General features: G+C 32.7%; 99 protein-coding genes (2 of these 99 only partly in view). 41 read left to right on the top strand and 58 right to left on the bottom strand.

What is annotated here, in order from left to right; all coding sequences use genetic code 11:
* Nucleotides 1-813: the 3' portion of an ankyrin repeat domain-containing protein gene (locus DK441_RS03970; RefSeq protein WP_109097582.1), read on the top strand. It extends 207 nt beyond the left edge of the window; only the last 813 of its 1,020 coding nucleotides appear in the window; its start codon lies beyond the left edge, outside the window; its stop codon occupies nucleotides 811-813.
* Nucleotides 814-883: 70 nt separating this feature from the next.
* On the opposite strand, the gene DK441_RS03965 is transcribed toward DK441_RS03970, so the two are convergent.
* The 4 genes from DK441_RS03965 to DK441_RS03950 all read right to left on the bottom strand — a co-directional run bounded on the left by DK441_RS03965 (nucleotide 884) and on the right by DK441_RS03950 (nucleotide 4,421).
* A complete protein-coding gene (locus DK441_RS03965; RefSeq protein WP_109097581.1) occupies nucleotides 884-1,945 on the bottom strand; it encodes a hypothetical protein in 1,062 nt (353 codons plus the stop codon).
* Between the two features lie 3 nt (nucleotides 1,946-1,948).
* Nucleotides 1,949-3,361 carry an MBOAT family protein gene (locus DK441_RS03960; protein WP_109097580.1) on the bottom strand — a complete coding sequence of 471 codons (1,413 nt, stop codon included), beginning with the start codon at nucleotides 3,359-3,361 and terminating at the stop codon, nucleotides 1,949-1,951.
* Between the two features lie 149 nt (nucleotides 3,362-3,510).
* The gene (gene smpB / locus DK441_RS03955) at nucleotides 3,511-3,969 is read right to left on the bottom strand and encodes an SsrA-binding protein SmpB (RefSeq protein WP_109097579.1); all 459 of its coding nucleotides are present in this window, start codon (nucleotides 3,967-3,969) and stop codon (nucleotides 3,511-3,513) included.
* 95 nt (nucleotides 3,970-4,064) lie between these two features.
* Nucleotides 4,065-4,421: a DUF3887 domain-containing protein gene (locus tag DK441_RS03950; RefSeq protein WP_109097578.1), complete on the bottom strand. Its 357-nt coding sequence runs from the start codon at nucleotides 4,419-4,421 to the stop codon at nucleotides 4,065-4,067.
* A 209-nt stretch (nucleotides 4,422-4,630) separates the two neighbouring features.
* On the opposite strand from DK441_RS03950, the gene DK441_RS03945 reads away from it, so the two are divergent.
* Nucleotides 4,631-5,380 (top strand): DUF6503 family protein, encoded by a 750-nt coding sequence (locus DK441_RS03945; protein WP_109097577.1) that lies wholly within the window; start codon nucleotides 4,631-4,633, stop codon nucleotides 5,378-5,380.
* A gap of 112 nt (nucleotides 5,381-5,492) precedes the next feature.
* Here the strand turns inward: DK441_RS03945 and DK441_RS03940 are convergent, their stop codons facing one another.
* The 7 genes from DK441_RS03940 to clpB all read right to left on the bottom strand — a co-directional run bounded on the left by DK441_RS03940 (nucleotide 5,493) and on the right by clpB (nucleotide 13,091).
* Nucleotides 5,493-7,193 (bottom strand): hypothetical protein, encoded by a 1,701-nt coding sequence (locus DK441_RS03940; RefSeq protein WP_109097576.1) that lies wholly within the window; start codon nucleotides 7,191-7,193, stop codon nucleotides 5,493-5,495.
* Nucleotides 7,194-7,521: 328 nt separating this feature from the next.
* Nucleotides 7,522-8,034 carry a histidine phosphatase family protein gene (locus DK441_RS03935; RefSeq protein WP_109097575.1) on the bottom strand — a complete coding sequence of 171 codons (513 nt, stop codon included), beginning with the start codon at nucleotides 8,032-8,034 and terminating at the stop codon, nucleotides 7,522-7,524.
* A gap of 165 nt (nucleotides 8,035-8,199) precedes the next feature.
* Nucleotides 8,200-8,325, bottom strand: a complete 126-nt coding sequence (locus tag DK441_RS27140) for a hypothetical protein (RefSeq protein ID WP_255409709.1) — start codon at nucleotides 8,323-8,325, stop codon at nucleotides 8,200-8,202.
* A 55-nt stretch (nucleotides 8,326-8,380) separates the two neighbouring features.
* The gene (locus tag DK441_RS03930; protein WP_074409350.1) at nucleotides 8,381-8,863 is read right to left on the bottom strand and encodes a thioesterase family protein; all 483 of its coding nucleotides are present in this window, start codon (nucleotides 8,861-8,863) and stop codon (nucleotides 8,381-8,383) included.
* Between the two features lie 54 nt (nucleotides 8,864-8,917).
* Nucleotides 8,918-9,514, bottom strand: a complete 597-nt coding sequence (locus tag DK441_RS03925; RefSeq protein ID WP_109097574.1) for a TetR/AcrR family transcriptional regulator — start codon at nucleotides 9,512-9,514, stop codon at nucleotides 8,918-8,920.
* Nucleotides 9,515-9,629: 115 nt separating this feature from the next.
* Entirely contained in the window at nucleotides 9,630-10,277 is a 648-nt protein-coding gene (locus DK441_RS03920) for a hypothetical protein (protein ID WP_109097573.1), read from the bottom strand.
* Between the two features lie 213 nt (nucleotides 10,278-10,490).
* Nucleotides 10,491-13,091, bottom strand: coding sequence for an ATP-dependent chaperone ClpB (clpB, locus tag DK441_RS03915; protein WP_109097572.1), 2,601 nt, complete (start codon nucleotides 13,089-13,091; stop codon nucleotides 10,491-10,493).
* A gap of 202 nt (nucleotides 13,092-13,293) precedes the next feature.
* On the opposite strand from clpB, the gene ytxJ reads away from it, so the two are divergent.
* Nucleotides 13,294-13,689 carry a bacillithiol system redox-active protein YtxJ gene (gene ytxJ, locus DK441_RS03910; protein WP_109097571.1) on the top strand — a complete coding sequence of 132 codons (396 nt, stop codon included), beginning with the start codon at nucleotides 13,294-13,296 and terminating at the stop codon, nucleotides 13,687-13,689.
* A 1-nt stretch (nucleotide 13,690) separates the two neighbouring features.
* Here ytxJ and DK441_RS03905 read toward each other — a convergent pair whose 3' ends face one another.
* The 5 genes from DK441_RS03905 to DK441_RS03885 all read right to left on the bottom strand — a co-directional run bounded on the left by DK441_RS03905 (nucleotide 13,691) and on the right by DK441_RS03885 (nucleotide 20,207).
* Nucleotides 13,691-14,110, bottom strand: coding sequence for a group III truncated hemoglobin (locus tag DK441_RS03905; protein WP_109097658.1), 420 nt, complete (start codon nucleotides 14,108-14,110; stop codon nucleotides 13,691-13,693).
* A 42-nt stretch (nucleotides 14,111-14,152) separates the two neighbouring features.
* Nucleotides 14,153-14,434 (bottom strand): hypothetical protein, encoded by a 282-nt coding sequence (locus DK441_RS03900; protein ID WP_235015700.1) that lies wholly within the window; start codon nucleotides 14,432-14,434, stop codon nucleotides 14,153-14,155.
* 168 nt (nucleotides 14,435-14,602) lie between these two features.
* On the bottom strand, nucleotides 14,603-15,877 hold the full coding sequence (locus DK441_RS03895; RefSeq protein WP_109097569.1) for an Nramp family divalent metal transporter: 1,275 nt from the start codon (nucleotides 15,875-15,877) through the stop codon (nucleotides 14,603-14,605).
* Nucleotides 15,878-16,012: 135 nt separating this feature from the next.
* Nucleotides 16,013-18,892, bottom strand: a complete 2,880-nt coding sequence (locus tag DK441_RS03890) for a TonB-dependent receptor domain-containing protein (protein ID WP_109097568.1) — start codon at nucleotides 18,890-18,892, stop codon at nucleotides 16,013-16,015.
* 154 nt (nucleotides 18,893-19,046) lie between these two features.
* Entirely contained in the window at nucleotides 19,047-20,207 is a 1,161-nt protein-coding gene (locus tag DK441_RS03885) for a FecR family protein (protein ID WP_109097567.1), read from the bottom strand.
* A gap of 119 nt (nucleotides 20,208-20,326) precedes the next feature.
* Here DK441_RS03885 and DK441_RS03880 point away from each other — a divergent pair, with 119 nt between their 5' ends.
* The gene (locus tag DK441_RS03880) at nucleotides 20,327-20,905 is read left to right on the top strand and encodes an RNA polymerase sigma factor (RefSeq protein WP_109097566.1); all 579 of its coding nucleotides are present in this window, start codon (nucleotides 20,327-20,329) and stop codon (nucleotides 20,903-20,905) included.
* A 3-nt stretch (nucleotides 20,906-20,908) separates the two neighbouring features.
* On the opposite strand, the gene DK441_RS03875 is transcribed toward DK441_RS03880, so the two are convergent.
* The 3 genes from DK441_RS03875 to fahA form a co-directional block, all read right to left on the bottom strand.
* Complete coding sequence (locus DK441_RS03875) at nucleotides 20,909-21,508, bottom strand: Crp/Fnr family transcriptional regulator (protein WP_109097565.1); 600 nt, start codon at nucleotides 21,506-21,508, stop codon at nucleotides 20,909-20,911.
* A 48-nt stretch (nucleotides 21,509-21,556) separates the two neighbouring features.
* The gene (locus DK441_RS03870) at nucleotides 21,557-22,744 is read right to left on the bottom strand and encodes a hypothetical protein (RefSeq protein WP_109097564.1); all 1,188 of its coding nucleotides are present in this window, start codon (nucleotides 22,742-22,744) and stop codon (nucleotides 21,557-21,559) included.
* Between the two features lie 107 nt (nucleotides 22,745-22,851).
* On the bottom strand, nucleotides 22,852-24,132 hold the full coding sequence (gene fahA, locus DK441_RS03865; protein ID WP_109097563.1) for a fumarylacetoacetase: 1,281 nt from the start codon (nucleotides 24,130-24,132) through the stop codon (nucleotides 22,852-22,854).
* 343 nt (nucleotides 24,133-24,475) lie between these two features.
* On the opposite strand from fahA, the gene glyA reads away from it, so the two are divergent.
* Together glyA and DK441_RS03855 are read left to right on the top strand one after the other, a co-directional pair.
* Nucleotides 24,476-25,750: a serine hydroxymethyltransferase gene (gene glyA, locus DK441_RS03860; protein ID WP_109097657.1), complete on the top strand. Its 1,275-nt coding sequence runs from the start codon at nucleotides 24,476-24,478 to the stop codon at nucleotides 25,748-25,750.
* A 182-nt stretch (nucleotides 25,751-25,932) separates the two neighbouring features.
* Nucleotides 25,933-26,676, top strand: a complete 744-nt coding sequence (locus tag DK441_RS03855; RefSeq protein ID WP_109097562.1) for a hypothetical protein — start codon at nucleotides 25,933-25,935, stop codon at nucleotides 26,674-26,676.
* On the opposite strand, the gene DK441_RS03850 is transcribed toward DK441_RS03855, so the two are convergent.
* The 6 genes from DK441_RS03850 to DK441_RS03825 all read right to left on the bottom strand — a co-directional run bounded on the left by DK441_RS03850 (nucleotide 26,667) and on the right by DK441_RS03825 (nucleotide 32,281).
* The gene (locus tag DK441_RS03850) at nucleotides 26,667-27,272 is read right to left on the bottom strand and encodes a carboxymuconolactone decarboxylase family protein (RefSeq protein WP_109097561.1); all 606 of its coding nucleotides are present in this window, start codon (nucleotides 27,270-27,272) and stop codon (nucleotides 26,667-26,669) included. The two genes, DK441_RS03855 and DK441_RS03850, sit on opposite strands and share 10 nt — an antisense overlap.
* A gap of 2 nt (nucleotides 27,273-27,274) precedes the next feature.
* Nucleotides 27,275-27,790 (bottom strand): signal peptidase II, encoded by a 516-nt coding sequence (gene lspA / locus DK441_RS03845; RefSeq protein ID WP_109097560.1) that lies wholly within the window; start codon nucleotides 27,788-27,790, stop codon nucleotides 27,275-27,277.
* A 52-nt stretch (nucleotides 27,791-27,842) separates the two neighbouring features.
* Nucleotides 27,843-28,376 (bottom strand): DUF4440 domain-containing protein, encoded by a 534-nt coding sequence (locus tag DK441_RS03840; protein WP_109097559.1) that lies wholly within the window; start codon nucleotides 28,374-28,376, stop codon nucleotides 27,843-27,845.
* A gap of 21 nt (nucleotides 28,377-28,397) precedes the next feature.
* On the bottom strand, nucleotides 28,398-28,937 hold the full coding sequence (locus DK441_RS03835) for a GNAT family N-acetyltransferase (protein WP_109097558.1): 540 nt from the start codon (nucleotides 28,935-28,937) through the stop codon (nucleotides 28,398-28,400).
* A gap of 193 nt (nucleotides 28,938-29,130) precedes the next feature.
* Entirely contained in the window at nucleotides 29,131-30,579 is a 1,449-nt protein-coding gene (locus tag DK441_RS03830) for a hypothetical protein (RefSeq protein WP_109097557.1), read from the bottom strand.
* 145 nt (nucleotides 30,580-30,724) lie between these two features.
* Nucleotides 30,725-32,281, bottom strand: coding sequence for a hypothetical protein (locus DK441_RS03825; protein WP_109097556.1), 1,557 nt, complete (start codon nucleotides 32,279-32,281; stop codon nucleotides 30,725-30,727).
* A gap of 251 nt (nucleotides 32,282-32,532) precedes the next feature.
* On the opposite strand from DK441_RS03825, the gene lpdA reads away from it, so the two are divergent.
* On the top strand, nucleotides 32,533-33,939 hold the full coding sequence (gene lpdA, locus DK441_RS03820; protein ID WP_109097555.1) for a dihydrolipoyl dehydrogenase: 1,407 nt from the start codon (nucleotides 32,533-32,535) through the stop codon (nucleotides 33,937-33,939).
* 105 nt (nucleotides 33,940-34,044) lie between these two features.
* Here lpdA and DK441_RS03815 read toward each other — a convergent pair whose 3' ends face one another.
* Nucleotides 34,045-34,755 carry a LytTR family DNA-binding domain-containing protein gene (locus DK441_RS03815; RefSeq protein WP_109097554.1) on the bottom strand — a complete coding sequence of 237 codons (711 nt, stop codon included), beginning with the start codon at nucleotides 34,753-34,755 and terminating at the stop codon, nucleotides 34,045-34,047.
* A complete protein-coding gene (locus DK441_RS03810; RefSeq protein ID WP_109097553.1) occupies nucleotides 34,752-35,822 on the bottom strand; it encodes a sensor histidine kinase in 1,071 nt (356 codons plus the stop codon). Before DK441_RS03810 ends, DK441_RS03815 begins: the two co-directional genes overlap by 4 nt.
* Before the next feature lie 216 nt (nucleotides 35,823-36,038).
* On the opposite strand from DK441_RS03810, the gene DK441_RS03805 reads away from it, so the two are divergent.
* The 3 genes from DK441_RS03805 to DK441_RS03795 are packed head-to-tail and all read left to right on the top strand — an operon-like array spanning nucleotide 36,039 to nucleotide 38,861.
* The gene (locus tag DK441_RS03805; RefSeq protein WP_109097552.1) at nucleotides 36,039-37,478 is read left to right on the top strand and encodes a hypothetical protein; all 1,440 of its coding nucleotides are present in this window, start codon (nucleotides 36,039-36,041) and stop codon (nucleotides 37,476-37,478) included.
* A 23-nt stretch (nucleotides 37,479-37,501) separates the two neighbouring features.
* Nucleotides 37,502-37,939 (top strand): MotA/TolQ/ExbB proton channel family protein, encoded by a 438-nt coding sequence (locus DK441_RS03800; RefSeq protein WP_109097551.1) that lies wholly within the window; start codon nucleotides 37,502-37,504, stop codon nucleotides 37,937-37,939.
* A 4-nt stretch (nucleotides 37,940-37,943) separates the two neighbouring features.
* Nucleotides 37,944-38,861 carry a redoxin family protein gene (locus DK441_RS03795; protein WP_109097550.1) on the top strand — a complete coding sequence of 306 codons (918 nt, stop codon included), beginning with the start codon at nucleotides 37,944-37,946 and terminating at the stop codon, nucleotides 38,859-38,861.
* 76 nt (nucleotides 38,862-38,937) lie between these two features.
* On the opposite strand, the gene DK441_RS03790 is transcribed toward DK441_RS03795, so the two are convergent.
* From DK441_RS03790 to DK441_RS03760, 7 genes are all read right to left on the bottom strand, one after another.
* Nucleotides 38,938-39,177, bottom strand: a complete 240-nt coding sequence (locus DK441_RS03790; RefSeq protein WP_025664048.1) for a CDGSH iron-sulfur domain-containing protein — start codon at nucleotides 39,175-39,177, stop codon at nucleotides 38,938-38,940.
* Between the two features lie 28 nt (nucleotides 39,178-39,205).
* The gene (locus DK441_RS03785; RefSeq protein ID WP_109097549.1) at nucleotides 39,206-40,978 is read right to left on the bottom strand and encodes an ABC transporter ATP-binding protein; all 1,773 of its coding nucleotides are present in this window, start codon (nucleotides 40,976-40,978) and stop codon (nucleotides 39,206-39,208) included.
* Nucleotides 40,979-41,090: 112 nt separating this feature from the next.
* The gene (locus DK441_RS03780; protein ID WP_025664051.1) at nucleotides 41,091-41,627 is read right to left on the bottom strand and encodes a metal-dependent hydrolase; all 537 of its coding nucleotides are present in this window, start codon (nucleotides 41,625-41,627) and stop codon (nucleotides 41,091-41,093) included.
* A 19-nt stretch (nucleotides 41,628-41,646) separates the two neighbouring features.
* Nucleotides 41,647-42,666, bottom strand: coding sequence for a serine hydrolase (locus DK441_RS03775; RefSeq protein ID WP_109097548.1), 1,020 nt, complete (start codon nucleotides 42,664-42,666; stop codon nucleotides 41,647-41,649).
* A gap of 89 nt (nucleotides 42,667-42,755) precedes the next feature.
* Nucleotides 42,756-43,748, bottom strand: coding sequence for a DUF1028 domain-containing protein (locus DK441_RS03770; protein ID WP_109097656.1), 993 nt, complete (start codon nucleotides 43,746-43,748; stop codon nucleotides 42,756-42,758).
* 25 nt (nucleotides 43,749-43,773) lie between these two features.
* Nucleotides 43,774-44,523 carry an NYN domain-containing protein gene (locus DK441_RS03765; RefSeq protein WP_109097547.1) on the bottom strand — a complete coding sequence of 250 codons (750 nt, stop codon included), beginning with the start codon at nucleotides 44,521-44,523 and terminating at the stop codon, nucleotides 43,774-43,776.
* 47 nt (nucleotides 44,524-44,570) lie between these two features.
* Nucleotides 44,571-45,926, bottom strand: a complete 1,356-nt coding sequence (locus DK441_RS03760; protein ID WP_109097546.1) for a DEAD/DEAH box helicase — start codon at nucleotides 45,924-45,926, stop codon at nucleotides 44,571-44,573.
* 87 nt (nucleotides 45,927-46,013) lie between these two features.
* Between DK441_RS03760 and DK441_RS03755 the strand changes: the two genes are divergently transcribed.
* Both DK441_RS03755 and pabB read left to right on the top strand, forming a co-directional pair.
* Nucleotides 46,014-46,550: an NADPH-dependent FMN reductase gene (locus DK441_RS03755; protein WP_109097545.1), complete on the top strand. Its 537-nt coding sequence runs from the start codon at nucleotides 46,014-46,016 to the stop codon at nucleotides 46,548-46,550.
* A gap of 7 nt (nucleotides 46,551-46,557) precedes the next feature.
* Nucleotides 46,558-47,862 carry an aminodeoxychorismate synthase component I gene (pabB, locus tag DK441_RS03750; RefSeq protein WP_109097544.1) on the top strand — a complete coding sequence of 435 codons (1,305 nt, stop codon included), beginning with the start codon at nucleotides 46,558-46,560 and terminating at the stop codon, nucleotides 47,860-47,862.
* Between the two features lie 15 nt (nucleotides 47,863-47,877).
* Here the strand turns inward: pabB and DK441_RS03745 are convergent, their stop codons facing one another.
* Together DK441_RS03745 and DK441_RS03740 are read right to left on the bottom strand one after the other, a co-directional pair.
* The gene (locus tag DK441_RS03745) at nucleotides 47,878-48,981 is read right to left on the bottom strand and encodes a leucine-rich repeat domain-containing protein (protein WP_109097543.1); all 1,104 of its coding nucleotides are present in this window, start codon (nucleotides 48,979-48,981) and stop codon (nucleotides 47,878-47,880) included.
* Between the two features lie 499 nt (nucleotides 48,982-49,480).
* Nucleotides 49,481-50,182: a hypothetical protein gene (locus DK441_RS03740; protein WP_109097542.1), complete on the bottom strand. Its 702-nt coding sequence runs from the start codon at nucleotides 50,180-50,182 to the stop codon at nucleotides 49,481-49,483.
* A gap of 129 nt (nucleotides 50,183-50,311) precedes the next feature.
* On the opposite strand from DK441_RS03740, the gene tilS reads away from it, so the two are divergent.
* From tilS to DK441_RS03710, 6 genes are all read left to right on the top strand, one after another.
* Nucleotides 50,312-51,658, top strand: coding sequence for a tRNA lysidine(34) synthetase TilS (gene tilS / locus DK441_RS03735; protein WP_235015699.1), 1,347 nt, complete (start codon nucleotides 50,312-50,314; stop codon nucleotides 51,656-51,658).
* Nucleotides 51,658-53,637: a thioredoxin family protein gene (locus DK441_RS03730; protein WP_109097540.1), complete on the top strand. Its 1,980-nt coding sequence runs from the start codon at nucleotides 51,658-51,660 to the stop codon at nucleotides 53,635-53,637. The genes tilS and DK441_RS03730 overlap by 1 nt, the downstream gene beginning before the upstream one ends.
* A 158-nt stretch (nucleotides 53,638-53,795) precedes the next feature.
* Nucleotides 53,796-54,077, top strand: a complete 282-nt coding sequence (locus DK441_RS03725) for a hypothetical protein (protein ID WP_109097539.1) — start codon at nucleotides 53,796-53,798, stop codon at nucleotides 54,075-54,077.
* Nucleotides 54,078-54,219: 142 nt separating this feature from the next.
* A complete protein-coding gene (locus tag DK441_RS03720) occupies nucleotides 54,220-56,076 on the top strand; it encodes a CocE/NonD family hydrolase (protein ID WP_109097538.1) in 1,857 nt (618 codons plus the stop codon).
* A 24-nt stretch (nucleotides 56,077-56,100) separates the two neighbouring features.
* Nucleotides 56,101-57,972 (top strand): DUF885 family protein, encoded by a 1,872-nt coding sequence (locus DK441_RS03715; RefSeq protein ID WP_109097537.1) that lies wholly within the window; start codon nucleotides 56,101-56,103, stop codon nucleotides 57,970-57,972.
* 406 nt (nucleotides 57,973-58,378) lie between these two features.
* Entirely contained in the window at nucleotides 58,379-58,960 is a 582-nt protein-coding gene (locus tag DK441_RS03710; protein WP_109097536.1) for a DUF4494 domain-containing protein, read from the top strand.
* A 433-nt stretch (nucleotides 58,961-59,393) separates the two neighbouring features.
* Here the strand turns inward: DK441_RS03710 and DK441_RS03705 are convergent, their stop codons facing one another.
* Both DK441_RS03705 and DK441_RS03700 read right to left on the bottom strand, forming a co-directional pair.
* The gene (locus tag DK441_RS03705; protein WP_109097535.1) at nucleotides 59,394-60,686 is read right to left on the bottom strand and encodes an HlyD family secretion protein; all 1,293 of its coding nucleotides are present in this window, start codon (nucleotides 60,684-60,686) and stop codon (nucleotides 59,394-59,396) included.
* Between the two features lie 242 nt (nucleotides 60,687-60,928).
* Nucleotides 60,929-63,133 (bottom strand): peptidase domain-containing ABC transporter, encoded by a 2,205-nt coding sequence (locus tag DK441_RS03700; protein ID WP_109097534.1) that lies wholly within the window; start codon nucleotides 63,131-63,133, stop codon nucleotides 60,929-60,931.
* A gap of 629 nt (nucleotides 63,134-63,762) precedes the next feature.
* On the opposite strand from DK441_RS03700, the gene DK441_RS03695 reads away from it, so the two are divergent.
* Complete coding sequence (locus DK441_RS03695) at nucleotides 63,763-64,347, top strand: hypothetical protein (RefSeq protein WP_109097533.1); 585 nt, start codon at nucleotides 63,763-63,765, stop codon at nucleotides 64,345-64,347.
* A gap of 121 nt (nucleotides 64,348-64,468) precedes the next feature.
* On the opposite strand, the gene DK441_RS03690 is transcribed toward DK441_RS03695, so the two are convergent.
* The 10 genes from DK441_RS03690 to DK441_RS03640 form a co-directional block, all read right to left on the bottom strand.
* Entirely contained in the window at nucleotides 64,469-64,741 is a 273-nt protein-coding gene (locus DK441_RS03690) for a hypothetical protein (protein WP_109097532.1), read from the bottom strand.
* Nucleotides 64,731-65,588 (bottom strand): hypothetical protein, encoded by an 858-nt coding sequence (locus DK441_RS03685; RefSeq protein WP_109097531.1) that lies wholly within the window; start codon nucleotides 65,586-65,588, stop codon nucleotides 64,731-64,733. The genes DK441_RS03690 and DK441_RS03685 overlap by 11 nt, the downstream gene beginning before the upstream one ends.
* Before the next feature lie 22 nt (nucleotides 65,589-65,610).
* The gene (locus tag DK441_RS03680; RefSeq protein ID WP_109097530.1) at nucleotides 65,611-66,315 is read right to left on the bottom strand and encodes an SPASM domain-containing protein; all 705 of its coding nucleotides are present in this window, start codon (nucleotides 66,313-66,315) and stop codon (nucleotides 65,611-65,613) included.
* A gap of 319 nt (nucleotides 66,316-66,634) precedes the next feature.
* Nucleotides 66,635-67,294 (bottom strand): hypothetical protein, encoded by a 660-nt coding sequence (locus tag DK441_RS03675; RefSeq protein ID WP_160111947.1) that lies wholly within the window; start codon nucleotides 67,292-67,294, stop codon nucleotides 66,635-66,637.
* Between the two features lie 29 nt (nucleotides 67,295-67,323).
* A complete protein-coding gene (locus DK441_RS03670) occupies nucleotides 67,324-67,977 on the bottom strand; it encodes a hypothetical protein (RefSeq protein WP_109097528.1) in 654 nt (217 codons plus the stop codon).
* 65 nt (nucleotides 67,978-68,042) lie between these two features.
* On the bottom strand, nucleotides 68,043-69,122 hold the full coding sequence (locus DK441_RS03665) for a hypothetical protein (protein ID WP_109097527.1): 1,080 nt from the start codon (nucleotides 69,120-69,122) through the stop codon (nucleotides 68,043-68,045).
* A 434-nt stretch (nucleotides 69,123-69,556) separates the two neighbouring features.
* Nucleotides 69,557-69,829 carry a DNA-binding protein gene (locus DK441_RS03660; RefSeq protein WP_109097526.1) on the bottom strand — a complete coding sequence of 91 codons (273 nt, stop codon included), beginning with the start codon at nucleotides 69,827-69,829 and terminating at the stop codon, nucleotides 69,557-69,559.
* A 345-nt stretch (nucleotides 69,830-70,174) separates the two neighbouring features.
* Nucleotides 70,175-70,654, bottom strand: coding sequence for a hypothetical protein (locus DK441_RS03650; RefSeq protein WP_025664081.1), 480 nt, complete (start codon nucleotides 70,652-70,654; stop codon nucleotides 70,175-70,177).
* A gap of 460 nt (nucleotides 70,655-71,114) precedes the next feature.
* A complete protein-coding gene (locus tag DK441_RS03645) occupies nucleotides 71,115-71,339 on the bottom strand; it encodes a hypothetical protein (RefSeq protein WP_160111946.1) in 225 nt (74 codons plus the stop codon).
* Nucleotides 71,340-71,350: 11 nt separating this feature from the next.
* Entirely contained in the window at nucleotides 71,351-71,605 is a 255-nt protein-coding gene (locus DK441_RS03640) for a hypothetical protein (protein WP_109097523.1), read from the bottom strand.
* Nucleotides 71,606-71,911: 306 nt separating this feature from the next.
* Between DK441_RS03640 and DK441_RS03635 the strand changes: the two genes are divergently transcribed.
* From DK441_RS03635 to DK441_RS26435, 6 genes are all read left to right on the top strand, one after another.
* On the top strand, nucleotides 71,912-73,618 hold the full coding sequence (locus DK441_RS03635; protein WP_109097522.1) for an AraC family transcriptional regulator: 1,707 nt from the start codon (nucleotides 71,912-71,914) through the stop codon (nucleotides 73,616-73,618).
* 396 nt (nucleotides 73,619-74,014) lie between these two features.
* A complete protein-coding gene (locus tag DK441_RS03630) occupies nucleotides 74,015-76,195 on the top strand; it encodes a prolyl oligopeptidase family serine peptidase (RefSeq protein WP_160111945.1) in 2,181 nt (726 codons plus the stop codon).
* Nucleotides 76,196-76,235: 40 nt separating this feature from the next.
* Complete coding sequence (locus tag DK441_RS03625; protein WP_109097520.1) at nucleotides 76,236-77,378, top strand: DUF664 domain-containing protein; 1,143 nt, start codon at nucleotides 76,236-76,238, stop codon at nucleotides 77,376-77,378.
* Between the two features lie 72 nt (nucleotides 77,379-77,450).
* The gene (locus tag DK441_RS03620) at nucleotides 77,451-79,193 is read left to right on the top strand and encodes an erythromycin esterase family protein (protein ID WP_109097519.1); all 1,743 of its coding nucleotides are present in this window, start codon (nucleotides 77,451-77,453) and stop codon (nucleotides 79,191-79,193) included.
* 3 nt (nucleotides 79,194-79,196) lie between these two features.
* Complete coding sequence (locus DK441_RS03615) at nucleotides 79,197-80,453, top strand: hypothetical protein (protein WP_109097518.1); 1,257 nt, start codon at nucleotides 79,197-79,199, stop codon at nucleotides 80,451-80,453.
* 214 nt (nucleotides 80,454-80,667) lie between these two features.
* Nucleotides 80,668-80,808 (top strand): hypothetical protein, encoded by a 141-nt coding sequence (locus tag DK441_RS26435; RefSeq protein ID WP_160111944.1) that lies wholly within the window; start codon nucleotides 80,668-80,670, stop codon nucleotides 80,806-80,808.
* Nucleotides 80,809-81,211: 403 nt separating this feature from the next.
* On the opposite strand, the gene DK441_RS03610 is transcribed toward DK441_RS26435, so the two are convergent.
* Genes DK441_RS03610 through DK441_RS03595 form a run of 4 tightly spaced genes read right to left on the bottom strand, consistent with a single transcriptional unit; the run spans nucleotide 81,212 to nucleotide 88,442 of the window.
* Nucleotides 81,212-82,660, bottom strand: coding sequence for an alpha-amylase (locus DK441_RS03610; RefSeq protein WP_109097517.1), 1,449 nt, complete (start codon nucleotides 82,658-82,660; stop codon nucleotides 81,212-81,214).
* A 28-nt stretch (nucleotides 82,661-82,688) separates the two neighbouring features.
* Nucleotides 82,689-83,801, bottom strand: a complete 1,113-nt coding sequence (locus DK441_RS03605) for a SusF/SusE family outer membrane protein (protein ID WP_109097516.1) — start codon at nucleotides 83,799-83,801, stop codon at nucleotides 82,689-82,691.
* Nucleotides 83,802-83,832: 31 nt separating this feature from the next.
* Entirely contained in the window at nucleotides 83,833-85,503 is a 1,671-nt protein-coding gene (locus tag DK441_RS03600; protein ID WP_109097515.1) for a RagB/SusD family nutrient uptake outer membrane protein, read from the bottom strand.
* 11 nt (nucleotides 85,504-85,514) lie between these two features.
* A complete protein-coding gene (locus DK441_RS03595; protein ID WP_109097514.1) occupies nucleotides 85,515-88,442 on the bottom strand; it encodes a TonB-dependent receptor in 2,928 nt (975 codons plus the stop codon).
* Between the two features lie 325 nt (nucleotides 88,443-88,767).
* On the opposite strand from DK441_RS03595, the gene DK441_RS03590 reads away from it, so the two are divergent.
* From DK441_RS03590 to DK441_RS03545, 10 genes are all read left to right on the top strand, one after another.
* Entirely contained in the window at nucleotides 88,768-89,817 is a 1,050-nt protein-coding gene (locus tag DK441_RS03590) for a LacI family DNA-binding transcriptional regulator (RefSeq protein ID WP_370444298.1), read from the top strand.
* Between the two features lie 129 nt (nucleotides 89,818-89,946).
* Nucleotides 89,947-91,329 (top strand): MFS transporter, encoded by a 1,383-nt coding sequence (locus tag DK441_RS03585; protein WP_109097513.1) that lies wholly within the window; start codon nucleotides 89,947-89,949, stop codon nucleotides 91,327-91,329.
* Entirely contained in the window at nucleotides 91,329-91,991 is a 663-nt protein-coding gene (pgmB, locus tag DK441_RS03580) for a beta-phosphoglucomutase (RefSeq protein ID WP_109097512.1), read from the top strand. The genes DK441_RS03585 and pgmB overlap by 1 nt, the downstream gene beginning before the upstream one ends.
* 119 nt (nucleotides 91,992-92,110) lie before the next feature.
* A complete protein-coding gene (locus tag DK441_RS03575) occupies nucleotides 92,111-94,417 on the top strand; it encodes a glycoside hydrolase family 65 protein (protein WP_109097511.1) in 2,307 nt (768 codons plus the stop codon).
* Nucleotides 94,418-94,615: 198 nt separating this feature from the next.
* Nucleotides 94,616-96,472 carry a glycoside hydrolase family 13 protein gene (locus DK441_RS03570; protein WP_109097654.1) on the top strand — a complete coding sequence of 619 codons (1,857 nt, stop codon included), beginning with the start codon at nucleotides 94,616-94,618 and terminating at the stop codon, nucleotides 96,470-96,472.
* A 37-nt stretch (nucleotides 96,473-96,509) separates the two neighbouring features.
* On the top strand, nucleotides 96,510-97,892 hold the full coding sequence (locus DK441_RS03565) for an alpha-amylase family glycosyl hydrolase (protein WP_109097510.1): 1,383 nt from the start codon (nucleotides 96,510-96,512) through the stop codon (nucleotides 97,890-97,892).
* Between the two features lie 297 nt (nucleotides 97,893-98,189).
* A complete protein-coding gene (locus DK441_RS03560) occupies nucleotides 98,190-98,927 on the top strand; it encodes a T9SS type A sorting domain-containing protein (protein WP_109097509.1) in 738 nt (245 codons plus the stop codon).
* 235 nt (nucleotides 98,928-99,162) lie between these two features.
* The gene (gene pfkA / locus DK441_RS03555; RefSeq protein ID WP_109097508.1) at nucleotides 99,163-100,149 is read left to right on the top strand and encodes a 6-phosphofructokinase; all 987 of its coding nucleotides are present in this window, start codon (nucleotides 99,163-99,165) and stop codon (nucleotides 100,147-100,149) included.
* A 57-nt stretch (nucleotides 100,150-100,206) separates the two neighbouring features.
* A complete protein-coding gene (gap, locus tag DK441_RS03550) occupies nucleotides 100,207-101,208 on the top strand; it encodes a type I glyceraldehyde-3-phosphate dehydrogenase (RefSeq protein WP_074409280.1) in 1,002 nt (333 codons plus the stop codon).
* Between the two features lie 158 nt (nucleotides 101,209-101,366).
* Nucleotides 101,367-102,233, top strand: a complete 867-nt coding sequence (locus DK441_RS03545) for an N-acetylglucosamine kinase (RefSeq protein ID WP_074409279.1) — start codon at nucleotides 101,367-101,369, stop codon at nucleotides 102,231-102,233.
* Between the two features lie 8 nt (nucleotides 102,234-102,241).
* Here the strand turns inward: DK441_RS03545 and DK441_RS03540 are convergent, their stop codons facing one another.
* A complete protein-coding gene (locus tag DK441_RS03540; RefSeq protein WP_109097507.1) occupies nucleotides 102,242-102,835 on the bottom strand; it encodes a DUF4202 domain-containing protein in 594 nt (197 codons plus the stop codon).
* A 268-nt stretch (nucleotides 102,836-103,103) separates the two neighbouring features.
* Between DK441_RS03540 and DK441_RS03535 the strand changes: the two genes are divergently transcribed.
* A complete protein-coding gene (locus tag DK441_RS03535) occupies nucleotides 103,104-103,292 on the top strand; it encodes a hypothetical protein (RefSeq protein WP_025664110.1) in 189 nt (62 codons plus the stop codon).
* Nucleotides 103,293-103,298: 6 nt separating this feature from the next.
* Here the strand turns inward: DK441_RS03535 and DK441_RS03530 are convergent, their stop codons facing one another.
* From DK441_RS03530 to DK441_RS03515, 4 genes are all read right to left on the bottom strand, one after another.
* Entirely contained in the window at nucleotides 103,299-104,753 is a 1,455-nt protein-coding gene (locus DK441_RS03530; protein WP_109097506.1) for a S41 family peptidase, read from the bottom strand.
* Between the two features lie 190 nt (nucleotides 104,754-104,943).
* Entirely contained in the window at nucleotides 104,944-106,248 is a 1,305-nt protein-coding gene (locus DK441_RS03525) for a carboxypeptidase-like regulatory domain-containing protein (RefSeq protein WP_109097505.1), read from the bottom strand.
* A gap of 139 nt (nucleotides 106,249-106,387) precedes the next feature.
* Nucleotides 106,388-107,794 (bottom strand): ATP-binding protein, encoded by a 1,407-nt coding sequence (locus DK441_RS03520; protein ID WP_109097504.1) that lies wholly within the window; start codon nucleotides 107,792-107,794, stop codon nucleotides 106,388-106,390.
* Nucleotides 107,795-108,007: 213 nt separating this feature from the next.
* On the bottom strand, nucleotides 108,008-108,541 hold the full coding sequence (locus tag DK441_RS03515) for a hypothetical protein (RefSeq protein ID WP_074409274.1): 534 nt from the start codon (nucleotides 108,539-108,541) through the stop codon (nucleotides 108,008-108,010).
* Nucleotides 108,542-108,894: 353 nt separating this feature from the next.
* On the opposite strand from DK441_RS03515, the gene DK441_RS03510 reads away from it, so the two are divergent.
* From DK441_RS03510 to DK441_RS03495, 4 genes are all read left to right on the top strand, one after another.
* Nucleotides 108,895-111,204: a hypothetical protein gene (locus DK441_RS03510; RefSeq protein WP_109097502.1), complete on the top strand. Its 2,310-nt coding sequence runs from the start codon at nucleotides 108,895-108,897 to the stop codon at nucleotides 111,202-111,204.
* A gap of 46 nt (nucleotides 111,205-111,250) precedes the next feature.
* Nucleotides 111,251-111,703, top strand: coding sequence for an antitoxin Xre-like helix-turn-helix domain-containing protein (locus DK441_RS03505; protein ID WP_025664116.1), 453 nt, complete (start codon nucleotides 111,251-111,253; stop codon nucleotides 111,701-111,703).
* Nucleotides 111,703-112,158 (top strand): RES family NAD+ phosphorylase, encoded by a 456-nt coding sequence (locus tag DK441_RS03500; protein WP_109097501.1) that lies wholly within the window; start codon nucleotides 111,703-111,705, stop codon nucleotides 112,156-112,158. The genes DK441_RS03505 and DK441_RS03500 overlap by 1 nt, the downstream gene beginning before the upstream one ends.
* A gap of 165 nt (nucleotides 112,159-112,323) precedes the next feature.
* The gene (locus DK441_RS03495) at nucleotides 112,324-114,393 is read left to right on the top strand and encodes a M13 family metallopeptidase (RefSeq protein ID WP_082994971.1); all 2,070 of its coding nucleotides are present in this window, start codon (nucleotides 112,324-112,326) and stop codon (nucleotides 114,391-114,393) included.
* 52 nt (nucleotides 114,394-114,445) lie between these two features.
* Here the strand turns inward: DK441_RS03495 and DK441_RS03490 are convergent, their stop codons facing one another.
* Nucleotides 114,446-115,099 (bottom strand): hypothetical protein, encoded by a 654-nt coding sequence (locus tag DK441_RS03490; RefSeq protein WP_024770387.1) that lies wholly within the window; start codon nucleotides 115,097-115,099, stop codon nucleotides 114,446-114,448.
* A gap of 113 nt (nucleotides 115,100-115,212) precedes the next feature.
* Between DK441_RS03490 and DK441_RS03485 the strand changes: the two genes are divergently transcribed.
* On the top strand, nucleotides 115,213-115,343 hold the beginning of the coding sequence (locus DK441_RS03485; RefSeq protein WP_109097653.1) for an aspartate kinase. 1,204 nt of this gene lie beyond the right edge of the window; the window shows 131 of its 1,335 coding nt (coding positions 1-131); its start codon is at nucleotides 115,213-115,215; the stop codon falls past the right edge of the window.

The following is a 115,343-nucleotide window of genomic DNA, read 5'->3' as shown; positions in this document are numbered from 1 at the left end:
CTGCTGTCTTATAATATAGATGTAAATGTAGAGTGCGATATTTTTTTACCAATAGAGCATGCAGCTCGAAAAGGGGATGAGAAAGTAGTTGAATTTTTATTAGAAAATGGAGCAGATGAAGGTTTACAGGCAACCTTGAAAATAGCAATTGAAGGAGATCATATGGAAATTGCAAAAATATTGATTGATACAGGTATTGATCTTGATATGCATGAAGGATTAGATGTACCTTTTCTAAATTATTGTACAGAGCCATATCGAATAAGAGATAGAAAAAAAGAATATGATGTTCTACCCGGAGTAACAATTGCGAAGTTTTTGATAGATAGAGGAGCAAACCCTAATGGTTTACCCAGTTCATCTATAACTCCCTTGCAGAATGCAGTAAATAATGATTTTTTTGAATTAGTAGAATTATTATTCGATAATGGAATTGAATCCATAACAGAAGAAGACCCTGTATTATTTATGGTGCAATCTGTAGAAATGGCTAAAATTTTATTGCAGAAGGGGGCAAATATTGATGTTCGAAGTGAAAAATATAGAGGATCGACGCCTTTGATTTCAAGTGTGAGTAAAAAAAATAGAAGCTTAATAGAATTTTTTATTGAAGAAAAAGTGAACTTATACTCTGTAGATAATGATGGTTTTACCGCTTTTCATCAAGCAGTTTTATTAGAAGATATCAATTTGATAAAATATCTGGCAGACTATTATAATATTAAAAAATGTGATGAAATTTATTCTCTATTGTCTATAGTTGATTCTACTTCGATAAAGAAAATAATAGAAGAACTACTAAGTGATACTTAATTAAGAAAGAAAAGTTTTTTATTCTAAAAACTCGGTTACCCGAATGAAATAGACCCTTTTAGTTGCCAGGCTATCGATTTAGTAAAACATCTACATCTCTTTCTACAATTTGATAATATAAAATGTTGGGTTGCTCTATTTCGATTACATCTTTATCGAATTTGTGATTCCAAACAAAAACAGAGTGATTGAAAGTTTCGCTAAAATATTTTTCATAATATGGAAAGAAAGAATCGTGAAAAACTAATATTTTGAGGTTGTTATTGGAAGATGTATTTTGGAAACGTTTTTCATAAAGTCTATCTGCATTATGGTAGCCAATAGGTACTGTTAATTGATCTGTTTGCTCTATTGATTTTTCGGGAGTTTTAAACTTTAAGTGGATAAAATCTTCCGTTTTATTATTCATCAGCATGTTGTTTAGATCGCCAATTTTGTTATCTTCTACATATGCTTCCATGTTTTCGAGTTTGTATTGGCTAAATCTTGTTTTTTTAAAATCTTGAGTTATAAAATTCATGCTGGATTGATAAGCATAAAATCCTGCATAGCCATTCCAATGAGTGTCTGTTTTATGATACAAAATCGTATCATTTCCTTTAGGGAAATTTTCTCCTAAATTTATAAAGTTAACATCAATAGTCTTACATAAAGAGTCTAATTGCTGAAGTTTTGTATTTCTTTCATATTTTTTTATTTTGATCATATCACTATGGATCGTATGCTTATTAGGTGCTATTGCAATATAAAAGGCGACATTTCTTTCTTTAAGCCACTCTTTCCTATGGATTAAAAGTTTTTTCAAAGAAGCTAATTCTTTTTTGGTGAATACAACCAAACCTTTTGATTCTGATAGTGCATTACTAAAATTATTTCCTAAAAATTTCCACTCATTTTCTGTTTCAATAACTTTGTTCGGAATTGGATTTACATTCAGGACATTGGTTTTAAAATTGGTGTAAATTTTTAGTAAATCAGATTTTAAAGGAAAGTTTCGTTTAAAATTTAAGCTGATTTTTTTTTCATTTTCCTTAAGCGGATCAACCTTTATCCTAAGGTTAACTAGGATAAAAGGTATCGAAATAATAGCGATACAAATGATTATAAAGCAAATCGTAATTTTTCTTTTCATTTTTTAAAATCTAAAATAGATAAAAGGATTATAAGAATCAGCAGCTATATATATAATAGATAATATAAGAAGTATTAAAATATTAATATATCTAAAAGGTAAAAGCTTTGGGTTTTTTAATCTTTTTTCAAAATAAGGATATGTAGGTATTGCAAAGATAAGTGCTAATATACAAGTGAGTAGAAGTTCGGTGTTATAATTAAAATATGTTATAAAATCATTTACAGAAGCATTCCCCTCGCTGTAAATAAACATTGTCTTAAGGTATTTAATAGCCTGCTCTAAAGTATCCGCTCTAAATAGAACCCAACCAACAAGTATGATTAATAATGTATAAAGGTGTCGTAAAGGTTTCCAGGCTTTTTCTAAAATTTTATTGAAACCAATTCTTTCGATTACTATAAAAACCCCATGAAACAGACCCCATATTACAAAATTCCATTCAGAACCATGCCATAAACCTGTGATGAAGAATACGATAAATAGGTTTACATAAGTTCGATATTTGCCTTTTCTGTTTCCTCCCAGAGGAATGTATAAATAGTCTTTGAACCAGGTAGAAAGAGATATGTGCCATCGTCTCCAAAATTCTTGAATACTTTTTGATATATATGGATAGTTGAAGTTTTCTAAAAAATTAAAACCAAACATTTTGCCTAATCCAATGGCCATATCTGAGTAGCCAGAAAAATCATAATAAATCTGAAAGGCGTAGGAAATAACACCTAACCAGGCATAATATGTAGAAACGTCACCTCCGCTTTCTGTAAAAATACTATCTGCTATACGAGCAAAAGTATTGGCAATAATCATTTTTTTGAATAACCCTATTATAAAACGTTCTAAACCTTTGGCAAAACTAAAAATGCTTACTTCTCTGTTGGCTATTTCTCGCTGAATATCTATATACCGAACAATGGGCCCTGCAACTAATTGAGGGAACATGGTTACATAAGTGGCAAATTCTAATAAACTTCTGTTAGCTTTTATATTTCCTCTATAGACGTCTATAGTGTATGACATGGTTTGAAAAACATAAAAACTAATCCCTAATGGTAACACAACTTCAGGAATGTTATGTAAACTGCTAGAGTCTATTTGAAGTAAGTCTAATACAGCGTATAAATTATCGATAGCAAAATTGAAATATTTAAAAATCCCAAGTGTTACTAAATTTGTGAGAATAGAGATTCTTAAACCAAGTTTTCGCTTCCCTTCTTCAATTAGGATACCACACTTGTAATCAACCAAAGTAGAAAACAACATCACGAGTACCAGGAGTTTCTCGCCATAGGTATAAAAATAGATACTCGCTATAAGTAATACCAGGTTTCTATACTTTTTAGGAACAATAAAATATAATAGTAATGTTAAAGGGAAAAAAAGAAGTAAAAAATAAGCGCTACTAAATACCATGTGTAATCTGTGAAAGAGATGAATATAGGGTTAATTACTTAGTCATTCTATTTTGATAAATACTATAGAAAGAATCGAAAATAATTTTTTTTGTGGTATATTATATTGGGTTGATTCATGGATTGTTTATTATTTTCGAAAATGTATAGTTACCTATAATCCTTTTTGATACGATCAAGATTTCTTTTATTATCCCTGTCTTTAATTGTTTCTCGTTTATCATACATCTTTTTACCACGTGCAAGAACAATGTTAAGCTTTGCTAATCCACGATCATTTATGAATAATCGGGTGGGTATAATGGTTAATCCAGAGTTTTTTACTTCTTTTTCAAGTTTTTTTAATTCCTTTTTGTTAAGTAATAGTTTCCGTTCACTTTTGGGATTGTGATTAAAATAAGTGGCATGAGAATACTCTTCTATATGCATATTAATAACAAATAATTCATTGTTGTTAAACTCACAGAAACTCTCTGCAATATTTGCTTTTCCTTCTCTTATAGCCTTTATTTCTGTACCAACGAGTTTGATTCCCGCAGTATATTTGTCCAGGAATTCATATTCAAATTTGGCCTTACGGTTTAATATGTTGATTTTATTTGGATTCATATGGGTATTCCGAAATACTTTTGTAAACGCCTACAAAAGTACAAAGCTTTCTTGAAAGAAAGCTTTAAACAAAAAACGAATATTTTAAATACTTTTTATAGCTCTTGAAATTGTATTGTTGAAATCTTGCCATCTGCACTAAGTTGAAGATCCATTGCTAAAGTAGCTTTGTCAAATATTACTTTATAACTATAAACCCCTTCTGCGGTTTCAACAAAAGTTATCTTTTTTATACTGCCGAATTGCCCGTAACAACCATTTATAAAATTAGACACACCCTCTTTTGTCATACTTTCTTGCATTTCTGAGGTATACATCTCAAAAATTGCAATTACATCTTGTGCATTATAATTTTCTAGAAAAGTCTTTGTAGTACTTTCATAAGTGTTCGCATCCTGTGCTAAACCATATTGGATGGTAAAACAAGTAAAAAATAAGATTAAATATTTCATAGCATTCTCAATTTGGGGTTAGGTATTGCAAAATAATTATCTTTTCGCTAAAATTAAAAAAAACAATCTTCAATTTACGTTTAATAGAGTAAGTATAAAACTGGGTTTTCGTCTAAAAAAATAATTAGTTGTATCTGTTATTTAGTTTAACAAAATTGTTGCAATTATTGAAAAGAGAAAGGTTAATTTAGTTTTTTAAAGCGAATTTTATGCAACGTTATTTTATAGTATTAGTATTTGTTTTTTCTCCTGTTACCACTGCTTTTGCCCAGTTTTCTGCTCAGGAAATAGTAAATAAAACAATAGAGAAGGCAGGAGGGACCAATTATGATAGAGCCATTATACATTTCGTTTTTAGAGGGAAACAATATCGAAGTAAAAGAGGAGAAGGAGTGTATGAATTAGAGAGGTTTGTAAAGGGATCTAAAGGGATAACTCATGATGTGATAAGTAATTCTGGTTTGAAAAGAACTATAGAAAATTGCCCGGTGGCGGTTGAAGATTCTTTGGTCACAAAAATAAGTGACGGAGTAAATTCTGTACATTATTTTGCTAACCTTCCGTATGGACTTAATGCTCCGGCAGTACATAAAAAACTAGTTGGTGAATCGGTTATCAATGGAGTTTTGTATTATAAAATTAAAGTAACTTTTGATCAAGAAGGCGGCGGAACCGATTTTGAAGATGAGTTTATGTACTGGATCCACAAGGAGAACTTTACCGTAGATTATCTAGCATATAAATATGCCGTGAATGGAGGAGGAATACGATTTAGAGAAGCTTATAATCCAAGAAGTATAAACGGAATACGTTTTGTAGATTATAAAAACTATAAAACAGAAGACTTAACCACGCCACTACATGATCTTGACAAACTATTTGAAAAAAAGCAACTAAAATTACTTTCAAAAATCGAGCTAGAGGATATTTACGTTTATATTGAAAGAGACTGTTGTTAATTTAGGAGTCAAGTCAGGTTTTTTAATAAAATACAGAAAGGTCAAAAAATATACCTGTTTTTTGACCTTTTTGTATTTTTAAAGTAATAAATTATTTGTTTTTTTAGTACTATTAATTGTTCTGAGAGAATATAATAGAATTACTTTCTCCATTTTGTAATAATTTACTGGATAACCCTTTACCCGATTGAGAATGAATTATATTATTTAATTCTCCAATTTGAGTAGTGTTTGCAGTATTTAATTCTCCAATTTGTGTGCTTTCTATATTGTTTCCTATCCCATTTTGAATACTAAGTACATTGTTCTCATTTCCTTCCTGAATTTGTATAATCGTATTGCTCACCGAAAAGAGGCTGTCTTCTCCTTGTATCGCTTCAGCAATATTAGTATTTCCAATTTGGGTTTGTTTAATAATATCATAAGAAGCATTATGTTGCGTTGCTTTTAAAGAGTTGTTTAATCCAGTTTGGGTTTGTTGGATCTCATTAAACAGTCCATTCTTTTGGGAAGCAATACTATTATTTTTTTCTCCATTTTGGGTTTGATTAATGCGGTTTCCCTGTGTACCTTCTTGTTTAGCTGTAATTAGATTATTATTCCCTTTGTTTTGAATTTGAGTAATAGAGTTCTTGTCCCCATTTTGCACAGCGATTGCTTCATTTTTTTCACCACTTTCTTGTGTTGTGGAAATAGTATTTTCTATCCCGTTTTGAGTTTGCGAAATAACATTAATAGCCCCATCGTTTTGTATTGAAGTAGCATAATTGTTAATACCGATTTGCTTTTGAGAAATTATATTATTTCCTCCATTATTTTGTTCAATATTAGATTGATTTTCGTTTCCGTCTTGGGTTTGGGTGATTTGATTTGTATCCCCTTTTTGCTTTATAATCACACCGTTTAGTTCTCCATTCTGATTACTATTAATGTAATTAGTAAGACCTGATTGTATTATAACAACAGAGTTTTTCTCGCCCATTTGACTTGTTTTAGTGTTATTAAAGCTTCCGGATTGTTCTATGTTATTGTAATTTTCTTGCCCTTCTTGGCTTTGTAGTATGCTATTTGTTTGTTCGTCTTGTGATGCAATTACAATGTTATACGAACCCTTTTGATCTTGTGAAATTTCGTTCCCACTACCTTTTTGCGTTACATTACTGTCGTTTTCTTCTCCTTCTTGAGTTTGAATAACATTGTTATTTCTACTTTGATTTACAGTAGCTTTATTATTTGATCCGGTTTGGTTTTGTTTAATATCTCCTTGATTACCAGAGGATTTGACAAAAGCTGTATTAGCGACACCATTTTGCATTTGGAGTATAGTGCTTGCGCCAAAACTTATTGCTTCTGCTTTATTTTCATTTCCATTTTGATCTTGTTTGATTTGGCTTCCTAAAGAATAGTTTTTAGTAGTAGCTGTAACTGTATTGCTTGTTCCATTTTGTATTTGTTTAATAAGATTGAAGTTAGATGCAAAACCTTGAGAAGCATTAGCGGTGTTCATGTCTCCGTTTTGGGTCTGGTAGATTTTATTGTATCCCCCCATTTGCGAGATAAACGCTTTATTTTGATTGCCATTTTGGACCTGAATAATTATTCCATCTACAGATGGATCTTCTTTATGCCCCTGAATGATCTCTGATGTATTTTTATCTCCAACTTGAGTGACGTTTAGAACTTTTGGGGTACCGTATTGCGATATAGTTAAGCTGTTGGATTTGCCGGTTTGCTTAACATCGTTTATTTCAGATTGTGCAAAAATTGAAGAAATACTTAATATGGCCAGACAATTTAATACTACTTTTTTCATGATTCGGTTTTAAAAGATTAATTTATACTAATTTGATTATTTTTTAATGTGAAATTAGGAGTGTTCACGCTTTTTTATTTCAATTTGACTTAGGTGTATTTTTAAAATAAAATGCTTTTAAGAAGAGGTAATTATTGATAATTCTGAAAGTATTATTTTTTTGAATATGTAGTAGTGGATTATCGTACTTTTCGATAAAGTACAGGCAATAGTATCACTTTAACTTTTGCTATGTGAGATATTTCGTTCGTGTTTTATGCAAAGATTAAGTAATCATATTGCATAATAATCTATAAATGAAGTTTTCAGGAAAAATAACTGTAAACAACTAATCAATATTTAGTACAGTATCGGTAATTATATCACCAGTAACTTTTATAATGAATAGCTTACCATAGATTTTTTCATCTATAGCACTATACTTTTCTTTGCCAATAATTTTATTAACAAAGGTTGGTGTTGTATTGCTATGACCAACAACCACAACGGTCTTTCCTTTGGTTTTTTCCTGAAACTCGGTATCGTTTAAATTTCTAGGGTTATATAAAGTGGTTTCTAAATTTTTACTTTTGGCAATTGGCTCTGCTGTTTTTCTGGTTCTAATATAGTCTGTTGTATATACCATATCTACTGGTACATCAACAAGCATTTTTGCCCAGTTTTCTGATCGCATTTTTCCAGCCTCCGTAAGTTTTGGATTTCGATTACCTGGATCGCTAAGATCCTTTTCGGCGTGTCTAACTAAAAAATATGTAGTAGTTACTTCTTGTTGAGGTGTATTACTTTGACAAGAACTAACCCAGGAAGAAAGAAAAATAAGTAAAAAGAATATAGGTTTCATCTGTATATGTTTATTGTCTTAGAGGCCGAACGGGACTGCATAATAATTATTTCGGGAAATGTTGAAGTTCTAAATTATGCTTAAGTTATGACATAAAACTAAATAATATCAGGTATAAAAATAGCTATTATAAAAATAATATTAACCTTTTTATACCTGATTCTATTATTCTAACATTCCCATTTGCCAAATAACGATACCCATGGATAGAATAGCAATGATAAAAAATCCTATATAAATATAGGAGCTTCTTCTTTTATTAGAAGAGCCTAAATCGCCAGAAGATTTCATATGGCCAGTTTTAAATGGTTACGTTCTATATTAAGACGAATAAAAAATGGAAATGTTACACTTTTTGTGGTTTTAATTGTAAAATTCTTTCTTCAAAACTAGTAGCAGATATGGGTTCTATTATATTTTTGAATAGTTCCAGGAGTTGTTGATCGTGATTCCAGCGCTTTTGTTGTAATAAATTAAAATGTACAAAAGAACTCCATAATATAGCCTTAAGCTCTGTTTTATCATGGTTCCACATTCTGATCTCTACATGCAATTGATTTTCTGTATATCGTATAAGTTGAGAATCAATAACAACATTCTCCATTAGTAAGGCTGGTTTTAAATAAGCAATCTGGTTTGTACCTACTACCCAACTAATGCCTTTGGTTTTTGCTAGTTTAAAAATATCAAGGTTGTAGTATTGATCGATCTGATCTTCTCGTGCATTGATCATATAATTAATATATGCAGCATTATTAAGATGGTTAAAAGGGTCACAATCCTGAAACCTTATTTTTGCTTTGCTTTCTGGTATTTTGGTTAATGTCATGATTTAATTTGTTTTTATACCAATTGGTATATTTATAGTTAAAAAAAATGATAATTATCGTTTTAGGTTTTTATGGATCATAGTGTCTATCTGGTCCATGGTTTCAAGTAAATAGCTATTATCTTCCATAGTATGGGTCATAAAAATGGCCCCTGTGATCATACTATACAATCGTTTTGCATATAGCATCGAGTCTACCTCTTCTTTTATTTCTTTGCATTCTTTTCCGGCATCAATAAGTTTAGCAACATTGTTCTGAATTTTGGTAATTGCAGATTTTACATGTTTAAAAAGAACAGGAACCTGATATTTTGCATCAACACCCATATTAAGTACAGGACAACCGCCTATCTCTTGAGTAAAATTATAATAGTTTCGATAAAAGTCGGTAACCAAAAATAATTTCTCGATAGGTGATTTGCTTAAAGCTTGATGATCAGCTATTCGACCAATCATATTTCCTTCGGTCATCTTAAAAGCGGCTATAGCTAATTCTTCTTTATTTTTAAAATTGCCATAAATAGCACCTTTAGTGAGCCCGGTAGCTTTGGTGATGTCACTCAAACTTGTTGCAGCATATCCATTTTTGTTAAAAATAGGAGCAACGGTTTGAATTATAAATTCTGCAGTTTGTTCGGCTTTGGTAAGCATGTTTTACTAAAAAATATAATCAAATATACTAAAAAATACCAATCGGTATATTTTTTAACATAATGAATATTTTATTTTAACATGTTTTGAATAGAACTTAATAAAAAAGGAATCTTTAATTCTGGCGGATATTACCATAAATATGATCCAAAGGTTCTGTATTGGTAATACTTTTTGGTAGGTTACAAGCGTCTTCTATTTTCATTTTTTGAAAATCGAGTAAAAGGTCAAATTTTTCAAGAGCAACTTGAGCCTGATCACATCCCACATTGATGTTTCTAATATTGTTAGTTTTGATTTTTTTTGGATTACTACTCCTGTTTTCAAAATCTTTAAACTGGCATTTTATAACGTTTCTGTCTTTAAAATAAAAGCGTTCTTCAAGTGTTAATACGACATCTGCTAATCTGCGCCTACCAGAACGACTTCTTTCATAATCTTTATACCAGACCTTATGAATAGCATATTGAAAAAATAGTTGATTATCCCAAATATAAAATTCATCTCTAAATTTTACATGTCCTAGGGTATATGTGTGTACGATATGTTTTAACTCGGTACCATTATAATAAAAGGTAAGCGACCCTTTTTCTGTTGATTCATCACAGGAATAGTCAGTATGATGTTGTCTAAGTGTATTGGTATCTACTAATTCTCGGATTAATTGATATTTATTTCTAATATCAGCTAAGGCTCCCTTTTTGCTTTGGCCCAGGGAGATGTGTGAAATTAATAGAAGTGCAAATAATATGGTTGGTCTCATTGAGGAAGCAATGTACTTAAAAACCTTGTTTTTTTCTTTATTTAGTTATTAACTATTGTAGGAATAATTTTGTTAATATCTACGGTAAAACCGTAATCTGTGCTGCTCAACAAAATATAGCATTGTTGATTTTTTTGTTTAAAACTAATAGAGCTATTGATTTTTTTTAAACCAATAGCCCTGTTTTTAGGTAAAATTACGTTTATAGACTAATTAAGAAACCAAATTTTCCTGATTTCTAAATACTAGATTGCTATCAAATTCATCGAGTAAAATTACACTTTCTGTAGAAATTTTACCTGCTAGAATTTCTTTTGATAGTTTATTTAAAACTTCTTTTTGAATTGTACGTTTCACTGGTCTGGCGCCAAATTCTGGTTGAAAACCTCTTTCAGAAAGATAAGTTATAGCTTGTTCTGTAGCATCCAAAGTTATGTGTTGCTCTGCCAGCATTTTAGAAACGTGCTTTAACTGAAGCTTTACAATTTCATTGATATTAGCTTTGGTAAGCGGAGAAAACATAATGATATCATCTATTCTGTTTAAAAACTCTGGACGAACAGATTGTTTTAATATCCCTAATACTTCAACTTTGGCAGCTTCCATAGCGGTATCCATATCTTTGATAGTTTCAAATTTTTCTTGTATAATATGGCTACCCATATTACTGGTCATGATAATGATAGTGTTTCTAAAATCGGCAACTCTACCTTTATTATCGGTCAAACGACCTTCATCCAATACTTGTAATAATACATTAAACGTATCTGGATGTGCTTTTTCTATCTCGTCTAGTAAGACTACAGAATACGGTTTTCTTCGAACAGCTTCGGTTAATTGCCCACCTTCATCATACCCTACATATCCGGGAGGTGCACCCATTAATCTGCTTACTGCATGACGTTCCTGATATTCACTCATGTCTATTCGGGTCATGGCAGTTTCATCATTAAAGAGATATTCTGCCAGCGCTTTTGCTAATTCTGTTTTACCTACCCCTGTAGTTCCTAGAAATAAGAATGATCCGATTGGTTTTTTTTGATCTTGTAAACCTGCACGGCTTCTTCTTACAGCATCACTAACAGCTTGTATGGCTTCGATTTGTCCAACTACACGTTTTTGTAATTCTTCTTCGAGTACCAATAATTTTTCGCGCTCACTTTGTATCATTTTGGTAACTGGTATCCCTGTCCATTTTGCTATTACTTCTGCAATATCATCATTGGTCACTTCTTCTTTAATAAGCGAAGATTTACTTTGTTGTTCATTTAACTGTTTTTGCAATTCATCCAGTCGCTCTTGAGCTTCTTTTATTTTTCCGTATCGTAGTTCGGCGACTTTTCCATAATCTCCATTTCTCTCTGCACGTTCTGCTTCAAGTTTAAATTCTTCAATATCTGTTTTTGCATTTTGAATAGCATCTACAACTTCCTTTTCGCTTTGCCATTTTGAGAAAATCTCATTACGTTCTTCTTTAATATTTGCAAGATCACCATTAAGTGCTTTTAACTTGGTTTCATCGTCTTCGCGTTTTATGGCTTCGATTTCAATTTCAAGTTGCATAATCTTTCTATCAAGCACATCGAGTTCTTCGGGTTTAGAATTAATTTCCATTCGTAATTTAGAAGCAGCTTCATCCATTAAATCAATAGCCTTATCGGGTAAAAATCTATTTGTGATATAGCGCTGTGACAATTCTACCGCAGCGATTATAGCTTCGTCTTTTATACGTACTTTATGATGTGTTTCATATTTTTCTTTAATTCCTCTAAGAATAGATATCGCACTTTCTGTATCCGGCTCATCTACTGTAACTTTTTGAAAACGCCTTTCCAGAGCTTTATCTTTTTCAAAATACTTTTGATATTCATCCAGAGTTGTGGCTCCAATTGCGCGAAGTTCTCCTCTTGCTAAAGCTGGTTTTAGGATATTAGCAGCATCCATAGCTCCCTGGCCACCTCCTGCGCCTACAAGAGTATGGATTTCATCAATAAATAGTACGATGTCGCCATCGCTAGAAGTTACTTCTTTTACGACAGATTTAAGACGTTCTTCAAATTCTCCTTTAAATTTGGCTCCGGCAATTAATGCTCCCATATCTAAAGAAAAAATTTGTTTGTTCTTTAGATTTTCGGGAATATCTCCTGCAATAATTCGATGAGCTAATCCTTCGGCAATAGCAGTTTTACCTACTCCGGGCTCACCAACCAGCATTGGATTGTTTTTGGTACGGCGAGAAAGGATTTGTAATATCCTTCGGATTTCTTCATCACGACCTATAACAGGGTCTAATTTCCCGTTCTCTGCCATTTCATTAAGATTTTTGGCATATTTACTTAGGGCTTGATAGGTTTCTTCTGCATTTTGTGATGTTACCCGTTCACCTTTTCTGATTTCATTAATAGCTTCGGTTAAATGTTTTTCTGTTACTCCCTGATCTTTTAGGATTTGCGAAATCTTACTTTTAGATTTAAAAATGGCAATCACCAGATGTTCAATAGAAACATACTCATCGTTCATCTTTTTGGCAATAATACTTGCTTCATTTAGTGATTTTCCGGCCTCTCTTGATAGTTGTAATTCTCCACCAGAAACTTTAGGAAAACTTTCTAGTGTGCTATCAAGAACTTGTTGTAAAAGATCGAGGTTAACATTTAGCTTTTTTAGCAAAAATGGAAGTACATTTTCATCTACATTAAAAATGGCTTTAAAAATGTGTTCATTTTCTATTTGTTGATGTCCAAAACCTTGTGCAAGCTGTTGAGCTTGTTGTATGGCTTCTTGTGATTTTATAGTGAAATTATTAAAATTCATAGTCTCTTATTTTGAGTTTTCTTGTAGAGAATCAAATAACATTCCTACTTTAGAAATACGTCAAAATGTCTTGTTATTGCTTGATTTTGCTGACTTTTTGACGTAATGTAAAGTTACGAATTTTGTTACGACCAATATATGATTATAGTCAATTTTAAAAATCAATTGACTAAGTTTGTGGTCATTCATATTAAAGAAAAAAATGGGAATATTTGGTAAATTATTTGGATCAGAAGAGAAAGAGCCTAAGCAAGAAAAACAAGCTTTGCCATGGCAAGTGCTTAATTCTATTTCGCAATTAGAAGAAATTACAAAAGCATCAAAGACTAAAACGCAGGCTATTTTTAAACATTCGACTCGTTGTGGTATTAGTAGAATGGTGATTCGTAATTTTGAAAGCAGTTTTGATGTTACAGAAGATCAAATAGATTTGTATTATCTTGATTTGTTGAATCATCGTGATGTATCTGCAGAAGTAGCTGCAAAATTTCAGGTATTTCACGAATCACCACAATTTATTGTTATTAGAAATGGTGTTATGGTACATCATTCTTCACATAGTGCGATTACACCTCAGGTATTACATCAATTTGTATAAATTATTTGTTAGGGATCATTTTTTGAGAAGGTCTATCCTGAAACATTTTCACGAATAATGTTGTGCTCATTTTTCTGGCGCGATTTTTAGCCAAAGTAGCGAGTTCACCTTCAAAAAGGTCGTCTATTGTCGTGATCCATAGTTGTAACCATATCCCGAAATGTACATTTGTAATGCTATGATTAAACGTTCGATCTACTCGTTTATGGACTTCAATTGGGTTTCCTTTAAATTTTGGAACAAATAAGAGGTTGGTTTCCCAAAAATCGGTTAGTCGATCTAAATGTTTGTCCCAATCTTTTATCATATGATTAAAAATAGGGCCTAAGTGCTCTTCTTTTCTGATTTTTTTATAAAATATAGAAACTAACGTTGCAACATCATCTCTATTTCTGATATCATTTTTAGGAATCACTTTCATTTGCTTTTTTGTTCTAAGAAGTCGCATAGTTTCCTATTCACATTAATAAAAGGTGATGTTTAGCAATACTAAAAGCGTATTAATTACAAGACTTGCAATTAATAGATTGAATACAAATTTAGCTTTCATTTGAGCTAGAATAGATGCATTAAATGCCATACAAACGATTACGCAAAGAGATAATTGAACGACTTGCGAAAAAGATCTCTCCTGCATAAGGATGTACATTGCTGCAACAGATCCTAAACAACTGGAAAGAATAATCATTAATGGAATATATGCCATATACATTTCCTTAAAATCTTTTAATAACTTCGAATACATAACAATTACTTTTAGTGTTATTCAAAGGTATTTTAAAGAAGGGGTATGCTTTTATGATCCTAATCATAAAGTGATTACAAGTAAAGGTTCTATATACCTCTCTTAAAATATATAAAATACAGATTTATGAATCGTTTCAAAAATGGTATTGAGATCAGATCAAGATATTTATTTTAAAAATTTAATATATAAATAGAATAGAGCAAAACCTGTTAGAAATACAATTCCGAGATAACTAATCAATTTCATGAATGGTTTTGGGGTTGCTTCTTCGCTAATATATTTTTTACTAACTAACTTGAAATTAGCAAGGGCTATTAAAGGAGCAATTAAGAAAGATATAGTAGTTGCCAGATCGATGAGAACTTTAAACTGCCCTCTAAAGAAAACCGTAATTAAGAATGATCCTATGGCTAAAATAAGCAACGAACTCAGGTATATTTGTCTGGTTTTCTGTACTATATTGTTATTGGTTTCTGATGAGAATATTAGTTTTGTAGTCTGTTGTAGTGTTCTCGCATATCCATCAAAAACTCCTAAACTTGTTCCTAGCATAATTGAAAAAGAAGAAATAGCAATAATTAAATAACTCCAACTTCCTATAGTAGTAGTATATAACTCAATTATATCGCCAGCAAATCCTACACTATCTTTAGGAAGTGTTTTTCCGGTTCCATATACGAGATATGCTCCAAGAATTAAAAAGCAAATGGCTAAAAAAGCAGAGATCCAGTACCCTAGATTAAAATCGAATAGTGTTTCTTTAAGTGTTGGGTGATATTTTGTTGATTTTATTTTTTCTACTGCCCATAAACTGATCCAGGTGGATAGATCCAAAGCTGTTGGCATCCATCCCATTAATGCGATTAGAAATAAAATCCCTGTATCATCAAAAATATATGGAGAAACGAAACCTTTTACCTGTGTTGCTTGGCCTTTACTAAGGGTCATTACAAAGGCAATGATAGTAGAAACAAATAATAGCATTCCTATTATTTTAATGATATTATCTAGTACATTAAACTTTCCAAAGGCCAGTACACCGTAGGATACTAAAAAAACAAGTGCAATAGGAAATAATTTGAAAGAAGGCCATAGTGTAGATACCTCAAAAAGGTTATCCATAAAACCAGCCGTTACTAAACTTACGGCGGCAGTAACAAAAAACATAGATGATATAGTAACTAAAAAATAAATCCATAAAGCAAATTTACCTAACCTCTTGTACCCATCTATAAGACTCTCTCCCGTTGCGTTAGCATATCTGGCACCATATTCGAAGAAAGGAAATTTTAAAATGTTGGTAATGATGATAACAATTATAAGTGTAAAACCATAATTAGCTCCTGCACGCGTGCTTTGGACCAAATGAGAAACGCCTATTGCAGTACTTGCAAATAAAATTCCAGGCCCTAGAGTTTTTCTAAGCTTATTCCAATTCATTAATTTATAGTATTAGGTCCTTTCTGGATATAAAATTTTATAGTATTTGAATTTTCATACTCGACATTATTAAATAATCCAGAGTCTAATCCAAAAAAGGATTAAACTCTGGAAAGGGGCTAACTATCCAAGTATTTAAAAAGAATATGATAGAGTGGCGTAATAATTTCTGGGTCTTGCATAGATTCCATTCTCGTAGCCTATTGCAGTATTCGCGTCACCTCCAACTAAATATAGTTCATCTGTTAAGTTTTCGACACCGATGATAAGTTCCCAGTGTTTTTTTGCATTAAATTTTAAAGAAGCATTTAATGCAGTATGACCATCATCAAAAACATAATCACTGTTTTGAGCTTCAAAATCGACTCTAGATTTATAATGGCCGTCTATTCTTGGGGTAAAACTACCAAAGGATACGGGGATTTTGTATGACCCTCCAAAAGTTAAAGTATGTTCTGGAGTTAAAATGAAATTATCATCTTCGGTTACGGTGACCCCTTCGATAAGATCTTTGTATTCTGCATCTGTATATCCATATCCTATATTAACAAGCATAAAAGAGTTAGGGAGCCAAATTATTTCGGTTTCTAGCCCTTTAATTTCGGCATCCCCGGCATTTGTCTGGAAAGTTGCAATTGATCCTGGTGGATTAGCAGCAATTTGTAAATCTTTATAATCGGTATAGAAGAATGCCGTGTTGAACCTTAGTTTTTTTACTTTTACTTTTGCGCCCAGTTCATAAGATGTAACCGTTTCTGGAGAAAATTGAGGTAAATCTCCATCTCCATCTCCGTCAAAATCATTTGAAGGATCCTCATAAAAAGATGTATTGGTAACTCTCCATTCAAACCCACCAGATTTAAATCCGGTAGAAACAGTACCGTAAATATTTAAAGCATCAGAAACTTTATATGCGGTATTAAATCTCCATGTTACTTGATCAAAAGTATTCTCTTGCCACATTTGGTCAAGTAAACGTCTGGGATTTGTATTGATATCCCGAATTGGATCAGGAGCATTAGGAGTATCTCCTAGATTTACTGTAGGGTCTCTAAAGGCATCTGGTTTTGCTTTTTTAGTCTCATTAGTATATCTCAGACCTCCAGTTAATGATAGTTTATCGGTTACTTTATAAGTTGCTTCTCCATATATTGCATAATTACTATTCTCAACCAAACCTCCTAAGAATACTGGATACACTGTATTTTGTAATGCACCGGTAAATGATAAAGCGTTGTCTACATTTTCTATAAAATAAAACAACCCAGTTACAAAATCTAGTTTTTCACTAGAATGACTAAAACGTAAATCTGCACTAAATTGATCTTGCTCATAGACATCTCTATTCTCAAAGATATTAAGTGGTGATCCATCTGTTTGTCTTGCAAACTCGGCATCTAGATCTCTATAGGCCAAAATTAGTTTAGTCTCAGAATTTTCTCCGATTTCATATTTTAAATTAGTAGATATACCCCAAGTATCAATATCATTTTGAGAAAGTGAAGTTTCACCTGTTTTGAATGGCCCAAAATTCCACCTTTCGTCATAAATATCAGTTCCTACAGTGGTGTCTCCAGGGACATAACCAGAGGCGGTAGATGTAACTGCTGGTGCTGCATTGGTATTCCATAATTGTGGTAATAATCTATCATCATGAAAGAATAAATTCTGTTCTGCGGCAGATTCTTCTCTTTCTGTTGCAAAATCAACAATAAATTTTGCAGAAAATTTACTGGATGGTTTATGATAGTCTAATTTAAGTCTTGCTCCATGGGAATTTTCATCGCCTAAATCAGAATCATCAACGAATACTCGTTCTACATATCCTTCTCTGTTTCGTCGTATTAAATTAAAAGTAAACCCGAAACTTTCAGATATAGGTCCGCTTATTCTAAACGTAGCATCATTTCTTGAATAACTGCCTCCTGTAAGGCTAACTTTTCCTTTTAATATATCTCCTGGATCATTGGATAATAAGGATATGGCTCCACCTATAGAGTTTCTTCCAAAGAGAGTCCCCTGGGGACCTCTAATGACTTCTACACTTTTTAAATCTGCTAAATCTAAAACAGCACCAACGGTTCTGCCCAGGTACACTTCATCAACATAAATTCCTACACCAGGATCTGCTACCGGCACATAATCATTCTGACCAATTCCTCTGATGTAAACTACTGCAGCAGAGCTTGATCCAGATACGGTTCCGGTTGTACTAAATGTAAGGTTAGGGGCAATATCTGCGATTCCGGTTATATTGTTTACTCCCATCTCTTCTAAAACTACTCCTTGTACGGCAGTAATAGAAATCGGAGTGTCTTGAACATTTTCTATTCTTTTTCTTGCTGTAACCACAATATCTTCTAAAGCAAATCCACCTTCTTTTAATATGATTTTTAATTCTTCTGTGGGTGAAGTAATATTTACCTCTTTGGACTCAAATCCAAGATATGAAATCACTAAAACCGCATTGATATTCGAAACTGTGATAGAAAAATTACCGTTGAAATCTGTTGTAGTACCATTTGTTGTGCCTTTTTCTACTATGCTGGCACCAGGTAGAGGAGCATTTTGATAGTCAAAAACCTGCCCATTGATTTCTATTTCCTGCTTTTCTTGATTATCTATTTCGTCATTTTGTATGGAGGGAGTTTGGTTTAAGGCTTTTTTCAATAAAATCTTACGATTGTCTATCTCAAAGGCGGTTTGAGAATTTGAAAAAAGCGTGTTCAAGATTTCTTCAACTTTTTTCTTCTTAAGTTTTATTGTTACTCTTCGATCTAAGTCAACAGCTTTTGTGTTAAAAACAAATTTAAACTCGGTTTGAGATTCAATTTCATCAATTACTTGTATTACAGTTACATTTTCCATGTCTAATGACAACTTAGTGTTCTGGGAATAACTATTTGCCTGTATGGTAAATAGTGTAGGAAGTATAAAAAGTAAAGATATTTTCATTTTTAAAGTAAGCTTTAATATCTCTCGAAGTCTACCCTCGGATTTCAATATTTTTTTCATAATTTTAAAATGTTTATTTGTGGTTTACGTATTGATGTTAAATCACTTTATTCAATCGGAAAGTGTGCCAGCATTTTCCGATTTTTTTAATAGGATTAAAGTGAGTAAAATCTTTTGGTTGTTTAATTCATTTTTTTCATATGTATTTTATTTATTATTCTATAATTACTTTATTATTTATGATTTTGTATTTAATCTGATGAACTTTATTAAAATAATGTAAAACTTCATCAATTGTTTCTCTGTCAATTTCGAAACTCGCATTAAAAGCTTCTTTTGCTAAATCTCTATTATTGTTAATTATGGTAACATTATATTGGCGCTCTAGTTTTTTAATGATATCCTCAAAAGGAACATTTCTGAAAACAATAATACCTTCTACCCATGAAGTATATATAGAAGTGTTTACATTTTGAGTAGAGATTGTTTGTTCTACGTTATCAAATGTTCCTTTAAACCCGGGTTTTAGAATAACATCCTGTTCACCATCTGATTTGTTTTCTGAAGAACTTAAACTTACAGATCCTTCAACCAGTACAACCTCTGTTTCACTATCGCCAGGATATGTAGTTACATTAAATTTGGTTCCAAGTACTTTTACATCAAGTGATTGAGCTTCTATTAAAAAAGGATGTTTTTCATCTTTGGTAACATCAAAAAAAGCTTCACCTTCCAGAAAAACTTTACGGGGATTTCCTGGAATAAACTTTATTGGATATTTAATTGAGCTTCCTGAGTTTAAAAAAACATGAGTCCCATCAGATAAAATAATGTCGAATCGTTTTCCGTATGGAATAGTTAAGGTGTTGTATTTAAGTTTCTCAGTAGAAATATTTTTGTTATACACTAATTGTGTACCTTGTTGTTGCATGATAATAGTACCAGAAACATCTACAATGTTGGTATCACCGTCTTCTGAGATTATTTGGGTATCCCCATTCTCTAATTTTAAGGTTATTGTTCTTTCTTCTGGAGTTAATGCTTCTTCTTTAGTATCCAAACTGTTTTTTTGCAGTAGATAGCCTATCCCTAAACATAATATAGCAATGGCGGCATATTTGTAGAATACTCTAAATTGAGATCTGTGAAAGAGATTTTTCTCCTTCTTTATTTCCTTTAGTAAACACTCTTTTGTCTTGTCTAGAGAAGGATTGTTCATACCAAGTGTGATTACATAGTGGGTTTTGACATAATCTTTAAAAATAGATTGGTTTTTGGGGTTTTTGATCCAATGATTTAATAGATCAAGGTCTTCATTGGTTGTAGACTGATTAAAGAATTTTATGAGAAGTTTTTCTATTTCAGGAGAAATCATATATTTATCAACTTTATATGATAATACAAGACTGAATACAAATACCCTTACTTTTTAATTGTTTTTTTGAAAAATTCATAAGTTTTTAGGTATTAAATTGAATTGTTAATTTTTCTTAAGTGAAGTTTAAAGATGATTACGTTTTAACACAAGCTCTTAAAAAAGGAGAGGAAAAGGCTTATATGTTTTTGTTAGAAAAATATCATAGGAGGTTACATGCTTATGCTTTATCCTTAGCTAATAATCATGTAATGGCACAAGATATAGTGCAAAATGTATTTTTGAAAACATGGCGATTTCGAGAAAAACTAAATAGTGATTATTCTATCAAAAGTTTTCTGTTTAAGTCGGTTTATAATGAGTTTATAAACACGTATCAAAAAAATAAATCAACAATGTTACTTCAATACAAATATATTGAGTCATTATATGAAGTGGCCGAAGGTAGTGATGAATCTGTTTTGGAGATGATGACAGAAATAGTAAATAAAGAAATACAAAGTTTACCTCCAAAATGCAGGCAAGTTTTTGAGTTAAGTAAAAAAGAAGGATTGACAAACTCTGAAATAGCAGAGTATTTAAACATATCTATAAAAACAGTAGAAGCTCAAATAACTAAATCTTTTTCGCTGTTGCGAGAAAAACTTGGTGATAAATATGAAGCTATCCTGTTTTTTGTCTTTATAAATAAACAATGAGTATTATCGATATACTTTCCTGTCTTTAATAAAGAGTTCTCCTTTTTGCTCTAGTTTTTTAATGCTACGTATAACGGTTTCTACACGTAATCCAGTTAGATCGGCAAGTTGTTGCCTGGTTAGTTCTACTTTGTATGCATCTGATTCTATTGTGTTTGGGGCGCTATTTTTTTTGAAGTAATCAAGAATTCTAAGGATACGATGTTCTGGTTCTTGAGTAGATATTTCAGAGACCATGATTGCTTTGTAATATAACCGTAAGGCTAGTGTACTGGTGAATTTATGATGAATACCAGGATTTTCTTCTAAAAGTTTTAAGAATTTTTCTTTTGGTAATTGCCAGACCTCAGAATCTATAATAGCTTCTGCATTGGCAGGGTATTTAAAATCTGCAAATAAAGGAGGCTCACCAAAACTTTTTTCTTTGGTAAAAATACCTTGTATGTATTCTTTCCCTTCCTGATTATAATTATTCATTTTAATCTCTCCCTGGTGTACCTGATAATAATAACGGGCAATAGAACCTTCTCTAAAAAGAAACTCTCCCCGTTTATATTTTTTTAGTACCGCCCCCGAATTAAGTAAACTTGCGTGATCGATCATACTTATAATTCTCTATTATATAGTACCGAATAATTATAGTGTAATGTATTATTTAAAACGATAATTAGTAATGATATTCTTTAATTTGTTTTTTAAATCTTCTCCAGAATCATACACCATTTGCTCATTAGAAGGAAATGGTACCGATTTTAAACCTAAATATCCTAACAAACCATTTTCCAAAGCTCGTTTGTCTCCATTATAATTTGCATAAATATGTTGAAAAACGTATTCACTTGCAATAGGAAAAGCATCTAGGAGTTGTCTTGTTCTTAAGTCTCGGTATTGGACATTACCCACTACATTCGTAGCTTTAAACTGTGTGAATTCATAATACTCACAATGTACTTTTACCATTCTGTCTACTTTCACTTTTTCGCCTTTATCATCAATTACGATTTCGTCATTTTCATCAAGTAGATATTCCCAACCATCTTTAATCAACTTTTCTTTTTGTAATTGACGCTCCTTAACTTGTTCTGGAGATATATTAATTTCTCTTAATTCTACTTCCATAGCATAATCATATGGGATAGACTTTTGAGGTTGACTGTGATATACTGTCCATAGGTCATTAAGACCATATGTGCCAAAATTAAGTAAGTCACTTTCTAATCTCTTAGGAATAATAACATCGGTTCTATTTTTCATCGTTACTTTTACAAAATCAGTCCCTTTTTGATGAGCCTCATCAATCATTTCTCGCGTATTTTTGTAGTTAGGAGTAATTTTATTCAGGTAGTTCAAATCTTCGTATACCGCTCTATAATCTGCTTTTCTTTTGGCAGATGTCAATAAAGCTTTGGCATTATTAAATAAGTATTGAGAAAGTTTATCTTTTGTATTTATAATCTTTTGATCATAGTTATGTAGTATAAAGTTGGCATTACGACCTTCTTCAACAAGGTATAGAGGTAACAATGGTTTTATACGTTCTTGTCTATTCTTTAGGGATAAGTATGTATTATAAATACGTTCAAGGTTTGCAGGATTTCCTTCTTTTTCTAGATATGCAATAGCATTATTGTCTCGATCTAGAGCTTTTGCATATGCTTGTTCCAGCATAAGGATAATAGGTTGTTTTCCTTTTTTTCCTTTGTTTGTTCTAAGTTTGTTTAAAGCAATATTTATAGCTTGATCATAATTTCCTGTGTTAAGTGCTTTTTCAGTTTTTTTAACACTGCTACATGAAGAAATAACTGTAGTTGTAAGTAGTAGGAGTAGTAGTTTTTTCATATCAATAATATTTTGATTTGGGTATTGAAAACAACTTTGATGCCAAAAGATAATAAAAAAACCTCGAAAACTATTTTTCCGAGGTTATATAATGGTTTGTACATTCTTTATTTTTTAAACACAGGGAGTAACTTGGTAGAGACTTCACCAAATCCAATTCGAACTCCGCCTTTTTCGCAATACCCTCTCATAATCACGGTATCATTATCATCAATAAATTTACGACTACCTCCTTCATTAAGTTGTAGAGGTTTTTCTCCACGCCAGCTTAATTCTAACATTGACCCATACGAATCTGGTGTTGGTCCGGATAATGTTCCACTACCCATAAGATCCCCAGAATTAACGGGACATCCATTTACTGTATGATGAGTAAGTTGTTGTGCCATTGTCCAGTACATATGCTTAAAATTACTTTTAGACACAACAGTTTCTACTGCTTTTTCTGGTTGAATGGCAACTTCTAGATTTATATCAAAACTCTTTTTTCCTTTATATTGAAGGTAAGGTAGTTGTTTTTTTATTGGTTTAGGTCCATCTGTTCTATAAGGTTCTAAGGCATCAAGAGTTACAATCCACGGAGATATAGATGAAGCAAAGTTTTTGCCTAAAAATGGACCTAGTGGAACATACTCCCACTTCTGAATATCTCTTGCGCTCCAGTCATTAAATAATACCATTCCAAATATATAATCTTCTGCTTCTTCGATAGGTATTGGTTCTCCTAATTGGTTAGCATCTGTAGTAATAAAAGCCATTTCAAGTTCAAAATCAACTAGTCTCGAAGGGCCAAAAATAGGTTCTTTAGCACCATTGGTTAGTTTTTGACCTTGTGGGCGGTGTACAGGAATACCAGAAGGGATAACCGAGCTACTGCGACCGTGATATCCAACAGGCATATGTAGCCAATTAGGAAGTAAAGCATTCTCGGGGTCTCTAAACATTTTTCCTACGTTAGTCGCATGTTCGATACTACTATAAAAATCAGTGTAATCTCCAATACTAACAGGTAGTTGCATTTCGATTTCATCTAGAGAGAATAAAACTTCTTGCCTGTGTTTTTCGTTATTTTTTAAGGAATTGTTTTTGGCATCAAAAATTTCAGCAATTCTATTACGAACTAATCTCCACGTTTTTTTTCCATCAGAAATAAAATCATTTAAAGAATCCTGTAAAAAAATATCATCTGTTAATGGGATCTCATCAAAATAACCAAGTTGATGAAGCGCTCCTAGGTCAATAGCAGTATCACCAATTCTGGTTCCTATAGTAATAATATCATCTCGGGTAAGAAATACGCCAAAAGGAATATTTTGTATAGGAAAATCCGTATTAGGAAATGTTTCAATCCATGTCTTTCTATCTGGATAATTTGCAGTTATGGGCATTATTGTTCTTTTATATGTTGTTGGTAATTTTTATGATCAAATATATAATTTTCGAATGGTTAAAAGTTTTTAATTATGTGAAAAATAATTAAAATAATGATAAGATATGTTATTAATAGTACAATACCAAGGTGAGATTACTTATTTGTTACGTTTTTTCGAAACCCAGAAACGTTTTACTTCGTAATATTTGATAAGTATTAATGCAAAATTATCAGTGATGTATGGTAGGAAACATGAATTCATAAAAAGAACAAGACGTTCTTATTTATTAGGGACTATTTACGTCGATTTAAGGAATGGATTTCCTATTTTTACGCCTTTACTAATAAATAATGAATTCATGCAACGCGACGAACAAATTTTTGATTTAATTCAGGACGAAAAAGAACGTCAAATCAACGGATTAGAACTTATTGCTTCAGAAAACTTTGTGAGTGAACAAGTAATGGAAGCTGCTGGGTCTGTACTTACTAATAAATATGCCGAAGGATATCCTGGCAAACGCTATTACGGGGGATGTGCCGTAGTAGATGTTGTAGAACAGATTGCTATTGATAGAGCTAAAGAATTGTTTGGTGCAGCATATGCTAATGTGCAACCTCATTCTGGTTCACAAGCCAATACAGCTGTATATCATGCATGTCTTAAACCAGGCGATAAAATATTAGGTTTTGATCTTTCTCATGGAGGACATTTAACTCATGGCTCGCCAGTTAATTTCTCTGGTAAGTTATATACTCCTGTTTTTTATGGAGTAGAGAAGGAGACTGGAAGGTTAAATTATGATAAGATTCAGGAAATCGCTACAGCAGAAAAACCGCAGTTGATTATTGCAGGAGCATCTGCTTATTCACGAGAGATTGATTATAAAAGATTTAGAGAGATAGCAGATAGTGTAGGAGCAATTCTTTTTGCAGATATAGCTCACCCTGCAGGGTTAATTGCAAAAGGAGTAATCTCTGATCCTGTACCACATTGCCATGTAGTGACTACGACAACCCATAAAACACTACGAGGACCACGCGGTGGTCTTATTTTGATGGGAGAAGATTTTGAAAATCCTTTCGGAATCACTTTAAAAAATGGTAAAAAACGAATGATGTCCTCATTATTTGATAGTGCCGTATTTCCTGGTAATCAAGGAGGACCATTAGAACATATTATTGCAGCAAAGGCAATCGCATTTGGAGAAGCACTAACAGACGAGTTTTTACATTATATCGTACAGGTCAAGAAAAATGCAGCAGTTATGGCCGAAGCATTTGTAAAGAAAGGATATGAAGTTATTTCTGGTGGTACCGATAATCATATGATGCTTATCGATTTACGAAATAAAGGAGTAACTGGTAAACAGGCAGAAGAAGCATTGGGTGTTGCAGAAATTACTGTAAATAAAAATATGGTACCGTTTGATGATAAATCCCCGTTTGTAACATCAGGAATTCGTATTGGCGTAGCTGCTGTTACCACTCGAGGATTAAGAGAAAATGATATGACAGCTATTGTCGAATTGATAGATCAGGTAATCCAAAATGTTGAAAGCGAAGAAAAACTGCATACTATTGCAGATGATGTAAATGCGATGATGGCAGATAAGCCTTTATTTGTAGGATAATACTTTACTAAATTGGTATTTAGATTTTTTTAGTTCACTTGTAAATGCAATTTTTTGCAATATCAAAAAAAGTGTAAGCCAGTTTGTTTTAAATACCGAATTAAAAGAAAGTGTACTGGCATGATATATGGCAGTGCACTTTTTGATTATATTGTTATCATAAAACTCTTAATTACAGAATTATGATGCATATACGTCATATCCAAATTTTATTCTATGTACTACTTACGCTATCTGGCTGTAGTAATTTAACGCCCAAACCAACTGAAGAAAGTGTAAAAAAAGAAAACTTAGAACAGGAGGTTGAACGTGTTGAAAAAAAGGAAGATACCTTAAATATTCGTGAAATTTTAAGTATAGAAGGACGTTATGATCTTATAGATGGGTATGCTTTTTTTCGAGATACAATACATAATCATCCTGTGTATAAAGCTATATTGCTAATAGAAAGAATTTCGGATAAAGATTTTGGTTTTATTATAGTAAGAAAAGTACATGGGCTTACTCCTGTTGGTGAACATGGGATTTTGTCATACAATAAGAGTCGGTTTTATATGAAAAATATGGACTATGCAAACAAAAGAATATATTATACAGACGGTATGGATATAAAAATTAAGGATAGTTTATTGCATACTATTAGGTATGTTTCAAATGCGACAGAATATGATATCTGGAAAAAGTCTGATCCAGAGTCAAATGTTTATATTTCCCTTCGTAACACATTACAGAAAGAAAAAGAAGAGTATGCTAATTTTTATAGCAAAATATCTAATGATCCCAAGTTAACAGGAAGAGATGAGTTTATTTATTATGAATCAGGAAAACGATATATCAATAATGATTCTGTATTTCAAAAGAAATGGAAACATTATACTACTATCAATTCTAATGATCTTAAAACAGGTAACAATATTCAGGAATGACTCCAGTTCTTGGCGTCATCACTATCATTAGGTGAAAGTCCAATAATATCTCCATCAGTATTAACTCCTAAACCAACTACAGTTCTATTTACATAATTAAAATAGCTTACTACCTGATTAATCTCCAGGATCTCACCATCAGATAAATTTTGATCTCTAAGGTTATGAATATCTGATTCGGTAATAGTATGATGTGATAACGTTAACTTCTTAGCATATTGAAGGCCTGCCAAATATTGATACTTAAAATGATTTTGCAATTCATCTTTGGATAAACAGGACAAAATTTCCTTAAACCTGATATCATCATTCAATAGTCGTTTTAATCCAACCGAGTGATGATCTACGCAATAGCTACATTGATTGAGACTACTTACATACACACCAAGAGTCTCTAAGTACCATTTGGGCAATGTATTATTAGAGTTGTGTAATACATTTTTATATAAGCCCATATGGCCTATCAGAGTATGTGGCCGTAGACTATGTATAGACAATACATTATCTACATTATTATCTGGACCTTTAATACGGTTATAGATTTTTTTTAATTGCCCCGTTGCTTCGGTATATGATATTTCTTTAATCCAACTCATTGTTATTGAATTTTTTCTTTAAAAATAGTTCCTTTTTTATTAAAAAAAGTAGTAATTAAAACTAAAATTGAGCCTAAAAAAATTGAAACATCGGCAAGGTTAAATATTTCGGTTTTTATGATTCCTAAATCTAAAATCAAAAAATCAGTTACCGATCCATATACAATGCGATCAAAAAGGTTTCCGATTCCGCCACCAATAATAAAAGCAAAACCTATGATTGTTTCTTTAGAATAATTTGTCTTAATCAATATCTGTCTTAATAATAGTAATAACACTAATATTGGAAGAATTTGTAATAAAAGTATTTTTAAGATCGGAGCCAAATCTGATCCCAAGCTATAGGCGGCACCAGTGTTTTCTACTTTAGTCAATACAAAACTATCCTTAAAAACTTCTATACGCTCATAAGGTTCGATTGTTTGTCGAACAACATTCTTTGAAATCTGATCACAACTTATATTTAGTAAGACCAGAGAGAGAATGAGTATGATTCTTATTTTTCTTGTAATCTTCATGTGTACAATTGCAGTAAGTGTTTTTCAAATGTAATAGAAACTTCAGACTATCTTAGTGTTTCCAGTATTTTTTATATTCAGAAATAGAAAAAGCAGCATCATAACTATCTTTATTAATACTTTTATTTTCATCAGAATCATAATCCATCCATATTTTCCAGTTTTTATCTTCCATCTTTAATACAACATGAAACTGACCATAGGAGTGTTTTGTCTTATTAGTGTCGTCGATATAAGTAACTCTGTAAATTCCTCTGTCAGAAACCAGGGAATCAGAGTAGATTCTTTCAAATAACCTAAAATCAATTGGAGCAGGTTTTTTGGAAGGAACACTCCATCGTTTTTTATAACCTTTTAAATAGGCACTTGCTTTTTTAATTTCACCACCATTGCCCGAAATTCTAATCATTTTTTTGCTATGTATAGAAGCAAATAAGTCATAATCTAAAGTCTCAAATGCTTTAGAGAAATTACCATACATGTCTGCATTAATTTTTTTATGTACCGCATCTTGTTGAGCTATAGCTATTCGTGTAAAACATAGAAAAGTAATTAATGCTATGGCTATAATTTTAAATTTTGACATAGTAATTGTTTTTTAATTATTCTAGTATTCTCTTTCTCTCTCATATAACACACAGCATTTCAATCGCTCATTATCTGATAATTTGGGATGTTCAAAGGTTTCGATTTGTTGCATCCCAATCTTTTTCATGATTAATTCTGATTTTACGTTAATTGCTGGTGCTACAGAGTAAATTTTGTCTAATCCAATAGTATTAAAACCAAAATCTAAACAAGCTTTGGCACCTTCGGTAGCATATCCTTTGTTCCAGATACTTTTTTTGAGTCGCCAACCGATATCGACAAATGGGTTTAATTTTTCTAAATAAGTTTGTTCACACAAACCTATAAACCCTATGCATTCGGCATTATCCAACAGATCAACAGCAAAATAACAAAACCCTTTTTCTGAATACATTTCCTGCATTCTTATAATAAATGCTTTGGTATCTTCTTTTGATGGCTTAAACGGAAAAAATTCCATTACATCATTATCATTATTGATTTCGAATAATGTTTCTAAGTCATCGAGGGTCCAATTACGGAAACCTAATCGTTGAGAGGTAAAGAGATATGAATTCATTGTAATAAACTGAAAAATAAATTATAAGTTTTCGTTTTTATAAACGTATTCAAATGTAATGATTTGTTGCCTTTATTGTTTAAGTTTCTAAAATTCTTGGGATGAATGGAGTTCGATATGTGGTGAAATAGAAAACTGCTCGTATTTGCCTATGATAAAATACGAGCAGTTTTAATTGAATTGAATATGAGAATTACCCTTTTTTCATGAACTGTTCGTTAAATTCTTTGATTTTTAATGTGTTAATCTCATCGTGTGTTTTTCCTGCTCCATGTTGCAGATAAGCATTAAATATATGACTTAAGTATAATGGTGATTTAGCTTTATCTTCGTTAAAATTCTCTGAGTTATGGCAAACAAAGCAATTGACTAAGTTATTTACATTAATATCATGTACATCACTTTGAAAAGTCTGTGTATAGGTTTCCATAGTAAGGTTGGAAAGATTTAGAGATCCTCTTGTGATAGATCCTTTTGTAGCATGAGATATATTGCCGGCTAATTTTTGGATGGTATCTGCTTGTTTTTGTGGGGGTAGCCCATCGGTATCGATCCAAATCCCTCCGTTATAAAAATAATTTTTCCATACATCCTTAAGTTTTGAAGCAACACAAGAATTAATGTTCTTTATATTATCATAATTTTTTGGTTCTTTTTGACTGGTTTCCATAAAGCCGTTCCCTTGCGTTCTGGGAACACCAAATTCGAAAAGTGTAAAAGCTTTATTGGGTTCTTTGGGTTGATTGCCACTCCATGTAATTCCGTCTAGAGATGAAGTATTTCCTTTACCAAATAATAATTTTTCATCGGTAGAAGATACTGTATTAGTATTCCAATCATAGTAGGGAGCCATATCATTATGCTCAAAAGTTGCCCATATAAATTCTGGATGATTTATGACAACCCCAACTACATGCATTCCTAATAAAGCAACATCACTGGTAACATATGTGCCATTTTCATAAATGGCTGCTTTGGTCTGGTAATATGACGAGAGCTTATCTGTAGGTATTGCACTGGTTTTTACCCACGAAACTTTTAACTCTAATGATCCAATAGGAAATGTTTCGGTATTATTATGAGGAATAGATCCATCCAGGATAGCAGTTTTAAAATGATCGGCAGCAACTTTTAAGGTATCGTCAATATGAATCGAATAGTAAACCGTATCAGATTTATTTATGCTCGAATTAAATTGAGAATTGGTTTTTAAGACTCCATCAGAACCGGCTTGTTCTATATCTTTAAGAACCAAAGATAATCCTGATTGAGGTTCTACAGGAATCATTAAATCACTAACCTGTATTAACTTATTTTCGAAAACAGTTGTTCCATTATCTGGTTTGGTTAACCATAAGAATTTTTGCCAGGACCATTGTTGAAAAATACAATTTGTTGTACTGGTAGTATCAAAAGGACTTCCTTTACCTTCTTCTGGAGGAGGTGTTTGAGCGTGAGGAAACCATGCAGGTTCGCAATTACAATCGTTACTTTTTTCCTCTACATTTTCATAAGCAACAGGTTGTTGCTCTATCTTTTCTTTTTTGTCTGTTTTATCTGTTTTACAAGAAATAACAATAACGAAGATTACAAGACAAGCCACTAATAAAGAACTTGCTAGATTGGCAAATTTAGTTTTCATTTGTGTAAAAGATTAGTTAGTAATATGGTTATTATATCAAATCTAATCTTTATCGTAGTTGTTTCCTATAAGTAAAAATACGGTTTTTAGTATCTCTATATTTAAGATACTACTAGGTGTTAATGAAGAATGATAATATTATAAATCAATTTTCTACTTCAAAGGCTGTGCTTTCGTATGCACCTATATCGGGAGCAGTAGTACTGCGAAGAGTTCCTAAAATATCGGTTCCCGAGGTAGGAGTAGACGCTTTACCATTAGCGGCAGAATTTTCACCAATACTAAGCATGTTTTCAAGCGGAGTTTTAAAATCAGGTTCTTCATTTAAAATAACATTTTCATACAGAGCGGTATTCGTAAAATCGTATAAAGGATTGCCAGTAAACTGGTCACCAGAATCATTAAACCTAATTAAACAGTTCTTGAAATTATAATTGAATGCTGTGCCATCAATTTTACTAAATATTAATTCTAAATCCTGATTTCCGTAGATAATACAGTTTGTAAAATTAGCTTCAAGTAAATCTGCAACAACTACATCGGTTTCATTTACTCGTAAATTGTTATCAATCAATACCGTTGGAAGCTCTCTAAACCCAGTTCCGATACTAGAATAATTTGCAAATGTACAGTGGTTAAAATTATAGGTGCCGCCTAGTGAACAGTTAAGAGATACTTGTCCGGCATTATTAATTACCAGGTTTTCCCCCAGTACATTACCTGTACGCGCCAGAAGTCCTACATTAGAACTGTTATAGATCTGGGTGTTTTTAATAGTAAGCGTCGGATCTGAGCCTCCGTCATTAGAGTCCATTAGTATTCCTACTGTTGCATTTTTTATGGTTGCATGATTTATAGAGTGACCTGTGCTTCCCGCAGTAAGCCAGATAGTTCCCCATTGCCCCGGGATATCACTAAAACCAGGTTCTAAGCGATCGCTTTCAAAAATCACTTCATTTTCAAGAAGCTCTGGATCTGTACTTAGTTCACCGTTTACGGTAAGAGTAGCTCCGTTTGCAGCTATAATCCCAGAATTAGTATGAAAGTGTATTCTTGCACCTGCATCTATAGTAAGTGTTTTTCCGCTAGGTATAGCAGCATATCCATAAACGACATAAGGTTTTTCGTTGGTGAAGTTGAGTTGATCATCTTCCAGAAAGAAACCTTCAATTCTAATTTCATTATTTTCATTATCAAGACCGAGTAATAACGTTTCTGTCTCACCTGTCATGGCATCCCGAGAAGGAAACAAAAATACGGCATCTTTTATTAGAGTTACCAGATCAACATCCTGTTGATTTCCTCCTGTATCAAATAATACTCGATCCGTATATAAAAACTCTACATCTGCTGTTTGATTAGTGATATTTGTTGTTGTTTCTACAAAAACAAAAATACTATCCTTGGCTAAAACCTGAATATTCTCAAAGGATTTTCCGGGAATACCATCAACATTAAGCCTGTAGTTAGAATTTTCACCACGCTCTAGCGCAATTGCAGGGATGGTAAAATCATCGCTGGTATGGTTATATACTTTAAAACTGTATGTACTGGAACCTATATTGGTAAAAACGGTATCTAGAAATAAGGTGTCTGTCGAGAAATTTAAATTTCCTGTACTTGGATTTGACTCAAAATCATTACGGCAGGAGCTCCATAAAACTAGTACAGCAAGCAAAAAAAGAGTTGATAAATATCGCATAATTATATCAAAAGGTCTTTAAGAGTAAATAAAGTATCGAAGCTGCAAATTAGCAAAGATTTTTGTTTTTTGATGGCTTCATGATCTCATTCTTTCATTAATTCATTCTTTACCATGAATTAAAGTATAACTTTTTGATTGCCCTAATATTGCTTTATAATGAAAATTTGACAAGATCAGTGCTTCTGTAAGAAGCAAAACATTTGTACATTTGTTGTTCATAATTAACACGCACAACATAATAATCTATTATGAGTACATATGATGTAGCCGTAATTGGCTCTGGACCTGGTGGATATGTGGCCGCTATTCGATGCGCACAACTGGGAATGAAAACCGCAATAATCGAAAAATATTCAACACTTGGAGGAACTTGTCTTAATGTAGGGTGTATCCCCAGTAAGGCATTGTTAGATTCTTCTCATCACTATGAGCATGCTGTAAAGCATTTTGCAGATCATGGGATCGAGATTCCTGGTGATGTAAAGATCAATCTGGAAAAGATGATTGCCCGTAAACAAACTGTGGTAGATCAAACTTGTGACGGAGTTAGTTTTTTGATGAAAAAAAATAAGATAGATGTTTTTGAGGGTGTAGGATCATTTAAAGATACTACGCATATAAATATTACAAAAACAGATGGGACTGTAGAAACAATCGAAGCTAAAAACACGATAATTGCTACTGGTTCTAAACCATCAACATTACCATTTATCGAAATTGATAAAAAGAGAGTAATTACATCTACAGAGGCACTTAAACTAAAAGAAGTGCCAAAACACCTAATTATTATTGGGGGTGGAGTAATTGGATTAGAATTAGGGCAAGTATATCGTCGTTTGGGAGCAGAAGTTTCTGTAATAGAATATATGGATCGAATTATTCCCGGAATGGATAAAGCGCTATCTAGAGAATTACAGAAAGTAATGAAAAAACAGAAATCCAAAATTTATACTTCTCATAAAGTAACAGGAGTATCGGTTTCTGGAGATGAAGTAACGGTAACTGCAGATGATAAAAAAGGAAATCCGGTAGAGTTTAAAGGAGATTACTGCTTGGTATCTGTTGGCCGTAGACCTTATACCGATGGATTAAATGCAGAAGCTGCTGGAGTAAAACTTAATGATAGAGGACAGGTTGAGGTTAATGACCATTTACAAACGAGTGCTTCTAATATCTACGCGATAGGTGATGTGATAAAAGGAGCAATGCTGGCACATAAGGCTGAAGAAGAAGGAGTTTTTGTTGCTGAAACGCTAGCAGGACAGAAACCACATATTGATTACAATCTGATCCCAGGAGTAGTATACACCTGGCCGGAAGTAGCTGCGGTGGGTAAAACTGAAGAAGAATTAAAAGAAGCTGGAGTAAAATATAAATCAGGACAGTTTTCTTTTAGAGCACTAGGTAGATCACGTGCTAGTGGCGATCTTGATGGTTTTGTGAAAATACTTGCAGACGAAGTTACAGATGAGGTATTGGGCGTTCATATGATTGGAGCACGTTGTGCAGACCTTATTGCCGAAGCAGTTACTGCAATGGAGTTTAGAGCATCTGCCGAAGATATTTCTCGTATGTCTCATGCACACCCGACGTTTACAGAAGCAGTAAAAGAAGCAGCGCTTGCTGCGACAGATAATAGAGCGTTACATTCTTAATCAAATTAAGAAGTAGTAAAAAACATAATATATTAGTGTAAAACTAAGCCTGTTGAAGTTTTTATAATCTTTAACAGGCTTAGAATTTTTTGGTAACACTTATACTTACATATTCTCTAATCTTGACAATACTTCAGCTTTGTAATTTCTGCTAATAGGAATAGAGTTTTTACCAACTATAATTTCTTCATTAGAAAAAGAATCTATCCTCGAAATAGCAATAATATAAGATCGATGGGTTCGCATAAAATATTGCTGTGGTAATTTGGATTCGATTGTACTTATTGTTTCTCTCGAGACAATAGTATTAGATGAGCAATGGATTTTTACATAGTCACTATAACTTTCGATATAAATAATTTCGGCAAAATCAACTTTTTTCATTCTTCGATCTGATCGAACAAAAATAAATTCATTCGAACTGGTTTCAATAGTTTTTGATGATTCTGTCTTATGATAGACTTCAAAATAATTATGTATGGCATTTAGTAATCGTTCATAAGCGATAGGTTTTAATAAATAATCTACTGCATGAAGATCAAAACCATCAATAGCATATTCACGATAGGCAGTAGTAAATATAATTTTGATATCCTTATTAATAGATTTCGCAAAAGAAATTCCTGAAATCTCAGGCATATTTATATCTAGAAAAATAAGATCTACTTTTTGGGTATTAATACAATTAAACGCTTCTAGAGCGTTACTACACGTTGCTATAACCTCAATACGATCAATTTTTGACAGGTGAGAGGAGATAATCTCTCTTGCTGTGGGTTCATCATCTACTATGATACAGGATATTTTGGAGCTCATAGGTTTTTTGTTTTAGAAGTATTTAGATTTAATTCGACACTATGCCACTGCTCATCTATAGAAATTAGTAACTCATGATTATCAGCATACAATGAGGAAAGCCTTTTTTTGATGTTAGATAAACCAATACCATCTGGGTCATTTTCAGAAGAACTATAAATTGAATTTTTTATACAAAAATGTACTACGTTATCTATATGGGTTAGTTTCATATAAATAGAGAGTTTTTTATTTCGTATTTGTCCATGCTTAAAACTATTTTCTACAAACGGAATTAACAGCATAGGAGCAATATGAATAGAATCGTTTACATTTTCAAAATTCATAGTTACATCTAGTGTATCATTAAATCGCATTTTTTCTAAGGTAACATAGTCTTTGATATGATCTAATTCTTGTTTTAATGATACCAAAGGTTTATCTACCTGATATAAGAGGTAATCTAATAGGTTCGAAAGCCTCAAGATCATTTCTGGAGTTTCTTCAGATTTTTTTAGCGCAAATCCATACATCGTGTTTAACGTATTGAATAAAAAATGAGGATGAATTTGCATTTTGAGATAATGTAATTCTTGTTCTTTAAGTTTAAGTTGAGCCTCTAAGACTTTATGTTGCAGTTCTCGGTTTGCTGAGTTTGATTTATAATTATGTCGTACCAAACTAAAAGCACTAGCAACAAAGACTACAAAATATACCGCAATAAACAGAAAAAAAGGACTTCTGGTCATAGGGGCCATGCCTTCTAATTTTAGGGATGATAAAAAAATCAATCCATAAAAGAATGAAATAGTGATAAAAAAAGCAGAAATAATGATAGTATATATGCAGTATAATAAGAATAGTAAATACTTCTCTTTTAATAGATATTTAGGAATGAGATGGTTAATTACAGTATAGGTAGTCCCAATGGTTACCGGCATTAAGAATAACGAAAAAGAAAAAACATAACTTATGTTGTCTGTATTATGCCCAAAGAAATAGGTATAGCAAACCAATACTACAATCCAAAAGGTGATATGAAGTAATAATTCTACAATTATTTTTAATACAAACTCTTTAGAAATCATTGGCTAAACAAAAATAGAGTGTAATATCAATATATTTTTTTAAACAGCATTGTTAACGAGATAAAAAGCCAAATTGATATGGTTTTTTACAGGTTTACCACATTTTTGATACTATTTAAGGTATAAGCAAAGCTAATTCGGTAGTTAGTCGCAAATACCCAATAACGTAAATCTAATGTGGTTAGTTTTGATTCAAAATAAATCATAGAAGAATCAATGCGAATCTTAGAACTTTTTTTACTTCTTTCATTAACAGGGTTTTTAATCTGTTTTTTTGCACAATATTTAAAGATCAAAAAATGGCTTTTTTACATTAGCATTGTTTTTTTTGTACTTCATTGGCTAATCGAAGGAATTCGATGGCAGATGTATTTAGGATATACCACACTTTTGATAAGTATAGTATTGTACTATGCCTCCAACATTAAAAAAATAGCAAAGGTTTCATTAGTTAGTTTAGGATTGATTATTACCTTAATTAGTATTGTTCTTTGCATCATAATGCCTGTGATTAAGTTTCCAGAACCTTCAGGTACTTTTTCAGTGGGATTAGAGTCATTATATCTTGAAGACAAAACACGAGAAGAAACACTTACAAAAGAAAAAGGGGATTATAGAAAGTTAACAATAAATGTATATTATCCTTCTGACCATGAAATTACAAAACCGATACGTTATATGGATCATGGATACGCAGAAGCTTTTGTAGAAAGTAAAGGTATGCCTGCTATCATTGCTACACATTTTGATCTTACAAAGACTCATACTCAAAAGTCACTTCCTATCATAAAAAATAAACAGTTACCTATTATAATTTTATCCCATGGATTATTATGGAATAGTGAAATGTATACTTCGATTATTGAGGAAATTGTAAGTCAGGGATATGTGGTTTTTGCGATACATCATACATATGAATCCTTTCTTTCAGAATATCAAGGAAAACGAATCAAATGGAGTCAAAAAAATATTGACGACATGAATACAGAGGTAGATTTTGGTTTTGTACATGAAAAAATGGATTTAGCACTCAATGCAAAAGATAAGCGTGGCAATACGGCAGCCTATGAACTCATACAATATTTACCATATTTCGAAAGCCTTGATAGATGGTCGAATGATATTTCCTTTGTCATAGATCAATTGGCTGTATTAAACGAGGATTCGAGTAACTTTTTATATCAAAAATTAAATATGAATCAAGTTGGATTATTGGGACATTCATGGGGTGGTGCAGCAGTAGTGCAAAATGCATCGGTAAATAAAAAGATTAAAGGAGTAATTAATATGGACGGAGCGCAATTTGGAAGAGTAATCGATACTACGCTGAAAGCACCACTCCTGGTGATGCATGCCGACAGGGATTATGATAAATTTTTCACTCCAAATTTCTATGTATACGATCAAGTGGTAAAAAATGATTATTATTTAGTTACGATAAAGTCGACAGGTCATGCTAATTTTGGGGATCTGGGGTATTGGTCAAAAATCCATTCACTTACAGAAACAGGAGAAATTGATCCAGATAGAATGTCTTATATTACTAATCAATTGATTCTTACTTTTTTTAATAAATATGTTAAACAACAACCATTAGAAATGAAAGAAACTTTTATCCAAAAGGAGTATCCAGAAATAGAAATTATCAAAAAATAACTTTTTAAAATAGATTTTATAGGATGACCAATTTAATGCTCAATATTACAAAGCTGTTTATTTCACAAAAAGAAACTTCATCGATCTTTACATCCCTTGGTGATAGAATAGAAGAGGGAGGAATGTTTTTTATGATACCGATAGTTGTTCTGTTTCTGATCGTATTGCTTATCATTATAAAAAATATATGGGTAGTCATACAAAAAGGTATTCCTTCAGAGAAATACATTAACCTAATCAATTCTATAGGGCTTTTAACATTAGTATGGGGATTATTAGGTCAGTTAATAGGTATTGTAGGGATGTTTGATAAAGTCGAAATAATAGATGAAATCTCTACTCATGTTTTTGCAAGCGGATTAAAAGTATCTGCACTTCCTGCAGTCTTTGGTTTTTTTGTTTTCATAGTTTCAAGAATTGCTACAATTATTTTTACATGGATAACTAAAGAAAAAGAGTAGAGTTATGATCAAAAAATCAATTTTTAAAATTCTTTTGGGAATTCTTTCTTTCGCAATACTATTATTTGCATTGTTTTTTCTATTTCTCAAAATACTCCCTATTTATAATCCTGCATTACTAAAATGGGTGCCTATTTTGATATGCATATTAGGGTTTTATGTAAGTGGAATGATAAATAAGAATACTTCTATACAGTATCTTCCTTTTCTGTTTTTGTCACTTTTGATTTTTAAACCATTTAGATTTTTGTATTTCCCTTTTGCATTAGTACTTATCATCATTGGAGTTTTGACACTGATAGTCTCAAGAAAAGAGGTGAAAAAATTATATAAAGTATCTTCTGGCTTTATTTTGATTTTTGTGTTTACTTATTTTCTACTTTCTCAACCTCTGATTTTATTACAAAAAGGATTTAAAGTAACACAGGGTGGAGACTTAGTACATGCTCAGAAGTTATGGGATTTTAGTACAACCTCAGATAATTATGTGCCAGATATAGAATATATTGATTCAGAAGGAAATTTAATTTCTTTAAATAGTTATAGAGGAAAAACATTATATATCACTTTTTGGGCCACATGGTGCCCTCCTTGTATAGCAGAAAAACCGATACTCGAACAAATGAAAAATGAATTTAGAGAGGATGAGAGTATTATATTTATTGATATTTCAATAGATCGAGATACAAAGCGGTGGTTAAAATATATAACCAATAAAAATCCAAAAGGAGTCCAATTGAACACCAATGGTAATGATCCAGAAACAATGCAGAAGTTTTATTTTTCAGAGATTCCTTTTCATTGCATTGTTAACCCTGAAGGAACTTTTAAACAAAGCAATGACTTAGAATACTCCAAAATAGCATTAAAGGATAAAAATAAATTACAATCATTCAATCAAAACCAAAAAACGATACAGTAATATATATCGATCTTAATGATAGAGGTAGCAAATCACTTTTATAATGCTACCTCGTCATGATCAATAAACAGTTTTTTTAATTGTTGTGTGATCCATCACAATATGGAGGATCGTTGGTCTGTTTACAAGTACATAAATAAGCCTCTCTTGTTTCTTCTACACAAAAAATGATAGGAGGAGAACCTCCTGTATTTTTATGATTACCATTGCAAAACGGTTGATCTGTACTATGACCACAAGAACACCAAGCATAGTTTTTGTCAACCTCTAATTGGCATGCGATTGGCGCATCACCACCTCTAATGTTATTTTTCATAAGCTTGATTTTTTGTATTCTAAAAATACTAAATTCTAGCTTGATATGTGTATAAGTCAAAATATCTGCCTTTTGCAGCAATAAGTTCATCATGATTACCGTGTTCGGCTATGTTACCAGACTCGATAACCAAAATTTGATCTGCTTTTTTGATTGTACTTAATCTATGTGCAATAACAAAAGTGGTTCTACCTTTCATTAATTCACCAAGACTTTTTTGAATTAAAGCTTCGCTTTCTGTATCCAGGTTTGATGTTGCTTCATCAAGAATAATAATTTTAGGATTTGCCAGAATAGCTCTTGCAATGGCAATTCGCTGTCGTTGTCCTCCAGAAAGTTTTACACCTCGTTCTCCTATTAGCGTATCTAATCCATCGTCAAAACGATCTGTAAACTCATTCACGTATGAAGCTTTTACAGCTTGTTGCAATTGTGCTTCTGTAGCTCCTGGGTTAGGAAATAAAATATTTTCTCTAATAGAACCTTCAAACAAGAATTCATCTTGTAATACAACTCCCAGATTACGTCGGTAACTATGTAACTTTACTTTAGAAATATCATTATCATCAATAGTAATAGTTCCTGATTTTGGGTTTAAGAATGTAGCTGCTAATCCGGCGATTGTAGATTTACCAGAACCAGAGCTGCCTACCAAAGCAGTTACAGATCCCGAAGGAGCTTTAAAACTAATGTTATGCAGTACTTCTTTTCCTTCTTCATATGAAAATGAAACATTGTCAAAGATGATATCTCCTGTTATATGTTCTAAAGTGATGTTTCTATCCTCTATTTCTTCTTCCGGAGTCATATTCATAAGCTCTTCGGTACGATCCAGACCTGCCAGTGCTTCGGTTAACTGGCTTCCGATATTACTCATTTGTACAATGGGTGCAATCATAAATCCCAGCAGTAGTGTAAACGAAAGAAAATCACCAATGGTCAATTCATCAATCATAATTTTATATCCACCAATTCCCATAATTCCGGTAGAAGCAATACCCAATAAAAATGTTGAAGAACTAGTCATTAATGCAGTAGCGGTTAAACTCTTTTTTACATTTTGAAATAGTCGATCTACTCCTTCTTCGAAGGTTTTGTTTTCTTGTGCCTCGGCATTAAATCCTTTTATTACTCGTACTCCGGCAAGAGTTTCGGTTAATCGACCTTTAACTTCTGCATTGATAACTCCTCGTTTCCTGAAGATTGGACGAATATATTTGAATGCTTTTAAAGCTACGATTCCAAATACAGATACAGGAACCAGCACAAATAATGTCATCGAAGGGCTAATTCTAATGAGCAATACCAATGAGATAATAGCCGTAATTGTACCTCCAACTAATTGTACTAATCCAGTACCAATAAGATTACGAACACCTTCTACATCACTCATAATACGAGATACTAATGCTCCGGATTTTGTGTTGTCGAAGAAACTAATAGGTAAAGAGAGCACTTTTTTCTGTACTTGTGCCCTTAATTCTGAAATTAGAAATTGTGCCTGTACACTTAGTATTCGAGTTAAAAGAAATGATGTTACTGCTTGTACCAGAATTGCGAGACTTACGCCAATCAAAAGCATTTTTAGCATTTCATAATCTTTTTTGGCGATAACATCATCCATTAGATATTTACTGGCCATAGGTAATACCAGGCTAGCTAATCTACTTAGTACAATTAATAATAATCCAATAAAAACAAGATTTTTTCGAGGCCATATGATGGTTTTAAAAGCTTGCCCTATAGTAACTTTTGATTTTCTTTTGCTTTTTGGTGAAGTGTTATTTTGAAATTCTCTCATATATTATTGTTCAGTTTTAAATAGAGAAATAGTATACATTAATAACTCCTGTCCGCCATAGGAGTATTAAAATAAATAGAGGTTTAATCGAGTTTTTCATTGTTTTTTGAAGTTAGTTTTTTCGTTTTCTGAAATAACGAATCACTAAGATATAAATACTCGTTGGTATGGCGACCCAGATCAACTCACTTAACAATACTTTAATGCCCCAGGTACTAAAAAACTTACTAGCACCAATTGGGGATACCTGAATCGGTCGCCACGGAAAAAAATATCGGGTAGTATCAAAAGGAGAGAAGAATGCAATCCCAAGCCCCCCTGTAGTCATGGCATCAAGAACGCCATGAAAAGCCGTGCAAACGGTAAAATATAAAATTAGTGCAACTCCTGTTTTGGTATATGCTTTTTTAAAATAGAAAATAAAAGTAACTATAATCCCCAGAAGTAAAGCAAAGAGTAATGAATGTGAAAATCCTCTATGCCCCCAAAAGCTTTCATACGTTATACCAAATTTAAAACCTATAACATCAGCGTCAGGAAGGATGGAACAGATAATTCCTAATACCCATAACTTTTTGGTATATATTTCTTTCGAAAAACTTTTACCAAAGGCATATGCTGTAAATCCATGAGCAAAGATAGAGGCCATTTATAAAATATTGCAGGTGTTAATTACCATATTTTTCAATTAATAATGGAAGTTTTCCATTTAAGAACTTGATTTGTTGTTTAATTCCGTTTGGGGTATCGTGATTATGTGTTGTTACGATCACCAAGTTTTTATCAGCAATCATGATTATGAATTGTCCGCCATATCCCATTCCATAATTAATACGATCCCCATTTAGATTTGCATGATACCAACAAAAACCATGTTTAGAATTTCTTAGTCCCCAATTGGTAGCTAATTTTTCGTTTACATCAAATAGTTTTTCTACCCATGGTTTAGAAACTATTTCAACACCATTATGTGTACCCTGATTCTCTAATAATTGACCTATTTTTAAAAGATCACCAGGCTTCATTTCTAATCCAAGTCCACCACCATCATAATGACCATCATTTCGTTTTTTCCAATTTACAGTATTAATAGCTAATGCATTGAACAAATTTTCATTTGCAAACTCAAGAGTTGTTTTTCCTGTAGATTTATTTAGGATAGCAGATAGCAGGTGGGTAGCGCCGGTATTGTAATTATATGTTTCTCCAGGAGTGTGCTCTAATTTTTTTTGTAAGACAAATGCTATTGGGTTTTCACTATTTATCCAGTTTTGATGCTCTAAGAAACCTTTCCAGGAAAGTCCAGAGGTTTGATTTAGCAAGTGTTTAATAGTAATCGTCTTTTTTCTCTCGTCTTCAATATTTTTGAATTCATCGGTGAAGTATGTATCAATGGTTTCATTTTCACTGGTAATAAATTTTTTATCGATTGCAATTCCAATAAGAATACTCATAACCCCTTTGGTAAGAGACTGAACGTTTGATACATTCCCTGATGTTTTACCATTATAATACTCTTCAAATACAATTTGATTATTCTTAGAAACCAATACAGAATAGATATCATTTTCATTGAGTACAATTTCCTTAGATAATGGTTTCTCATTTTTAGAAGTATTCTTTTTTGATTCTTTACATGCGATAAGCAGAGCAAAAAAGATAAACAATAGGGATAATTTACTTTTCATTGATTTGATGTGTTTATTAAGAAGTGTAAATTTATGAGTCAAGATAACGGGTAACGGGTTAATGCAAACTTGAAACTTTAATACATATTCTATAAGGTAAGGATTTGATTAAGTTGTGTTTTTGATACGGTTAATAATCCTGATTTTGGGAGCCTTTTGGTGAGTTCTCTCCAGTTTTCATCTTTATCAAAAATTTGCTTTAATATAGGTAATGCTTCATCTAGCCTTTTATTATTGGCCAATGCTATTGCTTTCCAATATTTCATTTCTAAATTTTCGGGAAACAATTGTTCTGCAGCTCCATAGGCTGCAAGCGCCATCTCCATATCTCCGGCTTCTACTGCCAGATCTCCCTTATTCATATATTCATAAGCTTTATGTACTTGCAACAGACGTTGTAATTCTACTAATGGTGTTGCATGATCATCTACTCTTAGATTTACTTTTTTATCTTCCCAGGTGTTTTTGGCTGGTTTTGCATTCACAACTACCAGTGCAGCAGATTGCTTACCTCTAATGTCTCCTCCGGCTTCCTGAGCAGCGATAAGTACTTTGACTACGCGATCGGCCAGGGGTAGATCTTTATGTTCTTCAAAAGCCTTGGCCATTGCAGGAACCACTTTGTCATTAAGCATCATATTGGCTTGTACAGCATAATTATCTCCAACAATATGATGCGCAGAGACAATACATTTTTCGCCAGTAAAAGCAGCTGCATTACCTTTTGCATCCAGAAAGGCTACTTGTCTAAAATCTTTTCCATCATCTTTTGCCACCAGAAGATCGAGCGCTTCTTTGGCACTTTTACCTTCAGACATAAGTGTAAGTCCATTAGGACCGTATGCAGGATTAACAAAGGATTGTGTTGCTACCACACCAACACCAGATTGCCCCCAGGATACAATCGACCCTACAGAGAACCAGTGACTTTGCACTCCTACTGCCATCTCTCCGGTAGTTTTATCTCTTGCTACAATAGAAAAAGTATGTGCAAACTTTTCTTTATAGACCTGTTGAGCTTCTATCTGAAAGGATGTTAGAATAATGAAAAATATTACTCCTTTTAATACTAATGATTTCATGTCTGTATTTTTTGTTACAATTAGCTTATTTTTTTCTTTGTCTTTTATTCCGAACATAGATCAATTTAGACCTTCCTTTAGCAGCTTCACGTTGTTCAATTTCAAAATTTTTAATAGACTTGATTAAAGGAGTTAATTTCTGAAAACCGTAGTTTCTGGAATCAAAATTTGGTTGCTTTTTTTGTAACAAACTACCAACATCTCCAAGAAAAGCCCAACCATCATCATCGGCTACGTCGGATATAGTATGCGAAATTAATTTAATCTCTTTTGAAGTGATTTTATCAACACTGTTTTTAGAAACGGCTTTATTATCAATAGATTCCGATTCATTTTCTTCTGCTTCGTATTTAAGAATTTCGAGATAAATAAATTTATCACAAGCTACAATAAATGGGTCTGGTGTCTTTTTTTCTCCTATTCCAAAGACTTTCATCCCTGCCTCTCTAAGCCTTGTTGCTAAACGTGTAAAATCACTATCACTAGATACTAAACAGAAGCCATTCACTTTTTCAGAATATAGAATATCCATTGCATCTATAATCATTGCAGAATCTGTAGCATTTTTACCTTTTGTATATCCATATTGCTGGATAGGTGTTATTGCATTTTCCAGAAGAATCTTTTTCCATTTAGTAAGATCTGGTTTAGTCCAATCTCCATAAATTCTTTTGATAGTTGGATTGCCATATTTTGCAATTTCTTCCATCATTTCTTTTATATAAGTAGATGGTATATTATCACCATCTATTAATACAGCAAGATTTAAATCCATAAATAGGTATTAGAAGAGTTTAATCTAAAAAAGCAAAATCAGTTACATTATCGCTTCTTTTTTTTATTTCTTAAATTATATGTTTTATCCCCTTTGGTTTTAGGTTTTTTATATTTTTTCTTAATCTCTCGTTGGTATGAACCTCCAAGGTTTACTTTCTTGTTTTTTTCTTTCTTTTCATGAAAAGAAGCTCCAACTTCCTCATTAGGACGTTTATGAGGATTATTGATTTCTTTAACTTTGGGTTGTTCTTCTGGAGTAAGCTGATCAGAAATTTCTACACCAGAGGGAATGTCTAATTGCTCGATTTTCATCTCCATCAAACTTTCGATAGCCTCCAGATGTTCTTGTTCTTTTTCTGTAGTAAGTACAAACGAGACTCCTTCTTTTTCGGCACGACCGGTTCTACCAATACGATGCATATAATTTTCTGGATATTCTGGGGTGTCGAGATTAATTACCTGACTTACATTTTCTATGTCCAAACCTCTGGCCATTACATCTGTAGCGATCAATATTCGATTTTCTCCTTTTCTAAACTGCTCTATACTCCGTAATCTATAGTTTTGAGTTTTGTTAGAGTGGATAATACAAATCTCGTCTGCGTATTTTTTTTCTAACTGCTCAAATAAACGATCGGCGATCTTTTTAAAACCAACAAAAATTAGTGTTTTGTGATAGGTTTCTTTATCAGAAAGCAATTGTTCCAGCAGATTAACTTTTGTATAAAAATTTGGAATCTTGTAACCATACTGTTTGATGTTTTCAAGAGGTGTCCCACTTTTGGCAATTGATATTTTTTGTGGTTTGATAAATATTTCTGAAATCATTTGGTCTACTTCATCTGTCATTGTAGCCGAAAACATAATATTTTGTCGCTGTCGCGGAAGGATATCAAAAATATTCATCAATTGATGTCTAAATCCTAAATCTAACATTACATCAACTTCATCGATTACCAGTTTCTGAATAGATTTAAGTTGTAAAGCTCTGCTTACGGCCAAGTCATATAAACGCCCTGGAGTAGCAACTATAATATCTAACCCTTGCGAAACGGCTTGTTTTTGTGTATTGATATTCGTACCTCCATACACTCCTGTTATTCGCACATTAGTATATGTAGAAAGTTTTTCGATTTCATCAACTACCTGTACAACAAGTTCTCGTGTAGGAACTAATACCAATATTCTTGGGTTTTGTTGTACAGAATATTTTAGCATCCTTAAAATCGGAAGCATATAGGCATATGTTTTACCGGTACCTGTTTGTGCAATACCTACAACATCTTTTCCAGACATTACAGGGGCAAAAGCTTTTTCCTGAATAGGTGTAGGGGTCTCAAACCCTAAATCATCAAGGGCATTAAGAAGTTGTGTACTTAGATTTAAATCTCGAAAAGTCAATTGATCTATTTTTTTGATGCTACAAAGGTAGCCTTATTTTGGGACTGTGAACATTTTGGTTACTTTTGACTTTCTAATACGATACTAATGAAGAAAATTATTGCCTTCGCAGGTTCTAATAGCAGTACTTCTATTAATCATAAACTCGTAGAGTTTGTAGTTTCAGAAATAAAGGGACATGATATAAGAATAATTAACCTGGTAAATTATGCTATGCCAATGTATAGTGAAGATGAAGAAAAAAAAGCTGGTTTCCCCGGGATGGTTATGGGGTTAAAACAAGAAATTTCTGAGGCTGATGCGTTGATTATTTCGGTAAATGAACATAATGGGAGCTGGAGTGCTTTTTTTAAAAATGTAATAGATTGGTTATCTCGACTAGATCGTAATTTTCTGGAAGGAAAGAAGATTTTATTAATGAGTACTTCTCCCGGAAAAAGAGGAGGATTAAGCGCATTAGAATTTGCTAAAAACGTGTTTCCCAGGTTTGGTGCCGAGATCGTAGAGAGTTTTAGTTTTCCTTCTTTTTATGATAATTTTTCTATAGAATCTAATACAGTAACAGATGAGACACTTTTATTGGGATTAAACGAAGTTCTCAGTACTTTTGCACATCAAATCTAATGAGTAAGTGCGAAGTGTTCAACAATATACTTTAGAAGATTTTTTAGAATTTAAAAGAAAGCTATTACACTGGGGACAGCAATTTGAAGAGGCTATTTGGCTGGATTCTAATAGCTATTCACAGCAATATTCAAGTTATGATGCGGTATTGGCAGTAGATGCTTTTACGACGATTAAAACCGATTATTATAATGGTTTTGATACACTAAAAGAATATCAAAGCGTAACTTCGGATTGGATTTTTGGTTATCTTTCTTATGATCTGAAAAATGATACAGAAGATTTAATTTCTGAAAATAAGGACGAGTTATGTTTTCCGGATTTGTACTTTTTTCAGCCTAAAAAACTTTTTCTGCTCAAAGGAAACATTCTTGAAATGCATTATTTGAGAATGGTAGATGATGAAATAGAAGAAGATTTTAAGGTAATCTCTGAGCATTCATTACTCAAAAAAAATACTACAGAGCAACCTTGTGGTAAGGTAAAAATAAGCTTGCGTATCACAAAAGATGAATATAAAGAGAAGGTAAATGAAATGCTTGCCCATATACATCGGGGAGATATTTATGAAGCGAATTTCTGTCAGGAGTTTTTTGCAAAAAACAGCTGTATAGATCCTTTACAGACATACCATCACTTAAACGATATTTCAAAACCTCCTTTTGCCACATTTTTTAGGATGAATGATCACTATTTGTTATCAGCTTCACCAGAACGCTATTTGCGAAAAGAAGGGCAAAAAGTAATTTCACAACCCATAAAAGGAACGGCAAAAAGATCACAAGATATTGAGGAGGATAAGAGATTAGTATCAGACCTTTATGGTGACCCTAAAGAGCGATCAGAAAATGTAATGATTGTAGATCTGGTACGAAATGATTTATCACGAACTGCAACCAAAGGATCGGTTGTTGTTGAGGAATTGTGTAAGGTGTATTCGTTTAAACAAGTGCATCAAATGATATCTACGGTAACTTCTACAATTGATGATACCATTTCTCCTGTTGATGTTATCAAAACAACTTTCCCAATGGGAAGTATGACTGGAGCACCTAAGATTTCTGCAATGCAAATCATAGAAAACCTCGAAAAGTCTAAAAGAGGTATATATAGTGGAGCCGTAGGATATTTTACCCCAGATGGAGATTTTGACTTTAATGTAGTAATTAGAAGTATTCTCTACAATGAGGAACGCCAATATATATCATATACCGTTGGTGGGGCTATAACTGCCAAGTCAGATCCCGATAAAGAATACGAAGAATGTTTACTTAAGGCAAAAGCAATGCGAGAAGTATTAGAAGGGGTGTAGGTCTGATAAATTTTATTATGGCGTGCTACAATCGTTAGTATAGCTTGTAGTAGCATCTTTTTGCCATTTGTTTACATATGATCCAGTAGGATTATCTACAGTTATACAAGTAAGAGAGGGATTGTTTTTTAGACTTACCCCGGTAAAAGCAGCATTGTTCCCGTTTTTCATGTTTAGAGAATGGAGTTGATTATTATCACATTCTAATCTGGTAAGCACTATATTTTTGCATATATCGAGAGTATTGAGTTTATTATTTTGACAATTTAGGAATTCTAAGGCTCTATTTTTACTCGTATCCAGAGTAGTGAGTTGATTATATGGGCAATTTAGAAATTCTAATTCTGTATTTTTACTTGTATCTAGAGTACTAAGTTGATTATAACTACAGACCAGCCATTTTAGCAACATATTTTTGCTTATGTCCAGAGTAGTGATTTGATTATAATTACAAGCCAAATGAGTCAATTCTGTATTTTTACTTATATCCAGAGCAGTAAGTTGATTATAACCACAAGTCAACCATTTCAACGCTATATTTTTACTTATATCCAGAGTAGTAAGTTGATTTTGAATACAATTCAGGGATCTTAATTTTGTATTTTTGCTTATATCCAGAGTAGTAAGTTGATTTTGAATACAAGACAGTCGATCTAAGGCTGTATTTTTACTTATATCCAGAGTAGTGAGTTGATTATTGTTACATTCTAACTTGGTCAACGCTGTAAAATATTTGATTTCTGAGAGATCGTAGATGTTTTTACGATTTAAAAAAAGTTCTTTTACATTTTTAGCTTCATTTTCAGAGATTTCTCCATCACTATTAGTATCTATTATAGGGGTATGCGCCAACAATGCTTTTTTTAAATTAGCATCAGTAAATATGATAATGCTTTTAATAGTTTCTGTAGCATTGGTTAGATCTACGGTTATTTTTTCTTCGTTGTTTAGTTCTCCTGTTTTTGAGTCTACTGCAAAAATTCTAGTAGGATCTTCTTTTGCAAGGCAATAGGATAAAACTACTTGATTGGTGGTTTCTAGTAGGATACTATCATTGCTGGAGTATGAGATAGGAATAACACCAATGCACAGTGCTATAAAAAGTTTTACGTTTTTCATAGGTTTACTTTATTGATATATTTCGGATACAAAGGTCCGTTTTGTAGTGGGTAAAAACACCCCGTAAACCGTGAATTTGACCTAAAAGAAACGGTGATGGGTTATTTATGATGAAGTAGAATGCTGCTTTTTTCTTGTAAGTCTTTGGTAATTAGATGTAGTGTTCCTTAAAAAGTGTCAATTCGAGTGTTTTTTCGTAATGGCCTCTCGACTTTAGCCTGCCCTGAGTTTATCGAAGGGCTCGAGATGACATGAAGAAAAAATGTATCGAGAATAGCTTTTTTAAACTAAAATCTTTGTCATCCTGAGTGTATCGAAGGGCTCGATACACTTCTTTTAAAGTCGAATCACTCCTTTAGACTTGCATAATTATAGTTATTAATAAAAAAATATCTAAATGCACAACGGGTAAGAACTATCATAATTGATAATCTTTTATACGCAAAATAGAAAACAATTAAGTTTTGAAATTCTAAAAACCGATAATTTCTAATATATCCTAAATAAGATTCCTCCTAAAACTCTTTCGCACATCAATGATAATTTCCTTGACTTCTTGTGCAGTTATCTCTTTAATTTTAGCAATTTCTTCAAAATTTAATTTCCCAAAAACAAAGAGATCAATAATTTTAGAAGTTTCTATGGGGAGCCAACTATAGAATTTTCCTAATAACTTCTGTTTTCGATGTTCAGAAGAGGGTTCAGAATCTATAACCTTAAGGATATCAGAATCCATATCAGTATATATAAAATTCTGCTTTTCTTCAGAATTTTGATGATAACAAATATCATCTAACTCTTCTTTCATAATAAGTTCGTTATCTGCTTCTACAGTATAGTTTTCTTCGAGTTTTTCGAGTTCTTCTTTAAGAAAATAACTGGTGCTAATGCTTGTTTGATGCCATCCTTCGCGAATGTATAATTCATCAATAAGCTCATCGGCAATTTTAAAAAGTTGAAGCTCGAGAGATAAGGTATCTATTTCGACATCAAGATCATCATGATAAAGTTTCAATATTGCATCGTCTATAATACCGTTAGAACAATACATGTTCTGAGGTAAAATGCCTACGCTTTCTGCAATATATAATCTGTGTTTTACATAGGGATGTAAGTGTGGTACAATGGATAATAATTTTTTACTAAATTCCCTTTGATCATCTGCCTCATAAAATTCTTGTAATTCATGTGTCCTATTCATTTATCAGTAATTTAAGAGTTGCTTTCTAAAAATAAGAAAAACAAATTGAAAAAAGTGTTAAAAACCTGATAATCAATATGTAGAATGTAATTTGGTAGAAGATGGTTATCGCAATTCAAAATCGTATATTTGAAAAATCGAAAAACTTCAATCCAAAATCTGTTGTTACAAGAGTTTAAAGATCATATTACAGAAAACCTTTCATTTCTATCAGGAAGCAAACTACTAATTGCATGTAGTGGCGGATTAGATAGCGTTATGCTTGTAAGGCTTTGCCAGGCATTACATCTGCAATATAGTATCGCACATTGTAATTTTAAACTAAGAGGAGAAGAAAGTGATGAGGATGCAAACTTTGTTACTCAATTGTCTGAAGCACTTCAATCTTCGGTTTTTATTACCCAATTTGATACCAAAAATTATGCTGTAGATCATAATTTGTCAATACAGATGGCAGCTAGAGAGTTGCGCTACGATTGGTTTAAAAAACTAGCTCTAGAGCATCAGTTTGATTATATTCTCACTGCGCATCATACAGATGATAATCTAGAAACTTTTTTAATTAACCTGTCCAGAGGCACAGGAATAGAAGGGTTAACAGGTATACCAGAAGTTAATGGGATTTTTGTACGGCCGTTATTACCTTTTTCAAGAGCGCAAATTTTGACGTATGCAAAAAAGAATGATTGGCAATGGAGAGAAGATAGCAGTAATAAGAGTGCAAAATATCTTAGAAATAAACTTCGCCTTGATGTAATTCCAGAGTTAAAAGGTGTTAATCCTCAGTTTTTAGAGAATTTTAATACCACTTTAGAATATTTAAAACAGAGTAACGAATTTATTAAAAATCAGGTAACCTTACTAAAAAAAGAGTTGTTCGAGGTTTCAGAAAATGATATCATTAAGATACCTATTAATAGATTAATGGATTACGGAGACCCAAAAGCTAGCCTGTATTTTTTATTAAAAGAATATGATTTTACAGCATGGGGAGATATAGAACATATGATCACTGGTCAATCAGGGAAACAAATTTTTTCGGGAACCCATCGTTTGGTAAAGGATAGAGAATACTTGTTATTGAGTCCGATATCAGAAAAAATAGAGGATCGCAATTATAACATACCTGAAGCCGAAAGTATGTTAATGATTCCCCCGGGAACCCTCAAATTTAAAATGATATCCGAAATATCGGATATTGACCTCAAGACCATTTATGTTGATAAAGAAAAGTTAAAGTACCCATTAACTGTAAGAAAATGGAAAGAAGGCGACTATTTTTATCCTCTGGGAATGAAAGGGAAAAAGAAATTGAGTAAATATTTTAAAGATGAAAAATTATCTTTATTAGCCAAAGAAAGAGTATGGTTATTATGTTCTGGAAAAGAAATAATTTGGATTATAAACTATAGAGCAGATAATAGATTTAAAATAATACCCCAAACAAAACAAATACTTAAAATTACAATAGCCTGATGCGATATCTCTTACTATTACTTACCACTGTTTTATTTTCTACAACGCTTTCTTCACAAACGCTGGATCCTGTTAAGTGGAAAGCTACTATAGAGAAGGAAACTGATGATACTTTTGTTTTATACTTTGAAGCGACTCTTGACGAAGGATGGCATTTATATTCTCAAAATGAAGCAGATAGCGATGAAATAGCTCCAACACCAACAGAGTTTACTTATAATACTACTCCAGAGAGTTATGCACTTATAGGAGAAACGATAGAACCTAAAGGTATCGAGAAGTTTGATAATATCTTCGAGATGGATGTGAAATATTTTGAAGATAAAGTGACTTTTTCTCAAAAAATCAAGCGTATAGACAAGACGTTGCAACAGGTTAAAGCAGAAGTATTCTTTTCGGTTTGTGATGATGAGAAATGTTTGGCTCCAGAGGTTGTAGAATTTGATATCAATCTTTCTGGAGAAGCAATCGAAAATAAAGGAGATCTGTCTAGTATTACAGCAAAGGATCAAAAAAAGTCTGAAGCATTACATATTGATATAAAAGGTAAAGATGTTTTTCCTTCAGAGCAAGTAGAGGAGAAAAGTTATTTTAATATTTTCCTTTTAGGGTTTTTGGGAGGATTAATAGCCTTATTGACACCTTGTGTATTTCCTATGATACCTCTTACAGTTTCTTTTTTTACCAAAGGAGCCAAGGATCGTAAAAAAGGGTTGTTTAATGCTATTTTGTATGGGGTTTTTATATTTATTATCTATATTTTATTAAGTCTTCCTTTTCATTTGTTAGACTCATTAGATCCAGAGATATTGAATAATATTTCGACAAATGTGACGCTTAATATTGTCTTCTTTGTCATTTTTATTGTATTTGCAATATCCTTTTTTGGTTATTTCGAAATTACCTTACCAGCTTCCTGGAGTACCAAGCTTGATAGTAAAGCTACAAGTATTGGGGGAGTGATAGGTATATTCTTTATGGCATTAACACTAGCTCTGGTATCCTTCTCGTGTACAGGACCCATCTTGGGATCATTATTAGGAGGTTCTCTAAGTAGTGATGGGGGAGCGATGCAATTAAGTTTTGGTATGGGAGGTTTTGGATTAGCCTTAGCGTTACCATTTGCACTATTTGCGTTATTTCCTAATTGGTTAAATTCTTTACCAAAAAGTGGTGGATGGTTAAATACTGTAAAAGTAGTCCTGGGTTTTATCGAACTGGCATTAGCATTTAAATTTCTTTCAAATGCAGATCTTGTTGAGCATTGGGGAATTTTAAAAAGAGAAATATTTATAGGTATTTGGATAGTAATCGGCCTGGGTATGGTCTTATACCTTTTCGGAAAAATACGCTTTCCACATGATAGCCCAATACAAAAATTAAGTAAAGGAAGAAAAACGCTGGGTATTATTACCTTGGCATTTGTTATTTATTTGGTTCCTGGACTTACGAATACCGCCTATGCGAATTTAAAATTGCTAAGTGGTTTTCCTCCACCATTATTTTATAGTATTTATGAAAAAGAAGCTCATGGACCTTTAGGACTTAATGCATATACAGATTTTGAAGTAGGAGTGCAAGCTGCCAAAGCCCAAAACAAACCTATTATGCTCGATTTTACAGGCTGGGCTTGCGTGAATTGTCGTAAAATGGAAGAACAAGTATGGAGTCATCCAGAAATTATCGATATCCTTAAGAATAAGTATGTATTAATCTCTTTGTATGTTGATGATCGAGAGAAGTTATCAGAAGATGATCAGTTTAAGTTCTTAAAACCCGATGGAAGAATTAAAGCCATTAGAACAGTAGGAGATAAGTGGGCAACATTTCAGACCTTAAACTTCAAAAATAACTCACAACCTTATTATGCATTATTAGATGCAGATATGAATTTACTTAACAAAACTACTGCTTATACCCCGGATACAAATGAATATCTTAAATGGTTACAGAAAGGCCTGAAGAATTTTAGAAAATAATTTCTTTACATTAAAACTACTAAAACCACCGATAGGTAATGAATGTTTTTATAAGTATTTGTGGAGTAGTATTTCTATTTTTTTTGATTGTATTATTTAGGTACAGGGTCTTGACCTTGAATTCGACTATCATAATTGACTCTTCTATAAAATATAAAATGATTGATATAGAACAGAAAGATTATATAAGATATAGTTTTGAGTCTCTAAATAAAAATAAAAGAGTATGGCTTGCAGAACCTTATGGCACTATTAGGTGGGTATATGTAAGTAAAGCAGACTTTGACAAATTATGGCCAGAAAGCCCATTTAAGATGGCTGAAAAAAACTATGGTATAAAAGCGACATTTCAACTTAAAAAAATGCTTTTTGGTGATTATAGTTTAGCAAAAGTTATAGCTTTCGAAAAAATAACAGGACCGCCTTTTATAGAAAAATAATATGATTTTCTATAGAGTCACTATATTGCTTTGTGCCTATTGTAGTATGTATATATTGATTGTAAGTTGTTAAAATCTCCTTAAAACTATCTGGCTCGCAGTACCATTTTTTTATCTTCAGCAATAAACTAAACTAAAACCAATGCGATCAGTCAGATTTATTCTTTTAAGAAGCATAGTACTTCTTTACACAAGTGTTATGTTCTCGCAGGAAGCAGATTCCTATACTATAAAAGAACACTACACAAAACAAGAAGTTGATATTGTGATGAGAGATGGTGTTAAACTTCACACTACCATTTACACACCAAAGGATACCTCAAAAAAATATCCAATTTTAATGCATCGAACTCCGTATAGTTCAAGGCCATATGGTAAAGATGAATTTAGATCTAAAATAGGTCCAAATGAATTTTTAATGAAAGAAGGCAATATTATTGTTTATCAGGATGTACGCGGACGTTGGATGAGCGAAGGGGTCTATGATAATATGAGAGCCTATATTCCTGGTAAAAAAGGAAAACAATTTGATGAAGCCAGTGATACCTATGATACCATAGACTGGTTGGTGAAGAATGTATCGAATACTAATAAAAAAGTAGGAATATGGGGGATCTCTTACCCTGGTTTCTATGCAACGTATTCTTTATTAGATGCACATCCTGCTTTAAAAGCAGTATCACCACAAGCATGTATAGGTGATTTCTTTTTTGATGATTTTCATCATAATGGAGCATATTTATTGAGCTATTGGAGAGCTACAGCGGTTTTTGGGTATGAAAAAACTAAACCTACAACAGAGAGTTGGTATACTTTTCCTGACTTGAAAAGTAAAGATCAATATCAATTCTTTCTGGATGCAGGGCCTTTAAGCACTTTAGACCAGTATTATAAAGAAGACAATGTATTTTGGACACAATTAAAAGAACACCCGAATTATGATGAATTCTGGCAAAAAAGAGGAATAATTCAACACTTAAAAAACCAAACGATCAAACCGGCAGTAATGACTGTAGGAGGTTTGTTTGATGCCGAAGATTTATATGGCCCTTTTGAGACCTATGAAAATATCGAAAAGAAAAGTGATAATTATAACATTATGGTTTTTGGGCCATGGAGTCATGGGGATTGGGCAAGAACCAAAAAGCGTCAAGCCATTGGTAACGTATATTTTGGAGATGACCTTTCTTTAAATTTTCAAAAAAATGTAGAAACTACCTTTTTTAATCACTTCTTAAAAGGAGATGCAGATGGAAAAACCGGGTTACCAGAAATTCAGATTTTTGATACCGGAAAAAAGGAATGGAATTCTTATGAAAGCTGGCCACCTGCAAATGTAGAGAAAAAGACATTTTACCTTTCTGCCAATGATGAGTTGTCTGGTAAAAGTGGAGCGGGGGTTTCAGAATTTATAAGTGACCCCAAAAAACCAGTTCCTTATTCCGAAGATGTTAAAATGGTATTTACGCCAAGAAAATATATGACAGATGATCAAAGATTTGCAGCACGTCGTCCCGATGTATTAGTTTTTGAAACCCCTGTTCTTACCGAGGACATGACATTATCGGGAGAAGTATTAGCAAAGCTAAAGGTAGCTACAACGGGTACAGATGCAGACTGGGTAGTAAAATTGATAGATGTGTATCCTAATGATGCCAAAGATACAGAAGAAACACAGAAATATTTAAAAATGGCCAATTATCATATGATGGTTCGTAGTGAAGTGATGAGAGGACGTTTTCGAAATGATTTTAGTAAACCCGAACCTTTTGTTGCTAATCAAAAAACAGATGTAAATATTAAGCTACAGGATATACACCATACGTTTAAAAAAGGACATAAAATACAAGTTCAGGTGCAGAGTACCTGGTTCCCTTTAATCGATTTAAACCCGCAAACTTATGTTCCTAATATCTTTAAAGCAGCTGCTTCTGATTTTACCAAGCAAACGCATAAAGTATATCATGATTCTGCAATAGAAGTTATGATTTTAAAATAACCAATTAACCCTAATTATACTATCATGACCAAAATAAAAATTAGTGTATTGCTATTTTCTTCTTTTCTGGCATTAACCAGCTGTAAACAAGAAGTAAAAGCGCCAGAACAGGATGCTGCTTCGCAAGCAGAGATTATCGAAGAGCAATCAAAAAAACTAAACGATTGGTTCGAAGCACAGTTTCAGCAAGAAATTGATAAATCGCCAATGATGCAAACGTATTTAGGAATTAAAACAGACGCTTATGGTAAATGGGATGATATTTCATCTAAACAGGAAGCAGAAGATTTAGAAAAAGCAAAAGAGCGTTTAGCCTATTTAAAGGACTCTGTAGATGTATCTCAATTAAATGATGCAACTGCTCTAAGTTATAAATTAATGAAAAAAGATCTCGAAAATGAGATTGTAGATTTTCAATATAGATTCTATGATTACCCGGTAAATCAAATGTTTGGAATGCAATCCAGAATTCCTGCTTTTCTTATCAACATGCATAAAATTAAGGATAAGAGTGATGCAGAAGCTTATATCTCCAGGTTAAATGGTATTAATGAAATGTTTACTCAAGCGATAGAAAATATAAAGATTAGAGAAAAGAACGGGATCCTTCCTCCTAAGTTTGTATTTGCCAGAGTTCTTGATGATAGCCGTAATATTATTGTAGGGCAACCCTTTGATAAATCTAATCAGGAAAGTACGTTATTGGCCGATTTCAAAAGTAAAATCTCGACACTTAAATTATCAGATGAAGAACAGAGCGAATTAGTGGCTAAAGCAGAAAAAGGACTTATAGACAGTGTAAAGCCAGCTTATGATAATCTTATTACATTATTAGAAGGACAACAACAAAGAGCAACTACAGATGATGGTTGCTGGAAATTTCCTAAAGGAGCTGCATTTTATGATAACGCATTACAACGCACGACCACTACAACGATGACTGCAGATCAGATTCATGAACTAGGATTAAAAGAGGTGGCTCGTATTCATGGTGAGATGCGGGATATTATGAAGCAAGTTAAATATGAAGGAACATTACAGGATTTTTTCAAGTATATGAAAGAAGATAAAAAGTTCTATTTTGCAAATACCGAAGAAGGAAAAGCAGCATACCTTAAACAAGCAGTGGGACTAATCGATACAATGAAATCCAAACTGGATGAGCTTTTTGTGACCAAACCCAAAGCAGATATCATTGTTAAAGCAGTAGAACCCTTTAGAGAGAAAAACGCAGGAAAAGCCTTCTATCAAAGAGGAACTCCCGATGGCTCAAGACCAGGAACATATTATGCCAATTTATATGATATGGCAGCAATGCCAATCTATCAGATGGAAGCTTTAGCATATCATGAAGGTATACCGGGACATCATATGCAATTGTCTATTGCACAAGAATTGAAGGACATCCCAAAATTCAGAAAATTTGGTGGATACACAGCATATTCTGAAGGGTGGGGATTATATACAGAACTATTACCAAAAGAAATAGGAATGTATAGTGATCCGTATTCAGATTTTGGTAGACTGGCAATGGAGCTTTGGAGAGCTTGCCGATTAGTCGTAGATACAGGGATTCATAGCAAAAAATGGAGTAGAGAAGAAGGGATTAAATATTATGTTGATAATACTCCCAATGCAGAAAGTGATGCTATAAAAATGGTAGAACGCCATATTGTTATGCCAAGCCAGGCAACAGCCTATAAAATAGGAATGATTAAGATTCTTGAGCTACGCGAAAACGCAAGGAAAACTCTTGGAGATGCGTTTGATATCAGAGAGTTTCATGATGTAGTATTAACCAATGGAGCTGTACCCCTTACGATATTAGAAGAATTAGTAGGAGAATGGGTAGCGAGTAAAAGTACAGATACAACTAAAGAAGAAGTAGGTTCTTAGTACTTTAATTTACGTATGATAATACATCAGACCTCACAGGTTTTTAAAACCTGTGAGGTCTTTTTAGTATACTGCTTCAGTATCTCTGTGAGGTTTTTTAGTTTGTTGTTTTCGGTTACCCGAATTGTGTATTAGAACTTCGTTATGAGACTTGAAAGTACCATAAAATATGGCATTTTCTTAGTTTTAGCATAGCATCGCTATGGTTAAACTGAAAAATGTAGTGTAACGATATATTTTGAAGTAGTTTCAAGAGGTTATAGATTTTCTAATACATAATCCGGGTTTAGATAAAAGAACATACATATCAAGAAATCATAGAATTTTCAAATTGTGAATATCTATTATGCGCATTCGTGGTAAGCATTTTTTTAAAAATATATATTTGCCATCCTAAAAAAAAGATATGAGCACAACTTGGTATGAATGTAAAGTAAAGTATAGAAAAATAGATGAATCTGGAGTACAGAAAGTTACAACAGAACCTTATCTGGTAGATGCTTTGTCCTATACAGAAGCTGAAACCAGAATTAACGAAGAAATGTCAGCATATATTAGTGAAGAGTTTAAAATCACCAATATTAAGATTGCAAATTTTGCAGAGATACATCCTTTTGATAATTCTGATCGATGGTTTAAATCAAAAGTAGCCCTGGTTTCTTATGATGAAGAAAGTGGTAAGGAAAGAAAGTCAAGTATGTACCTGCTGGTACAGGCTAATGATGTAAAAGAAGCCTATGATAATACCATTAGTATGATGAAGGATTCTGTTAGTGATTACACAGTACCTGCAATTTCAGAATCTCCGATTATGGATGTTTTTCCTTATTTCTCGGGCGAGGAAGAGCAATTTGAGAAAGCTCAACCGATAGCAGTAGCTGGTTCTTCTCAAGAAGAGGTATCAGAAGAAGTTAACCCTGTTCAGGAAGAAGTATCAGAAGAGGTTGATTCTTCTCAAGGAGAAATATCAGAAGAGGTAGACTCATAATTTACCTCATTAGCATTCGAAACTTTTTATTTTCTGCTACTTGTTATGTCAAACTGAGCCTGTCGAAGTTCATAAACCCTTGATTTTTAATTGGATTTCGACAGGCTCAATCTGACATTGCAGATAATTTTCAGAAAATAAAAATCCTTTTGTTTTATATGTTATAATCCAAAAAAATCAATAGCTTATGATCCATATTTCTATAGCTTAACATAGCTTTCAAATAGTTGTGAGTTTATCGAAGGGCTCAGGGCGACTGGTTTTATAAAATTCTAAACTTATATTGTATCGACCCTTCGACGAAGCTCAGGATGACAAGGCTTTTGCTTGAAAATTTACTTGTCTTCGATAGTTCTGCTGAGCTAGGTCGAAGTACAATTTTCTACCGAAAATCACTCTGACTGACGTAAATTTTCTTAGGTCGAACTCACGTTTACTTATCCATCAATGTTCTAAATTGATAGAAGAAACGCTCGATAAGTCGAAGATCTTCGGTTACAATTTCTACGACACCTCTCATTTCCTGTTTAAAAGGAATTTCTTTGTCATAGGTAGTAATTAGTTTTTCGGGCAATTCAACATCAATAAGATATAACCCATCTTTATCTGGTAACAGAGATATGTGCTTTACTTTACCTTTCAGCGTTCCAAACTCATCATCAGGGAAATTTTCTAACCTAATATTAGCCGTTTGTCCAACCTTTATTTTTCCCGAATTTTGAGAAGGAGCTTTGATTTTTGCCAGGTAAGAAGAGTATTCTGAAGGGACAATAATAAAAACAAGATCTCCCAGGGCTACGGTTTGATTTTCTGTCCAAAAATTAAGAAAAGAAACACGTCCTTCGATATCAGATTTAAGCACGTATTGTAACTCCCAGTCTTTAATACTTTTCTTTAACTGTCCAAAGGATTGTAACACCTTTTTAAACAAGTTAATTTCTTCTTTCCTTTTATTGATTTCTGTACCTTTTGATGTTTTGGTAGCGTTGCTAATACTCTCGTTAATTTGAGATAGCTGCACGTCGTTATTTTCATAATTACGTTTTGTTCGCAGGTAATCGAGCTCTTTGCTTTCGAATTCTTGTGCAGAGATTACTCCTTTTTCAAATAGGTTTTTTTGACGCTGAAGCTCTTTTCGTTTAAACTCTAGTTCGGCTTTACCAAGCCTTTTTTGAGCTTTTAGGCTTTCTAAACGCCTATAGAGTTCTGATAAGGAAGTTTGATTTGCTATGGCTTCATTAGAGAAAGGTTGTAATTCTTTATTCAGGATATATTCAGAATAACTGTTTTCAAATATTGCAAAGCTGGTTTCGATATCTCCCAGAAATAAGACCGGTAACTCATCGATAGGAAATGTAAATGATTTCGTATTTACTTTAATAGTGTCTACAATAGATTTAAGCAAAAAGACATCTTTATAATTAGCACTGCTTTCTAATATTGCCAGAGGAGTGTTTTTGGGTACAATTTGATTGTCTTTAACAAATAGAGACTCAATTTTACCACTGGTTTGGGCATATTCTTTTTGTGGTGGTATTCGAGTAGTGATAATCGCTTCTGCTGGTATTACATCAGGATACTTAACCAGCCAGGAAAGAAATAATAACAACAGTACTAATACCAAAATCAAAAGATTTCCCCATCGTATCATCCAATGCGGAACCCGGGTTAGGATTTCCTGTACTTCTTCACTACGTAATTGTATGTCGTCTAAAGTGTCTGGCATAATGTTTAGCTATGTATTGCGTTTTTTTAATTTAATGTTATTATATTACTACTTGTCGATTTGAAACATCCAATAAAATTTTGTTTAGTAACTATAATTAACATATTTTATCAGGTATGTCACCCTGAGCCTGTCGAAGGGCTTTTTGCTATAATTTGCTTCGACAGGCTCAGCATGACACATTCTAAATCTAAGAATTTTTCATATTCGTTTCACCTAATTTGTAATTATTAATTCAAGTATTATTTCCCTAATTCGAGTTGATTTTTAACCAGGTGATAATAATTTCCTTTCTCTTTGATTAGGGATTCATGATTTCCTACTTCTACAATTTTACCCTTGTCTAACACAACAATCTGATGTGCATTTTTTACCGTACTTAATCGATGTGCTATCACCATTACGGTTTTGTCTTTAAAGAAGGTATCTAGTTTTTCCATGATCACCTTTTCATTATTGGCATCAAGAGCAGAGGTAGCTTCATCAAAGAACAAATATTTAGGGTTTTTATAAACCGACCGAGCTATAAATAGCCTTTGTTTTTGTCCGGTACTTAATCCTACACCTTCCATCCCTATTTTGGTATTGTAAGAAAGCGGGAGTGATTCTATAAATTCTTTGATATTTGCCACATCTACGGCATGCGCCAATTTTTTCTTATCTACATAATCTTCTCCTACCGCAATATTATTAGCAATCGTATCATTAAAAATATATCCTTCCTGCATCACCACACCAAATTGATCTCTCCAGGCTTTTTGGGATACATTATGTAAATCATGAGAACCAATATAAATCTGCCCTTCATCGGGCTCATAGAACTTAAGAAGGAGTTTCATAAGAGTGGTTTTTCCACTACCACTAACTCCAACTACAGCTGTAATTTTATTAGCAGGAATAGAAAGGTTGAGGTCTTCTAAAACTGGTTTGTCGGCCCCTACATATCTAAAACTTAGATTTTTGATTTCAAACCCAGAATTTGCCGAGATTTCTCTAATCTTTTCATCTCCGGGATGTTCTTCATCTTCTTTATTATGAATCTCTCCCAAACGTTCTAAAGAAATTTGTGCATCCTGCAACTCTCTTAAGAAATTAATTAATTGCGTAATAGGTGCATTTAATTGTCCTACTATGGCTGTAATCGCCAGCATCATACCTAATGTGATATCACCATCAATAACCAGTTTTGCAGAGAAAACCGTAATCAGGATATTTTTTAGTTCATTAATAAAAGAAGATCCTACACTTTGGTACTGCTCCAGAGCCAGGCTCTCCATAGATATTCTAAACAGTTTTGCCTGTACAAACTCCCAGTTCCATCGTTTTCTTTTTTCAGCATTATGCAGTTTTATCTCCTGCATACCATTTACCAGTTCGATCACCTTACTTTGCTCCTCACTAATCTGCGAAAAGCGTTTATAATCCAGTTTTTTACGTTTTTTAAAGAAAACAAGTATCCAGGCAAAATAGAACGTGCTTCCTATCGCAAAAATACCAAAAATAGGAACGCTATAATAGATCAGGACGATACTAAATACAATGAGATTTACCATCGAGAATAGTACGTTTAAAGAAGACATGGTTAGTATCTGTTCAATTCGCTTGTGATCATTAATTCTTTGTAAAAGGTCTCCCGTCATTTTTACATCAAAATAGGAGATAGGCAGGTTCATGAGTTTAATAAAGAAATCTGATATCAGCGATATATTGATACGTGTACTTAGATGAAGTAAAATCCAACTTCTTAAAACATCGATTAATGTTCTACCAATAAACAGAGAAAGCATTGCAATCAATACAAGGTATATGAAATTAAGGTCTTGATTTTTGATCCCGACATCGACTATACTTTGTGTTAAAAACGGAGTAATAAGCTGTAGTAAACTTCCTGCCCCCAGACCTAATGCCAGCTGAAAAAGAAAGGCTTTATATTTAAATACATATTTGGATATAAATTTAAATCCAAATTTTTGATCCTCTTCATCCAGATTATCATTATAAAACTTAGGAGTAGGTTCCACTAATAAAGCTACACCTTCTTCTGTATTTTCGTCAGCATTATTACCAATCCACGCTTTTATAAATTCATCTTTTGTATAGGTAATCAACCCATGAGCAGGATCAGAGACATAAATAGTCATATCACCTTTTCGCGAGGTTTTGATTTTATAGACAACCACATAGTGTACCTTGTTCCAGTGTACAATACAGGGTAGGGGTACCTCGTCTAATTTGTTTAGCGATAGTTTTACGCCCAGGGATCTAAAGCCTATTTCCTCTACCGCATCACTAAGCCCCAGAAGAGAACTCCCTTCTCTGGTGGTTTCACTTAATGATCTTAGTTTTTGAGTATTGAGAACTCTTCCATAATGTTTTGCGATAATCTTAATACAAGTAGGTCCACAATCTTTCGACTCTGCTTGTTTATAAAATGGAAATTTAGGCATTAAGCTTTTTTAAATTAAATTGATTTTTTGTGTGTGATAATATCTATCTACAAAGTAAAGTAATTCTTTTCTATAATACTAATACCATATTTTGGGGCGTGACCCTATGGGGTCAGGCTATTCGCTATATCTTTTTTATTATCCCTTAGTACATGTTGCTAAAGCAAAAAAAAGAACAAATGTAAAAAAGGATGCCGCTACTATCCTTCACGCAAATTTGATAACTTGAATTTGACCTTATATACTCCTTTAGAATTAACTGCAAAACCTTAGTACATGACAAAATTGAATGTTATAGAAATGAGTTGGTTTGTCATTCCGTTGAAGAACGGAATCCACTTATTAATAGCACTATATCAAAATGGATTCCAGTCCCGTTCTCTAACAGGATGACAGATTGCTTGGATGACAAAAACCGTGATAGGGGGATTTGCAATCCGTGCTTTATAAAACTTCTTCAGAATAAATTCAAATTATGAATGGTATAAACGCCATTATATAATAAGTTGTTTTTCACGGGATATGGGGTAATCTAAATAATGAGGATTTATTAATTTGGCTACCTAGATAAGAAATATAGCTGTCAAGGTGGTTATATCCAATTGTTGAACTTAATTAAAAGAAAGAAAATGAATAAGTACGTTTTTTTTATCATTATTAGTTTTTCATTTTCCAAAACATATGCCCAAGTATGTCGAGCTAATATTTTTGATTTTAAAATAGAAAGCACTGATTCTTTACTCACCAGAGAATCTGTAAAATTATTTTCAATACCCGACCTCACTTTTTGTAGATGCCCTATTAAGTTTAACTATGTAGAAGAATATAATACAAACACCGATACTTCTTTTTCTGTGGTTAACTGTCATATAATTAACAACGATATGGTTTTTCCGCTAAAGATTGTACATAAAGAGTCTGTAATGATCCTATTAATTAAATTACCTGATAATGGATTGGACAAGGATAAAAATAAAAGTTATAGCTCACCATCTAAATATATACTGGAAAACATTTATTTTAAACCAGGATTTTATTTGACAACATTTGATAACCAGGGGAAAAGAGACAAAATAACCGAATGTAATCTTGAGTTTTTTTATGAAATTCTGAATGAAGACTACGAGTATAAAGATATTAAAATTGAAGATGACGATAAAAACTGGACAATAGTAAATAAGAAATTTACAGGAGGTAGTATGTTTGAAGATTAAAACAGAGTTCAGTAATGTATAAAAAAACAGCCAACGTATACGTGACTGTTTTAATCATTTGTCGCATCCACGGATTTAAGGTGCAAATCCGTCTATCGGGTATATCACCTTTTGATTCTAATTAGTATAAAAAATAGGTTGGACCTTCTGTACCTTTTGTGATATAATGAAATGCCAGAATTTTAGATTTCCTCATTAAAACATAACATTCAATCTTATTATTTACACTAACTATATATATTAGTTTTCCCATCTTGTTGTCAAAATACCTTAAGTTAGGTTGAGAACTTGTATTATAATTTTCTACATAAAAGCTGACATTTTTATTCAGTAAATGTTTATTCTCTATAGTTTCTTTTTCTTTATTAAAGTCTATTTCATCTTTAATTTTCATTTTTTATTACTTTATCGAGTTGTAATGTAGTCTTACTTCCATCAATATTTGTATAAAGTAATTTAATAAAACCATATTCAGTATTAAAAAGTGAAGTTAATTTGGTTTCACCAAGTCTACTTGTTGCTGTGGCATCAATAGTATAACACTCTAATTTACCAAAAGGCGTATTTATCTTCTTTTTACCCGTTATTTCATAAACATACTTATTTTCAATTCCCCCTTCCCATGCTAACCACCTTTTATCACCCCAATTACTACCTATTTTTAATGACCAATTCCATTTATTCCCGACTTCAAAAGGAGTTTGTATGTATGGAAACGGATTTAACTCAAGAATCCTAAAATATTTATCCCTTGGTGGATGCATCCATACGTTTTTTTCATTTTCTATAATACCCGAAATTGAGTTAAAAGCTGATAATTCATCCTTTGTTAAGTAGCTATATTGAGCAACTGTTTGATTATAATCTGGTTCATATTGTATCATAGGTTCAAGCCCTTCTTTTATCTTGATCTTAACTTTTAGAATGGTGTTTTCATCTATTGAGTCAGCAGAAACAAACTTCCAAGAATTCTTCCAGCCGTCTATTGATGAATCTTCTTTAAAATAATATTTGCTATTATTTTTTGTAATATGTTCGTAAGAATATATGAACTCTAATTTTTTTCTGTAAACATTATTGTTATCTGTATATCTGGTATGTTTAACATTTGTAGAGTCAAATACTTCAACAAATACACCTTCTTCCTTTATAAGTTTATAATCCTTATGTTTTTTTTCAAAATCAGACTTACAACTTGTTATCATAATGGTTAAGATGAATAACCTTACTACTATTTTCATGGCTGGTTTTTTTATTTCTTAATTAGTTTTTATAAGGGTCGTATGTACAACTTTCTTCAAAATAATACGTTTTATCATCTCGTTTTAAAGGTATGCGGCCGTCATTACAAACATATCTAAATTCGCAATCCTTACAAACTTCTATTTTATCTTTGGGTATATCCCAATATTCCTGAAACGTTTGATTTGAAATAATGGATAGTAAGGATTTTGTTTCTATGTTACCAAAAACTTTATTGGTAAAAGGTGATTGTTGGATATCTCCATTCGGGTTTATGTACGCTTTTTTATTGTAATAAATATTATAATTTTGAGCTTCTGAATAAGAAAAAATATTAGGTTGAAAATGTTTGAATCTTAATTCATTTACATTTTTAAAAACCGGAAAATCTGATTCTTCTATGTATTCAATAGTATCAGGTTTAAATTCTGATTTTTCATTGATGTTGTTATGCTGATTATTGCTTGAGTAGATTGTCAATTTATCTATCAATGAATTAGTCAAATATTCATCGTTAAACATTAACTCATAATCATTTTGACTCAGAAAAACACTAATTGATCTAAATATCCCTTTATCAACGAATAGCTTTATAGTATCTGAGATTAATTTAGGGTCAATCCCTAAACCAAATCTTAATTGTACATATTTAGATTGGGTTGCTTCAATGTTATTAAGTAGGTTTTCAATTTCTTTGAATTGTTCAAAATCTTTTAACTCTGGCATTAGCAAAATCAAATCGTTACTTAATAAAAACCCAAAATATTCATCGAGAGTTTCTGATTCTTTATTTATATCTATATTTTGAGAGTTAAAGGCTTCATAAATGCAGTTTAAACTTACATTTTCTATATAGTTGTCTTGTCAAAAAAGGAGATTGAACAAAGATATAACGTAATGAAAATTGTTATTTTCATATTATCTATTGATTAGATACAGAATAAATTTGGTTAGTAGTGTATTTGATTATTTTATGTTTAAGCAATATGTCGCAAATCTTTTTAGAGATTATTATTTTCCTCATATATTTATACCTATTTGGAGATCAATTAGGAATAAATGTTTTTGACTTTTTAACCTCTTTGATTTCATGTAATTTCACAAAACCTTCCTTACCTGCTACACCATATATCAATAAATGATCCTTATTAATTTCTTTTATCGGGATTATATGTCTCCTTAACTCCTTATTAGAATAATAAACGATAAAAACTGTATCTTCTATACTTTCTATTTTATAGAGATCACAACGATCTATTCCTATCATTTTTTCTACTTCATCAGAACACATTGATCCTTGAAATTTTATAAATCCATTTTGTTGAGAAAATGATTTCGTAAAATAATGCTCATACTGTTTCTTTATAACTTCTTCAATTGGGATATTTATAATTGTTGGATATAGCTTAACGTAATCAAAATAAAGCTCTTTTGCATTAGGAATAGTTTGATAAGTTCTTAATGTATACTCATTTACTAATTTAAACCTGTACTCTGTATTATTTTGTTTTTCTATTCTTATTTTTTCATTTTTATAATCGACTTGAATAAATTTTTCTGATTCGAATATATCAAAGCTATAAGTAATTAACTTGTCTTTAGTAATATTAATTATAGGGCAATCTGGCGATACATATGTGTCAGGTGGTATTACCATGCTCCATCTTCCTGTAAGTTTCTGGCTATTAACTATATTTATTGTCAACAGCAAAATTATTATTGCCCTTTTTACTTTCATAATTTATTTGCAAAAAAATCGTCTGCTATTATATAGGGTTGTTTTAAATTGAAATCATATGGAGATATATCTTCATTTCCTAGAATTAATACCTTTACATTATTAAACTTATATTTATCTTGTTCTTCAATTTTCATAATTTGAAAATCAATATCATGAATTTGACATATTTGTTCAATACTAGCGCTTAAATTTTCAGGGATTTGGATATGTTTTTTACCATTTTCTTTATAAGCATATTCAGTTGCAAAAAAATGCTCTGTAGCTTGTATCCAATTTCCAGAAACTTTTATATAGGCTTGATATATTTGACCTAAAAAAGTATTTATATCTTTAGGGTATCCAATTAGTTCACAATGTGCAATATTGCTTTTGTAGTTCCACAATAAAGGATGCTCTTCTAACAAACGTAATTTTATATATGGCAAGTAGATATTTTGAAACATATTATGAAAATAATGACATCTATGAGCAGTAAGTGTCCACATTTGCATATCTTCTTGGCCTAAAACTCCCTGGTATTCTATTGTAAAGTCAAATTTCACAGTATTGTAAAGGTCAATTTTTCCTTGAATATTTGTCAAATGGAAATCAGCCTTTTGGTAAAACCTTTTTTCATTTGTTAATTCTATAAAATCGATTATATCCATTTATTAAATTTTCTTAATAAGAGAGAGAATTATTATTCTCTCTCTTCTAATATTACATTATCTTATTAATCGCAATTACCAATTCCAAATGCAGAAGTTTTATAAGTTTCAACAGGTCCTGTGATAACAGTTGGACGCATAGTCACTCTTCCTCCAGGAATATAATCAGGATAACTTTCTATTAGTCTTTCTTCAAAAAATATTCTGGCATTCATTGGATTTGCAGAAGGATCATTTTTAAATCTCTGCCAAGTTTCATCCATAGCAAATCTAAGTGCTCTAGCTGAAGCTTCTGCCAATGCCCCATTTGTATAAACATTTCCAAACCTATCAGCTACAGGGGCATTGAACTGAATAGGATTGGGATATAGTAAGAATACTGGTTGAGAATTTGAATTTGTAAAAGCCAACATCCTTACTCCAGAAACATAGGCATTTTGAAATGGAGATCCAATAGTAGGCCTCGTAAATGTAAAACTTTCACAATCAGGAGGGATAGGTGCATCAAATTCATCTCCATCAGGTCTATCAGGGCCATCACTATCGCCTCCAGAGCCTCCACCAGAGCCGCCTCCAGAACCTCCACCACCATCACACTCATCATATGAATCTAAAATCTCAACATCAACAGACCCATCACTATAGATCAATATTTTTACAATCAGCCAATTGGTACAGTTTCTTGTTTTAGCATGTTCAATGTTTTTTAGATTATCATAGATATATGATATTGAAGCATTTTTCAGTAAATCTATTGGGTTTTCAAAACTAGTTTGATCTTTACTAAAAAAAACTTTTAACCTTTCATTATAACCGCCGTCTTCCCTTTCGTTAAAAACTATATAAGACTTAATAAAAGTGTTTTCAGAATTTTCTTTTAATAATTTTTTTTGATTTACTAATTTACTTGGGTTATCCGAAGTAAGTGGAATATATATGTCATTTCCAACTTCAATATGATTACCCCAATCTGGTTGCCCTACAAAATTAGCGCTTTTATCCATGAGTTTATTATGCTCTTGATCATACCAAGATTTCACCTTTTTACTAAGGTTTTCTTTTGGAATGGGTAATTCGTCATTTTGACAACCAATCATCAAAAAGGCAATCAAAAGAAATAAAACATGTTTTAGTGAATTTTTCATAAAAGATTAATTAAAGTTAATAAATAATTATACGAATAATGACGATGATGTGCTCTAATTTTTGTTCTCTACTAAAAGGGAATGTTCTACACTAATTCATAAAATCTCAGTTTTATAGATCATTCCCTACTCTTTACAGGTTTTTCGGTTTCCGCCATACGTTGTGCAACGTGTTTTTTAGTTTAGTTGATGGTTATTAGTTTTTTGTTGTCCGGTGTCTGATTTCTGAGGTATTATTTCTAACTTCTAGCTTCTGACCTCTGACTTCGGACTTTTCACTTTTACATTTTTTATTTAGTATTGAGATCAACGTTTTACGGTTTTTTACTTTCATATACCAATCCACTTCGACAGGCCTGTCCTGAGTTTACCGAAGGGCTCAGTGTGACATTATTCAGTATTCGATATTTTCTACTTTTATAGATGTCATTTTTCTAGCCCACAAAAGGATCTAGTTTCCTATACTTTTGATGTCTTGGGTAAAAACCAAATGTAAACCCTACCGCTTCTGCATAGACAAAACTCTGTATGGCAATATCATATTCTATAGGGGCATCCAGAGATTTCATAGTATTAATAATACGGTACAATTTGGTTTTAGAGATTCCTAATCGATAGGCAAGATCATCTGGTGATCCTGTGGCTTGTAAGCGAATGAGTTGATCAACTCGTTCTATAAGTTCAATCTGTTTGATAATGATGTTCATAATGTGTTTTCCCTTTACTTTGTTTTTTTGCAATTGTTTAATCCCTCGAGGTCAAAATTTGGTGGTTACTGTAGGATTTTCGACCTCCCGGGTTAAAATTTGAACCCTTCTACTTAAAATTTGTATGCTGCTCATCAATGGTTTGGTCTTTTTGACCTTCTGTTGGACCTTTTTGATGAAAATTTAGACTTTCGAGGGCCAATTTTGAGACCCTGTAGTCTAAATTTGAGCCTCTGTTCTCTAAAATTAGAGGTACGACACCCAATTTTGGGACCCCAATCCCTAAATTTGAGACGCCAGTGTCTAATGGAACGTCTTTTTGACCCATCAGAAGGTCTTTTTTACCTATTCTTCTGTATTGTCTGACTTTGGGATACTTCTGGTACGGTTAAAAAACTGCTTCAGTTCAGCTACTTTTTCGGTAAACCCGGGTTTTCCTGCTCCTTTACTATATTGTGAATACGCATAATCATTAAGTGCATCCTGGTAATTATCATAATCATGTAGGATTTTGGTACTTTCTAATCGATAGGCCAGGCTTTCTAAACGACCCAATAGGTTTTCTGCAAATACACGAGCTTTATAATCTTTTTCAAACTCTTCCCAGTCTACATCGGGAGAACTAAGCGTACTACTGTTTTGGCGATAGTCCCAAACCTTATTTACAAATAGTTTATTGGTCTCATTAATGGCCTTGTAGCTCCCTCGTTCTTTTTCGGTTAGGGCCGCTAGTTTATTGGTAAACATAGCTTCTAGTTGTGCTACTAATTGCCCTGCCTGATCTCTTTCTTCTTGTGTTAATAAATCTTGAATGATGTTTCTCATTGTTTTGTTGTTTGTATTTTGTTGATTGTTTTTTGTTGTCCGAAGTCTGATGTCTGATGCTTGATGTCCGGTATCTTATGTTCAAGGTGTTGACTTCTGACTCCTACATTCCGTCACCCTGAGCCTGTCGAAGGGCTGACTTCCGACTCCCGAGTGTTTTCATTTATCATTTTGCAGTTTTACATTATAGAAAAAGAAGTAGGAGCAATTAAAAATGGGATTTACACAAACTCAACCATGCTTAGCTATATAAATTACTCCTACCTTTTTCTTTTTTATTTCTTAGCTTCCAGCCCCAGTCATCCAACCCCTGACTTCTACATTCCGTCACCCTGAGCCTGTCGAAGGGCCGACACCCGACTCCTTTCACATTTCAATCCACTTCGACAGGCCTGTCCTGAGTTTATCGAAGGGCTCAGTGTGACATTATTCAGTATTCGATATTTTTCACTTTTACACTTCATAATTCGTAATTCGTAATTCGTAATTCTTCCTGTATTCTCTGCTCTATTTTACTCATCATATAGTACATCATAAGTACATCCTGGTCTATTATTTTTAATACAGGGTTAATATGCTCAAGTACCTTACATACGATCTCTTGGGAAGCTTTTGTTCTTGTTATTATTTTACGGTGTACCAAATCTTTTTGTGTAGTACATAGTTGGTTATAATACATAAACATAAGTAGGTGGTTTATGATAAAATTGGGGGGCTACACCAACTATTTTTGGGGTTAAGTAATAGTATGTTACGTGCCTTATAGATGAGTTGTATAGCTTCTTCACTAGATATCCCTTTGGTATAGAGTTTATTAATCCATCGATAAAGTAGCATCTCATATGGGCTATGATTTGCAAGGTTATATATAAAAGTATCCATAGTAAGGTGTAACGTTTTTAAGATATCGGACATAAACCGGTGTTTACTGTTATATGCTGAAGAATCCATGTTGGTTGTTTTTGTTGAGTCAAATATAACGGGGAGAATTACGTTAGTGCAAGAGGAGTATCTAGTCATTCATGAATTACGAATACTGAATTCATGAATAGCGATTATTAAATATTTTTTAATTAACTGATTGTCAGAGTTTAAATATTGTTTCGATTTAATCTAATCAAAAACCGAAAAGTAGTATATTTGATTTTTAATGAATATGGATTGAGGTGCTAAATAAAGTTGAAAAAGAAAATTCTAAATGCATTTTTAATTAATACTACTTTGATATAAAACTAGTACTGAGATACAGGCTTTGTTATGAAAATTATAACTCGAAATATATTATTCATATTTTGTTTCTTTTTTATTGGATTACTTTTTTGTCAAGAAAAAAGTAAATTTAAAATACCCGATTCTTTAAAACATAAAACGTATAAAGAATTACTTGTCTCGCGCTTGAGTTCTACACTTAAAGATTCATTATATAAAGCTATCTATTCAAATAGTATTCTTGCAAAAGCAAAAGAAGAAAACAATATTTTAGAACTAGCTCGTGGATATCGGTTAGTTTCATTTAATTATTTTAATAATTTACCTGTGAGAATTGCTTATTTAGACAGTTCAATCACAGTTAGTGAAAATTTAAACGATAGCAAATATCCAACGGTGTCCTATTCTAACTTAGGTGGATTGTATTATACCCATGGTTATTATACAAAAGCACTGGAGAATTATCTAAAAGCATTAGAATACGCTAAAAGAAATAATCATGAAACGTTTTATTATATTACAAAGCATAATATAGGGCGTTTGAAATCAAAAGTTGGAGAGGACAAAGAAGTTATAAAAATTTTTAAAGAAGTTCTGAAATTTGAAAACTCAATGGATTTTGTTAGTCCGAGAAAAGTTAATACACTATTAGCTTTGGCAAATTCATATAGAAAATTAAAACAAAATGACTCTGCTTCTTACTATAATAAAAAAGCAATTGATGTGTCAATTAATAAGTTTGAAATTAATTATTATTATGGGGTTCTTAATCAAGGGATAAACTTATGTGATCAAAAAAAATATAATGAAGCTTTAGATAGTATTCAAAAAGCTTTACCATTCATAGAAAAGAATAAATATATTGTAGTTCAAGATTTTATAGTCAATGGGTATTTGTGTCAAGGAAAAATATTTAAAGAACTTAACAAACCTATCAAATCATTACATTGTCTTCAGAAACTTGATCGGTATTTGCAGAAAACAAAATTCACATCTATAGAATCTCGAGTGGGTTATGAAATGTTAATTAATCATTTTAAAAAAAAGAAAGAAAAAGATAAACAGTTATTATATATAAAAAAACTCCTTAGCTATGATAGTATTCTATATCAAAATTATAAATCTCTTACAAATGTAATTGTAAAAGAATACGATACACCAATATTGCTAAGAGATCAGAAAGAATTAATAGAAATTCTAACAAAAGATAAGAGAAAAACTCAGTATGGTTTATGGATTGTTATTATTATAGGTATTTTAATATTATGTTTGTTTGTTTATACTTATTCAAGACAACTTGTTTATAAAAAAAGATATAATAATATTCTTCATAATTTATCTGAAAAGAAGAACAAAACTCTTAATGTAAATAATATAAAAATAGAGACGGATATTGGCATTTCTGAAGGTATTCTCAATTCAATAATTGAACAATTAGCTAAATTTGAAGAAAATCATGATTATTTAGTGGCTAACATTACAATAAGTAAATTGGCTAATGATTTTAATACAAATTCTAAGTATATATCTAAAGTGGTAAATCATTATAAAAAGAAAAGTTTTGTTTTATATATTAATGAACTTAGAATTCATTATGTTACCCAAAAGTTACAAAGTGATGGTAAACTAAGGAATTATACACTTCAAGCTATTGCGAGAGAAATAGGTTTTAATAAATCAGAATCGTTTTCTAAATCTTTTTATAAAGTTCATGGTATCTCTCCTTCTTATTATATAAATAAAATAACTAAATAATTGATTTTCAGATTATTGTGTGTCTTGATTCTTGAATCACGATATCTAGTTTAACTTTTTTGATAAAAATATTCTCTTAAATAGAAATTTATTAAGAAGTTTGATTAAGAATAATAAATCAAAAATTATGAAAAATCCAGCAAAAAAAAAATTAACTATTAAGAAGTTGCAAATCACAAAGATTGACAATTTAATAAAAATTAAAGGAGGCTCAAAAACTTGTAACAGTGAAATAGAAGGATGTACTGAGTTGTGTAAATCAGCTAATTGCTAAGTCAGCCTAATTTACTTCCATTGAAAAATATAAGTTTTAAAGTATAATCATAAAAATATCCAATGATGCTAAAAAACATAAAAATATCTAAACTTTTTCTTTATAAAAAAGCTTACAGTTATATGTTACCGTTTATTTTTATTTATGGCTCTTTTTTCTCTTGTGGTAAAGTAAAAAATTATGAATATCCTCAAATAGAAAAAGAATCGATTGTTGTTGATTATCATGGGACTAAGATTACAGATCCATATAGAAATATGGAAAATTTGGAAGACTCAAGTGTTGTTAAATGGCTGCATGATCAAAACAATTTAACAGATAGTATACTGGGGAAAATTAATAATGGAAGAGAGAAATTGATTGCTATACAAAAGGAATACGAAAAAAAAAGAAAAATAAGTATTTCTAGAAAAATTAGTAGAGAAAATGGTAAGTATTTTTTCTTAAAACAAAAACCTGAAGAAAATTATAGCAAACTGTATTACCGTCTAAATTTTAATGCTAAAGATTCTCTATTGTTTGATCCTATTACATACAAAAGTGACTCTGGAAATAAATATAGAATTAATTATATTAGTCCAGATTGGGATGGAAATCAAATTGTGATCAGCTTGTCTAAAAAAGGTGAGGAAATCTCTGAACTGATGCTCATTAACTTATTAACAAAAGAGAAAATTTATAATATAACAGTAAATGCTGCTCCAATGTCTCTTAATGGTATCGATTGGTTACCAGATAATTCGGGGTTTATCTATCAGCACGTCCCTTTATTTAAGAATAATGACCCCTCATATTTTCATAATACAACATCTGTATTATATATCATTAATGATAAAACTCAAAATAAAGGATTAAAAAAAATATTTTCTAAATCTACCCATCCTAATGTATCTATAAAAGCAGAAGATTTTCCGTTAGTATCTTGTTATAATAGAACAGATCCCTACTTATTTGGTGTAGTGTCAGGTGCTAATCCTTATGAAGATACTTACTATTCGAACCTTAAAGATATTACTTCTACAAAAGTAAATTGGAAACTATTGTTTACTAAACAGGAAAAGATAAAAAGGTATCTACATAAAAATGATTCATTAATATATTTGACAGCAAAAGGAGCTTCCAATTTTAAAATTTGCAAGACATCAATTACTAATCCAAATTTTTCAAATCCTATAACAATAGTCCCAGAAAAAAGAGATCAAGTTATTACAGATTTTGAATTTACTAAAGATGGATTATTTTATGTCACTCTAAAGAATGGAGTTGTTGCGAAATTATTTCATTTTGGGGATGGTAAAGAAACTGAAATTGAACTACCCCAAGTTTCTGGAAGAATTGTTATAAACTCAAGTGGATTGCATAGCAAATACTTAAAAGTAATTACTACTGGGTGGGCTAATCCCATAAAAAAATATCTATATACTCATAGTAAAAATAAATTCATCCCTGATGACTTATTACCTAATAATATTGGAGACAATTTTAAAGATATAAAAATAAAAGAAATAGAAGTTGAATCTCATGATGGGGTAATGGTTCCTTTATCTATAATACATAATGCAAATATTGAGATGAATGGGTTAAATCCAACATTAATAAGGGGTTATGGTTCTTATGGGTTATCCATGAAACCAGCTTTTCGCTCATCAATACTTACATGGTTAAAAGAAGGAGGGATTGTAGTATATGCCCATGTAAGAGGAGGAAGTGAAAAAGGAAATGATTGGTATGAAGGTGGCCTTAAAACTACCAAACCTAATACCTGGAAAGATGTTATTGCATGTACAGAATATTTGATTGAAAAAGGGTATACTTCTCCTAGTAAGACAGTTATTATGGGTAGTAGTGCAGGAGGAATTATGATGGGGAGAGCTATAACAGAACGCCCTGATTTATTTAAAGCGGCTATTGGTGATGTTCCTGCTATGAATATGATTCGGTCTGAAATTACAACTAATGGATTAAATAGTGTGAAAGAATTTGGAACCGTTAAAGATTCTATCGAATTTAGAGCACTTTTAGAAATGGATTCTTATCATCAAATTAAAGATAACGTCAATTATCCTGCGGTTCTAATAATTTCTGGATATAAAGATTCCAGAGTTGCAGCTTGGAGTCCGGGAAAATTTATAGCTAGACTTCAAGAAGCTAATATATCCAATAATCCAGTCTTATTTTCTATAGACTTTGAATCTGGACATAGTGTACGAGGTAATAAATTAAAAACGTATCAAAAATTCGCGGATTATTATTCTTTTGCTCTTTGGCAAACCGGTCACCCAGATTATCAGCCTAAAGAATAATCATCAATATTAATTTCTATACACATTTCAACTCATAATAATGTTTTCAAAAACTCTTAAAACCATTGTTGTTGCTCTAATTTTTATATCGAGTACTATAGCAATATCGCAGACTAAAAAAGTATCTCAAAGTTGGACATCTTTTACCCAATCAATTAAAGTTAAAACAAATAAAAAGACCAAGTTTAAACTACAAGCTTCTGTAAGAGTAAATACCGAAGGAAAAGATGGAATGGCTGGCCTATGGATACGGGTTGATAATACTAATGGAGAATCAGGTTTTTTTGATAATATGATGGATAGGCCTATTACATCTAATCAGTGGGATGTTTATACTATAGAAGGAGAAATGGATGAACATGCCAAGACACTTAATTTTGGAGGAATATGTGTATATAATGGTAAATTCTATTTTGATGATTTTGAATTATCTATCCAGAATGAAAAGGGGCAATATGAAAAAATTACTGTAGACAATGCACGATTCGAAAATCAAGTTAAAGATGAAAGAATTCCCGGATGGAGACGTGGTATCGGCAAAAATAAAGAAATTTTTGTTAGAGAATTTAGCGTATATTCTAAAAAAAGAACCAATGATGATTCTTTTAGTCTAATGTTTGAAGGAAAAGGTATTAAAAATGGTGCCATAATAAATACAGAAGAAGGATATACACCACAGGTAGGAACATTAGTTGCTATGCTAAATAATCTAAGTAAACGCGTAGAATCTGCTGTTCAAAACTTAGATGTTAGAGAAACAGATCACTTATTAGACGAAAAAGCGAATAGGATTGGTGCCTTAGTGATGCACTTAGCAGCTGCAGAGGCATATTACCAAGTGTTTACTTTTGAGAACCGGGGATTTAACAAAGAGGAAAAAGAAAAATGGCAATTGGGTCTTGATCTTGGAAAAGAAGCTCGCGAAAAATTTAAAGGAAAACCCATAGAATATTATCTGAATATATATAAAGAAGTACGAAAAAAAACGTTAGAAGAACTAGCTAAACGTAATGATGAATGGTTAGAACAAATACGTCCAGGTTCCTCTATGAATAATCATTTTGCCTGGTTTCATGTTATGGAACATCAATCGAGTCATTTAGGACAAATTTTAATGCTAAAAAAACGAATCCCAGAAGAAGAAAACGATATTAAACTACCAGAGGAAAAAGTAGATAATTGATTCTATATTAGTCACTTTGATTCTTATTAATTTGAAAATCATTTTTTAGTTTTGAAATAATAACATGTCTATATGAAAAGCTTGTTCCTTTTATTGTTACTCTCCTCTCTAGCTGCTTTTGGTCAAAAAAAATTATCGGTTTTTGAGGAAAACAAAACAAAAACCTTAATAGGTAATGAGATTCATACTTATGATATTCCTCTTGATAAAGGTGATTTTTTACAATTACATTTAAAATCAAAAAATGTAAATATTCAAATTGTAGTATTATCACCAAAAAAAGATACTGTAAAAGGCTTTAATGGTACCAATAGAAAAAATAGTCTTGAAATTGTCGAACTACCTATTAAGAAAAATGATATATATACTGTTAAAATTTCTCCTCTTATTTCAAAATGGCTAAAAGATTCTGTTCGACAAAATTTTATAAATAATATAAATGGAAGCTATACAGTCGAGAAATTTAAAATCTTATCTAAAAATGAACACAATAAACTAATCTCTTTTAGAGCAGCCCAAAAGGACAGTGTTATTGGCTGGATAAAGAATACATCAATACCTTTAAAAAGTGTAAAAGCCGAGACAGGTCTTACAGACCTATCTTATTTAAAACCCATTTTAAAAAACGTACAAATTGTAGGACTTGGTGAAACCAGTCATGGGACTAAAGAAATCTTCCAGATGAAACATCGTATGCTGGAGTTTTTGGTCAAAGAAATGGGATTTACAATCTTTGCTATTGAGGCTAGTCATGTGGGGTGTAGACCAATTAATGACTATGTACTTTATGGCAAAGGTAATAGCAGAGATGCTTTATCTGCTCAAGGATTTTGGGTTTGGAATACAGAGGAGGTAATCGATATGATCGAATGGATGAGAGATTATAACATGAAGGTTACAGAGGGTGAAAAAGTTCAATTTATAGGGATTGATACGCAAACCAATGGTTTGGACTCAGCTTATAAAAATGTAAGCGCTTTTATCAAAAAAATGGATAACGTTCAATTACCTAATGTAAAAGTAGATTCTTTATTTCATAATTTAAAAACTATTAAAGACAAAAAAGATATGACTTCACAGCGACAAGAGTTATATGTATTATTGTCATATTTGGTTGTGAACAAGATTAAAGCGTTAGAAATTGCATCTAGGGGTGAATATGAAAATACCATTTCAGATGTAAGAAAAATTATACAAGGAGTAGAAGCTGGGGATCGTAAATTACGGAAGATCACTAGCTATAATATTCGAGATGAATATATGGCACAAACCGTCTTAGAGGTATTACAAAAAAAAGAGCAAGAAGCCAAAATGGTCCTTTGGGCACATAATAGCCATATTAGTAAAAATGTGGATTCCTATGTTAATGGCTATAAAAAACCTCTTGGAAGCGTTTTAAAAAAATATCTAGGAGACCAAAAATATTATGCCATTGGTTTTGCTACAAATCAAGGGAGTTTTCAAGCAAGAAATTACTTACTAAAAGAAAAAAAACATGGAGGGGTTAACTCCTTTAAAATATACCCAGGAAAAGAAGGCAGTTTGGATTGGTATTTTGTTCAGTCTAAGAAAAACATGTTTTTTTTGGATTTCAAACAACCCCCAAAATATAACTCAATACATTCTTTTTTGAATAAAGAACTGATAATGCATACGGCATCTGCCGCTTGGGTTTCTGAATATTCTTATTCTCCGACATTAAAGATAATTCCTGAAAAAGCGTATGATGGTATGATCTTTATCAAAGAAACCTCTAGTGCAGTTCTTACCCCTGGAGGCGAAAAGGAAATTGAGAAGCGATTAAAGAAACAATAAACTATGATTACTCAAAATAAAATCTTACTTAGGTTTTTACTGCTCTTTTTTGGATTGTTAACCTTTCCGTTTCCTTTAAATGTTATTCCTAAGTTAGATGCTGTACAAGACCCTATTGTTGATTTATATCATATTATAATTCCCTGGATAGGGAAACATATTTTGCAATTAGATTATGAGATCACTGTTTTTACCAATGGTAGTGGGGATACTACCTATGATTATGTGTTGGTATTATTTTTCGTGGTTGTAGCAGCAATAGCTACCGTTATATGGTCATTTTTTGATAAAAAAGAAAGAAATTACGAGCAACTTAATTATTGGTTTTTGGTATTTCTGCGATATTATGTAGGATACGTAATGCTTTCTTATGGTATGGTAAAGGTAATTCCGTTGCAATTTCGAGAACCTTCATTTTATAGGCTTTTACTACCCTATGGGGAATCTTCTCCTATGGGACTGGTTTGGACGTTTATAGGAGCATCAAAAGGGTATACCATATTTAGCGGACTAGCCGAAGTGATCGGAGGAATATTACTTTTTCATAGAAGAACAGTTGTATTGGGGGGGATGATATTAATATCTGTGTTAGCTAATATTGTGTTGATCAATTTTTGTTATGATGTTCCTGTAAAACTATATTCTTCAGAATTATTTATCATGGTACTTCTTATCATGGCGCCTCACTTAAAACGATTACTTAATGTTATCCTGCTTAATACCCCAACAGTACCTATCCAGTACAAAGAACCATTTACCATAAAAAGACGGCTACAAATAAAAAATGCTGTAAAATGGATTGCTGTAGTTTTTTTCCTTTATTCTACTATTGGAGATGCTATAGAATCCAGCAACAAATACGGACCTAGTGCTCCTAAGCCGCCTTTGTATGGGCTATATGAGGTTACCGATTTTAAAATAAATTCTAAAGAGATCATACCTGTTATTACGGATTCAATCCGATGGAGATACATTGCCATAGAGCGTGTAAAATCTTTGAACCTATATAGAACCAATATGTCTAGTACACGTTATCTGTCAAAAATTGATACGATTGCCAAAAAAATAGAGCTAACACATCGTAAAGATTCTACAAAAGTATATACCTTAAACTACAGTAGAACAGATTCGACAATGCATATCCAAGGTGTTTTTATCAAGGATACGATTGATTGTAAAACAAAAAGATTAGACAAAAAAGACTTTTTACTTACCGGAAGAGGGTTTAACTGGATTAATGAATATCCTTTTAATCGATAAATCATGTAATAATTCCATTTTTAGAAGGTATATGGTAAAAACCATTATCCAATAAACAATAATATTTTTCTAATAATCAATATTTTCATATCCCTTCTAACACCACCGATTAAGCCCTATAAACACTACAATACATAGAAAAAAAACATTTTTGGCATCATGATTGGTATATGTATTCATAACGACAACAAAAATTGAATAAAAACACATTGTTATGGAAAAGAAATTACTATTAAAAAGTGCATATGTTCCTAAGAGGAAAACTGATAATCCTATAGATTGGATGCAATATATCAATGCAAAAACACGAGAAATAAGATACGGTACACATCACCCATTATTGGGTAAAGCTTAGTTTTGGTTATGAATGCATACTATAGATTGGTGTGTTATTTAACCTTACTTAACGTAAATTTGATATAAGGCTTTTCTTGAAAATTCACTTGTCTTCGATAGTTCTGCTGAGCTAGGTCGAAGTACAATTTTCTATCGAAAATCACTCTGACTGACGTAAATTTTCTATAGCCGAACTCACGTTAACAAGAGATAAAGTAGAGTAAAGACTGGGATCCATTGTAAAGCAATAACTTTACTATGGATCCCAGTTCTGTTTTTCAGCGGGATGACAAAAGAAACTGGGATGACAAAAGAGGCTGGGCAAACAAAAGGTTTAAGATGATGATAAAAAAACACAAAAAAAGAGTGCTGAAAAGCACTCTTTTGATGGGTATGGGCTAATTATAAAGAATGATGTATTATTATTCTTTGGTCACAGACCATATGGCATATCCTCCTGCAGGTGCCTGTAGTGTGGCATTACCCTCTGCATCTGTAGTAGGAGTAGCTCTAGAATTATCGGTATAGTCAACCAGGGTTTTGTTTGCCCAGTTGGTTTTTACAACACGTTGTTTTGTTTGCTGGCCAATATTCATGTATAGAATTAGTCCCGGGTTATCACCGCTACCGCTTCTTTTCATGATATACTCATCCTTATTGGCTTCGAGTATTTCTACATCACCAACGGCTAATGTAGTATAGATCTGGATAAGGGTTTTTAGTTGCCCTTTAAAAGCTTCATAATCAAGATAAAAAATAGTTGGATACCCATCATGAGTAAGAATGTAAGAGTAGGCGAGTAGCTTATTATTATAGCTTATTCTATTCTCGGGATTAACATCTTTTTCGGTATCATGATTCGCAACAAAAGTAACAGCATTAGCTGGATCTAGTTTTCTAAGCATATTATCGGCTTCACCTAATGCAGTAAGATCATTTGCTCTGTCGAGGGTTTCGTCTAATCTGTAGAAACATGCAAAATCAAAAGCTGTTGATCCAGATGCATCTACCCAGTCTTTTAGTACCTGTTGGTTTCCATCAAAATTTTCTCCTACTGAGAATCCACCAATTTTAGCATTCCAGGCTTTAACCCATTTAGGATCAAAACTCTTTACATAGTCAAAACGCCATCCATCAAAACCAAGGGTTTTTTTATAGAATTCTGCAACAGAGTCATCTCTACCCCATAACCAATCCTGTACGTATTGTTGATCATGGCAAAGATCTGTTTCGGCAAAAAACAAAGCCTGGTCATCATGATCATGAATATCATTAGGGTGAAAATGCTCGTTAGAACGGTTAAATTTACCAGAGGCATTTCCGTTTGATTCATTAAACAAAGAATATACTTCGGTACCCCCGCGAAAAGGGTTGGCTTGTTTTCCTCCTCCAGAATTATGCCCTATAACGATATCGGCAATCACCTCTATATCATTAGCATGTGCTTTTTGGATAAGATCTTCTAATTCTTGTCTGGATCCGAAACGGGTCTCTATAGTACCATGTTGATCAAACTCACCAACATCAAAATAATCAGAAGGGTCATATCCCATCGAAAAACTTCCCGAAGCACCTTTTCCCGGTGCAGGGAGCCATATTCTATTAATTCCCGACGCTTTATAGTCTTCAATCCTGGTACTTACTTCATTATACCATTCTCCTGCAGGTTCTGTATCCCAATAAAAAGCCTGCATGAATACACCTGCATTTTCTTTCTTACGTTCTGCCAAATCCATTTTTAGAGATTGGCTTGTGATTATGGGTGCAGCATCGTTTGCAGAATCATCATCATCAGAACAACCGGTCAATCCAAAAACCAACCCTCCTAAAAGGAGGATGGTTTTGGTTGATATGTTTTTAATGTTTTTCATTTCAATTTTTTAAGTGAATACTGATTTATTATTGAATGATGAAAACATAGCTTCCGTCTAAATCATTGAACCATACGTTATAGGTTCCCGCAGCTACAGGAATATTAGGACCACCAGGGGTACCGTATCCTGTGATTGCAGTATCTGCACCCCAGTTTACATCCCAGGCGTTATTAGCCCTAAATTTGGCCTCACCGTTGGTTAATACAATGCCATTGATATACCATAAATGTGGATCAAAAGCAGATTGAGTAAGATCAGTATCATTATCCCATCCTCCCGGAGTAGAATCACCAATAATACCAATACCTTGAGCTGTATAATCGGTAGCGCCACTAGCATCAAATGCATTAACGGTATAGGTTAAATCCTGAATGTTTACATCGAGTGTATAATAGCCTTCTGCAGCAACAGAGAATGTATCCGGATCAGAACCAAGGGTCGCACTACTGGCTAAACTACCACCGCTTAATCCCCATTGTGGTTGCCATTCGCCTAATACTTCTAAGAATTTGAAAGCGATGTCACCACCACCTAAAAATTTACCAGTGAATTTAAATACATTCTGGTTACTAGGATCTCTTACTAATGGAGGGTTATTATTATTATTATCCCATCCTGGTGCGGTTGCACTACCTACTAAGAAAAGATCTTTTTGAGGAATGACAGTAGCATAAGGAGTAACCGTTAAAGAGGTTGCATTAGATGGTATAGCGTTTCCTCCATTTGTTCCGATAGAAGAAATCACACGTAGATCTATCGCTCCTTCTTTATCAGGTTCTATACCTAATCCGATGGCAAGGTTGTTAAGCTCTCCAATGGTCCAGTTATAAAAACGATCACTGGTAGTTGCAATAACAGCAGGGTCTAAGGTTGTTTCAAAATTAGTGCCTCCCAGACCGGCTTCTATAGTATAGGTAATAGGGGTACTGATATTATATCCTGCATCTTCCCAAACTAAGGTAAAAGCACGTTGATCTTCTAAATCTTTAACAAGACTAACTGTAGAATTAGCAGTTACAATTAAAGGCCCTTCTGTTTGTTCGTTTTGAATAACAAACGTTGGTTCTTCATCTTCTACACACGCATTGAAGCAAAGTGCAGCGATACATGCAAATAGTAGTATTGATATTTTTTTCATGACTGAGTAAATTAAATTTGTAATCGTTGTTTTAGAATCCAGTATTCTGCCCTAGATTAGGGTTAGCAGCTCTACTGGATGCCGGAACCGGAAATAGTTTAAAATTATCTGAGATTGAAGACCCATTAGGTGTTCCTCCTTTATATCTCCAGTTATAGGTTCCACCGGTATATTTACCATATCGGATTAAATCTTGTCTTCTGTGGGCTTCCCAATATAATTCTCGTGCTCTTTCATCAAGGATAAAATCCAGGGTAAGTTCAGCATCTGTAATATTTCCAGACATATCTCCAAACGCTCTTTCTCTAAGGGCATTTACATACCCCAGGGCAGTAGCTCGATCACCACCACCACTTCTAAGATGAGCCTCTGCGTACATTAAATAAGCATCGGCTAACCTGAATAAAGGAAAATCGGTATCGACAAATCTTACACTTTGTCCGGCTTCACCGGTTGACTTTATATTAGAATATTTAGAAACCAGATATCCTTTAGAGAAATCTGTAAAATCAGAACCAATCTCGATAGGTCTGTCTACAGGAGGATCTGTATTCGCGGGATCAGAACTAATATCCTGAGTCACCAACGTATTTCTATTGTCATTTTGAAAAACAGGATCGGTAACAAATAGCTCAGAGAATTGTTTTCTCGCTCTATACAGTGTAGTAAACCCTTGTACTCCTAATGAAGCAGGAGTAGGTTTAAAACCATCTGCATTTTGTTGCCCCTGGATGATGATTGATGCACCACCAAAGTTTCTTACGTTTGCACCATCACCAACAATAGGAAATATGATTTCGTTTTGAGCACCATTAGCATCATTATCCGCAATAAAGTTATACAGATAATTAGGGGTTAGCGAATACCCACTATTAATAATCTCCTGGGTTGTTTGTACGCATTCTGCATAACGACTATTACCTGCTCCTAAATACACTTCGGCATTTAAATAGATCTTGGCCAAAATCATTTTTGCTACTCCTTTATCAGCACGAGCATAGTTTTGACCAGGATTTACATCTAATAGATCTGCATTTACTTCGACAAGTTCTTTTTCTATATAATCGAATAATGCCTGACCTTTAATCTCCGGTACTCTTATAAATCCTACCTGATCATTTTCTGTTGCAAAAGGAGCACGGCCATACAGATCCATAAGATGGTAGTAAGCTAATGCTCGTAATACGCGAGCTTCTGCTCTAAAGGTTTTAACCTCACTTCTAAGAGCTGCAGATACACCTCTTTCATCTAATTTGGCATCTGTAGTTTGGCGTAAAAATTCATTTGCCAGAGAGATTTCAAAAGTTGCTCTTGCCCAAAAACCAAGGACAATAACATTATTGGCATCCCATGTATTTCTCTGGATTTCACGAATCCCAGGATCATTCTCATAGGTCCATATCACTTCATCGGTAGATACGTCTTGCATACTAAACAAACCACGAATATATTGACTGGTTCCTGCATCGATACCTGCAAGGTTGGATTGGTTAGGATCACCATTAGCATCTACATCAAGACCAACTAATGATAAGTTTGCATATACACCACCAAGGGCTTTAAGGTAATCTTCTCGAGTATTAAATACATCACTCGCTAGTAAATCATCATCATCTTCTAATTCGATATCCAGATCCCCTTCGCAAGAGGTGAAGATACCTATGGATAGAAATGCGTATAAAAAAATCTTATATAATTTCATTTCTTAGTTTTTTAGTATTTATAATTTATTCCTAGTAAGAGTGATCTTCCTCTAGGGAAAATAGTATTATCTACACCGTTATTTTGAATTTCGGGATCTAGCCCAGAATAATCCGTAATAACAAATGCATTCTGTACTCCGGCCCATAATCGAAGACTGGATACTCCTTTCATAAGATTTCTAAGTGTATATCCTAATGTAATGTTATCCATTCGTAGAAAAGAGGCATCCTCTATATAATAATCAGAAAGAATAACATCTGAAGTATTCTGAAAATTAGTATCTACTATTGATGATGGTGTATTATTAAATACGGTTCTAAATATATTACCTCGTTGTGCATTTGAAGAAGCAACATTATTATAAATTTCGTTACCGATATTAGCTCTCATACTAAAGCTAAAATCAAAATCCTTATAACTTACACTAGATTGAAGCCCCATGATTAAGTCTGGAGTACCTTTACCAGAAATATATCGGTCATTATTATTAATGATCCCATCACCATTAAGATCGGCATATGCACCTTCTATAGGTTTGCCATTGGTATTGTAAATTTGTGCATAGGTAAAGAATGAGAACGGAGCCTCTCCTTGTCTATGTATCTGGATAGTATTACCTGTACCACCACCAATACCAGTAGTTAAGATATCCTGGCCAAATGCCAGACTTTCTATTTCTCGGTCTATAAATGTTGCATTATAACTTACATTCCATTTTAGATTGCTATTTCTAATAACATCGGCACTAATAGAAAATTCTATACCTTCTGTTATAAACTTACCGATGTTCTGAAATCCTTGATTAGAAAAGTTAGCAGCATCGGGGATGGGTGCCTGAGAAAGTAAATCATCAGATTCTTTTCTAAATACATCGATGGCACCACTAATTCTATCGTTCCAGAATCCGTAATCTAAACCAATGTTATATTCGGTTATTTTTTCCCATTCGATATCTTCATTTCTAAATTGTGGCTGTACAATATTGATAAGCTCTCCATCAAGAATATATTGTGTAAGAGGACTACTTCTTCTGTATCGCTCCAGGTATGCATAAGCTTGATCGATATCTTGCTGACCAGTTATACCATATCCCAAACGTAATCGTAAATTACTTACGGTAGAAGAGTTTCTAAGGAAATTCTCTTCGCTTATTTGCCACCCAAAAGATGCCGAAGGAAAATATCCCCATCTGTTATCTTCTCCAAATCGGGAAGTACCATCTCTACGTATAGAAGCGGTTAAAAAGTATCTGTCATTAAATTTTAAGTTGGTTCTTAAGAAATATGCCAGTAATACCTCGTCTGGATCAATGGTTCTTTCTGGGACATTACCCGGATCACGTTGATCTCCTGTTTCATACTTATCTAATTCGAATTTTTGATATGAGTATCCTCCTGTAGCTTCGATGTCTAATCGCCCAAGAGTTTTGTTATAGGTAAGGTAAGCATCCAGAAGTCGGTTTTTTACTAATAGATCTGTATCTGATTTGAAACCTAAAAATTCTCCTTGTGTAGCATTAAAACCGGTTGCACTTTCGGTAGAACGTTCCTGGAATCTGTCTGTTTCGCTATCATCTATTCCCAGGTTTACTACAGCGCGTAGATCGGGAAAGAAGTGTAATTGGTAATCCAGTTTTATATTTCCGAAGTACCGTCTTACATTAGCGATCTCTTTTGTTTGTAAAAGTTGAGCCAGAGGGTTTCTCTGAACGTTGCTTGAGGCAAATCCAGTACTAGAATCTCGGTATTCAAAAAAACCTCCGTAGGGAGAACTTGAGTCAAGGACTGGCTGAGTTGGATCAAAAGTAATAGCCGCCCCTTCTACACCTGGCGCAAACCGGTTTTTTTCAAAGTTTAAGTTAGCGTTTACATCTATTTTTAGATGGTTATTAAATAATCTTGGGTTTAAAGAAAGAGATGTTGTAGTTCTTTCAAATTTAGATGTTTTTCTTAGCCCTTCCTGATCTGATCTTCCTATGGCAACTCTTGTAGGTAAGACTTGCATAAGAGAACCACTTACAGATAAGTTATGATCTGTAGAAAAAGCTGTTCTGTAAATTTCATCTTGCCAATCTGTATTCGCAGTACCCAAATCTGTAACACGAGTTGGGAAATTTTCTGCAATAAATGCTCTATACTCATCTGCAGAGAAAACATCTACTGTTTCATGTGCACGAGTAGCACTGGTTTTAGAATCTAAACTGATCTGTAAGTTCTTTTTCCCTTTTTTGGTGGTGATAATGATTACACCATTTGCACCACGGTTACCATAGATGGCAGCTGCCGATGCATCTTTAAGAATAGAAAAAGACTCAATATCGTTGGGGTTGATTGAGGAAAGAATAGATCTTGAACCATTGGCTAAATCTCCTGGATCATTTAGAGGTAAGCCATCTACAACAATTAGTGGATCATTAGATGCGTTTAATGATGCACCACCTCTGATTCTGATTTCAGAATTAGCGGCAGGACCACCATTAGTGTTAATGGATACACCTGCAACTCGACCGTTAAATAGATTTTCGGGAGTAACATTGTTACCCGTATTGAAATCCTCTGATGTAACCAAAGCAACAGACCCTGTTAGATCTTTCTTTCTGGTTGCACCATACCCGATTAGTACTACCTGCTCGAGTTCTGCAGCATCTTCTTCTAATGTGATAGCAATAGTGGCCTGACCACTATATACCATTTCTTGAGGTATAAATCCAACATAAGAGAATACAATAATATCCTCATTGTTAACATTGTTTATAGTATAGTTACCATCAAAATCAGAAGTTGTTCCGTTTGTGGTTCCTTTAACAATGATATTTACACCAGGAATGGGCTGACCACTTCCAGCATCAGTAACTGTCCCATTAACAGTTGACTGTGCAAAAAAGCTCATTGGTATCAACCATAATAAAAACAATGCGCTTTTGGTAAATGTTTTCATAAAATTAAATTAGTTTTTGATTGTTTTACGTCTTATATTTTCACTTTCTGCAACCAAAGTATGTAAATTTTGTGTTAATTTTTTGTCAAGTTGTAGTCCGAACCTTACGCAAACGTTTGCGTGTGGAAAACTTTTAGAATTCTATCAAAATTTTAAGTATAATTCTGGCCATATGGCATATTTTGATGCTTACATTTGATTTTTAACTAAAAACTCAGATGACTTCTATAAGATACGGATAATGAAAAGGCTGTACATATTGATTGAGGATAATTAAACATGTTTTTATAGTACATTTCATGTAGATTTATATCAGGTCGATCTGATGATAAAAACAATAAAAGGAATAAGGATGAAGAGAAAAGTTACATTAAAACAAATAGCAAAGGAGCTGGATGTTTCTATTTCTACAGTATCTAAAGCATTAAAAGATAGTGCAGAGATAAGTTTAGATACCAGGCAAAAGGTAAAAGCCTTTGCTAAGCTATACAATTACAAGCCTAATAATATAGCGTTAAGCCTTAAGAATAGGAAAACTAAGACCATTGGTGTTATTATTCCAGAAATTGTGCATCACTTTTTTACGACTGTAATTGGCGGGGTAGAGAAGGTGGCCAATGAAAAAGGATACAATGTAATCATATGTTCGTCTAACAACTCTTTTGATAAAGAGGTTATTAATTTAGAAATGTTGGCCAGTGGGAGTGCCGATGGATTTATCCTGTCTGTAGCCAAAGAAACACAGCTTAAAAAGGATTATCACCATATCGAAGAGACGATGAGCCAGGGAATGCCTGTTGTACTTTTTGATAGAATTATTGATGAGGTGGTATGTGATAAAGTGATTATAGATGATGCCAAAGGAGCTCAAACCGCTACAAATCACCTGCTTTCTATTGGATGTAAGAAAATAGCCATTCTTACTACGGTAGATTATATAAGTGTAGGTAAATTAAGAACTAATGGGTACCTAAGAGCATTAAGAGCTTATGATATTCCTGAAAAAGAAGAACTTATTCTTAAAATAGAGGATATCGATAATTGTGAAACCGAAATTTCGGATTTCTTACTAGATAAGGATATAGATGCTGTTTTTGCAGTAAATGAATTATTTGCAGTTACAGCAGCCAAAGTTCTTGATGCGCAAGGTAAAAAAGTCCCTGATGATATCGCTATTATTGGTTTTACCGATGGTATTCTTTCTAAACATTTTATCCCAAGCTTAACTACGATAAGCCAGCATGGAGAAGATATGGGGATACGAGCAGCAAAACTTCTTATCGATAAATTAGAAGGGGATGATGCTGTAACAGAGGAGTATAGAACAGTTATTATTGATACAAGTCTGATTGAAAGAAAATCGACAAAAAAATAAGGAGAGGCTATTTTAATTAAAAAATTATAATATCTTTGACCTCGATCAAGACTTATATTTTCACTTTCTACTAAAATAAGTTTTGATAAGTAGTTTCGCTTATCATAGTAATAATTAAACATTTACTTGATGAACAAGCGTAAATTAAGTTTCTGGGAAATTTGGAACATGAGTTTTGGTTTTCTGGGAATTCAATTCGGTTTTGCACTGCAAGGCGGATTTATGTCTAGAATTTTCCAAACCTTAGGCGCAGAAAAAGACGCAATACCTTTATTATGGATTGCAGCTCCTTTGACAGGTCTTTTGGTTCAACCGATTATAGGATACTTAAGTGATCGTACTTGGAGCCCAAGATGGGGTCGACGCAGACCTTACTTCTTAATTGGAGCCGTACTAAGTTCTATAGCGCTGTTTTTGGTACCTCATTCCCCGGTTTTATGGGTAGCAGCAGGATTTTTATGGATTCTGGATGCTTCTATAAATATTTCTATGGAACCCTTTAGGGCTTTGGTAGCAGATAAATTACCAGAATCTCAACGATCATACGGATTTGTTACTCAAACACTTATTATAGGTATTGGGACCTGGGTAGCCAGTAATTTACCTTGGATGATTTCTCAAATGGGAGTAAGTGACGCCGCTCCAAACGGCGTGATCCCAATGTCGGTAAAAATAGCTTTTGCTATTGGAGCTTTTGTTTTTCTTGCAAGTATTCTGTATACCGTTTTTACAACTTCTGAATATCCTCCCGAGGATATGGAAGAATTTAAACTAGAAAAGAAGAAAAAGAACCAATTTATACCTGATATTTTGAATAATATCGGTAGTATGCCTCTTACTATGAAAAAACTTGGGCTTGTCCAGTTTTTTAGTTGGTTTGCCTTTTTTACCATGTGGAGTCTTGCAAATCCAGCATTAACAGAACATGTGTTTGATACTCCCGCACCAGTCGAATCAACATTTAATATGGATATCCCAGAATCGGCTGCAGCATTCGAAAAAGCAAATACAGCATTTCAAAAATCATCTAACGAAGTAGGTCGATATATGGGAATGTATGGATTGTCTTCCATGGCTTTTGCTTTGATATTAACTTTTTATACTTCGAGAAAAAGAATTAATAGAAAATGGGTTCACCTGGGATCTCTGGTTTTAGGAGGTTTCGGTTTTATATCGATGTATTTTATCCCTTCGCCAGAATGGTTATTTCTCTCTTTTACTTTGGTAGGTTTTGCCTGGGGGAGTATTCTATCGATGCCATACGCGATGTTATCAAGTGCAGTAGACCCTAAAAAAATGGGAGTGATTATGGGAATATTTAACATGTTTATTGTTATCCCCCAAATTATTGCAGCCGTAGGCGGAGTTAATTTTGCTTATAAACTTATAGGAAACGAAACGATTAATGCAATGCTGGTAGCAGGAATAAGTTTGATCATTGCAGGAATGTGTAATTTATTAATTGTTAATAAAGATGCAATAACGTATAACCCAAAAGGCGAGATAGAGTAATGAAGAAAGCATTTATATTTGATCTTGATGGTGTTATTGTTGATACTGCAAAATACCATTTTTTGGCCTGGCAAAAACTAGCCGATAGTCTTGGGATTTCTTTTTCTGAAGAACAGAATGAACAACTTAAAGGAGTGAGTAGAGTACAATCGTTAGAAAAGATTCTGGAGTGGGGAAACAAAACCATATCTGAAGAAAAATTTAGTCGATTGATGTCTGAAAAAAATGAAGAGTATCTTACTTATATCTCTGGGATGGATGCTAGTGAAATCCTACCCGATGTACCGAGAATTTTAGAATACCTCATTTTAGAGAACCAGGCAATAGCCTTGGGTTCTGCAAGTAAGAATGCCAGGGCGATTTTAGAAAAAGTACAACTCTATGATAAATTTAATACTATCGTAGATGGTACTAATGTTTCTAAAGCAAAACCAGATCCCGAAGTATTTTTATTAGGTGCCAAAGCATTGGGGATCTCACCAGAAAACTGTATTGTATTCGAAGATTCTGTTGCCGGAATTAAGGCTGCAAATATCGCCAATATGATTAGTATTGGTATTGGTAATCAAGAAGTACTACACGAGGCAGATTACATTTTTAGAGATTTTACAGAAATAAAAGAAGAATTTATAAATCAATTGGTCACGGCCAAAAAAGTTTAGTAAAATATAAAAGCCATAGCAATTCATCCTAAAGATTTAGGATAAAAAATTCATGGCATGTTTTAGACAGATCTATATCAATACAGGTCTGATTACTAAAAACGAATAAAAAAGAATAGATGAATCAGGATTATATAAAACCAGATAACTGGTCAATTATTGAAGAAGGGTTTGATGTAGAACGAGTTAAGTCATCAGAAAGCCTTTTTAGTATTGGTAATGGAGCAATGGGGCAGCGCGCCAATTTTGAAGAAACATATACTGGTCCTACTTTTCAGGGAAGCTATATCGCAGGAGTGTATTACCCCGATAAAACCAGAGTAGGTTGGTGGAAAAATGGATATCCAGAGTATTTTGCCAAAGTACTGAATGCACCAAACTGGATCGGTATCGATATAGAAGTTGATGGAGAGAAACTGGATTTATATACATGTAAATCAGTAACCAATTTTAGAAGAGAATTAAATATGAAAGAAGGTTGGTATCAACGTTCGTTTCATGCTGTTTTACCAAATAATATAGAAGTATCTGTTATTTCTACACGTTTTCTAAGCCTGGACCTGGATGAAGTAGGTGCAATTAAATATGAAGTGACTCCCGTGAATCAGGAAGCTACTATAGTATTGATACCATATTTGGATTCGGGAATTATGAATGAAGATACCAATTGGGACGATAAGTTTTGGGATACCTATAATCTGGCACACGAAGAAAATGCTGCATATATCCTATCTAAAACCATGAAAACAGAGTACCATGTGTGTACAGGAATGTCTAATCAGGTATTTGTTAATGGTATACAAAAAGATATATCTCCCAAAGTAGAGGCGAATGGCACATATATACATCTAAAATATACAATTCAGATTCGTAAAGGAGAAACAGCAGGCCTTACAAAATTTGGAGGATATACAGTATCTCTTAATCATAAAGAAGAAGATCTGCAAGCGACTAGCAAAGCTATACTTAAGCAGGCTTCAGAATCTGGATTTAATACACTTTTAAATTTACAAAAGAAGGCATGGTCGAGCATATGGGAAATGGCCGATATTGTAATCGAAGGTGATGTAAAAGCACAACAGGGAATTCGGTTTAATATTTTTCAACTCAACCAAACATACCTTGGTAAAGATGCAAGACTAAATATCGGGCCCAAAGGGTTTACAGGCGAGAAATATGGTGGAAGTACATATTGGGATACAGAAGCGTATTGTATTCCGTTTTATATGGTTACCAAAGATCAGGGTGTGGCACGTAATCTATTAACCTATCGTTATAACCACCTCGAAAAAGCTATAGAGAATGCAGAAAAACTTGGTTTTGCCAATGGTGCTGCATTATATCCTATGGTAACTATGAATGGCGAAGAATGCCATAATGAGTGGGAAATCACCTTTGAAGAAATACATCGCAATGGCGCAATGACATTTGCTATCTATAACTATGTTAGGTACACCGGTGATTATACGTATGTTACAGAAAAGGGATTAGAAGTTATGATTGCGATTGCTCGTTTCTGGCATCAAAGAGCAACATTTTCTACCGAAAAAAATAAATATGTGATCCTTGGCGTCACAGGACCTAATGAATACGAAAATAATGTCAATAACAATTGGTATACGAATTACCTGGCAAAATGGTGTATCGAATATTGTATAGAAAATATTGATAGAATAAAAACCCAATATACAAGTGACTATCACAGGATTATAAAAAAGACCAATTTAGATCAGGAAGAGATTAATGCAATGTTGGAAGTAGCTGATAAGATGTATTTTCCATATTCAGAAAAATACCAGGTATACTTACAACAGGATGGATTTCTTGATAAAGAATTGATTACAGTAGATAATTTAGACAGGTCACAACGTCCTATTAATCAAAAGTGGAGTTGGGATCGAATATTGCGCTCTCCTTATATCAAACAAGCAGATACGCTTCAGGGGTTTTATATGTTCGAAGATCAATTTACCAAAGAAGAATTAACACGACATTTTGATTTCTATGAACCATTTACAGTACACGAATCTTCACTTTCACCATGTGTTCATAGTATACAGGCAGCTACTTTAGATAGAATGGATCAGGCCTATACTTTTTACCTGAGAACTTCAAGGCTAGACCTGGATGATTATAATAAGGAAGTTGAAGAAGGATTGCATATCACGAGTATGGCAGGTACATGGATGAGTATTGTTGAAGGATTTGGAGGTCTTAGAATTAAGAATGATACCTTGTCTTTTTCTCCTAAAATTCCTAAAGAATGGAAAGGGTATACCTTTAATGTAAATTTCAGAAATCAAATTCTTAAAGTAAAAGTATCTCAAGAAGGAACATCGTTTACTCTTGAAGGTACTAAGGAATTATTAATTTATGTAGATAATAAGGAGTTTAAAATTTCTCCCAACAGTTTGATCACTGTATAAATCATTGCTTAGAAATAGATTTTAGTAATAAATTTTGCCCCCCGACCTTTTCTAGAGAGCAGAGTCGAGCTGTAATAAGATGAATGAACCCTACTTTATCGACTCTGCTTAATAGAAATAGCAATGCTTTTTTGCTGGACCGATTGTTTTCAAAAAAGTGATTGCATAAACATTTCTATAACTATAAAATATTTAAAAATGAAAAGTAAACTAATTGTTCTGTTTTCCTTTTGCCTGGTTGCTTTAACACAAGCTCAGGTAGAAAAAATGGAACCTCCATTTTGGTGGAGTGCTATGCATCAGGACGAACTTCAGATACTGTGCTACGGAAAAGGTATTGCTAAATATAATGTAGAGAGTAAAGACATAACGATTAGCGATATTACCAAAACCGAAAACCCAAACTATCTGTTTATAACTCTGGATACCAAAGAGGTTGAAGCTGGTACAGTTTCAATTGATTTTAAAGAGAATGGTAATGTAGTATTTTCTCAACCTTATCAATTTAAATCCAGGAGAGCAAATTCTGCAGAAAGAAAAGGCTTTGATAGTAGCGATGTGATGTATTTAATCATGCCGGATCGGTTTGCAAATGGTAATCCTGAGAATGATTCTCATAAGGATACGGTAGAAAAAGCAGATCGTTCTAATCCCGGCGGGCGCCATGGAGGCGATATTCAGGGAGTAATTGATCATTTGGATTACCTTAAAGATTTGGGAGTTACAGCATTATGGAGTACTCCATTACTAGAAGATAACGAACCAACATATTCGTATCATACCTATGCACAAAGTGATTTATATAGCATAGATCCAAGATATGGAACCAATGAAGATTATAAACGACTAGCCTCAGAAATGCATAAACAGGATATGAAACTGGTTATGGATTATGTGACAAATCATTGGGGATCTAAGCATTGGATGATAAAGGATTTACCAACCAAAGACTGGATACACCAATGGCCAGAAGGTTTCAGACGTAGTAATTATCGTATGACTACCCAATTTGATGATAATGCTTCACAAATAGATAGTAAAGGGTGTATGAACGGGTGGTTTGATATGACCATGCCAGATATGAATCAAAGTAATCCTTTGTTACTTAAGTATATTACCCAAAATGCAATTTGGTGGATAGAATATGCAGATCTGGATGGTTTTAGAGTAGATACCTATTCTTATAATGATAAAGATGGAATAGCCAAATGGACCAAAGCAATTATGGACGAATATCCTAATTTTAATATTGTAGGAGAAGTATGGATGCACAATCAGTCACAGATAGCATATTGGCAAAAAAATAGTAAAATCGCAGCTATCGATAACTACAATTCTCACCTACCGTCGGTAATGGATTTTACGCTTCATGATGCCATTACAGTATTATTTAACGAAGACGAAAATTCTTGGGATAAGGGAATGATAAGAGCATATAATAACTTTACAAATGATTTTCTATATCCAGATATCAACAATATTCTGTTATTTGCCGGAAATCATGATACAAATCGTATTAATGAAATATATCAAGGAGATATTGATATCTATAAAATGGTGATGACTTTGATATTTACCACTCGTGGTATCCCTCAAATTTATTATGGCGATGAAATAGGTATGTTGGGCAATCGCGATAAAAAAGGCGATGGTGATATTCGTAGAGATTTTCCTGGCGGATGGCCGGGAGATACAAAAAATGCCTTTTTATCTTCAGAAATAAAAAATGGAAGAACTAATGACCAGGAAGCATTTCATTCTTTTACCAGTAAAGTGTTAAAATGGAGGCAAAAAGCAGCTGTAATTCATACCGGGAAACTATTACAATTTATTCCTTTTGATAATGTATATGTATACTTCAGATATAATGAAGAGAAAAGTGTAATGGTAATTATTAATAATAGCTTAAAAGATCAAAAATTAGACGTCGCCCGATTCAAAGAAGGTATAAAAAACTATAGTGTAGGAACCGATATTATTACTGATTCTAATATAGACATCACCGAGGATTTTAGCATACCTGCCAAAACATCAATGATACTGGATTTAAAATAAAATATAACCACAAATAACCACCTATAAATTTAATTAAATGAAAAAGATAATCTTAAGTCTTACAGTAATTGGAATTCTATTTTCCTGCGGAAAGACAACAAAAGAAGAAACCACTGCCAAGACTGAAACTCAGGAAGTAATAAAAGAAGCACTTCCATCGGTTAGCGATGCCATGATGGAAAATGCAGTTATTTATGAAGCTAATATTCGTCAATACTCTGAAGAAGGTACCTTTAGTGCATTTACCAAAGATATCCCCGTTCTTAAAAAACTAGGCGTTAAAGTATTGTGGATAATGCCGATATATCCTATCTCTACAACCAAAAGTAAAGGATCATTAGGAAGTTATTATGCAGTATCTGATTACACAAAGGTGAATCCGGAATTTGGTACTATCGAAGATTTTAGAACATTGATAAAAACAGCGCATGATAACGGAATCTACGTGATTTTGGATTGGGTAGCTAACCACACCGGCTGGGATCATATTTGGTTAAAAGAACATCCCGAATATTATACCAAAGATAAAAATGGAGCTATCACACATACCGAAGGTACAGATTGGACCGATGTAGCAGATCTTAATTATGACAATCAAGAGATGCGTGAGCAGATGAAAAATGATATGTTGTATTGGTTAAAAGAAGAAGGTGTAGATGGTTTTAGATGTGATGTGGCGGGAATGGTTCCTGTAGATTTTTGGGATAAAACCGTAGCAGATTTTAAAAAGATTAAACCCGTATTTATGCTGGCAGAAGGTTGGGAGCCCGAATTATTAGAAAATGCCTTTGATATGGGATATGGATGGGATACGCATCATAAAATGAATGATATCGCTCAGGGAAAAGCTAATGTTACCGAATGGGATAAAAGAATGGCCCAGATAGATACCATGTATGCAAAAGATGATATTTTAATGAACTTTACATCAAACCATGATGAAAACTCCTGGAATGGTACTGTAGAAGAAAGAATGGGAGATGCGAAAGAGATGCTAGCAGCACTTACATATCTTGCACCAGGTATGCCCTTGATTTATTCTGGACAGGAATATGATATGGATAAACGCCTTCTGTTTTTTGAAAAGGATACGATTATAAAAAAACAAGGTAAGTTTTTCCCGTTATATGAAAAATTAGGAGCACTAAAAAATACAAACCCTGCATTGCATGGTGGTAAAAATGCTGCTTCATATACTCGTATTAAAACTTCGGATGATACTGGTATATTAGCATTTTTAAGAGAAAAAGACGGTCATAAAGTGATCTTTATTGCAAATATGACGAAGCAACCAATAAAATTTACTTTGGCATATGAAGGAAAGTTTACAGATTACCTTTCCAGAGAAATCATAGAAGCATCATCTGGTACAGCATATGAGTTTGCTGCATGGCAATATCAGGTTTTGATTGAAGAATAATATGGTTATAGAGTCTAGAGCTAAAATATAAGTTATTTTAAGGGAAATTATTAGTTAATAAAAGATTAAAAATTTGTTTTTAAACTAATTTAGGTTACATGATTTTTGTTGTTTAATCTATTGATTATTAGTTTTTTAAAACATTGTTTTGATCAAGAAATAAGGAGGTTTGTTCTTTTTTTTACTGTTATCCCATATGCTAATTTTTGAGGTTTGTAGTATCTTAGGAAAACGTTGTTTTGTACCAAACTAACAAGAAAAACAACTCACTTTTTTAATTCTTAAAACCTTTACATTATGAAATCTCTTAAAACTATTTTTTTAACAATTTTAGCTACTTTTTGCCTTGTGGTAGTACAGGGACAGGTAAAAATAGGGCAAGGTGTTAGCTCTACAAATGATTGGATTGATTATAATACTCATAACACGGCAGGAATCTATGTAGATGTAAATACAGCGGCATGTGGTTTTCAAACAACACCTCACTATCTGGTAACCCTGGAGTCTATTAGTAATAAGGGGTATCAATGGAATGTCTCTGGAACTTCGTCTATTTATAATGCTACACCTACGGGATTTAGAGTATATCTAAGATGGACAGATGCGCCTTCAGATTTGCCAACGGTTGGATCACATAATTTTCCAAACCCGTTAAGAGCAAGTACAGCAAAGAATAGAGAATGGGTAATTCGATGGACTGGAATAGAAATGAAGGATTGTGGTAAATCTGCAACAGGAAGTTCTACAGGAGAAATATTTTCTGGAGCTAATGGCCCTGAAGAAAATAAAATGTCTTTAGAATCGGGTACACCCAATATAAATAGCCTGAAGGTATTCCCTAATCCTGGAAAGGAAAGAGTAGTTATCCAATATTCTGGTTTTATCAAGAAGAGTGAAATTTATGATTTAAACTCTAGACTATTAGGTGTTTCTACTACTAATTCTATTAACATTAAAAAATTACCAAAAGGAAACTATATAATAAAGATATATATAGAGGACGATAAGGTAATTACTAAACAATTTGTAAAATAATCCTCGATAGGGAATATTTAAAATTAGTAGTGTTAATTTACAAAAACGACTTGCTATTGCGGGTCGTTTTTATTTTTTTACAATTTTAAGCATATTAATTTATTTTTAATGTAATGTAGAAATATGTGTTAAAATAATACATTTTTTGTCAGTAAATGCTGAATTTATTAACCGAAAACGTTTTAGTTTTTGGGCAAATTAGGTTATTACTATCAATAACGATAGATTTGGCTCAATGACAAAAAAAGTTAAAAATATAGCCGTACTAACTTCTGGAGGAGATGCTCCCGGAATGAATGCAGCAATTCGTGCCGTAGTTCGGGCGTGTAGCTATTATGACGTAAAATGTTTTGGTATTTATAAAGGATATGAAGGCCTTATTAATAATGAAGTCGAAGTATTAAATGCACGATCTGTTCGTAATGTTATAAATAAAGGAGGAACTTTTCTTAAATCTGCCCGTTCAAAAGAATTTAGAACTATAGAAGGCAGGCAGAAAGCATATGAAAATCTGGTTAAAAATAATATCGATGCACTTGTTATAATTGGTGGTGACGGAAGCTTTACAGGAGCTTTAAAATTATCAGAAGAATTTAATTTTCCGGTAGTAGGTATCCCTGGGACTATCGATAATGATATTAACGGTACAGATTATACTATAGGATACGATACCGCCTTAAATACGGTAGTAGAGGCAATTGATAAGATTAGAGATACTGCAAGTTCTCATAATAGATTGTTTTTAATCGAAGTAATGGGGCGTGATGCAGGAGATATCGCTTTAAATGCTGGAATTGGAGCAGGAGCAGAGGAAATTTTAATTCCCGAAGAAGATATGGGAGTAGAGCGACTTATAGAGTCGCTAAGAAAAAGTAAGAAAACCGGGAAAACCTCTAGTATTATTGTAGTAGCAGAAGGGGACAAATCGGGCAAGAATATTTTTGAGCTAGGAGAATATGTCGAAGAAAATCTTAATGATTACGAAGTAAGAGTATCTGTATTAGGACATATCCAGAGAGGTGGACCACCAAGTTGTTATGATCGTGTATTAGCAAGTAAACTTGGAGTAGGAGCAGTCGAAGCATTATTAGAGGGTAAAAGTGAAGTAATGATTGGGATTGTTCATAAGGTGGTTACTATTGTACCTCTTAAAACTGCATTAGATAAAAGGCCTCATAAACATGATGGATTAATAAAAGTAGCAGATATCACTTCTGTATAATTTTGAATAGTATAACCACAGTCAGTATAAATTAATAAAACAACTAAATTTTTAAATATGAGTACGTTAAAAATTGGAATTAACGGTTTCGGTAGAATTGGAAGAATTGCTTTTAGAATTGCTTCTAAACGTGATAATGTAGAGATAGTAGCGATTAATGACTTATTAGATGTAGAGCATTTAGCTTATTTATTAGAATATGATTCGGTACACGGGAAATTTGATGAGACTATCGAAGTCAAAAATGGTAACCTTGTTGTCAATGGAAAAGAAATTCGAGTAACCGCCGAACGTAATCCAGAAGACCTAAAATGGGGTGCTGTAGGAGTAGATGTAGTTATGGATTGTACAGGAATCTTCACAACATTAGGGACGGCAGATGCTCATCTTAAAGCTGGAGCTAAGAAAGTAGTGATTTCTGCTCCTTCAAAAGATGCTCCAATGTTTGTAATGGGAGTAAATCATAACGATGTAAAAGCTTCTGATACCATTGTTTCTAATGCTTCATGTACTACAAATTGTTTAGCTCCGTTAGCAAAAGTTATAGATGATAATTTTGGTATAGAAGAAGGGTTGATGACCACAGTACACGCTTCTACAGCTACACAGTCTACGGTAGATTCTCCATCGAGAAAAAACTATAGATTAGGACGTAGCGCATTAAATAATATCATTCCTTCTACTACAGGAGCTGCGGTAGCAGTTACCAAAGTAATTCCTGCTTTAAAAGGAAAATTAACAGGTATGGCATTTAGAGTACCTACAGTAGATGTTTCTGTAGTAGACCTTACTGTAAAAACTAAAAAGTCGGTTTCTTATGAAGAACTTAAGGCTGTTGTAAAGAAAGCTTCAGAGAATGAATTAAAAGGTATTCTCGGATATACAGAAGAAGCTGTAGTATCTCAGGATTTTGTGGGAGAATCACAAACCTCTGTGTTTGATGCTAATGCAGGAATAGCACTGAATGAGAATTTCTTTAAGCTGATATCCTGGTATGATAATGAATTTGGATATTCTACGAAGTTGGTTGATTTATCAATGCATGTAGGTAATTTATAAAGTATTATATAACGTATAGTATTAGCTATCTGAGCGTAATTAAAAATAGTAATTAGAATTAATAGTTTTCGATTACGCTCGAGATGATAGCCTATTAAATTCAAAAGAATAAATGTTAGTATTTATTCTATTTGCTAACCACATAACAAATTTTTTAAATGATTTTATTAGCTGATGGCGGTTCTACTAAATGCGATTGGATTCTTCTGGATGATGTAGGAGAAATCGTTTTTAAAACCCGTACAGAAGGATTAAATCCTGCTGTATTCGAAAAATCTCTCTTAGAAGAAAGAGTTAGAAAAAACGACAAACTTTCTTCCTATCAAGATAAAATTGATACTGTTCATTTTTATGGAGCAGGATGCGGTACAAAAAAACCAGCAGTAATGTTGAAAAAAGTCTTTGAGGACTTTTTTGTTGGTGCAGAAGTTATCGTTAAAGAAGATATGGTTGCAGCAGTATACGCCGCTACCACAGAGCCAGGGATTATATGTATTCTAGGAACAGGATCTAATAGTTGTTACTTTGATGGCGAAGATATTCATATGTCTGTAGATTCTCTGGGATATATTCTTATGGATGAAGCTAGTGGAAATCACTTTGGAAAAAAACTAATACGAGATTATTACTATAAAAGAATGCCTCCCGAAATAGCATCAGAATTTGAAAAACGTTTTGACCTTTCTTCAGATTCAATTAAAGAAAACTTATACAAAAGAGAAAACCCTAATACATATTTGGCTTCTTTTGCAGAATTTATTTTTACCAGTGAGCGTAACGGCTATTTTTATAAAATTATTACCGAAGGTATTCAGGAGTTTATAGAGACCAGAGTCCTGTGTTTTCCAGAATCACAACATGTACCTATACACTTTATTGGTTCGATAGCTCATTTTAGTGAAGATATTATAAGAGCAGCAGTATGGCCATATCACCTAAAGGTTGGTAATATCGTAAGAAGACCTATTGATGGAATTATTGATTACTATCGCAATGAAGTCATTAAAAAAAAAGCTAAACTTTAATATATAGGTCAAGAATCTTTACTCAATGCTTGTTTAATTAAGTCTAAAGCTTTTTCTGAATAGGAAAGTTGTAGTGCAGATTCGTGGCCTTTTTCAGACATTTTACGCCAGGTTTTTTGAAGGATATCAATTATTTTTTGATCGGTATGTTTAGCCAGAAAATCTTCATAGTAAAAATTAAGAAAAACGAGACAGATCACATCTTCTAAAGTCTGTGTATCCTTATCCTTTTTTAATTTTTTCTTTTGAATCAAAAAAGATACCCGGTTAATCGTTTCTGTATCGTAACCAACCTCTTCGAGAATATTTGAGGCTTTTAATGCATGAAACCGTTTTAGCTCTTCTCTCCATTTTAGATAACCAATACGATCCATTGCATAATTTTTACGAGGGATTTCCCACCTGCAAATATGTTGTGATCTAGCAGCAAGTTTAAGGGCTTCAGGGGCGTTTGGTTCAAAATCTTCAATAGTATCTGTCATTCGTTGCCCATAGATTAATTCTTTGGGAACAAATACATCATTTACTTTTTCCTTATTTGGGTCTTTTGCATTTGCTTTATCAATACTAATGTAGGCTTTTGCTAGTTTGTCTACTGACATATAGGATTACTTTTTTAGTGCAATAACAAATTTAAAGTATTTGTAGTAAGTAAATACCATTTAGAATTTTTAAAAATTGATAAACAATCAAGATTGTATTAGAATGTACAATAATATTTATGACTTAAGTGTAAGATGAAATTGTTAATACTTCTGTGTAAAAGTATTCTGCTATTTTATCTTTTTGAGCAGGTTTTAAACTTATTTTTACCTTCGAACTGTATGAGGTTGTACCATTATAAATATAGTTCGGAAAATAAATTATCGTATGACAGAATATGTACTTCTAACAGATGATCAAAGTTATTTTGTTGAATATCTTATCGGTGAACTGGTATTGTCTAACAGTATTAGTGAGGCGATGAAGTTTAACGATGAACACCTTGCATTAAGATTTAAGCAAATGCTGCATAATTCTTGCGAGTTAGTCACCAGTGTAAATACATATATTGGGTGATTTTACTTATCCCCGAATCAATTTTAGCACATAATCCAGGTCAGGATCTCTGCCAGAGATTAGATCATCAATAGAGAATATAGTTTGCCTGTCTGGGAGTACACCAGACCCTTTAGGAACTCTTTTGTCTATTATATAATGGTTGATTTTTTCCATATACATTACCATAATTATTTTAGAATTAGGAAATTCGTAATATACAGGAAACTCTCCATTAGAAAAGTGATATCCACCACCGGTTTCTTCTCCTACCAAAATAATGTTAGGGTCATTTTTAACATTTAATGCAAAGGCAGATCCGGCAGAAAAAGTTGCTCCCCCCGCGAGCACATATACATTTCCTCGAAATCTATCTTTATCAGGAACCATAAGAGCTTCCATATCATCAAAAATTAGTTTCCATCCATCATATATAGGATGGTTATAAAACTTATCTTTTAAAAAATGCTTTTCACTAAGATAGGTCTTGGTGACATGTTTTCGTTCGGGAACAGTAAGTGAAGCCACATATTCACTAGTTATTTGTTTAAATACACTGTTGGTGATGAATGAGAATAAATGTACTGCATTAGATCTAAAACCTCCATCATTTTGTCGAACATCAACGATAAGATTACTAATTTTCTTTTTATTAATTTCTTTAAAAATTTTTGTCAGATTAGATTTAAAAATTCTGAGATCCCCTCTAAATGAATTGACCACTACGACGGCCGTATTTAAGTCTTCTTTGTAATACACAAAAGGGCTTTTGTTATTGATAAATGTATCAAAGTAGTCAAAACTGTTTTCTTGGTTATGATATGAAGCAAAATAAGAATTACGCTTGGTGTTTCTAAGTCTTACGTTTACAAAAGATTCTGCTGGTAATATTTTATTTTTTTCTGTACCATCTGGTTCTGTATAGTCGATGCTAAATTTTTTCTCAATACCATATTCATATGCAAAGTATAACCCGAATTTCAATTCTATTTCTCTATATTTTCGAGTGAGATTATAGCCGTCACTTGGTACATATTTCTTTAGGTGTTGTAAAATTTTATAAGCTTTTCTTCCATTGATTCGATTAATTTTTGAGCCTATTGGGATATCAAAATCATTGGTATCAGTATAAAACTCTGTATTTATTAGTTTAAGAATCAGAGGGAAATAATATTGATCTGTTTTTATAGTATTGGGAGCAAAAAATGAAAGATGTCCATCTTTTATTCTATCTGTAACATTCAGCATGTTTTGATATAATTTTATATCAGAATCTGTTGTAGTTAGGGATTCTTTTGTGACTTCAAAAATATACTCCAAAGAATCTTGATCAATATATTCATATAAACTGGGGTGTCCTTTTTTAAGGATATTTTCAAAAATCCTAAAATCTTCTCTAACAGCAAGAGAATCCATACGTTTTTGTGCATAAACTACACAAGTGAGTATGCAAAAAAGTACAAAACACTGTATTTTTTTCATTAGATGATTTTAACGATATAACTTAATTGACTTCTTTAGATTGCTTATTGTTGCAATCTTTTTGTTTTCCCAGGTGTAAAAATAATAAAATTGTTGAGTGAATTTTATCTATTACTAGATTAATACCACGAGTTTAATAAAAAAAGAGTATGAAAAACATACTCTTTTTAGATTGCAAATTGTTCTGTTTTTAGTTTAATTTTCGCAGTTGTCTTTTTATTTTTTTGATTGCTGATTCTATAGATTTTTCGGGTTCTATAACATTATATTCACCCCAGAATACTGGATCAGAGAACCCCGACGCTTCATCGCTAATTACTACAGAAGATTTTAATTGATCTCTTACTTTAACGGTTTCATTATTGATATTTTTTTTCCAATCGGTTACCGCCATTTCTACATTTAATTTATAGACTGAATTAAATAATTTCTTCTTCCAGTTAATTTTTACGACAAGATCAATTCTTCCATAACCATAATACCATTTTCCATCTTTTTGACGATAATCAATTGTATAAGATGCCTGGGTAGGGTATACTTTTGCTTTTTTAGGTTTTTTTCTAACAAACATTTTACTAACCTCTTCTTTATTTTCCATATTAAGACTAAAGACAGCTTTGGTCATTGCTAATGTTTCTGCATCTATATACAATTTCCCATAATATAATGGTTCTTTTATGTATGGACGTTGTTTAAAATTTAATACATAAATATATTGATCATGGATTTTTGTAGACTTATCAAAACTAAAAACATAAAAATCAGTCATACTTTTAGTAAAAAGAATCTCAGGGTTTTTCATCACATCAATATAAAGTGTACTGGTAGGCCCTCCTTGTAATTTTAATGTTAATGTGTCTAATTTTTTATAGTTGGCACTTTTTCTAGCTTTAAAAAGTTTAATGATATCTGTTTTTGTCGATTCATAAGGGTTTTTATAGACATCTACCACAGCTTCTGAAAGCGATACATAGCTTCTGCGTTTTTTGATAGTTTCTCGATAAAAAGCAGTCATGATACTTTTTTCATTAAGATAATTACTCCCTTTTCTCTCTATTACTTCACGTATAAGTGCATTTGGATCCTTTGGATCAATATTAACTTCGGATAATTCGGTAATAGAGATATTGAGTTTTATTTTTAACTCTTTACCATTAAATTTGGATAACATAATTACTTTATCTATATATCCAAGATAAGAGACTGTTATTTTTCTATTAGCCATATCCTTAGGAACCTTTAACGAAAATTTTCCTTCATCATTTGTAACTGTAGAAATATTCGTTTCATTTACTTCAATAGATGCAGATATTAGAGGCCGATTGTTTTCACTATCGAGTATATATCCTTTGTACTCATTATAATTGGTGTTATCTTGACTACTATCCTGAAAATAAGTGAATGCTTGTATGTGAGCAGAATATGAGATAGTTAGCAAAATAAACAATAGAAAGGTGATATGTCTATTGTGAAAAAAAATACTTTTTTTGTTCATAGCTCGAGTTTTTTGGTTGTAATTTCTTTTTTAAAGAGCTTAATCCTATATTACAAGGTAAGAAATTTTACCGAAGAAATTTGATGTCAATACGTTAAAACAGTAGCTTTTGTTAAATTTTGGAATACTTCAAATACAATTAATGATACCTGTAATGATCTCCGAACCAGTTTTTGAGTTTAATATTCAAAATTTCTGTAGTAAAGGGCTTAGTAATATAATCATCCAGGCCTTTGGCAATAAAGCGCTCTGCATCACCGGGTAATGCATTAGAGGTTAATGCAATTACCGGGGGAACTTTTTTGTGGTTTTTACGAATTAGATTACAAGTTTCAACACCATTAAGTTCGGGTAGATTGATATCCATTAAAATAAGATCATAAGTATCTTCTTTAAACATGTCGACTGCCTGCCTTCCATTTTTTGCTATATCTGCTGTACAACCAAGATATTTTAGAATTTGTTTAGATACCAGTATGTTGGTTTCAGAATCTTCTACTAGCAATACATGTAGATCATATTTATATTTTTTTACACGGGTAGGTGCTTTATTTTCTTTTATAGGTATTGATATATCGATAATATTTGTTTTAAAAGTAAACCAAAAATTACTCCCTTTTCCGAGTTCACTTTTTACACCAAGTTTGCCTTGCATTAGATCAACTAGTTTTTTGCATATAGAAAGCCCTAGTCCACTTCCTTGTCCCGAGAGAATTGATGCTTCATTAAATTGACTGAAACGACTAAAAAGTGCTTCCTGATCTTTTTTCCCAATACCAATACCAGAGTCGATCACTTCTACTTTGATGGTTAAATAATCATTTTTTTGAGATACTGCAGAAACCTGTATATGTATCTCTCCGCCATTAGTGAATTTTATGGCATTACCAATAAGGTTAGAAATAACCTGGGTTAAACGATTACCATCTGCCATTATGTTTTCGGGTAATTCTTCAGAATATTTAGGAACTAAATTAATTTCTTTGGCTGTTGCGGTGGCCAAAAAGAGATCTACATTTTGGTGGATTAATTTTTTAAAATTAATGGGAGTAGGGGATAAATTAAATTTCCCTTCTTCCATTTTTGATAGATCCAAAATTTGATTTAAGATTTCTAATAAATTATGAGAGGATTGATGAATTGTGGTCACATATTCTTTCTGAAGATTATTAAGTTCTGTAGTATTAAAAAGTAAATCAATCATACCTATAACTCCAACCATAGGAGTTCTGATTTCATGACTCATATTGGCAAGGAACTCTTGTTTAAATTTTGAGGCTTTTAAGGTTTGTTGATTTTTTTCTTTTAGTTTATCTAGGTTTCTACCTCCAAACATAGCAAATAGGCCTAGAAATAGAGGAGCAGTATCTATAATGTAATGAATAGGAAAATTGCTTTGTACATAAGCGATAGATTGCCATGAGAATTCGAGATCAAGCCTAGCTATATCAATACTTGTGGCGAGAATAGGAAATGCAAACCCAAAAGATATCCCATAAAAAGTATATCTAGCCGCTTCGGATTTGAACCATGATATTCGTGCCATAATTATTATTTTGGTTGAGCTCTTACGTTCTTTATTATCTAAAAAACTGGCAGTATTTAGGGAAGCTTAGGGAGAATACATGCTAAATATAGTTTTTTTTTGAAATATTAAGCAATGTTTTAAGGGTTTATATAACGGGAGATTAGAGTGTTTTTAAAAAAATCCACGACAGGGGATTGCCGTGGATTTTAAACCTTACTTTTAATGATTAAATCACATTTTGAAAATTATCTTTTTTAATTTGTATCCATCTATTTTAATTAAATAGGTCTTTGGGTCTATATAATTTTGAATATAATCATCTACTTCTCCTTTGTCTAGTAATCTTCCAGACATGTTGTATAGACTATATTTAAGTCCTTGAGGAACTTCTTTTATATGTTTAAAAGTTTTTTGATCTGTAGTTTGTTGACAGGTATCATCTGCCAAAAATCTATTGATAAAAGTAATTCTTCCTTGCTCTTCTCCTTCTAAGGTTACGGTAGCTGTATCATCAATGTCAATAATACCATTACCTGTTAAGTCACCTAGAATTATTAAACAAGCGTTTCTTACTTTAATACGTACTCCAGCTTCAAGATGTAAACTTTCTGTAATGAAAATAACACCTTCTTCAGAATTTTCGTCCAAACCATCAACTACAGTGTTTTCTGTTACCGACATTAACTTATAAGAAATGTCAATTTTAGTATTTGCAAATGTTATGCTTGTTAATAACAAGGCTAATAAGGGTAGAAATTTTTTCATAAAGTTTGGTTTTGGGGTTGAACTTCAGTTTTGTAAGTAATAACTTACTTTAAATGATTTTTTATCGGTGTAAAACACAAAATCAACGACAATATACAATATTTTATGCGAAAAACGTAAATTTTTTGAGTTTAATATTGATTTTTATTTGTGATTAAGAGGTAAAAATCACGTACGCCCCTCTAATTACAGGTAGTTTAATAAAATCATTTTTTTAGTTTTTTTTAACAATTTTTAAAAGCAACCACCATATTTGTTTGGTTTTTAATGAATAATAAATTAAAATACTTTTAGATATGAGTATTCGTTTTATTCATTAGATTTATATTCTTAAAACCTAAATTATTTCAGAAATGGTAAAACTGTTGTTGTTTTTTCAACAATTTAGTATATGGTTTAAAATACTGTTAAGTGAGTTATCTAATAACCTAATTAGCCTCTTCCTTATTTTAGCTTTATATTTTGCTTTATGGCATTTTCCTCAGACTATAGATTTATTGCTAATTCTTAATCAAGCAGATGCCTTTTTGTTTGAAGTACCTTTGTATTTTTTCTTACTTATGGTTTCTGCATTTTTAATCTGGAATATACCAAAGTATTTCTACTATTATAATTATAAGGATATTTCGTTTTCTAACTTAATTGGCTTTGTTCCTAATCAACATTATAAATTTCAGGAGAGAAATAAATCGGTGAGATACCATTATTTGGTTAGGGTACATATGAGAAAAGTACTGCCTAGAATATTAGCGCTTTTACTACTAATTATTTCTGCTTTAAGTATCCTTAATGCAATGAAGCTTTTTGAACTTGATAATATCTATACTAATTTTTTAGAACCAACAGATACACTTATTTACTGTACCTTTTTTCTTTTTCTATTATCAGAACCTACTATATATGGTCATATGCAGGAATTTATTAATAAGATTCCCAAGACCAATGCTTTTATCGTTCTATTATCTGTAGGGTTAATCGTTTTTATTATATCGCTGGGTACTTTAAATACTCAGACAGAAAAAGATTTAGGAAATCTTTTTCTGTCTAATTGTGCACTGGCTTTGTTTTTCTTTACATTATCGTTTAATAGCTATCGATTTTTAAAAGAATTTCCCCAAAAACTCTTTTATGGGATTGTTCTCTTTTCGGGCTTTATTTTATTGTTTTCTTTTCTTGCACTTAATTTTGTTCCCGAATGGGCTAGTAGAATAAACCCTTTATCAATTTTAACATTATCATTATTAAGCTTATTCATGATAAGTTTTGTGTTAATTCTTTTGGGTAAAAAGCTAAAACTACCCTTGTTTTCTATAATTGTTGTTTTATGTTTATTTTCTTCCAGACTTTTTTCAGAGAGTTCTGATCATTACCAGCTTACTATAAAACCTTCTGAAGTAAAGAGACCCGATATGGAGCAATATCTGTATCAATGGATAAAAGATAGAATTGATATCATAGAAAAGAGAGAAGGTAAGTTTCCTGCTCTTTTGGTTTCATCAGAAGGAGGAGGATCCAGAGCCGGACTTTGGTCTTTTTTAGTGCATAGTTATTTATATGAAAAGTCTAATGGAAGTTATTTTGAGGAAAATTTACTGTCCTTAACAGGAGCATCGGGAGGAAGTGTAGGTAATGCTATGTTTTTTGCAGAAGCGCAACTTGCAATGTATAATAACAAAAAGGCTAACTTTAAAACGAAGTCGACTGATGGATACCCGGCTTTGAAATATAAAGCAAGTGCAGTATACAAAGAAAATTATTTATCGGTTTCATTACTATCACTATTAGGTAGAGATCTGTTTAAGGAAACAACGAGTTTATTTCGTTTTAAAAATAGAGGGAAGTTGTTAGAAGAACAATGGAGTCATACATATAAAAAATACTTTTCTAAAGAGTTAGATAAAGATATCCTACAGAAAGAGTTTTTATCTTTTTATAACAATAGTACCAATAAATTAGAAGAGAAGAGAACCGCACCACTTCTACTTATTAATACCACACATACACAAACAGGAAACTATAATGTAATAAGTCCTGTTAAATATGCACATCTAAGACCACTTACGGGGATGAGAGATTTTATAGAAAATTTACAAAAAAGTTATCCAGATAGCTCTATAGGGCTATCAACTGCAATGCGTATAAATGCTGGGTTTCCTTATATAACCCCGGTAGGAGAAGTAAAAAAATCTTCTATTTCAGATAAACAATATTCTGATCAATATGCAGATGCAGGATATTATGATAATGTAGGTGGTATAGTATCCAAAGGTGTTGAAGAAGTTTTTAGAAATGTATTACGAGATTCTTTCCCAGAGTTACAGGATAAGATCAATATCAAGCATATTATTATTGCTAATAGTGAGGAGCGTAAAATCATAAAAACACAAACACAATATAAAGCTCCTTTAACAACTTTGCAGAATGTTAGATATGGGCATACTCAGGAAATTATCAAAAAACTGGGGAGTAAGTATATCATAAAATTACAGCCAACCATGATACCGCTTTCTTTCTCAGAACCAGAAAATAAGGAAGAAGAAGTTCTTATGATTAAACCAGTTTTACCACTAGGCCGATACCTGTCGACTGTTGCAGTTAGGTCTATGGAAGCACGATTAAATGAGGTAAAACCACAATTAGATGCAATTTTAACAGTAAACTAAGACAGTTGTCGTTTTTTTTTGTATTTTTGTCGTAAATTATATAGCTATGAGTGCAGTATCTCCATTAGATTTTGATAGTTTCGAAAATAAAGGTTTATTACGATACCTAAATATAGATATCCCTTTACGTAATATGTATGATTTTATTGAACTATCAAGAAATGGGATAGATAAAAAAGCATTGCTACATCTTGCTAAGACTATTGGTTTCGATCTTAAAGAGCTGGCACATATACTTCATATGTCTGAACGCACTATTCAGCGTTATGATTTAAATAAAAAATTAGGAACAGAAGCTAGTGCTAGAGTATTACAGTTGGCTAAACTTTATGCAAAAGGAGAAAATATTTTTGGAGACCTTTCTCGTTTTAAAGATTGGATGGGGCATCCAAGTGTGGCATTAGCTATGAAAAAACCAAAAGAGTTATTAGATACTACATTTGGTTTTCAGTTACTTAATGAAGAATTAGTTAGAATAGAACATGGAATTTTTGCCTAATGCGAGTATATCGAATAGCTAAACAAAAATATATAAAAGACCTTACCGGAATTGGAGCAAAAACAGTAGGAGGAAGATGGAATCCTAAAGGAGTCGCTGTTTTGTATACTAGTACTACAGCAGCACTTTCTGCTCTCGAAGTGCTGGCTCATTTACCAGCTGCATATTTTCCAGATGATATGTCGATTGCTACTATAGAAGTTCCTGATCCATTAATTACTACAATAGACATAGAAAAGATACCAGATAATTGGAATCAAATTCCTGTACCTATCGAGATTCAAAACTTTGTGATGCCGTGGATCGCAGAAGAACAATATCTAGGGCTTAAAGTCCCTAGCATTATAATTCCGAAAGAAAAAAACCTTCTGGTAAACCCAATGCATCCTAAATTTGATAAAGTAAAACTTCTTGATGTCGAACCGTTTTGTTTTGATACCAGGTTGTTAAAATAAAATCTTTTGGGGAAATCTTATTTTTTCGTTAAAACTCTATCCAAAATTCATCAACATATTTCATTTTGTATAAATTACCAACTTAATATGCGTAACGAATTTACGGTTCAAACGTCATACCTACTAAATAACTAATCTTAATTTAATAACAGAATGAGTATAAAAATGAAAAATGTTTACTTTTTGGCTGCATTTATTTTTGCTTTCGTGAGTTGTAAAAACGAAACAAAAAAAAGCGATAGCGAAAGCGAAGTAGTGGCTGAAGTAGAAAAGATTCCCGGCATAGTGCTGGAAAACATGGACACCAGTATAAGTCCTAAAGATGATTTCTATAGTTATGTTAATGGAAGTTGGATGAAGAATACTGAAATACCCGAAGACAGAACACGATGGGGAGGCTTTGGAGTTTTAAGAAAGAAAACAGATGATGATGTACTTAAGATTATGGAAGAAGCAAAATCCAGTGGTAAATATGCCGCAGGAACTGATCAGCACAAAGCTCTGGTTATCTTCGAATCCATAATGGATACAATAGCAAGAAATAAAGCAGGTATAACCCCATTACAGCCAACACTAGATAAAATAGCTGCGATAAAGAATATCCAGGATTTACAATCTGTATTAGCAACAGAAACAGCTGCTTCTGCACCGTTTTTAGGATTTACTTCTTTTCCAGATTTAAATAATAGTGATATAAATGCTCCATATGTAGCTACTGGTGGTTTAGGATTACCAGATCGTGATTACTATTTGGACCAGGATGAAAAGTCTAAAGAAATTAGAGGACAATATGTAGATCATATTACGAGAATGCTTCAGTTTATTGGGGATACAGAAGATCAGGCACATAAAGCAGCAGAAAAGATTTTGGATATCGAAACCAAATTAGCTGAACCTAGATTAGATAAAGTTCAAAGTCGTGATGCTCGTAACTTTAATAATCCAAGAAGTATGGCTCAACTTTCAGAAATGACTCCAGCAGTAGATTGGAATAAATTATTGAAAGATCTTGGTGTTAAACAACAACTGGATACAGTTATGGTTTTGCAACCAAAATATATGAAAGCCTTGCAAGGAGTGCTTACAGGAACAGATATTGAAGATCTTAAAACCGTAATGCGTTGGTCTACTTTAAATAGTGCAACAGGATCTCTTTCTACAGAAATAGAAAAAGCAAACTGGGATTTTTATAGCAAAACACTTAGAGGTGCAAAAAAACAAAGACCACTTGATGAACGTGCATTAGGTGCAGTAAATGGCTCTGTAGGAGAAGCTATTGGGCAATTATATGTTGATGCTAAATTTCCACCCGAAGCAAAAGCTAAGGCAGAGAAAATGATTGCGAATGTAATCAAAGCATACCAAAAAAGAATTGAAGTATTAGAATGGATGAGTGATAGCACAAAAGCTAAAGCTATAGAAAAATTAGATAAGTTTACTGTTAAGATTGGGTATCCAAATAAATGGGAAGATTATTCTACACTTGATGTAAAGGAAGGGAATTCTAATTTTGAAAATACAATGGCGGTATCAAAATGGCAATTCGAAAAGACAATTGCCGATATAGGAGAGCCAGTAGATAAAACAAAATGGGGGATGTCTCCTCAAACGGTGAACGCATACTTCAATCCTTTATTTAATGAAATTGTGTTCCCGGCAGCTATACTTCAGCCACCATTCTATAATTATACAGCAGACGAAGCCGTTAATTACGGAGGTATCGGAGCCGTTATTGGTCATGAAATATCACATGCTTTTGATGATTCTGGAGCTCGTTTTGATGCAGAAGGAAATCTTAAAAACTGGTGGACAGAAGATGATCTTAAAGCTTTTACTGAAAGAGGAGATGCTTTAGCAGAACAATATAGTGCTATTGAAGTGTTAGATAGTGTATTTGTAAATGGTAAATTTACACTAGGAGAGAATATAGGAGATTTAGGAGGTGTATTAGGAGCTTATGATGGATTACAGATGTATTTTGCAGAAAATGGAAGACCAGAAGATATTGATGGATTTACTGCAGAACAGCGTTTCTTTATGTCTTGGGCTACCGTATGGAGAACAAAGATTCGTGAAGATGCTTTAAGAACTCAAATTAAGACAGATCCGCATTCACCTGGTACAACACGTGCTATCCAACCTTTATTAAATGTTAAAGCCTTTTATGAAGCTTTTGATATAAAAGAAGGTGACAAAATGTATTTGGCACCAGAAAAACGAGTACATATTTGGTAAAAATATAATATGTAATGTGCTAAAACCCTGCTATTGAGCAGGGTTTTTTTGTTTAAAAGGATTGGTCTTCTTTAACTTCATTCATTAATAAAAATGCTTTATTAACATATTCCTTTTCTAAAAATAAGGTGAAGTAGTTTGAGGTAGAAATAACTTCAAAAACAGGAATGCCTTCATAAGCCAATAGTTTAAAAATATAAAAATACAAACCAATTACTTTAGAATTGTCTTCGGGTAGTGCTATAGAAATAGAAGATAAGTCATCTGCAACAGAGATGCATACTTCGTTTTTAAAATGTTTCTCAACAGTAGATTTAAGTGACGAAGACACTAATATATTACTTTCTTGAAAATTACTGGAGTATGTAAAATAAGCCTTTGTTTCGTTTTTTACACTTTCCAAAAGATTACTCTGGCTGGTTAAAATACTATTAGAGTTTAAAAATGTATACTCAGTAATCCCAGATCGTACCATAATATCACCAAGATTCCTTAAATTATCGATATGTTTTATTTTTCTTGGATGATAACGTCTTAATGCCATCACAATAGAACCAGGTTTAACTGGCTTTTTCATGATTTTTTCCACTTTAGGTAATAGATCGACAGCCAACGAACTGAAATTAATAATGTCCCTTGATAGTGCGTCCTCTAGAAAAGGCTGATGCCTTAAAATATTGTGTACACAATCTGTAATTGTTTTCATTGTTACATATTTAACATTCTGTGCAAATTTATGCTTTTTCTTTTAAAATATTTATTATTTGTGAGTTATTAATTAACTATGCATTGTTAAAAACAAATGAAAAAGCAAGATTGATGAAAATTTTAAAGTTTGGAGGAACTTCTGTAGGATCTGTTGAAAACCTTAATAAGGTTAAGGAAATTTTGATCTCTGATCAAGAAAATAAAATTGTAGTTTGTTCTGCAATGTCGGGTGTTACGGATCA

Source organism: Aquimarina sp. AU58 (genome assembly GCF_900312745.1).
In the GTDB taxonomy this organism is placed as follows: Bacteria; Bacteroidota; Bacteroidia; order Flavobacteriales; family Flavobacteriaceae; genus Aquimarina; species Aquimarina spinulae.
The sequence above is the reverse complement of the archived record's forward strand: the minus strand, read 5'-3'. Positions and strand labels throughout refer to the sequence as shown.

Bases quoted from the DNA above. Each gene is read 5' to 3' on its own strand.
- DK441_RS03965 (WP_109097581.1), bottom strand. From the start codon at position 1,945: ATGAAAAGAAAAATTACGATTTGCTTTATAATCATTTGTATCGCTATT.
- DK441_RS03960 (WP_109097580.1), bottom strand. From the start codon at position 3,361: ATGGTATTTAGTAGCGCTTATTTTTTACTTCTTTTTTTCCCTTTAACA.
- smpB (WP_109097579.1), bottom strand. From the start codon at position 3,969: ATGAATCCAAATAAAATCAACATATTAAACCGTAAGGCCAAATTTGAA.
- DK441_RS03950 (WP_109097578.1), bottom strand. From the start codon at position 4,421: ATGAAATATTTAATCTTATTTTTTACTTGTTTTACCATCCAATATGGT.
- DK441_RS03945 (WP_109097577.1), top strand. From the start codon at position 4,631: ATGCAACGTTATTTTATAGTATTAGTATTTGTTTTTTCTCCTGTTACC.
- DK441_RS03940 (WP_109097576.1), bottom strand. From the start codon at position 7,193: ATGAAAAAAGTAGTATTAAATTGTCTGGCCATATTAAGTATTTCTTCA.
- DK441_RS03935 (WP_109097575.1), bottom strand. From the start codon at position 8,034: ATGAAACCTATATTCTTTTTACTTATTTTTCTTTCTTCCTGGGTTAGT.
- DK441_RS27140 (WP_255409709.1), bottom strand. From the start codon at position 8,325: ATGAAATCTTCTGGCGATTTAGGCTCTTCTAATAAAAGAAGAAGCTCC.
- DK441_RS03930 (WP_074409350.1), bottom strand. From the start codon at position 8,863: ATGACATTAACCAAAATACCAGAAAGCAAAGCAAAAATAAGGTTTCAG.
- DK441_RS03925 (WP_109097574.1), bottom strand. From the start codon at position 9,514: ATGCTTACCAAAGCCGAACAAACTGCAGAATTTATAATTCAAACCGTT.
- DK441_RS03920 (WP_109097573.1), bottom strand. From the start codon at position 10,277: ATGAGACCAACCATATTATTTGCACTTCTATTAATTTCACACATCTCC.
- clpB (WP_109097572.1), bottom strand. From the start codon at position 13,091: ATGAATTTTAATAATTTCACTATAAAATCACAAGAAGCCATACAACAA.
- ytxJ (WP_109097571.1), top strand. From the start codon at position 13,294: ATGGGAATATTTGGTAAATTATTTGGATCAGAAGAGAAAGAGCCTAAG.
- DK441_RS03905 (WP_109097658.1), bottom strand. From the start codon at position 14,110: ATGAAAGTGATTCCTAAAAATGATATCAGAAATAGAGATGATGTTGCA.
- DK441_RS03900 (WP_235015700.1), bottom strand. From the start codon at position 14,434: ATGTATTCGAAGTTATTAAAAGATTTTAAGGAAATGTATATGGCATAT.
- DK441_RS03895 (WP_109097569.1), bottom strand. From the start codon at position 15,877: ATGAATTGGAATAAGCTTAGAAAAACTCTAGGGCCTGGAATTTTATTT.
- DK441_RS03890 (WP_109097568.1), bottom strand. From the start codon at position 18,892: ATGAAAAAAATATTGAAATCCGAGGGTAGACTTCGAGAGATATTAAAG.
- DK441_RS03885 (WP_109097567.1), bottom strand. From the start codon at position 20,207: ATGATTTCTCCTGAAATAGAAAAACTTCTCATAAAATTCTTTAATCAG.
- DK441_RS03875 (WP_109097565.1), bottom strand. From the start codon at position 21,508: ATGATCGATCACGCAAGTTTACTTAATTCGGGGGCGGTACTAAAAAAA.
- DK441_RS03870 (WP_109097564.1), bottom strand. From the start codon at position 22,744: ATGAAAAAACTACTACTCCTACTACTTACAACTACAGTTATTTCTTCA.
- fahA (WP_109097563.1), bottom strand. From the start codon at position 24,132: ATGCCCATAACTGCAAATTATCCAGATAGAAAGACATGGATTGAAACA.
- glyA (WP_109097657.1), top strand. From the start codon at position 24,476: ATGCAACGCGACGAACAAATTTTTGATTTAATTCAGGACGAAAAAGAA.
- DK441_RS03855 (WP_109097562.1), top strand. From the start codon at position 25,933: ATGATGCATATACGTCATATCCAAATTTTATTCTATGTACTACTTACG.
- DK441_RS03850 (WP_109097561.1), bottom strand. From the start codon at position 27,272: ATGAGTTGGATTAAAGAAATATCATATACCGAAGCAACGGGGCAATTA.
- lspA (WP_109097560.1), bottom strand. From the start codon at position 27,790: ATGAAGATTACAAGAAAAATAAGAATCATACTCATTCTCTCTCTGGTC.
- DK441_RS03840 (WP_109097559.1), bottom strand. From the start codon at position 28,376: ATGTCAAAATTTAAAATTATAGCCATAGCATTAATTACTTTTCTATGT.
- DK441_RS03835 (WP_109097558.1), bottom strand. From the start codon at position 28,937: ATGAATTCATATCTCTTTACCTCTCAACGATTAGGTTTCCGTAATTGG.
- DK441_RS03830 (WP_109097557.1), bottom strand. From the start codon at position 30,579: ATGAAAACTAAATTTGCCAATCTAGCAAGTTCTTTATTAGTGGCTTGT.
- DK441_RS03825 (WP_109097556.1), bottom strand. From the start codon at position 32,281: ATGCGATATTTATCAACTCTTTTTTTGCTTGCTGTACTAGTTTTATGG.
- lpdA (WP_109097555.1), top strand. From the start codon at position 32,533: ATGAGTACATATGATGTAGCCGTAATTGGCTCTGGACCTGGTGGATAT.
- DK441_RS03815 (WP_109097554.1), bottom strand. From the start codon at position 34,755: ATGAGCTCCAAAATATCCTGTATCATAGTAGATGATGAACCCACAGCA.
- DK441_RS03810 (WP_109097553.1), bottom strand. From the start codon at position 35,822: ATGATTTCTAAAGAGTTTGTATTAAAAATAATTGTAGAATTATTACTT.
- DK441_RS03805 (WP_109097552.1), top strand. From the start codon at position 36,039: ATGCGAATCTTAGAACTTTTTTTACTTCTTTCATTAACAGGGTTTTTA.
- DK441_RS03800 (WP_109097551.1), top strand. From the start codon at position 37,502: ATGACCAATTTAATGCTCAATATTACAAAGCTGTTTATTTCACAAAAA.
- DK441_RS03795 (WP_109097550.1), top strand. From the start codon at position 37,944: ATGATCAAAAAATCAATTTTTAAAATTCTTTTGGGAATTCTTTCTTTC.
- DK441_RS03790 (WP_025664048.1), bottom strand. From the start codon at position 39,177: ATGAAAAATAACATTAGAGGTGGTGATGCGCCAATCGCATGCCAATTA.
- DK441_RS03785 (WP_109097549.1), bottom strand. From the start codon at position 40,978: ATGAGAGAATTTCAAAATAACACTTCACCAAAAAGCAAAAGAAAATCA.
- DK441_RS03780 (WP_025664051.1), bottom strand. From the start codon at position 41,627: ATGGCCTCTATCTTTGCTCATGGATTTACAGCATATGCCTTTGGTAAA.
- DK441_RS03775 (WP_109097548.1), bottom strand. From the start codon at position 42,666: ATGAAAAGTAAATTATCCCTATTGTTTATCTTTTTTGCTCTGCTTATC.
- DK441_RS03770 (WP_109097656.1), bottom strand. From the start codon at position 43,748: ATGAAATCATTAGTATTAAAAGGAGTAATATTTTTCATTATTCTAACA.
- DK441_RS03765 (WP_109097547.1), bottom strand. From the start codon at position 44,523: ATGGATTTAAATCTTGCTGTATTAATAGATGGTGATAATATACCATCT.
- DK441_RS03755 (WP_109097545.1), top strand. From the start codon at position 46,014: ATGAAGAAAATTATTGCCTTCGCAGGTTCTAATAGCAGTACTTCTATT.
- DK441_RS03745 (WP_109097543.1), bottom strand. From the start codon at position 48,981: ATGAAAAACGTAAAACTTTTTATAGCACTGTGCATTGGTGTTATTCCT.
- DK441_RS03740 (WP_109097542.1), bottom strand. From the start codon at position 50,182: ATGAATAGGACACATGAATTACAAGAATTTTATGAGGCAGATGATCAA.
- DK441_RS03730 (WP_109097540.1), top strand. From the start codon at position 51,658: ATGCGATATCTCTTACTATTACTTACCACTGTTTTATTTTCTACAACG.
- DK441_RS03725 (WP_109097539.1), top strand. From the start codon at position 53,796: ATGATTGATATAGAACAGAAAGATTATATAAGATATAGTTTTGAGTCT.
- DK441_RS03720 (WP_109097538.1), top strand. From the start codon at position 54,220: ATGCGATCAGTCAGATTTATTCTTTTAAGAAGCATAGTACTTCTTTAC.
- DK441_RS03715 (WP_109097537.1), top strand. From the start codon at position 56,101: ATGACCAAAATAAAAATTAGTGTATTGCTATTTTCTTCTTTTCTGGCA.
- DK441_RS03710 (WP_109097536.1), top strand. From the start codon at position 58,379: ATGAGCACAACTTGGTATGAATGTAAAGTAAAGTATAGAAAAATAGAT.
- DK441_RS03705 (WP_109097535.1), bottom strand. From the start codon at position 60,686: ATGCCAGACACTTTAGACGACATACAATTACGTAGTGAAGAAGTACAG.
- DK441_RS03700 (WP_109097534.1), bottom strand. From the start codon at position 63,133: ATGCCTAAATTTCCATTTTATAAACAAGCAGAGTCGAAAGATTGTGGA.
- DK441_RS03695 (WP_109097533.1), top strand. From the start codon at position 63,763: ATGAATAAGTACGTTTTTTTTATCATTATTAGTTTTTCATTTTCCAAA.
- DK441_RS03690 (WP_109097532.1), bottom strand. From the start codon at position 64,741: ATGAAAATTAAAGATGAAATAGACTTTAATAAAGAAAAAGAAACTATA.
- DK441_RS03685 (WP_109097531.1), bottom strand. From the start codon at position 65,588: ATGAAAATAGTAGTAAGGTTATTCATCTTAACCATTATGATAACAAGT.
- DK441_RS03680 (WP_109097530.1), bottom strand. From the start codon at position 66,315: ATGCCAGAGTTAAAAGATTTTGAACAATTCAAAGAAATTGAAAACCTA.
- DK441_RS03670 (WP_109097528.1), bottom strand. From the start codon at position 67,977: ATGGATATAATCGATTTTATAGAATTAACAAATGAAAAAAGGTTTTAC.
- DK441_RS03665 (WP_109097527.1), bottom strand. From the start codon at position 69,122: ATGAAAAATTCACTAAAACATGTTTTATTTCTTTTGATTGCCTTTTTG.
- DK441_RS03660 (WP_109097526.1), bottom strand. From the start codon at position 69,829: ATGAACATCATTATCAAACAGATTGAACTTATAGAACGAGTTGATCAA.
- DK441_RS03650 (WP_025664081.1), bottom strand. From the start codon at position 70,654: ATGAGAAACATCATTCAAGATTTATTAACACAAGAAGAAAGAGATCAG.
- DK441_RS03645 (WP_160111946.1), bottom strand. From the start codon at position 71,339: ATGTTTATGTATTATAACCAACTATGTACTACACAAAAAGATTTGGTA.
- DK441_RS03640 (WP_109097523.1), bottom strand. From the start codon at position 71,605: ATGGATTCTTCAGCATATAACAGTAAACACCGGTTTATGTCCGATATC.
- DK441_RS03635 (WP_109097522.1), top strand. From the start codon at position 71,912: ATGAAAATTATAACTCGAAATATATTATTCATATTTTGTTTCTTTTTT.
- DK441_RS03630 (WP_160111945.1), top strand. From the start codon at position 74,015: ATGTTACCGTTTATTTTTATTTATGGCTCTTTTTTCTCTTGTGGTAAA.
- DK441_RS03625 (WP_109097520.1), top strand. From the start codon at position 76,236: ATGTTTTCAAAAACTCTTAAAACCATTGTTGTTGCTCTAATTTTTATA.
- DK441_RS03620 (WP_109097519.1), top strand. From the start codon at position 77,451: ATGAAAAGCTTGTTCCTTTTATTGTTACTCTCCTCTCTAGCTGCTTTT.
- DK441_RS03615 (WP_109097518.1), top strand. From the start codon at position 79,197: ATGATTACTCAAAATAAAATCTTACTTAGGTTTTTACTGCTCTTTTTT.
- DK441_RS26435 (WP_160111944.1), top strand. From the start codon at position 80,668: ATGGAAAAGAAATTACTATTAAAAAGTGCATATGTTCCTAAGAGGAAA.
- DK441_RS03610 (WP_109097517.1), bottom strand. From the start codon at position 82,660: ATGAAAAACATTAAAAACATATCAACCAAAACCATCCTCCTTTTAGGA.
- DK441_RS03605 (WP_109097516.1), bottom strand. From the start codon at position 83,801: ATGAAAAAAATATCAATACTACTATTTGCATGTATCGCTGCACTTTGC.
- DK441_RS03600 (WP_109097515.1), bottom strand. From the start codon at position 85,503: ATGAAATTATATAAGATTTTTTTATACGCATTTCTATCCATAGGTATC.
- DK441_RS03595 (WP_109097514.1), bottom strand. From the start codon at position 88,442: ATGAAAACATTTACCAAAAGCGCATTGTTTTTATTATGGTTGATACCA.
- DK441_RS03590 (WP_370444298.1), top strand. From the start codon at position 88,768: ATGATAAAAACAATAAAAGGAATAAGGATGAAGAGAAAAGTTACATTA.
- DK441_RS03585 (WP_109097513.1), top strand. From the start codon at position 89,947: ATGAACAAGCGTAAATTAAGTTTCTGGGAAATTTGGAACATGAGTTTT.
- pgmB (WP_109097512.1), top strand. From the start codon at position 91,329: ATGAAGAAAGCATTTATATTTGATCTTGATGGTGTTATTGTTGATACT.
- DK441_RS03575 (WP_109097511.1), top strand. From the start codon at position 92,111: ATGAATCAGGATTATATAAAACCAGATAACTGGTCAATTATTGAAGAA.
- DK441_RS03570 (WP_109097654.1), top strand. From the start codon at position 94,616: ATGAAAAGTAAACTAATTGTTCTGTTTTCCTTTTGCCTGGTTGCTTTA.
- DK441_RS03565 (WP_109097510.1), top strand. From the start codon at position 96,510: ATGAAAAAGATAATCTTAAGTCTTACAGTAATTGGAATTCTATTTTCC.
- DK441_RS03560 (WP_109097509.1), top strand. From the start codon at position 98,190: ATGAAATCTCTTAAAACTATTTTTTTAACAATTTTAGCTACTTTTTGC.
- pfkA (WP_109097508.1), top strand. From the start codon at position 99,163: ATGACAAAAAAAGTTAAAAATATAGCCGTACTAACTTCTGGAGGAGAT.
- gap (WP_074409280.1), top strand. From the start codon at position 100,207: ATGAGTACGTTAAAAATTGGAATTAACGGTTTCGGTAGAATTGGAAGA.
- DK441_RS03545 (WP_074409279.1), top strand. From the start codon at position 101,367: ATGATTTTATTAGCTGATGGCGGTTCTACTAAATGCGATTGGATTCTT.
- DK441_RS03540 (WP_109097507.1), bottom strand. From the start codon at position 102,835: ATGTCAGTAGACAAACTAGCAAAAGCCTACATTAGTATTGATAAAGCA.
- DK441_RS03535 (WP_025664110.1), top strand. From the start codon at position 103,104: ATGACAGAATATGTACTTCTAACAGATGATCAAAGTTATTTTGTTGAA.
- DK441_RS03530 (WP_109097506.1), bottom strand. From the start codon at position 104,753: ATGAAAAAAATACAGTGTTTTGTACTTTTTTGCATACTCACTTGTGTA.
- DK441_RS03525 (WP_109097505.1), bottom strand. From the start codon at position 106,248: ATGAACAAAAAAAGTATTTTTTTTCACAATAGACATATCACCTTTCTA.
- DK441_RS03520 (WP_109097504.1), bottom strand. From the start codon at position 107,794: ATGGCACGAATATCATGGTTCAAATCCGAAGCGGCTAGATATACTTTT.
- DK441_RS03515 (WP_074409274.1), bottom strand. From the start codon at position 108,541: ATGAAAAAATTTCTACCCTTATTAGCCTTGTTATTAACAAGCATAACA.
- DK441_RS03510 (WP_109097502.1), top strand. From the start codon at position 108,895: ATGGTAAAACTGTTGTTGTTTTTTCAACAATTTAGTATATGGTTTAAA.
- DK441_RS03505 (WP_025664116.1), top strand. From the start codon at position 111,251: ATGAGTGCAGTATCTCCATTAGATTTTGATAGTTTCGAAAATAAAGGT.
- DK441_RS03500 (WP_109097501.1), top strand. From the start codon at position 111,703: ATGCGAGTATATCGAATAGCTAAACAAAAATATATAAAAGACCTTACC.
- DK441_RS03495 (WP_082994971.1), top strand. From the start codon at position 112,324: ATGAAAAATGTTTACTTTTTGGCTGCATTTATTTTTGCTTTCGTGAGT.
- DK441_RS03490 (WP_024770387.1), bottom strand. From the start codon at position 115,099: ATGAAAACAATTACAGATTGTGTACACAATATTTTAAGGCATCAGCCT.